This is a genomic window from Corynebacterium singulare (assembly GCF_000833575.1).
Classification (GTDB): Bacteria; Actinomycetota; Actinomycetes; order Mycobacteriales; family Mycobacteriaceae; genus Corynebacterium; species Corynebacterium singulare.
The window spans coordinates 1,318,207-1,433,187 of the sequence record NZ_CP010827.1 but is presented as its reverse complement, the minus strand read 5'-3'; the positions used below and the strand labels follow the sequence as shown (position 1 = coordinate 1,433,187).

112 protein-coding genes, 3 tRNA genes and 2 pseudogenes (1 of these 117 only partly in view) are annotated in these 114,981 nt (G+C 60.1%); 40 read left to right on the top strand and 77 right to left on the bottom strand.

The window, feature by feature from the left end; genetic code table 11:
• Positions 1–95: 95 nt before the first annotated feature.
• Together CSING_RS06655 and CSING_RS06650 are read left to right on the top strand one after the other, a co-directional pair.
• Positions 96–836, top strand: a complete 741-nt coding sequence (locus CSING_RS06655) for a TVP38/TMEM64 family protein (RefSeq protein WP_042530814.1) — start codon at positions 96–98, stop codon at positions 834–836.
• A 37-nt stretch (positions 837–873) separates the two neighbouring features.
• The gene (locus CSING_RS06650) at positions 874–1,449 is read left to right on the top strand and encodes a MarR family transcriptional regulator (RefSeq protein WP_042530811.1); all 576 of its coding nucleotides are present in this window, start codon (positions 874–876) and stop codon (positions 1,447–1,449) included.
• 9 nt (positions 1,450–1,458) lie between these two features.
• On the opposite strand, the gene CSING_RS06645 is transcribed toward CSING_RS06650, so the two are convergent.
• Positions 1,459–2,301 (bottom strand): DUF3097 domain-containing protein, encoded by an 843-nt coding sequence (locus CSING_RS06645; protein WP_144403162.1) that lies wholly within the window; start codon positions 2,299–2,301, stop codon positions 1,459–1,461.
• A gap of 39 nt (positions 2,302–2,340) precedes the next feature.
• Here CSING_RS06645 and CSING_RS06640 point away from each other — a divergent pair, with 39 nt between their 5' ends.
• Positions 2,341–3,108 carry a hypothetical protein gene (locus tag CSING_RS06640; RefSeq protein ID WP_042530807.1) on the top strand — a complete coding sequence of 256 codons (768 nt, stop codon included), beginning with the start codon at positions 2,341–2,343 and terminating at the stop codon, positions 3,106–3,108.
• 30 nt (positions 3,109–3,138) lie between these two features.
• Here CSING_RS06640 and CSING_RS06635 read toward each other — a convergent pair whose 3' ends face one another.
• The 3 genes from CSING_RS06635 to CSING_RS06625 form a co-directional block, all read right to left on the bottom strand.
• Positions 3,139–4,257, bottom strand: coding sequence for a ferrochelatase (locus CSING_RS06635; protein ID WP_042530806.1), 1,119 nt, complete (start codon positions 4,255–4,257; stop codon positions 3,139–3,141).
• 26 nt (positions 4,258–4,283) lie between these two features.
• Positions 4,284–6,257 carry a DIP1281 family NlpC/P60 protein gene (locus CSING_RS14070; protein WP_042530804.1) on the bottom strand — a complete coding sequence of 658 codons (1,974 nt, stop codon included), beginning with the start codon at positions 6,255–6,257 and terminating at the stop codon, positions 4,284–4,286.
• Positions 6,258–7,596: 1,339 nt separating this feature from the next.
• Complete coding sequence (locus CSING_RS06625) at positions 7,597–8,088, bottom strand: Rv1476 family membrane protein (RefSeq protein ID WP_236683936.1); 492 nt, start codon at positions 8,086–8,088, stop codon at positions 7,597–7,599.
• A 266-nt stretch (positions 8,089–8,354) separates the two neighbouring features.
• On the opposite strand from CSING_RS06625, the gene can reads away from it, so the two are divergent.
• The 6 genes from can (at position 8,355) to CSING_RS06595 (ending at position 15,311) form a co-directional block, all read left to right on the top strand.
• On the top strand, positions 8,355–11,171 hold the full coding sequence (gene can, locus CSING_RS06620) for an aconitate hydratase (protein ID WP_210385396.1): 2,817 nt from the start codon (positions 8,355–8,357) through the stop codon (positions 11,169–11,171).
• Between the two features lie 219 nt (positions 11,172–11,390).
• Complete coding sequence (locus tag CSING_RS06615) at positions 11,391–11,960, top strand: TetR/AcrR family transcriptional regulator (protein ID WP_042530798.1); 570 nt, start codon at positions 11,391–11,393, stop codon at positions 11,958–11,960.
• A 52-nt stretch (positions 11,961–12,012) separates the two neighbouring features.
• Positions 12,013–12,804, top strand: coding sequence for a hypothetical protein (locus tag CSING_RS13310; RefSeq protein ID WP_084226179.1), 792 nt, complete (start codon positions 12,013–12,015; stop codon positions 12,802–12,804).
• A 124-nt stretch (positions 12,805–12,928) separates the two neighbouring features.
• Positions 12,929–13,708, top strand: coding sequence for an ABC transporter permease (locus tag CSING_RS06605; protein WP_042530794.1), 780 nt, complete (start codon positions 12,929–12,931; stop codon positions 13,706–13,708).
• A gap of 86 nt (positions 13,709–13,794) precedes the next feature.
• Entirely contained in the window at positions 13,795–14,454 is a 660-nt protein-coding gene (locus tag CSING_RS06600) for a hypothetical protein (protein WP_144403121.1), read from the top strand.
• Positions 14,455–14,531: 77 nt separating this feature from the next.
• The gene (locus CSING_RS06595; RefSeq protein WP_042530792.1) at positions 14,532–15,311 is read left to right on the top strand and encodes a hypothetical protein; all 780 of its coding nucleotides are present in this window, start codon (positions 14,532–14,534) and stop codon (positions 15,309–15,311) included.
• Here the strand turns inward: CSING_RS06595 and CSING_RS06590 are convergent.
• Positions 15,308–15,997 (bottom strand): NAD(P)H-binding protein, encoded by a 690-nt coding sequence (locus tag CSING_RS06590; protein ID WP_042530790.1) that lies wholly within the window; start codon positions 15,995–15,997, stop codon positions 15,308–15,310. The two genes, CSING_RS06595 and CSING_RS06590, sit on opposite strands and share 4 nt — an antisense overlap.
• 79 nt (positions 15,998–16,076) lie before the next feature.
• On the opposite strand from CSING_RS06590, the gene CSING_RS06585 reads away from it, so the two are divergent.
• Positions 16,077–16,346: an ACT domain-containing protein gene (locus CSING_RS06585; protein ID WP_042530788.1), complete on the top strand. Its 270-nt coding sequence runs from the start codon at positions 16,077–16,079 to the stop codon at positions 16,344–16,346.
• A gap of 15 nt (positions 16,347–16,361) precedes the next feature.
• Positions 16,362–17,726, top strand: a complete 1,365-nt coding sequence (locus CSING_RS06580) for a PFL family protein (RefSeq protein ID WP_042530786.1) — start codon at positions 16,362–16,364, stop codon at positions 17,724–17,726.
• A gap of 32 nt (positions 17,727–17,758) precedes the next feature.
• Here the strand turns inward: CSING_RS06580 and CSING_RS06575 are convergent, their stop codons facing one another.
• From CSING_RS06575 to CSING_RS06530, 10 genes are all read right to left on the bottom strand, one after another.
• Positions 17,759–18,496 carry a DUF2785 domain-containing protein gene (locus tag CSING_RS06575; protein ID WP_042530783.1) on the bottom strand — a complete coding sequence of 246 codons (738 nt, stop codon included), beginning with the start codon at positions 18,494–18,496 and terminating at the stop codon, positions 17,759–17,761.
• Positions 18,497–18,623: 127 nt separating this feature from the next.
• Positions 18,624–19,595 carry a nucleoside hydrolase gene (locus tag CSING_RS06570; protein WP_042533235.1) on the bottom strand — a complete coding sequence of 324 codons (972 nt, stop codon included), beginning with the start codon at positions 19,593–19,595 and terminating at the stop codon, positions 18,624–18,626.
• A 13-nt stretch (positions 19,596–19,608) separates the two neighbouring features.
• Positions 19,609–21,240 (bottom strand): ABC-F family ATP-binding cassette domain-containing protein, encoded by a 1,632-nt coding sequence (locus tag CSING_RS06565; protein WP_042530781.1) that lies wholly within the window; start codon positions 21,238–21,240, stop codon positions 19,609–19,611.
• A gap of 329 nt (positions 21,241–21,569) precedes the next feature.
• Positions 21,570–21,995: a metal-sulfur cluster assembly factor gene (locus CSING_RS06560; RefSeq protein ID WP_042530779.1), complete on the bottom strand. Its 426-nt coding sequence runs from the start codon at positions 21,993–21,995 to the stop codon at positions 21,570–21,572.
• Positions 21,996–22,445, bottom strand: a complete 450-nt coding sequence (gene sufU, locus CSING_RS06555; protein WP_042530777.1) for a Fe-S cluster assembly sulfur transfer protein SufU — start codon at positions 22,443–22,445, stop codon at positions 21,996–21,998.
• Positions 22,442–23,689, bottom strand: a complete 1,248-nt coding sequence (locus CSING_RS06550; RefSeq protein ID WP_042530775.1) for a cysteine desulfurase — start codon at positions 23,687–23,689, stop codon at positions 22,442–22,444. The genes sufU and CSING_RS06550 overlap by 4 nt, the downstream gene beginning before the upstream one ends.
• Positions 23,690–23,762: 73 nt before the next feature.
• Complete coding sequence (sufC, locus tag CSING_RS06545; protein ID WP_042530772.1) at positions 23,763–24,521, bottom strand: Fe-S cluster assembly ATPase SufC; 759 nt, start codon at positions 24,519–24,521, stop codon at positions 23,763–23,765.
• A 27-nt stretch (positions 24,522–24,548) separates the two neighbouring features.
• Positions 24,549–25,739 (bottom strand): Fe-S cluster assembly protein SufD, encoded by a 1,191-nt coding sequence (gene sufD, locus CSING_RS06540; protein WP_042530770.1) that lies wholly within the window; start codon positions 25,737–25,739, stop codon positions 24,549–24,551.
• On the bottom strand, positions 25,740–27,146 hold the full coding sequence (gene sufB / locus CSING_RS06535) for a Fe-S cluster assembly protein SufB (RefSeq protein ID WP_162484150.1): 1,407 nt from the start codon (positions 27,144–27,146) through the stop codon (positions 25,740–25,742).
• Positions 27,147–27,206: 60 nt separating this feature from the next.
• The gene (locus CSING_RS06530; protein WP_042533233.1) at positions 27,207–27,857 is read right to left on the bottom strand and encodes a helix-turn-helix transcriptional regulator; all 651 of its coding nucleotides are present in this window, start codon (positions 27,855–27,857) and stop codon (positions 27,207–27,209) included.
• Positions 27,858–28,051: 194 nt separating this feature from the next.
• Between CSING_RS06530 and mptB the strand changes: the two genes are divergently transcribed.
• The 5 genes from mptB to CSING_RS06505 all read left to right on the top strand — a co-directional run bounded on the left by mptB (position 28,052) and on the right by CSING_RS06505 (position 33,697).
• Positions 28,052–29,806 carry a polyprenol phosphomannose-dependent alpha 1,6 mannosyltransferase MptB gene (gene mptB / locus CSING_RS06525; RefSeq protein WP_042530766.1) on the top strand — a complete coding sequence of 585 codons (1,755 nt, stop codon included), beginning with the start codon at positions 28,052–28,054 and terminating at the stop codon, positions 29,804–29,806.
• Positions 29,807–29,812: 6 nt separating this feature from the next.
• Positions 29,813–30,727: an ABC transporter ATP-binding protein gene (locus tag CSING_RS06520; protein WP_042530765.1), complete on the top strand. Its 915-nt coding sequence runs from the start codon at positions 29,813–29,815 to the stop codon at positions 30,725–30,727.
• 39 nt (positions 30,728–30,766) lie between these two features.
• Entirely contained in the window at positions 30,767–31,528 is a 762-nt protein-coding gene (locus CSING_RS06515; RefSeq protein WP_042530763.1) for an ABC transporter permease, read from the top strand.
• 117 nt (positions 31,529–31,645) lie between these two features.
• On the top strand, positions 31,646–32,602 hold the full coding sequence (locus tag CSING_RS06510) for a COX15/CtaA family protein (protein ID WP_407637950.1): 957 nt from the start codon (positions 31,646–31,648) through the stop codon (positions 32,600–32,602).
• Positions 32,603–32,728: 126 nt separating this feature from the next.
• Entirely contained in the window at positions 32,729–33,697 is a 969-nt protein-coding gene (locus tag CSING_RS06505) for a quinone oxidoreductase family protein (RefSeq protein ID WP_042530760.1), read from the top strand.
• A gap of 32 nt (positions 33,698–33,729) precedes the next feature.
• Here CSING_RS06505 and CSING_RS06500 read toward each other — a convergent pair whose 3' ends face one another.
• Complete coding sequence (locus tag CSING_RS06500) at positions 33,730–34,674, bottom strand: heme o synthase (RefSeq protein ID WP_042530758.1); 945 nt, start codon at positions 34,672–34,674, stop codon at positions 33,730–33,732.
• A gap of 303 nt (positions 34,675–34,977) precedes the next feature.
• Between CSING_RS06500 and tkt the strand changes: the two genes are divergently transcribed.
• The 5 genes from tkt to pgl all read left to right on the top strand — a co-directional run bounded on the left by tkt (position 34,978) and on the right by pgl (position 41,675).
• The gene (gene tkt / locus CSING_RS06495; protein ID WP_201773992.1) at positions 34,978–37,053 is read left to right on the top strand and encodes a transketolase; all 2,076 of its coding nucleotides are present in this window, start codon (positions 34,978–34,980) and stop codon (positions 37,051–37,053) included.
• Positions 37,054–37,121: 68 nt separating this feature from the next.
• The gene (gene tal, locus CSING_RS06490) at positions 37,122–38,207 is read left to right on the top strand and encodes a transaldolase (RefSeq protein WP_042530754.1); all 1,086 of its coding nucleotides are present in this window, start codon (positions 37,122–37,124) and stop codon (positions 38,205–38,207) included.
• 170 nt (positions 38,208–38,377) lie between these two features.
• On the top strand, positions 38,378–39,910 hold the full coding sequence (gene zwf / locus CSING_RS06485; protein ID WP_042530752.1) for a glucose-6-phosphate dehydrogenase: 1,533 nt from the start codon (positions 38,378–38,380) through the stop codon (positions 39,908–39,910).
• Between the two features lie 20 nt (positions 39,911–39,930).
• Positions 39,931–40,869, top strand: a complete 939-nt coding sequence (locus tag CSING_RS06480; RefSeq protein WP_042530750.1) for a glucose-6-phosphate dehydrogenase assembly protein OpcA — start codon at positions 39,931–39,933, stop codon at positions 40,867–40,869.
• A 44-nt stretch (positions 40,870–40,913) separates the two neighbouring features.
• Positions 40,914–41,675 (top strand): 6-phosphogluconolactonase, encoded by a 762-nt coding sequence (pgl, locus tag CSING_RS06475; RefSeq protein WP_042530748.1) that lies wholly within the window; start codon positions 40,914–40,916, stop codon positions 41,673–41,675.
• Between the two features lie 131 nt (positions 41,676–41,806).
• On the opposite strand, the gene secG is transcribed toward pgl, so the two are convergent.
• From secG to pyrR, 29 genes are all read right to left on the bottom strand, one after another.
• Entirely contained in the window at positions 41,807–42,040 is a 234-nt protein-coding gene (gene secG, locus CSING_RS06470; RefSeq protein WP_039675251.1) for a preprotein translocase subunit SecG, read from the bottom strand.
• Between the two features lie 185 nt (positions 42,041–42,225).
• Positions 42,226–43,005, bottom strand: a complete 780-nt coding sequence (gene tpiA, locus CSING_RS06465) for a triose-phosphate isomerase (protein WP_042530746.1) — start codon at positions 43,003–43,005, stop codon at positions 42,226–42,228.
• Positions 43,006–43,042: 37 nt separating this feature from the next.
• A complete protein-coding gene (locus CSING_RS06460) occupies positions 43,043–44,260 on the bottom strand; it encodes a phosphoglycerate kinase (protein WP_042530744.1) in 1,218 nt (405 codons plus the stop codon).
• A gap of 152 nt (positions 44,261–44,412) precedes the next feature.
• Positions 44,413–45,420 carry a type I glyceraldehyde-3-phosphate dehydrogenase gene (gene gap, locus CSING_RS06455; protein ID WP_042530742.1) on the bottom strand — a complete coding sequence of 336 codons (1,008 nt, stop codon included), beginning with the start codon at positions 45,418–45,420 and terminating at the stop codon, positions 44,413–44,415.
• Between the two features lie 398 nt (positions 45,421–45,818).
• Entirely contained in the window at positions 45,819–46,808 is a 990-nt protein-coding gene (gene whiA, locus CSING_RS06450) for a DNA-binding protein WhiA (RefSeq protein WP_042530740.1), read from the bottom strand.
• A gap of 128 nt (positions 46,809–46,936) precedes the next feature.
• Complete coding sequence (locus CSING_RS06445) at positions 46,937–47,902, bottom strand: gluconeogenesis factor YvcK family protein (protein ID WP_042530738.1); 966 nt, start codon at positions 47,900–47,902, stop codon at positions 46,937–46,939.
• A 65-nt stretch (positions 47,903–47,967) separates the two neighbouring features.
• Positions 47,968–48,849, bottom strand: a complete 882-nt coding sequence (gene rapZ, locus CSING_RS06440) for an RNase adapter RapZ (protein WP_083280762.1) — start codon at positions 48,847–48,849, stop codon at positions 47,968–47,970.
• A 108-nt stretch (positions 48,850–48,957) separates the two neighbouring features.
• Positions 48,958–51,012 (bottom strand): excinuclease ABC subunit UvrC, encoded by a 2,055-nt coding sequence (gene uvrC, locus CSING_RS06435; RefSeq protein WP_042530734.1) that lies wholly within the window; start codon positions 51,010–51,012, stop codon positions 48,958–48,960.
• Positions 51,012–51,578, bottom strand: coding sequence for a PH domain-containing protein (locus tag CSING_RS06430; RefSeq protein ID WP_042533231.1), 567 nt, complete (start codon positions 51,576–51,578; stop codon positions 51,012–51,014). The genes uvrC and CSING_RS06430 overlap by 1 nt, the downstream gene beginning before the upstream one ends.
• 68 nt (positions 51,579–51,646) lie before the next feature.
• Complete coding sequence (gene ribH / locus CSING_RS06425; protein ID WP_042530732.1) at positions 51,647–52,129, bottom strand: 6,7-dimethyl-8-ribityllumazine synthase; 483 nt, start codon at positions 52,127–52,129, stop codon at positions 51,647–51,649.
• A gap of 21 nt (positions 52,130–52,150) precedes the next feature.
• Positions 52,151–53,413, bottom strand: coding sequence for a bifunctional 3,4-dihydroxy-2-butanone-4-phosphate synthase/GTP cyclohydrolase II (locus CSING_RS06420; RefSeq protein ID WP_042530730.1), 1,263 nt, complete (start codon positions 53,411–53,413; stop codon positions 52,151–52,153).
• Between the two features lie 11 nt (positions 53,414–53,424).
• Positions 53,425–54,039, bottom strand: a complete 615-nt coding sequence (locus CSING_RS06415) for a riboflavin synthase (RefSeq protein WP_042530728.1) — start codon at positions 54,037–54,039, stop codon at positions 53,425–53,427.
• 4 nt (positions 54,040–54,043) lie between these two features.
• Positions 54,044–55,057, bottom strand: a complete 1,014-nt coding sequence (gene ribD, locus CSING_RS06410) for a bifunctional diaminohydroxyphosphoribosylaminopyrimidine deaminase/5-amino-6-(5-phosphoribosylamino)uracil reductase RibD (protein ID WP_144403120.1) — start codon at positions 55,055–55,057, stop codon at positions 54,044–54,046.
• An 11-nt stretch (positions 55,058–55,068) separates the two neighbouring features.
• Positions 55,069–55,746, bottom strand: coding sequence for a ribulose-phosphate 3-epimerase (rpe, locus tag CSING_RS06405; protein ID WP_042530727.1), 678 nt, complete (start codon positions 55,744–55,746; stop codon positions 55,069–55,071).
• A 28-nt stretch (positions 55,747–55,774) separates the two neighbouring features.
• The gene (locus tag CSING_RS06400; RefSeq protein WP_042530724.1) at positions 55,775–57,367 is read right to left on the bottom strand and encodes an RsmB/NOP family class I SAM-dependent RNA methyltransferase; all 1,593 of its coding nucleotides are present in this window, start codon (positions 57,365–57,367) and stop codon (positions 55,775–55,777) included.
• Entirely contained in the window at positions 57,364–58,344 is a 981-nt protein-coding gene (fmt, locus tag CSING_RS06395) for a methionyl-tRNA formyltransferase (protein ID WP_042530722.1), read from the bottom strand. Before fmt ends, CSING_RS06400 begins: the two co-directional genes overlap by 4 nt.
• A gap of 35 nt (positions 58,345–58,379) precedes the next feature.
• Entirely contained in the window at positions 58,380–58,889 is a 510-nt protein-coding gene (gene def / locus CSING_RS06390; protein WP_042530720.1) for a peptide deformylase, read from the bottom strand.
• A gap of 148 nt (positions 58,890–59,037) precedes the next feature.
• Complete coding sequence (locus CSING_RS06385) at positions 59,038–61,071, bottom strand: primosomal protein N' (protein ID WP_042530718.1); 2,034 nt, start codon at positions 61,069–61,071, stop codon at positions 59,038–59,040.
• An 11-nt stretch (positions 61,072–61,082) separates the two neighbouring features.
• Entirely contained in the window at positions 61,083–62,306 is a 1,224-nt protein-coding gene (gene metK / locus CSING_RS06380) for a methionine adenosyltransferase (protein WP_042530716.1), read from the bottom strand.
• Between the two features lie 130 nt (positions 62,307–62,436).
• A complete protein-coding gene (gene coaBC, locus CSING_RS06375) occupies positions 62,437–63,678 on the bottom strand; it encodes a bifunctional phosphopantothenoylcysteine decarboxylase/phosphopantothenate--cysteine ligase CoaBC (RefSeq protein WP_042530714.1) in 1,242 nt (413 codons plus the stop codon).
• 144 nt (positions 63,679–63,822) lie between these two features.
• A complete protein-coding gene (rpoZ, locus tag CSING_RS06370) occupies positions 63,823–64,125 on the bottom strand; it encodes a DNA-directed RNA polymerase subunit omega (protein ID WP_042530712.1) in 303 nt (100 codons plus the stop codon).
• A 38-nt stretch (positions 64,126–64,163) separates the two neighbouring features.
• On the bottom strand, positions 64,164–64,733 hold the full coding sequence (gene gmk, locus CSING_RS06365) for a guanylate kinase (RefSeq protein WP_042530710.1): 570 nt from the start codon (positions 64,731–64,733) through the stop codon (positions 64,164–64,166).
• Between the two features lie 8 nt (positions 64,734–64,741).
• A complete protein-coding gene (mihF, locus tag CSING_RS06360) occupies positions 64,742–65,062 on the bottom strand; it encodes an integration host factor, actinobacterial type (protein ID WP_039675208.1) in 321 nt (106 codons plus the stop codon).
• Between the two features lie 258 nt (positions 65,063–65,320).
• Positions 65,321–66,160, bottom strand: coding sequence for an orotidine-5'-phosphate decarboxylase (gene pyrF, locus CSING_RS06355; RefSeq protein ID WP_042530707.1), 840 nt, complete (start codon positions 66,158–66,160; stop codon positions 65,321–65,323).
• The gene (carB, locus tag CSING_RS06350; protein ID WP_042530705.1) at positions 66,144–69,485 is read right to left on the bottom strand and encodes a carbamoyl-phosphate synthase large subunit; all 3,342 of its coding nucleotides are present in this window, start codon (positions 69,483–69,485) and stop codon (positions 66,144–66,146) included. Before carB ends, pyrF begins: the two co-directional genes overlap by 17 nt.
• A 30-nt stretch (positions 69,486–69,515) precedes the next feature.
• Positions 69,516–70,661, bottom strand: a complete 1,146-nt coding sequence (gene carA, locus CSING_RS06345; RefSeq protein WP_042533227.1) for a glutamine-hydrolyzing carbamoyl-phosphate synthase small subunit — start codon at positions 70,659–70,661, stop codon at positions 69,516–69,518.
• A 117-nt stretch (positions 70,662–70,778) separates the two neighbouring features.
• On the bottom strand, positions 70,779–72,131 hold the full coding sequence (locus CSING_RS06340; RefSeq protein ID WP_042530703.1) for a dihydroorotase: 1,353 nt from the start codon (positions 72,129–72,131) through the stop codon (positions 70,779–70,781).
• 18 nt (positions 72,132–72,149) lie between these two features.
• Positions 72,150–73,121, bottom strand: coding sequence for an aspartate carbamoyltransferase catalytic subunit (locus tag CSING_RS06335; protein WP_042530701.1), 972 nt, complete (start codon positions 73,119–73,121; stop codon positions 72,150–72,152).
• Complete coding sequence (pyrR, locus tag CSING_RS06330) at positions 73,122–73,718, bottom strand: bifunctional pyr operon transcriptional regulator/uracil phosphoribosyltransferase PyrR (protein ID WP_042530699.1); 597 nt, start codon at positions 73,716–73,718, stop codon at positions 73,122–73,124.
• A gap of 171 nt (positions 73,719–73,889) precedes the next feature.
• Between pyrR and CSING_RS06325 the strand changes: the two genes are divergently transcribed.
• The 5 genes from CSING_RS06325 to CSING_RS06305 all read left to right on the top strand — a co-directional run bounded on the left by CSING_RS06325 (position 73,890) and on the right by CSING_RS06305 (position 77,369).
• Positions 73,890–75,227, top strand: a complete 1,338-nt coding sequence (locus CSING_RS06325) for a TIGR01777 family oxidoreductase (RefSeq protein WP_042530697.1) — start codon at positions 73,890–73,892, stop codon at positions 75,225–75,227.
• 97 nt (positions 75,228–75,324) lie between these two features.
• Positions 75,325–75,840 (top strand): YbjN domain-containing protein, encoded by a 516-nt coding sequence (locus CSING_RS06320; RefSeq protein ID WP_042530695.1) that lies wholly within the window; start codon positions 75,325–75,327, stop codon positions 75,838–75,840.
• The gene (locus tag CSING_RS06315; RefSeq protein ID WP_042530693.1) at positions 75,833–76,333 is read left to right on the top strand and encodes a YbjN domain-containing protein; all 501 of its coding nucleotides are present in this window, start codon (positions 75,833–75,835) and stop codon (positions 76,331–76,333) included. Before CSING_RS06320 ends, CSING_RS06315 begins: the two co-directional genes overlap by 8 nt.
• Positions 76,333–76,881, top strand: a complete 549-nt coding sequence (locus CSING_RS06310; protein WP_042530691.1) for a hypothetical protein — start codon at positions 76,333–76,335, stop codon at positions 76,879–76,881. The genes CSING_RS06315 and CSING_RS06310 overlap by 1 nt, the downstream gene beginning before the upstream one ends.
• Positions 76,878–77,369, top strand: coding sequence for a YbjN domain-containing protein (locus tag CSING_RS06305; protein ID WP_042530688.1), 492 nt, complete (start codon positions 76,878–76,880; stop codon positions 77,367–77,369). Before CSING_RS06310 ends, CSING_RS06305 begins: the two co-directional genes overlap by 4 nt.
• Here the strand turns inward: CSING_RS06305 and CSING_RS06300 are convergent.
• From CSING_RS06300 to CSING_RS06265, 8 genes are read right to left on the bottom strand one after another with little or no spacing between them, the layout of a single operon-like run.
• Positions 77,366–78,220 (bottom strand): PPK2 family polyphosphate kinase, encoded by an 855-nt coding sequence (locus tag CSING_RS06300; protein WP_042530687.1) that lies wholly within the window; start codon positions 78,218–78,220, stop codon positions 77,366–77,368. The genes CSING_RS06305 and CSING_RS06300 overlap by 4 nt on opposite strands.
• Before the next feature lie 51 nt (positions 78,221–78,271).
• Complete coding sequence (locus CSING_RS06295; protein WP_042530685.1) at positions 78,272–79,027, bottom strand: sulfite exporter TauE/SafE family protein; 756 nt, start codon at positions 79,025–79,027, stop codon at positions 78,272–78,274.
• Positions 79,028–79,032: 5 nt separating this feature from the next.
• Positions 79,033–79,509, bottom strand: coding sequence for a pantetheine-phosphate adenylyltransferase (gene coaD, locus CSING_RS06290; protein ID WP_042530683.1), 477 nt, complete (start codon positions 79,507–79,509; stop codon positions 79,033–79,035).
• Positions 79,510–79,513: 4 nt separating this feature from the next.
• A complete protein-coding gene (gene rsmD / locus CSING_RS06285) occupies positions 79,514–80,083 on the bottom strand; it encodes a 16S rRNA (guanine(966)-N(2))-methyltransferase RsmD (RefSeq protein ID WP_042530681.1) in 570 nt (189 codons plus the stop codon).
• Positions 80,084–80,129: 46 nt separating this feature from the next.
• Positions 80,130–82,226: an ATP-dependent DNA helicase RecG gene (locus CSING_RS06280; protein WP_042530678.1), complete on the bottom strand. Its 2,097-nt coding sequence runs from the start codon at positions 82,224–82,226 to the stop codon at positions 80,130–80,132.
• A gap of 3 nt (positions 82,227–82,229) precedes the next feature.
• A complete protein-coding gene (locus CSING_RS06275) occupies positions 82,230–83,615 on the bottom strand; it encodes a DAK2 domain-containing protein (protein WP_042530676.1) in 1,386 nt (461 codons plus the stop codon).
• A 10-nt stretch (positions 83,616–83,625) separates the two neighbouring features.
• Positions 83,626–84,267, bottom strand: a complete 642-nt coding sequence (locus tag CSING_RS06270) for a uracil-DNA glycosylase (RefSeq protein WP_042530674.1) — start codon at positions 84,265–84,267, stop codon at positions 83,626–83,628.
• Positions 84,264–85,223 (bottom strand): thiamine-phosphate kinase, encoded by a 960-nt coding sequence (locus CSING_RS06265; protein ID WP_236684056.1) that lies wholly within the window; start codon positions 85,221–85,223, stop codon positions 84,264–84,266. The genes CSING_RS06270 and CSING_RS06265 overlap by 4 nt, the downstream gene beginning before the upstream one ends.
• A 46-nt stretch (positions 85,224–85,269) precedes the next feature.
• Between CSING_RS06265 and CSING_RS06260 the strand changes: the two genes are divergently transcribed.
• Positions 85,270–86,175: a DUF3515 domain-containing protein gene (locus tag CSING_RS06260; RefSeq protein WP_042530670.1), complete on the top strand. Its 906-nt coding sequence runs from the start codon at positions 85,270–85,272 to the stop codon at positions 86,173–86,175.
• A 7-nt stretch (positions 86,176–86,182) separates the two neighbouring features.
• Here the strand turns inward: CSING_RS06260 and CSING_RS06255 are convergent, their stop codons facing one another.
• Complete coding sequence (locus tag CSING_RS06255) at positions 86,183–87,253, bottom strand: D-alanine--D-alanine ligase family protein (protein ID WP_042530668.1); 1,071 nt, start codon at positions 87,251–87,253, stop codon at positions 86,183–86,185.
• 21 nt (positions 87,254–87,274) lie between these two features.
• Positions 87,275–88,273: an NAD(P)H-dependent glycerol-3-phosphate dehydrogenase gene (locus CSING_RS06250; RefSeq protein ID WP_042530666.1), complete on the bottom strand. Its 999-nt coding sequence runs from the start codon at positions 88,271–88,273 to the stop codon at positions 87,275–87,277.
• Positions 88,274–88,402: 129 nt separating this feature from the next.
• On the opposite strand from CSING_RS06250, the gene CSING_RS06245 reads away from it, so the two are divergent.
• Positions 88,403–89,401 carry an NUDIX hydrolase gene (locus CSING_RS06245; protein ID WP_042530664.1) on the top strand — a complete coding sequence of 333 codons (999 nt, stop codon included), beginning with the start codon at positions 88,403–88,405 and terminating at the stop codon, positions 89,399–89,401.
• Between the two features lie 48 nt (positions 89,402–89,449).
• On the opposite strand, the gene CSING_RS06240 is transcribed toward CSING_RS06245, so the two are convergent.
• The 4 genes from CSING_RS06240 to leuC form a co-directional block, all read right to left on the bottom strand.
• Positions 89,450–90,430 carry a hypothetical protein gene (locus tag CSING_RS06240; protein WP_141741440.1) on the bottom strand — a complete coding sequence of 327 codons (981 nt, stop codon included), beginning with the start codon at positions 90,428–90,430 and terminating at the stop codon, positions 89,450–89,452.
• Positions 90,431–90,590: 160 nt separating this feature from the next.
• Positions 90,591–91,643, bottom strand: coding sequence for a DEAD/DEAH box helicase family protein (locus CSING_RS13920; RefSeq protein WP_042530658.1), 1,053 nt, complete (start codon positions 91,641–91,643; stop codon positions 90,591–90,593).
• A 114-nt stretch (positions 91,644–91,757) separates the two neighbouring features.
• Positions 91,758–92,348: a 3-isopropylmalate dehydratase small subunit gene (leuD, locus tag CSING_RS06225; protein WP_042530656.1), complete on the bottom strand. Its 591-nt coding sequence runs from the start codon at positions 92,346–92,348 to the stop codon at positions 91,758–91,760.
• Between the two features lie 17 nt (positions 92,349–92,365).
• Positions 92,366–93,790 carry a 3-isopropylmalate dehydratase large subunit gene (leuC, locus tag CSING_RS06220; RefSeq protein ID WP_042530655.1) on the bottom strand — a complete coding sequence of 475 codons (1,425 nt, stop codon included), beginning with the start codon at positions 93,788–93,790 and terminating at the stop codon, positions 92,366–92,368.
• 48 nt (positions 93,791–93,838) lie between these two features.
• On the opposite strand from leuC, the gene CSING_RS06215 reads away from it, so the two are divergent.
• Positions 93,839–94,537 carry an IclR family transcriptional regulator gene (locus tag CSING_RS06215; RefSeq protein ID WP_042530653.1) on the top strand — a complete coding sequence of 233 codons (699 nt, stop codon included), beginning with the start codon at positions 93,839–93,841 and terminating at the stop codon, positions 94,535–94,537.
• Here CSING_RS06215 and CSING_RS06210 read toward each other — a convergent pair.
• Positions 94,534–95,361: a chymotrypsin family serine protease gene (locus CSING_RS06210; RefSeq protein WP_201773973.1), complete on the bottom strand. Its 828-nt coding sequence runs from the start codon at positions 95,359–95,361 to the stop codon at positions 94,534–94,536. The two genes, CSING_RS06215 and CSING_RS06210, sit on opposite strands and share 4 nt — an antisense overlap.
• 94 nt (positions 95,362–95,455) lie before the next feature.
• On the opposite strand from CSING_RS06210, the gene CSING_RS06205 reads away from it, so the two are divergent.
• Both CSING_RS06205 and CSING_RS06200 read left to right on the top strand, forming a co-directional pair.
• Entirely contained in the window at positions 95,456–95,746 is a 291-nt protein-coding gene (locus CSING_RS06205) for a hypothetical protein (RefSeq protein WP_042530652.1), read from the top strand.
• A gap of 105 nt (positions 95,747–95,851) precedes the next feature.
• Positions 95,852–96,616, top strand: a complete 765-nt coding sequence (locus CSING_RS06200; protein WP_042530650.1) for a hypothetical protein — start codon at positions 95,852–95,854, stop codon at positions 96,614–96,616.
• An 87-nt stretch (positions 96,617–96,703) separates the two neighbouring features.
• Here CSING_RS06200 and CSING_RS06195 read toward each other — a convergent pair.
• Positions 96,704–96,776 (bottom strand) — tRNA-Glu (locus CSING_RS06195).
• A gap of 698 nt (positions 96,777–97,474) precedes the next feature.
• Here CSING_RS06195 and CSING_RS06190 point away from each other — a divergent pair.
• Together CSING_RS06190 and CSING_RS06185 are read left to right on the top strand one after the other, a co-directional pair.
• A complete protein-coding gene (locus CSING_RS06190) occupies positions 97,475–97,879 on the top strand; it encodes a hypothetical protein (RefSeq protein ID WP_042530648.1) in 405 nt (134 codons plus the stop codon).
• Positions 97,872–98,201 (top strand): transcriptional regulator, encoded by a 330-nt coding sequence (locus CSING_RS06185; protein ID WP_042530646.1) that lies wholly within the window; start codon positions 97,872–97,874, stop codon positions 98,199–98,201. Before CSING_RS06190 ends, CSING_RS06185 begins: the two co-directional genes overlap by 8 nt.
• On the opposite strand, the gene CSING_RS06180 is transcribed toward CSING_RS06185, so the two are convergent.
• A complete protein-coding gene (locus tag CSING_RS06180) occupies positions 98,196–98,759 on the bottom strand; it encodes an RBBP9/YdeN family alpha/beta hydrolase (RefSeq protein WP_042533223.1) in 564 nt (187 codons plus the stop codon). The genes CSING_RS06185 and CSING_RS06180 overlap by 6 nt on opposite strands.
• 314 nt (positions 98,760–99,073) lie before the next feature.
• Between CSING_RS06180 and CSING_RS06175 the strand changes: the two genes are divergently transcribed.
• Together CSING_RS06175 and CSING_RS13600 are read left to right on the top strand one after the other, a co-directional pair.
• On the top strand, positions 99,074–99,709 hold the full coding sequence (locus CSING_RS06175; RefSeq protein WP_144403118.1) for a hypothetical protein: 636 nt from the start codon (positions 99,074–99,076) through the stop codon (positions 99,707–99,709).
• Complete coding sequence (locus tag CSING_RS13600; protein ID WP_144403117.1) at positions 99,706–99,900, top strand: hypothetical protein; 195 nt, start codon at positions 99,706–99,708, stop codon at positions 99,898–99,900. The genes CSING_RS06175 and CSING_RS13600 overlap by 4 nt, the downstream gene beginning before the upstream one ends.
• A 70-nt stretch (positions 99,901–99,970) precedes the next feature.
• On the opposite strand, the gene CSING_RS06170 is transcribed toward CSING_RS13600, so the two are convergent.
• Positions 99,971–100,522, bottom strand: a complete 552-nt coding sequence (locus CSING_RS06170; RefSeq protein ID WP_042530642.1) for a hypothetical protein — start codon at positions 100,520–100,522, stop codon at positions 99,971–99,973.
• Positions 100,523–100,576: 54 nt separating this feature from the next.
• Positions 100,577–101,113: a hypothetical protein gene (locus CSING_RS06165; RefSeq protein ID WP_144403116.1), complete on the bottom strand. Its 537-nt coding sequence runs from the start codon at positions 101,111–101,113 to the stop codon at positions 100,577–100,579.
• Between the two features lie 585 nt (positions 101,114–101,698).
• Here CSING_RS06165 and CSING_RS06160 point away from each other — a divergent pair.
• A complete protein-coding gene (locus CSING_RS06160) occupies positions 101,699–101,989 on the top strand; it encodes a hypothetical protein (RefSeq protein ID WP_042530638.1) in 291 nt (96 codons plus the stop codon).
• A 62-nt stretch (positions 101,990–102,051) separates the two neighbouring features.
• Here the strand turns inward: CSING_RS06160 and CSING_RS06155 are convergent, their stop codons facing one another.
• Positions 102,052–102,750 carry a hypothetical protein gene (locus tag CSING_RS06155; RefSeq protein ID WP_042530637.1) on the bottom strand — a complete coding sequence of 233 codons (699 nt, stop codon included), beginning with the start codon at positions 102,748–102,750 and terminating at the stop codon, positions 102,052–102,054.
• 581 nt (positions 102,751–103,331) lie between these two features.
• Here CSING_RS06155 and CSING_RS06150 point away from each other — a divergent pair.
• Together CSING_RS06150 and CSING_RS06145 are read left to right on the top strand one after the other, a co-directional pair.
• The gene (locus CSING_RS06150; protein ID WP_042530634.1) at positions 103,332–103,790 is read left to right on the top strand and encodes a hypothetical protein; all 459 of its coding nucleotides are present in this window, start codon (positions 103,332–103,334) and stop codon (positions 103,788–103,790) included.
• Positions 103,791–103,931: 141 nt separating this feature from the next.
• Entirely contained in the window at positions 103,932–104,339 is a 408-nt protein-coding gene (locus CSING_RS06145; protein WP_042530632.1) for a hypothetical protein, read from the top strand.
• A 179-nt stretch (positions 104,340–104,518) separates the two neighbouring features.
• Here the strand turns inward: CSING_RS06145 and CSING_RS06140 are convergent, their stop codons facing one another.
• From CSING_RS06140 to CSING_RS06125, 4 genes are read right to left on the bottom strand one after another with little or no spacing between them, the layout of a single operon-like run.
• Entirely contained in the window at positions 104,519–104,767 is a 249-nt protein-coding gene (locus CSING_RS06140; protein WP_236684055.1) for an HAD family hydrolase, read from the bottom strand.
• The gene (locus CSING_RS06135; RefSeq protein WP_034989679.1) at positions 104,760–105,158 is read right to left on the bottom strand and encodes a hypothetical protein; all 399 of its coding nucleotides are present in this window, start codon (positions 105,156–105,158) and stop codon (positions 104,760–104,762) included. The genes CSING_RS06140 and CSING_RS06135 overlap by 8 nt, the downstream gene beginning before the upstream one ends.
• Before the next feature lie 24 nt (positions 105,159–105,182).
• Complete coding sequence (mshC, locus tag CSING_RS06130) at positions 105,183–106,397, bottom strand: cysteine--1-D-myo-inosityl 2-amino-2-deoxy-alpha-D-glucopyranoside ligase (RefSeq protein WP_005390932.1); 1,215 nt, start codon at positions 106,395–106,397, stop codon at positions 105,183–105,185.
• A 16-nt stretch (positions 106,398–106,413) separates the two neighbouring features.
• Positions 106,414–107,259, bottom strand: coding sequence for an undecaprenyl-diphosphate phosphatase (locus CSING_RS06125; RefSeq protein WP_042533221.1), 846 nt, complete (start codon positions 107,257–107,259; stop codon positions 106,414–106,416).
• A 70-nt stretch (positions 107,260–107,329) separates the two neighbouring features.
• Between CSING_RS06125 and CSING_RS06120 the strand changes: the two genes are divergently transcribed.
• Together CSING_RS06120 and CSING_RS06115 are read left to right on the top strand one after the other, a co-directional pair.
• A complete protein-coding gene (locus CSING_RS06120; protein ID WP_011116971.1) occupies positions 107,330–108,382 on the top strand; it encodes a YncE family protein in 1,053 nt (350 codons plus the stop codon).
• A gap of 11 nt (positions 108,383–108,393) precedes the next feature.
• The gene (locus CSING_RS06115; RefSeq protein WP_005390938.1) at positions 108,394–109,473 is read left to right on the top strand and encodes a quinone-dependent dihydroorotate dehydrogenase; all 1,080 of its coding nucleotides are present in this window, start codon (positions 108,394–108,396) and stop codon (positions 109,471–109,473) included.
• Here CSING_RS06115 and CSING_RS06110 read toward each other — a convergent pair.
• The 8 genes and pseudogenes from CSING_RS06110 to gltX all read right to left on the bottom strand — a co-directional run.
• Positions 109,470–109,826 (bottom strand): hypothetical protein, encoded by a 357-nt coding sequence (locus tag CSING_RS06110; protein WP_005390939.1) that lies wholly within the window; start codon positions 109,824–109,826, stop codon positions 109,470–109,472. The genes CSING_RS06115 and CSING_RS06110 overlap by 4 nt on opposite strands.
• Positions 109,827–109,836: 10 nt before the next feature.
• Entirely contained in the window at positions 109,837–110,370 is a 534-nt protein-coding gene (locus tag CSING_RS06105) for a YbhB/YbcL family Raf kinase inhibitor-like protein (RefSeq protein ID WP_005390941.1), read from the bottom strand.
• A 21-nt stretch (positions 110,371–110,391) separates the two neighbouring features.
• Positions 110,392–111,091, bottom strand: a pseudogene (locus CSING_RS14210) (ATP-binding cassette domain-containing protein); the annotation flags it as partial.
• Positions 111,092–111,310: 219 nt separating this feature from the next.
• Positions 111,311–112,197 (bottom strand): annotated as a pseudogene (locus CSING_RS14205) (ABC transporter transmembrane domain-containing protein); the annotation flags it as partial.
• The gene (tetA, locus tag CSING_RS06095; protein WP_407637949.1) at positions 112,198–113,760 is read right to left on the bottom strand and encodes a tetracycline efflux ABC transporter TetAB subunit A; all 1,563 of its coding nucleotides are present in this window, start codon (positions 113,758–113,760) and stop codon (positions 112,198–112,200) included.
• Positions 113,761–113,844: 84 nt separating this feature from the next.
• Positions 113,845–113,920: transfer RNA gene (locus tag CSING_RS06090), tRNA-Glu, on the bottom strand.
• A gap of 56 nt (positions 113,921–113,976) precedes the next feature.
• Positions 113,977–114,048: transfer RNA gene (locus CSING_RS06085), tRNA-Gln, on the bottom strand.
• A gap of 173 nt (positions 114,049–114,221) precedes the next feature.
• Positions 114,222–114,981: the 3' portion of a glutamate--tRNA ligase gene (gene gltX / locus CSING_RS06080; protein ID WP_407637948.1), read on the bottom strand. It continues 731 nt past the right edge of the window; only the last 760 of its 1,491 coding nucleotides appear in the window; the start codon falls outside the window, past its right edge; its stop codon occupies positions 114,222–114,224.

Sequence of the window (114,981 nt, the reverse complement as noted above, 5' to 3'; positions counted from 1 at the left end):
CCTTCAGACAAGACACAGATGGTAGGAGCATTCCTCTATGCCGATAGATGGCGCAGTGACGCGCATGGTTGACGGCAGGTTAGGCTAAATACCTTATGAATTCAGGATGGGTAAACAGTTTCGGCGATTACTGTCGGTCGTTGATGCATTCCGCGTGGCACGACGTTCGCGGGTGGACGTGGCATCGTTGGGCCATAGTCACAGTTGCTGTAGCAGTGTCAATAGCTCTCGCAACGCTTGTAGACGTCCCATCCATCGGCGCTCTTCGCTCTTGGTCGGAGAACCTCGGCAGTTGGTTTATCGCAGCGTTCATCGCCGCCTATGTTTTCTTCACGCAATTTCCTATTCCACGAACCGTGTGGACACTGGCCGCAGGACTCCTCTTTGGGCCTTGGCTGGGACTCGGCATATCTCTGGTGGCTTTGACCATCTCTGCGACGTTGTCACTCATCATTGTCCGTAGTCTTCTTGGCGAGTGGATTCGCCCGCACTTGAGCCACCCAGCAGTAAATAAAATCAACGTCCGTCTCGAACGCCGCGGATGGCTAGCCATAGCCTCACTGCGCCTGGTCGCAGGAGTTCCATTTTCCTTATTAAACTATGTTGCGGCGTTGACGCCCATTCCCATAACCCAGTTTGTTCTCGCCACGCTCATCGGGTCCATCCCCACAACCGCCATCGGAGTCTTCTTTGGTGATGCCCTTACAGGTCAAACCGATCCCCTGACCGTGATAGCGCTCATCGTAGCTGCCGCGCTAGGTGTGGCAGGTCTTGTTCTCGACACGCGCTTGCCCGCCACCCCAGGCGTGCAAGGTTCGGTCAAGCGCGAGGAGTAGACTTGGGCTTGTTTCACGTCGAAAGGAGTTCCCCACAGTGCTAGCAGTCCACGCGCGCTACCGCGGCCGTTCGGTGCGCCGCGCCGAATTGGTCCAACGTTCAGCCGCTGCCCTATCCACCTTGGATGGCATCGGTGAATTCGAGGTCCTAGGTGTGGAGGATATCTGCGCTGTGGCCTACTCGGCGTCCTCGATCTGCGATGTTGTCATGGCCCTACTTGCAGATGGCGATTGGGCCATCGGAATAGGCGTTATCCCCGGCGAAGACGCCAGCGACAAGGAAACTCGCGCAGTAGCTACGGCTGCATTGAAAGGCTCTGCACGCGCCGGCCACGTTTACGCCAAGGTTGACCGCCGTGGTCGTGCAGCTGAGGCCAATGACATCGCGGCCACTTTTGCACTCCTTGGTTTCGTCCTCAACAAACGCACCATGGAAGGCCGGGAAGCTACCTCGCTAGTGCGCGGGGGCCTCAACCAGAATGAGGCAGCTGAGGAGCTTGGAATCTCCAAGCAAGCCATGTCCCAGCGCCTGCAAGCGGCCGGCTGGGCTGCTGAGACCGCCGGTTGGCAGCTCGCGGTTAACCTCATCGAGCGTGCCAACACGACGCACTAGACGCTTTCTTTATAGCAAGTCAGCTTTCGAGAGCTCCGGAGTGGTTACAAAGTCCACAAGCCGTTCAACCGCGCCAATCAGCGTGGAATCGAGATCTCGGAAGGAATTCACCGCGTTGTAGACGCGGCTCCAGCCTTCCTTCGGATCGGACCAGCCCACTCGCTGGCAGATCCCCGTTTTCCAGTCCTCGCCATAGGGAACCTCTGGCCAGACCCGCAGCCCAAGACGCTCCGGCTTAACTGCTGCCCAAATATCGATGAAGGGATGTCCCGTCACGAGCACGTGCTCGCCGACAGTCTGGGTCATACGCGTTTCTTTAGAGCCCTCGACTAGGTGGTCTGCCAGTACACCAACGCGGCGGCCGGGGCCCGGCTGAAACTCTGCGAGGCGCTCCTCTACGTTGTCGAGCCCTTCAAGGTATTCAACGACAACACCTTCCACCCGGAGGTCATGGCCCCAGACCTTTTCCACGATCGCGGCATCGTGGATTCCCTCTACCCAGATGCGAGAGGGAGCAGCTACCTTGGCCTCAAGATTTTCCACGCGACGCGAGCCTGAATTGGATTTGCGGGGTGCCTGCTTCTCCACGTAGCGAGTCAGAGTCACCGGCTGGCCTTCTACCAGAAACCCACCCTTGACAAGGTTGAACACTCGCTCGACACCGTAGCGGTCCTCCAGTCGTACCACTGGGCCCCAGGCCGTCTTGTCAACGCCCATGACCGCCCCCACGAAGTCATCTCCCCGAACCTCGACGACCATGCCTGGCTCTGCAGGAACCTCTGGGTAGTCCGGCTTCTTCGTGCGTGCGTGACCGGAGAAAATATCTCCGCCATACGGGTCTCGGGGATTCATGCTCATAGCGGTCTACCCTATCGTCTACACTGGCCAGCCATGGATATGCGCGCCGAGGTCTGGTCCCCTGTTCAAAATGTCGCCGTATGGCTCGGAGCATGGCTCTGGGGCAAAGAATCGACGGATGATTTCCTCGACGCCATCGTGGAGCTCGGCGGTCAACAAGCCGGTCCAGACGGTGCAGCCTTCGTTGACCTTCTCGCTCGCCTTCGCCGCGAAACTACTGAGATCATTGATCGCCGTGAACGCGAGCCTCTGCTGCGCCTTGTTCTTTCCGGCCCCGGTGAGGCGCCAGCTCTGCCCGCCGGATCTGAATCCGCTGTCGCGGTAGCACATAACCCAGCCGGGGCCATTGTGGTGCGCACCAACGATCGGGATCACCACGTGGTTCTCGTTCCAGCCTATGCAGACGGAGCAACTATCTGGACTGCCATCGACGAAGACTCTCCACTGCCCGCACCGTCATGGTTAAGCCCGGGCGATGCCGATGCCCTTCTGAGCCGCGCAACTAACGAGTCGGCCGCGCTCATTGAGGCTACTGGCTACCGCAGCGACGTTCTCCCGAATCCTCGACTAACAGTGGGAACCCTGAGTGATTTCTATGACACCCCGGGGTTGCCCTCGGCAGTGCCTGAGCGCGCGGCCAAACTGTTTGCGCGTGCGGATCGCGTAGCCGCCATCATCGAAACCGTGACGGACCGTATCAACGATCACAGCCTCGATCCTCAGCTTCTCAGGCTCTGGCGTCACATTCGTCAAGCGCGAATGGCCGGGGTGGCCTACGCACTCAGCGATTTTGCCCGGTGAGCTGGGTACGCAGGTAGGTTTCCTGGATGCCTAGTGTGCCTTTTTCAGCGACCAAATATCGCAGCAACCTTCAGCGCACGGAGCACCGTTAACGGTGCAGCCCTGCACGGTGACGTTGCCTAGTGACTCAGGCTGTGAGCCCTGTTCTAGCTCATCCACAAGGTCGATGATCAGTGATGCGAACTGTTGGGAAGGACCTGCGGTCCGGGTGCGGTGCACACTGACACCCATCTCACCGGCGGCATCCTGCAACTCTGAATCGAGATCCCAGATGACCTCCATGTGATCGGAAATGAAACCGATCGGGCAGACCACTACAGCTTCAATGCCATCGTTCTTATGAATCTCGGTGGTGTGATCGACAATATCGGGCTCAAGCCAGGGAGTGGCCGGGTTCCCGGAGCGGGACTGCCACACGAGGTCGTACTCCTTGACGCCGGCGGCTTCGGCGACAAGTCGAGAGGCTTCTGCAACCTGACGAGAATAGATGTGTTTATCGCCTTCAGCGCCTCCTACGGAGTCATGAGCCGTGGGCACCGAGTGCGCAGTAAAAAGCATGCGCGTCTTCGGTAGCTTTTCCTCCGCTACTTCCGCGTAAGCCTCACGGACCGCGTCCGCCATCTCGCCCACGAACTTCGGATGATCGAAGAATTGGCGCAGTTTAGTAAACGTGATCTCAGGGTATCCCTTGTCCGCGACGTAGTCACGCAGTTTGGTGATGTCCTCATCATACTGGCGGCAGGCACTGTATCCTCCCCAGGCCGACGTAGCGAACACTGCGACGTTGCGAACCCCGTCTTTCGCCATCTGGTCGACGGCTTCTGTGCCGAAAGGGTGCCAGTTACGGTTGCCAAAATACACGGGTAGATTATGTCCGCGATCTTTCAGCTCAGACTCGAGGTTGGCAATGATATCGCGATTGAGGGCGTTAAGAGGGCTAACGCCGTCAAAGTGGAAATAGTGCTCGCCCACTTCTTCCAAGCGCTCGCGCGGGATGCCTCGCCCGCGGGTCACATTCTCCAAAAACGGGACGACCTCCTCGTTTCCTTCCGGGCCACCGAAAGAAAGAACGAGGAGGGCGTCAAAAGTGGAGGGTGCTTGGCCAGTGCCGAAGCCAGCACCGGGGGCCGTACGCTGTGTTTCAGTCATGCCGCCCAGTTTAGCAACGCGCTAGTCTAAAGTAGGCGCACGGCATACGGGGACATTCCGCCTTGCCGTACTGGGGTGATGCTGACATTTTGACCGGACTGTGGAGCCTCAACCATGGTGCCATCACCAAGGTAGATCGCTACGTGCTGGTTGCCACTGGGGCCATAGAAGATAAGGTCACCGCGTTCCATCTCGCTGGTCGGAATCTTCTCACCCTTCTGGTACTGATAGCCGGTGTAGTGCGGTAGAGAGATGCCCACGCCGGCGAAAGCATAGAGCACGAGACCGGAACAATCGAAGCCAATCTTGTTGTAGTCGCCGTGAGAGTCAGCGACGCCGCCATCGCGAATACCCTGGGTCGGTCCGTTTGCGTCGCCGCCACCCCATGCATAAGGAACGCCAACCTGAGAAGTAGCGCGCTGGATGACGGTTTCTATCTTCGCCTCACGGGAAGCATCACCAAGCTTGGAAGTGGCCTTGTCCGTGATGCTATCGGTCGTTTCGAGTTCCTCAAGAACGTCCGACACGTCAGAGGCAAGAGAGTCCTCATCTTCGAAGTCCCCTTCACCACGTGTGCCCCACGAGTTCGACGTAGATTCCGTGGAGGTTTCCTCGGATGTCGTTGTGTCTGCAGTGCTTGCCGACGCCTCTTGGTTCGATACCGACTGCGTCGTCCCCGTCGCTGACTGCTCCGATTGAAGGGCAAAGAGCTTCGATGACCCCTGGGCTAGTGCATCGATTTCATCGGGAGTGAGACTGTTGCTGTGGCTGGGTTGGGACGCTGCCACAATGGAGGCAACGCTACCCACGACGCCGATGCCCAGAGCGACGGTTTCGGGGTCAAGTGATGTCGGATCAAAGGAACTTCCTCCCGCATGCTCCTTACGGTCTGCAGACTTCGAGGACAATTCCTTCACATTCGGATCGGACGACAAGGTATCCGCTGCGCTAGAGAGCTCCTTCATCTGCTCTGGCGATACCGAAGGGCTGGTTTGCTGCGCTTGGAGCGTACGGTTGCGGGCCTCAACCGCGGTCGGCCCCTCGGCGACAGTAGATTCTTCAGTTGCGACGGAAGCTGAAGCGCTGGAGGACGCCGAAGGCTCCTCAGGCTTCTTTGCCTCCTCAGTCGGCTGGTCTTCCGCGGCCGGGTCTTCTGTGACCGGTGCCGTGGTCCCATGGACACCCCGATCCGCTTCGGTCAAGCTCTCGTCCTGGACGCTAGGTCTAGTCGGGACGGTTGACTTATCTTCTTCGTCAACGCCCTTAGCTTGATTTAAAGCCTCATGGAGCGATGTAAGCTGAGAGAGCAACTCGACACGCTCGGCTGCCGATTCTTCGATTGACGCTTCAGAGTCTGTAAGCGTCTGGCGCGCTGAAGCTTCCGCCTCAGTGGCCTGCTCCTCACGCCGTTCAGCAAGTTGTTGAGTCTTCCGAAGCTGAGACTCCTTGTTTGCCTTCTTGGTTCGTTCCTGCTCGAGCTGGGCTAGTACGCCCTGCTGCTTGTCGGATTGCGAACGGAGAAGAGCCTGGCGCTCAAGCATGTCGGAGCGAGCGTCTTTGCCGGCTGCACGAGAGACCGAGTCAGAGGTGTTTGCTCGGCGGTAGGCAGAGCGTGAAATATCGTTGAGCTTTGCTTGAGCCTGAGCTACCTCGTCCTCTGCCAGGCTCAGTTGCTCGCGGGCCGTCGTCGTGCCGCGACGCGCCTGTTCGGCCTTCGTGCGAGCATCATTGAGATCAACGAGCGCTCGGTTGACTGCCTCACGGTGTGAGCCAATCGCGGCCTCGGCCTCAGCAATGCGTTCCTCTACCTGAGCGATAGCCCCTGCAAGGTCTGCGATGGATGGGTTGTCAGACGACAACAGCTGCTTGATGTTGAGTTGCTCTGGTTCCGCCGCTATGGCTGGCGTGACTGATGAGACTGTAGACAATACGGCTGTGGTCGCGATGGCAGTAAACGCTGCCTTAAAGCGACGAAAGCCAAAGGATGAAGTGGTGGCCACGAGAAATATCTCCTCGACACCTACCCAGTTTCCTACCTGCCCTAGGCGCGACAGCAATAGCGCACGCTCGACCCGGGCGCCGGTTACTGCGACACGGGAGAGTCAAGGACAACGGATACGGGGGCACTTCCGTACTACATGCGCTTCTTGAGCAATTCTTTAGGGAAAGAAAGGCATGCCAAAGGAGGGAATGGAGGTCGTCCGGTGCGGACGCACTCATCTGAGACCCTGTCAAAAGCGTGGTTAAGCTACAGCCAATCGGGGTGTACACCAACGCTAAGACCCGGACCATATGAGCGAGGCAGCAATAGGAGCCTCACCCATGGTCCCGATAGCGAAAGGGGCACACGTCACTCGAAGGCCATCGCGCTGGGAGGTTCCTCCTCGCCGAGCGCCCCGCGCATAAAGCATCCTTCTCCGCTGCGCGCGGAGAATGCCCCTATGGCTGGCACCCGACCGGGAACCGACAGGGCGAGAAGCCGCGGCACTTCTCTGCACGGAGCGCACAGGAAGCGAAAAGGAGCCTCTCCCATTCGGAAGGTAGGTGTCTTGTTTTGAAAAAGTCGAACACTGGTACCGACTGCGGCGAGGAACCCGTAACGCTGCGTGCTTGTGAAAGCACGGCGCTCATTTGCCAGACGGTGAACCTCAACTGCCGTATTCGCTCGTGGCGTGCTTCCCCACATACCCGTGCGTCGTCTCAGTTGAGAGTCAAGGCTTGGCCCATGAACACATGAAGCAAGAGTCAACCCGTGAGTCGATACGTGAACCATACGTCACCGACACGCCATTCCGCACACTTTCCTCATTTTTCACATGAGTTAAGTCCAGCCACAGGCCCTTACAGAAGTACCTAACCTGCAATGATTTTGTTACCAAGGTGTGATTGTGACGTTCCTCACATAGCTGTAACACGGCCCGTACCAGCGCAATTTTCATCCAGGGCGAAGCGGCAGTCAGTCGCAGTTCATGCTTAATGTGGGCTGCCGACGCGGGATCTCTTTGACTCTTCCCTCAAGCCTGTTGGACAAGTCTTGAGCCTTGCCCGCCTTTCAGCTGAACGACGTCGGGTGTCGATTGAATCCGGCATCCCGGCCACTCGTCGGGCGGGCAGTCCCCGAACGCGGCACAGCGCCAAAACCACTCCCCCACCCTCAAAGTAAAGCCTTAGTGGTTGACTCGTTCGCCTCTTCCCCACTCTCCCAGGGTGGCCGAATCACTCGCGCAAGGCGCATGGCCACCCCGCTGTCCCCGATGAAATCCCCTCGAAACGTTACTTTTAAACTTCAAACTGTCTGTCCGACTGTAGGACAGTTTGAGCACAGATCTCGGCAACGGATTAGTGTGAGATGAACCGGTGATCGTGGGCGGCGCTTCGGAAAGCCATAGCGCCCGCCAACACCGCTAGGCAGAAAATTGTTCCCAGGATGGCAAGCCATGGCGCCGAGAACCCATCGGCCGATGCGTAGAAGTCATTGAGGAGTGTGGCCTGATCGAGGCCTGGGGGCAGCGAATTCTCAGCGGCTTCGAGCGCTGCCCGGTCATAGGAGTTACTTACCGCCGACACCTTCATGGGGGCTTGAAGGATGACGGTGTCGAGACCAGTCTCCTTTTGTAGGGCGGTCGCTAGATCTCGTAGATCGGGAATCTTTTCAGGAAAGACATCAACGACCGCTACCCCGTGATTGGGACGGAGGGACTCGGCGATGGGTTCCTGGAGGGCGTCGTCAAGCGCCAGTTCCGGATTAGAGAAGGCTACGCCATCTTCCGAGAGCTGCTCGGCGATGTTATCGACGTCTACGCCAGCCGGGATCATGAGTCTCTCCTTCATCTCTGCCCGCCTGAGCCTAAACCGAAAGGCTCTGGGTGAAGCTTGTGACGCGCCGGTACCCCCGAAATGGATGAAACAGAACGCCCGTACTGTTATAGTGGCACCAACCGTGGGTTCCAACCTCTACAATGGTTTAGGAACCTTCGCGTTCTGAGAACGTCGATGCGCCGAACTCCTCCGGATGCCGGCATCACCTCGATGAGCTCGATGAACATGTTAAAGGTGTTCGACAACCCACAAGCGAAAACCAAGGAATGGAGCTCCCTGTGACTGAAAGCCTGAACTCCTTCGGTGCCAAGAAGACTCTTGATGTCAACGGTAAGTCCTACGACTACTTCGATATCAACGCGGTCGAGGGCCTGGAGAAGCTGCCGTACTCCCTCAAGGTGCTGGCTGAAAACCAGCTGCGCTACGAGGATGGCAAGAACGTAACCAAGGACCACATTAACGCTTTGGCGAACTGGGATCCGTCCGCTGAGCCGGACACCGAGATCCAGTTCACCCCGGCCCGCGTCCTCATGCAGGACTTCACCGGCGTCCCCTGTGTCGTTGACCTTGCCACCATGCGTGAGGCCATTGCCACCCTTGGTGGTAAGCCGGACCAGGTGAACCCGCTTAACCCGGCAGAGATGGTTATTGACCACTCCGTTATTGTTGAGGCCTTTGGCTCCTCCGACGCTCTGGAGAAGAACGTTGAGATCGAGTACGAGCGCAACCAGGAGCGCTACCAGTTCCTGCGCTGGGGTGCTGAGAACTTCTCCAACTTCCGCGTTGTGCCTCCGGGAACCGGTATTGTCCACCAGGTCAACATTGAGTACCTCTCCCGCGTCGTCTTCGACAACGAAGGCGTTGCTTACCCGGATACCTGTATTGGTACTGACTCCCACACCACCATGGAGAACGGCCTGGGCATCTTGGGCTGGGGTGTCGGCGGCATCGAGGCCGAGGCTGCCATGCTGGGCCAGCCGGTCTCCATGCTTATCCCGCGCGTCGTCGGTTTCAAGCTCACCGGCGAGATTCCGACCGGTGTGACGGCTACCGATGTTGTTCTGACCATCACCGAGATGCTCCGCGAGCACGGCGTGGTCCAGAAGTTCGTCGAGTTCTACGGCAACGGTGTGAAGTCTGTTCCGCTGGCTAACCGTGCCACCATCGGCAACATGTCCCCAGAGTTCGGCTCCACCGCTGCGATCTTCCCGATCGACGAGGAGACCATCAAGTACCTCGAGCTCACCGGCCGCCCGCAGGAGCAGATCGACCGCGTAGAGGCCTACGCCAAGGCTCAGGGCATGTGGCTCGAGCAAGACGCTCCGGAGGCTAAGTACTCCGAGTACCTCGAGCTGGACCTGTCCACTGTTGTTCCGTCCATCGCTGGTCCGAAGCGCCCGCAGGACCGCATCCTCCTTTCCGAGGCTAAGGAGCAGTTCCGTAAGGATCTGCCGACCTACGCTTCCGGTGACGTCGTCGCTGACGAGACCACTCTCGCCGCAAAGCGCATGACCTCCGAGGGTGGCGACGAGAACTCTCTCGTTGACGTCACTGGCGGTCTGAACAAGTCCCGCGCTGGTGAAGGTGAGTCCGCTGCCAAGGGCGGCTCCGGCCGTCAGTCCAACCCGGTGACCGTCACCTCCCCGAACGGCGGCGAGTACACCCTGGACCACGGCATGGTTGCTATCGCATCCATCACCTCCTGTACCAACACCTCTAACCCGTCCGTCATGGTCGGCGCCGGCCTCATTGCCCGCAAGGCAGCTGAGAAGGGCCTCAAGTCCAAGCCGTGGGTCAAGACCATTTGCGCTCCGGGTTCCCAGGTTGTGGACGGCTACTTCCAGCGTGCAGACCTGTGGAAGGACCTGGAAGCCCTAGGCTTCTACCTCTCCGGCTTTGGCTGCACCACCTGTATCGGTAACTCCGGCCCGCTGCCGGAAGAGATCTCCAACGCCATCAACGAGCATGACCTGGCTGCTACCGCAGTCCTGTCCGGTAACCGTAACTTCGAGGGTCGTATCTCCCCGGACGTCAAGATGAACTACTTGGCTTCCCCCATCATGGTTATCGCTTACGCTATTGCCGGCACCATGGACTTCGACTTCGAGACCCAGGCGCTGGGCCAAGACCAGGACGGCAACGATGTCTTCCTTAAGGACATCTGGCCTTCCCCGCAGGAGATCGAGGACACCATCCAGCAGGCTATCTCCCGCGAGCTCTACGAGGCTGACTACGCTGACGTCTTCAAGGGCGATGACGCATGGCGCAGCCTGGACGTTCCGGAGGGTGAGACCTTCGAGTGGAACGAGGACTCCACCTACATCCGCAAGGCTCCGTACTTCGACGGTATGCCGACTGAGCCGGAGCCGGTCGAGGACATCAAGGGCGCTCGCGTTCTGGCAAAGCTCGGTGACTCCGTCACGACCGACCACATCTCCCCCGCCTCCTCCATTAAGCCGGGCACCCCGGCCGCTCAGTACCTTGATGAGAACGGTGTGGAGCGCCAGGACTACAACTCCCTGGGTTCCCGTCGTGGTAACCACGAGGTCATGATGCGCGGTACCTTCGCCAACATCCGCCTCCAGAACCAGCTGGTCGACGTTGCTGGCGGCTACACCCGCGACTTCACCCAGGACGGCGCACCGCAGGCCTTCATCTTCGATGCTTGCGAGAACTACAAGGCTGCTGACATCCCGCTGGTCGTTCTGGCCGGCAAGGAGTACGGCACCGGTTCCTCCCGTGACTGGGCTGCCAAGGGCACCAACCTGCTGGGTGTCAAGGCCGTCATTACCGAGTCCTTTGAGCGTATCCACCGCTCCAACCTCATCGGTATGGGCGTTATCCCGCTGCAGTTCCCGGAGGGCGAGTCCCACGAGTCCCTCGGCCTCGACGGCACCGAGACCTTCGACATCGATGGCATCGCAGCCCTCAACGAAGGCGGCATTCCGAAGTCGGTACACGTCACCGCCACCAAGGAATCCGGCGAGACCGTCGAGTTCGATGCCAAGGTTCGCATCGACACGCCTGGTGAGGCCGACTACTACCGCCACGGCGGCATCCTGCAGTTCGTGCTGCGCCAGATGGTCAAGGCCTAAGAAGGCTCAAGCCGCTTTGAGAGCCCACCAGGTGGGCTCTGCATAGCTCAGCGGAAGGCCGGCTAGCAACGAGATGAGTGCTGGCTGGCCTTTCTTTATCCACAAAGCTTTCCATTTACCGAGTCGTTGGCATGTAGTTCCCTACTCGGTTCCCCTCCCTTACCCGCTATCGTTGCGGCAGTTTCGTGCCGCGCTTCCTTCCAAGGAGATTGTCCAGCCATGCCGATTATGAGCGATTCTGAGCTCAACCGCCGCCGTAACGACATCCTCGTCGGGGCGAGAAAATGCTTCGCAGAGCATGGCTATGAAGGCGCCACAGTCCGCCGATTGGAAGAGGCCACCGGAAAGTCGCGAGGCGCCATCTTCCACCACTTCGGTGATAAGGAATCGCTCTTCCTCGCGCTGGCTCGGGAGGATGCCGCCCGGGAGGCGGAGGTCGTGGCAAACAACGGTTTGGTCGAGGTGATGAGCGAAATGCTCCGCCACCCTGAGCGCCACGAGTGGCTCGCCACCCGCCTAGAAGTGGCCTCAATGCTGCGCACCGATCCTTCCTTTGCCACTCGCTGGCGCGAGGAACAGGAAGTCCTTGGCAAAGCCGTGCGCGCCCGCTTGGAATCCAATGCTGAGAAGGGCCGGCTACGCGACGATGTCTCCATCGACACCTTGGTGACCTATCTGGAGACCTTTATGGATGGATTCATTAACCGCCTCGCACTGGGTGACACGTCTCACTTGGAGCAGGTTCTTTTGTTGGTTGAGCAGACAATCCGCGGAACGCGCACGCAGTAGTTGCACACTGTTTCCTCGTTATGGGCAGTGTGTCCTCATTACACTGTGAGGCATGGAGCACACTCCCCTACGCCTTCCACGTACGAAGCTTGAGATCTACGAAGGTGACACGGCAAACCTTGTCCCTGTACAAGCTCGCGCACACGATGCACAGCCAAACTCTCACGTCGATACGTCGGGAATACGCGAGGTCATCGAGGATGCTGGTCCTCAGCCGGGTCGGCTGAAACTCAGTGCCATAGCCGTCTGGCTCCCTATGGTTTTGGTCGCGCTGTTCATATGTCGTACGGCGTTTTCTTTCTCCGAGAATGGTTTCGGGCCGTCTAACAGCCCTCATCCAGGCTCTGATCCATTTTCTTGGATCCCGGTTTTCGCTTGTATATTCAGTCTCATTATTCTCGGGGTGGGGTTGTGGAACGTTGGCAAGGATATTGCCCGTGCACGCCGTCTTCGTACTGCGTGGCGAAACGGTTGGGTCGAATACCGACCTGCGCTTATTGGTGAGCTTGTTTACCTGCGCAGCAGAACCGAAGGTTCGGAGAAGAATGAAAGGACGCATTTTTATTACTCCGCACCGCTTTTAATTCTTCAGCCAGATGGCTCCCTGCAGAACGCGACATCCGGAGAGTTCCGGGCCGACTATCCAAACCGGTTGAAATCACTGGGCGTTGCCGTGGCGAAGGAGTCCCGTATAGCCACTGTAGATTCCACCCGCAATAGCGGGTGGACTGTCGCCGCATATCGTACTGATAGTCAGAACCCTGAGGCAGAACTCCCGTGCGGATTATCCCGCAAGCAAATCGAAGCCATTCTTCAGTTCGCCGAACAGCGCTGGGTTACATAGCCGCGTTGCGTGCAGACCTTGGGAAAATCAGTGCCGTCCACCCACGCACGATTTACGGGTACTGCTCCCCCAGGGGCCTGTTGTACATAGCCCACAGGGTTTTACTACCGCTAGTCTGTGAGGTATGACTCATTCTCCTATCCGACTGCCGCGCACAAAGCTCAAGATCTCAGATAAGGCGCGAGCTTACCTTGCACCAGAGGAATCTCAAACGCATGATTCCCAGCCAAATCGGGAAATCGACCGCAGCGGTATCAGAGAGGTCATTGACTCCACTGGCTTGCCACCGAGCCGCGCAAAGGCAAGCGATGTGCTCGCAGGATTATTCATTGGTTTCTTCGGCGTAACTGCGGCTTTCCTCGCACTTATATTCGGGTTTGTAATCTTCATTTCTGCTGGAAGCGACGAGGGAGATAGCTCCGGTATAGTGCATGGATTCCTAATTTGCGGGGCGCTCGCTGTCGTGTTTGTCGGTCTTGCCATTCTCGTTGTACGAAGTGAGAAACGTAGTTCCAAGCGCACGTCCATTGCCTGGAAAAACGGATGGATCGAATACCGGCCGGCACTCATCGGGGAATTGGTGTTGCATCGGCGCAGGAGGAATGACGACTCAACAGATCATTACTACAAAGCTCCACTACTAATTCTTCAACCAGATGGCTCAATGCCGAAAGCATGGTGCGCCGAATTTGTCAGCGCCAATCCCAATTGGCTAAAGATGCGCGGTTTCACCGTGGCGGATGGCCCGCTGGTTGCCACGGTGGACTTCAACCATAACAACGGTTGGCATGTCGTTGCCTACCGTGCTGACGATCCCAACCCCACTTCCGCGCTTCAACACGGGCTCAGCAAAGAGCAAATGGAGGCTGTCTTGACCTTCGCCGAAAATTCATGGGTGAAGTAGGTCGGATGTTCCAGAATTCACTCGCACCATTCGAATTTCAGAGTCATTTCTATTCTGACCGAATTATCCCGAAGACCAGGCGGTCCGTGTCCTCTCCTAACCCGGCACCCGCAACGCCCGATGTCGCACGAGCTGTCTACGCCGCCGGACCTTTCCCCGGAAAATCAGCGCTCAATAAAAAATCATTGGTGGGGCGTGCCATCCTTGTGCTAATCCTCGCAGCTTCCGCCACTGCCCTAGTCATGGACGATGAGGTCATCATCCACCCAGCGATTTCCTGGGCCATCAAACTGCTCTTGTCCGCAGCGTTCATTGTGGGAGTACACGACCTTGGGAAATCAATCCGACGCAACACTTGGGGTGCGCAGCGCGTTCAACTCGCCGCACAGAACGGATGGCTCGAGTATTACCCAGCGCTTGTAGGTGAAATCTGGAACACTGGCACCGTCGAACATGAATATGATCCGACGGAGTATTGCTACCGGGCCAAAGCGAGACTGTTTTCCAGGGATGGTTCGAGCTTCGACATCACTACTGAAGCCTTTCTTGACAACCGTACTCCTGAGGAATGTGCTCGCATGGGCATCGCTGTGGTCGACGATGCAGAAGACGCGAAGTTTGAGCGAGTGAACGGTTGGTACCTAGCAGGTCACATAGCCACCAAGCCGCTTAGTGAAGCCGGCTTCTTGCACAGGCTCACGGAAGGTCAAGTGCGGGCTGGGATCACTGCTGCACTGCGTGCTTAGTAATGCGGGCTATGCCTCCAAGGCGAAGCTCCCCATCCAGCACTATAGGTGCTGGCTTCTCAGTTAGTGTGCGAACTATGACACAATCCCCCATCACTCTGCCGCGCACCAAATTGAAGCTTTCGCCGCATGAGCCGAGAACTCTTGCAGCTCAACAATCTACAGCCGATGTATCTCAGCCAAATCCACATATAGATCGCAGTGGTATCCGCGAAATCATCGATGGCGCCGGCCCCAGCCCGGGACGCGCCCTCCTGGAAAAGAATTCCACTGGACTCATCACCGGAATACTCGTCATTACCGTCCTTGCCATAGGCCTCGCGATAGCTGCAGCCGCCTTTGCGGTGTACTCGGAGACGAAGGCAGCAGGACCCGTCATTCTCATCAGCCTTCTCATTTTTGTCGCACTGACGGTATTCCTCGTCGTCGCTTCTGTCCGCGGCAAGAAATCGTTGAACCGCATGGTGAAAGGCATGGATAACACATGGAAGAACGGATGGATTGAATACCGGCCAGTCCTCATAGGCGAGCTAGCCCTGGTGCGGCAGAAGGACGACGGCGACACAATGACGTACTACTACACCGCACCGCTTCTGATGTTGCAGCCAGATGGGAGCATGAACAGGGTGCCTTCAAGCCAGTTCACTAATAGGGACCCAGCGTGGCTGAAGGCGAAAAAATTCGCTATGGCCGACAGCCCACAGACGGCCACCGTCGACTTCACTCACAATAATGGCTGGGATGTCGTTGGCTACCGTGTGGACCTTCCTAACCCGGAGCCCCAGTTTGGGCTCGGGCTCACTAAGCAGCAGGTAGAAGCAGTTCTCTCCTTCGCAGCGAAGAATTGGGTGCGCTAAATATCCTTAACGCTCCCGTCGCCGTCGATGAACTCCAGCGGAGAGGACGGCAGTGTCTCGCGCGTGGCCACTTCGGTGACAACGTCGGCTACCAAATCGCGCGATGTCTTCATATCAGCAGTGCGCTGCGAATCCTCTGTGAAGACGGTAATGCCCTGCGCTGGCTCCTCAGTGAGAGCAGCTGGGCCAAGGATGAGGTAGTTCAGGTTAGTGGAATTTAGCTTATTGTCCACTGCCTTCTTGGACTCCACGTAGGCATACCACTTTTCGTCAGCAGGATCGGTGGTATTCGTCGTAGCCCCCATGTAGGAAATCATGATGTAGGCAGGAGTGTTCTTGCCGGCGGCAGCAAGCTTCTCCAGACCCGCAATCGATGCGAGCGCAGCATCGCGGTCCACTGCCCAGGTAACCTCAGCGCCAGCGCGGCCGCCGTTTCCTGCTCCCCAGACCACGACATCGTAGTCCGCAAGCAATTCGGCCCACTGCTCCTCGGAGATCTCCGTGAGGTCGCGCACCACCGGGGTCGCTCCCAGCGCCTCGATATCAGCGACCTGATTGGGGTTACGGATAAGGGAGTGGACGTCCACGTTGGCGTCGACAAGCTTCGGCGCCGCCAGCAATCCCACCTTGCCGTGGCCGCCAATGTAGAGAACCTTCTTGCGTGCAGTAGTTGTCGTACCAGTCATGAGCGCCACCGTACGCCCCTGCACTCGATTCTGCATGACCCCTGGGCAGCGCGAAAAGCCCACAGGATACAATCGAGTCATGATCGCCATCATGACTGTCACCGGTGCCGACAGCACCGGCATCATCGCCTCCGTGACCACTGCTCTTGCTGAACTCAACGTCAACATCATTGACGTCTCGCAGACTCTCATGTCTGGGTACTTCACAATGATCTTGCGCGTCGAGTTTGCTGAGAACATTGTGTCTATCCAGGAGATTCAGGAGCGGATGAACACGGTGGGAGAATCCATTAACCAGTCCATTCGTGTGCAGTCCGAAGCGCTGTTCACTGCCATGAACGAGATCTAGGGACGATAACGAGTCATGCTTAATCGTTTCAATACCGTCAGCATTCTCGACACTATCGAGATGATCGAGAAGTACCGCCTCGACATCCGTACAGTCACTATGGGCATGTCGCTCCTCGGCTGCACGCGCCCCACCATGGAGGCTACCGCTGAGGCCGTGTACGACCGCGTTACCACCCGAGCTTCTCAACTGGTCGAGGTCTGTGAAGGCATCGAGGCCGAACTCGGCATCCCCATCGTCAACAAGCGTATTTCTATCACCCCAGTATCGCTCATTGTCGCAGGCGTGGACGGCAACCCTGTCGACGTCGCACGCGCTCTCGACCGCGCTGCTGCTGAGACCGGAGTCGACTTCGTTGGTGGCTACTCTGCCCTCGTTGAAAAGGGCGCGACAACCGCAGAAAAAGCTCTCATCCGCTCCATCCCGGAGGCACTCGCAGAGACTAACTTGGTGTGCTCCTCTGTGAATATCGCGTCCTCGCGTGCCGGCATCAACATGAATGCTGCGGCACAGATGGGTCGCATTATTAAGGAGGCCGCCGAGCTCACCAAGGACCGTAGCGCTATCGGCTGCGCCAAGCTCGTGATCTTCGCCAACTCCGTGGGCGATAACCCCTTTATGGCAGGTGCCTTCCATGGCATCGAGGAGCCGGATTGCGTTGTCTCCGTGGGTGTGTCTGGCCCGGGTGTTGTGGACCGCGCGCTGGGTTCTCTGAAGGGCGCCACCCTCAATGAAGTTGCTGAAGAGGTCAAGAAGGCTGCCTTCAAGGTCACGCGTGCCGGCCAGCTTGTCGGTTCGCTTGCGTCAGAGCGCCTCGGCGTTCCATTCGGCATCATCGACCTCTCCCTTGCTCCGACTGCGGAGTTGGGCGATTCCGTGGCCCACATCTTGGAACACATGGGCCTCGATCAGGTAGGCACCCACGGCACCACCGCAGCCCTCGCGCTGCTTAACGACGCCGTCAAGAAGGGCGGCATGATGGCCTGCTCCCGCGTGGGTGGTTTGTCCGGTTCCTTCATTCCGGTCTCCGAGGACAAGGGCATGATCGACGCGGTGCGCTCCGGCGCCATCTCCATTGACAAGCTCGAGGCCATGACCTCGATTTGCTCGGTGGGCTTAGACATGATCGCTATCCCGGGTGACACCTCCGCGGAAACCATCGCTGGCATGATCGCTGATGAAGCCGCCATTGGTGTGATGAATCATAAGACCACCGCAGTGCGCGTCATCCCGGCCCCGGGCACCAAGGCTGGCGACGAGGTCAACTTCGGGGGCCTGTTGGGCTACGCCCCAGTCATTCCGGTTAACGAGGTAGGCAACGCCACCTTCATCAACCGCGGTGGTTTCATCCCCGCGCCGGTTCACGGCTTCCGCAATTAAGGACGCAGGATTCTCTCTTCCTTCAGGGCGAATCAGGCGCTGGCGTTGCGAAGTTGCTTCTCCAGTCCGGCGAGCAATGGCAACGCTAGCTGTGCGCGGTCGGTGTCAATCCCCCAATCCTCCGCTTCGCTGCGCACCATGCGCGCTGTGGCATTGAGAAAGTGCGCGAAGTTTTCCACCACAGCGCGGTTGCCATTGCGAACACCTTCCGTCAAAACCGTATCACTGAGCCGCCCGGTCCAAATCTCGAGCATGTGCGGTGATGTGCTCTTGGCTATCGTCGTGCACGCAGCACGGGCCAGCCGCCATCCTTCATCGTCGTGCCACACGCCACCGGGCGCGCGCAGACGGCACGAGATGATAGCTGCTCCTTCGACTGCCGGGATAACTCCGAGACGCACGCAGGTTTCTACGTAGTCGGCGCCGTGGCCGACGGCCATGATAGGGCCAATGTCTTTGACGAAGCCGCGGGTGTCATCTTCTGTGACGTACCAAGCGCGGAACGTGAGGTAGTCCTCGTAATGGAAGTGGCTGGATTCAGCCAAGACATTCAGAATGCGGGTAGCCATCGACTTGGTCCATACCTTGTCGGTGCGCAGGTAACCAGTCAGGCGCTCACGGATCTGATCCACGTGGTCGTCCCACTCCCCTGACTCAATTCCTTTCTTGAGTTCCGGGTAGGCCCAGTCCACGCGGATATCGGGCCGTTTGCTCACTAAACCAGTGAGTAAAGGTTCAATGACGGTATCTACGGTGTCGGCGGTGCTCATGTCCTTCTTCCTCTCTTGCCCAGCACGGCGGGGTCTTACCACTGGCAGACCCTGTACGTGGGAGACGGAAGAGACCCAAGAATTAGAGTCTTGAGCGGTTCGTGATTGTGCCACCGATTCTAGCGCACTATAGGTTTTCCTGACGGCCCATTACCGCAGCAGCGCGAAGGAACTCGCGGTGCGCACTGTCCACATCGACGGCCGTCACCAGGCTCGTGTTGGGCTCATCGCCCCACCGACCTTCGAGGTCCGCCACACTCGTGCCGCGCAGCCACTCCGGCTCGGAGGCGACTCGAACAGTCGTGGATGCTGTAAAGAAGGGGACCTTCTTGAGGGCGACCATGCAGGTGAGAAGATCGTGGATCTGGGATTGATACCCAGCTCCGTGCGCTTCATGGAACTCGAAGTAAAAGCGCATCACCTCCGGCAGAATTTTTGCCGTTGGATGCTGCCCTAAAGCCTTGAGGAGCTGATCAAGCCGGGATGGACCAATCAACATCGTTTCAGTCACGTTGAGGGTGCACAGCGTTATGCGCCGCGATGCGGACGCAAAGAAATCACGTGCGGCGTGCGGATCGACCCAAAAATTCCATTCTGCGGTCGGCGTAGTATTACCGGGATAGTTCACGGCGCCGCCCATGACGGCCACGTCCGCAAAAGAGGCATACTCAGCACGATGCGTGGCGGCGAACTCAGCGGCGTTGGTCAGCGGGCCAGTCACGATGAGCAGTGCGCCGCGCCGAGCGGCAGCTGACCAGATATCAGTCCAGTTCGGTAACGCTTCTTCAGTAGCTGTCGAGGAATTTTCCGGGACCGAGAGGTACCCCAGACCACTGTCTCCATGTGTTTCCGGTGTCGTGATGAGTTCTACGTGTTTCGGCCCGGGAAGCCCTGCAGCCACGGGGATTTCCTCGAGTCCGCACAGTCCCAAGATATAGGCTGCGTTTCGAACTGTCTGGTCTATTCCGACATTTCCGGCTGTGGTGGTGATCCCCACCAGTTCCACCTCCCCGGCGTGATGAAGCGCCGCGAGGTAGATAAGAGCGAGAGCATCGTCGATGCCGGGATCACAGTCAAGAAGGACAGGCTGAGCGGTCATGCTCATCAGCCTATTAGGCTAACTCAACGATTTCCATGTATTCGTCATTCCACAGATCCTCATCGCCATCGGGCATGATGATGACGCGCTCGGGGTTGAGTGCCTTGACGGCTCCTGGGTCGTGGGTCACGAGGACCACAGCTCCCGTGTAGGTGCCGAGGGCATCAAGCACCTGCTCGCGGGACTGCGGGTCGAGGTTGTTCGTGGGCTCGTCGAGAAGCAGCACGTTCGCGCGGGAGGACACCAGCGTGGCCAGTGACAAGCGGGTCTTTTCACCACCAGACAGCGTTCCTGCGGGTTGCTCCAGTTTGTCACCGGAGAACATGAAGGCACCCAGCAGCCCGCGCAAATCCTGCTGACCAGCATCGGGGCAGGCATCGATGGTGTTTTCCCACACGGTCTTATCAGGGTCGATGTTGTCGTGTTCCTGAGCAAAGTAACCGATACGCAGACCGTGACCGGTGACGATGCCGCCCTCACCGTCGGTACGCTCCACGCCAGCGAGCAGCTTGAGCAGTGTTGTTTTGCCGGCACCGTTGTACCCGAGCACCACAACGCGTGAACCCTTATCGATGGCCAAGTCCACCCCGGCGAATACCTCGAGCGAGCCGTACATTTTGGTCAGGCCCTTGGCGTTCATGGGCGTCTTGCCGCAGGGAGCGGGCTCAGGGAACTTGATGTGGGCGACCTTATCGGCCACGCGGACATCGTCCAACTCGTTCATCATGCGCTCGGCACGGTGCAGCATCTGCTTGGCGGCAGCGGCCTTGGTGGCCTTCGCGCCGAGCTTTGCGGCCTGCTTGTGCAGCGCCGCAGCTTTCTTCTCAGCATTCGCGCGCTCGCGGCGGCGGCGAGCCTCGTCTGTGGCCCGCGCATCGAGGTACTTCTTGAAGCCCATGTTGTAAACATCCGCTTCCGCACGCACGGCGTCGAGGAACCAGACCTTGTTGCACACGGCCTCCAGCAGGTCCACGTCGTGCGAAATCATCACGAGGCCGCCCTCATGCTTGGACAGGAAGCCGCGAAGCCAGGTGATCGAGTCGGCGTCGAGGTGGTTCGTGGGCTCGTCGAGAAGCAGCGTGGTCTGGGACTTACCGGAGCCAGCCGATGCCGCGAAAAGAATCTGCGCTAGCTCCACACGCCGGCGCTGACCACCGGACAAAGTCTTGAGTTGCTGGTCCAGAACGCGCTGCGGAAGACCTAAATTGTCGCAGATTTGCGCGCACTCGGAGTCAGCTTCGTATCCGCCGAGCGCGTGGTACTCCTCCTCCAAGCGCGAGAACTTCCGAATGGCTTTGTCACGGAATTTATCGTCCGTGGCGGTTTCCATGAGTTCTTGTTGCTTGGCCATACGGCGCTTGATGTCATCAAGCCCACGGGCTGAGAGCACTCGCTCACGCGCGGTCTGCTCGATGTTGCCTTCGCGGGAGTCCTGCGGCAGGTAGCCAATGGGGCCGGAGCGGGTCACCGAACCGCCGTAGGGTTCGGTCTCGCCGGCCAAGACACGCATCGTTGTGGTCTTGCCCGCACCATTGCGGCCCACCAAGCCGATGCGATCCCCGGGCTGGACACGAAGGTGCTGGCCGGGGGCGTCGAGAAGCGTTCGTGCGCCGACGCGCACCTCGAAATCATTGGTCACAATCACGTCGAAACAGTCTAGCAACCAGCGAAGATAAACCCGAACCGCACAGTTCCACAACGAGGCACCGTGGAGCCACCACCGTCAACCCCACAAATCCCCAGACCTAGGCCCCGCAAATCCCTGCTCATTTGTTCTCAATGAAGCAGCGCTTGACGACGTCCACCTGCGTCTTGCGGGGTTGAGGTCTGGGGATATGCATTTGAGTGAAAACACTGCGATGAAGGCAAGTGAGAGATGGACTGATACGCAGAACGCCGCCGGTCCGTCCGCGCATGGTAAAGCGCTATGTCGGGCCGGCGGCGTCGGTGCTGGGCCGCGGCGTCTCTTCGACGCTATACGGCGAAGCCGAGGGCCTGGAGCATCTCGCGGCCTTCTTCAGAGATCATGTTCGGACCCCACGGCGGCATCCATACCCAGTTGAGCTGGACTGCGTCCGCGAGCTTGTTTCCCACGATGACATCATCGATCTGCTCACCGATGACATCGGTCAGCGGGCAGGCTGGGGAGGTCAGCGTCATGTTGATGACGCAGGTATTTTTACCGTCGATCTCGTCGAGCCACAGGTCATAGACTAAGCCGAGGTCAACGATGTTGATGCCGAGCTCAGGATCGATAACATCGCGGAGGTACTCCGTGATGTCGAAGGCCTTCGCAATCTGCTCTTCGGTCTGCTCAGGTTTGACAGCGCCGCCATCGAAGGAGGCGTTCTCATCCTGGTACGGATCGGTGGGATCCGTAGAGTTCGTGGTCTCAGCCATTTACTTCTCCAATTTGTTCAAGGCTTCAGCGGTGGCAGCCTGAAAAGCCTTCCACCCTAGAAGCGCGCACTTGACACGGGCGGGGAACTTGGCCACACCAGCAAAGGCGATGCCATCCCCGATGATTTCATCGTCACCCTCGATCTCGCCGCGAGAGGTCACCATCTTCTCAAACTCCGCGAGCTTGCCATTGGCCTCCTCAAGCGGGCGGCCGACAATCTCCTCCGCCATAACGGAGGTCGATGCCTGCGAGATGGAGCAGCCCTCAGCGTCGTAGGAGACGTCCTCGACGGTAGAGCCATCCGCCGACAGCTTCACCCGCAAGGTGATCTCATCGCCACACGAGGGATTAACGTGGTGGACCTCTGCCTGACCTTCACGCAGGCCGGAGAATTTCGGGTTCTTGTAGTGGTCCAGGATGACGTCCTGGTACATGGAATCTAGGTTCATTCGCTCACTCCAAAGAAGGCGCGGGCTTCCCGCACCGCCTCTACAAGGGCGTCGACCTCGTCCTCAGTGTTGTACAGATAAAAGCTGGCACGTGCGGTCGAATTAGTTTTGCACGCGCGGTGCAACGGCCATGCACAGTGGTGGCCGGTGCGGATGGAGACTCCATGGGCATCGAGAACCTGTCCCAAGTCGTGCGGATGGATTCCCTCAACGACGAAGGATACCGCTCCCCCACGCTCCTCGGTGTTCTCGGGGCCGATGATGCGTAGACCTGGGATCTCGGTGAGTTTCTCCAGCGCATAAGCAGTGAGCTTCTGCTCGTGGGCGTGGATAGCCTCCATCCCCACGTCACTGAGATACTTCACCGCTGCACCTAGTCCGACGACCTGGCTGGTCATCTGGGTTCCGGCCTCGAAACGCGTGGGCGGCTCCGCGAAGGTGGAGTTATCCATCTTCACCACTTCGATCATGGAACCACCCGTCAGGAACGGCGGAAGTTTCGCAAGCAACTCGGCCTTTCCGTAGAGCACGCCGATGCCCGTCGGACCGCACATCTTATGGCCTGAGAAAGCAGCAAAGTCCACGTCAAGGGCATGGAAGTCCACCGGCATATGCGGGACGGACTGGCAGGCGTCAAGGACCACCATGGCACCCACGACACGTGCGCGTCGTACAAGTTCCGTAACGGGAGCCACTGCTCCTGTCACGTTGGACTGGTGAGTAAAAGCCACGACCTTGACGGAATCATCGAGCTCAAGTGAGTCGAGGTCGATGCGACCGTCTTCGGTCATGGAGTACCACTTGAGCGTTGCACCGGTACGCTGACACAACTCCTGCCACGGAACCAAGTTGGCATGGTGCTCGAGTTCGGTGACCACGACAGTGTCACCTTCACCAATGTAGAGCTCACCAGCACGCTCATCGCTGAGCGTGAAGGCAACCTCGTTGAGTGCTTCAGTAGCGTTTTTTGTGAAGGCAATCTCATCTCGGTCGGCGCCGACGAAGGCAGCGATGGCCTGACGAGCGGACTCGTAGGCATCATCGGCTTCCTCCGCCAGCTGATAGGAGCCGCGGTGCACCGGTGCGTTGGTACCGAGGACGAATGCTTCCTCAGCCTTCCACACCGGCAGCGGACGTTGCGAGGTTGCTCCCGAATCCAGGTACACCAAGGGCTTACCATCGCGCACAGTGCGCGAAAGGATGGGGAATTGCTCCCTAATCGCAGTAACGTCTAGTTCAGACATAGGTCCTTCTGCTCGGTTCTTCTACTTGTCGCGCGCGGCCATCGCGCGTCTCGGTGTGGTTGGGGTACTAGCTTTACTTGAGGAACTGATCGTAACCGTCAGCCTCAAGCTGATCAGCCAGCTCTGCGCCACCAGTCTTGATGACCTGACCATCAGCAAAGACATGGACGAAGTCTGGGGTGACGTAGTTGAGAATGCGCTTGTAGTGCGTGATGAGGAGGATGCCGCCGTTGGTCTCATCCTGGTAGCGGTTGATGCCATCGGAAACAACGCGCAGGGCGTCGACGTCCAGGCCGGAGTCGGTCTCATCCATAACGGCGAACTTCGGCTTGAGGATATCAAGCTGCATAACCTCGTGGCGCTTCTTCTCACCACCGGAGAAGCCCTCGTTGACAGAACGGTGAGCGAAGGACTTATCGATGGAGAGCTTTTCGCGAGCCTCGGTGAGTTCCTTGTTCCACTCGCGCAGCTTCGGGGCCTCGCCACGGATGGCAGTGACAGCAGAGCGCATGAACTGAGCCATCTTCACGCCCGGTACCTCGGTCGGGTACTGCATAGCCAGGAAGAGGCCAGCGCGAGCGCGCTCGTCAACTTCCATCTCGAGGAGGTTTTCGCCGTCGAGAAGCACCTCGCCCTCAGTGACCTCGTACTTGGGGTGGCCAGCGATGACGTAGGACAGAGTGGACTTGCCGGAGCCGTTCGGGCCCATGACAGCGTGGGTCTCACCGGAGTTGATGGTGAGGTTGACGCCCTTGAGAATCTCCTTGGCCTCGCCGTCCTCCTCATTCGGGAGTACCTGCGCGCGAAGGTTCTTGATTTCCAGAGTAGACATGGAGTTGGTACCTGCTTTCGGGGAGTTTTAAGCGTTGATCTTGGCGAGCTCGTCGACGACGCGGGATTCCAGATCCTCACGTAGGGACTCGACCGGGATGCGGGAAATGACTTCAGAGAAGAAACCGCGGATGATGAGGCGGCGAGCCTCGGCGGCAGGAATACCGCGGGACATGAGGTAGAACAGCTCGAGGTCATCGAAGCGGCCCACGGTCGCGGCGTGTCCGGCACCGACGATCTCACCAGTCTGGATTTCTAGATTCGGGATGGCGTCAGCGCGCGCTCCCTCGGTGAGGATCAGGTTGTTGTTCGTCTCATAGGTGTCGGTGTTGTTGGCATCCTTGCGGATGAGCACGTCACCAACCCAACAGGTGCGAGCCTCAGGGGTGCGGGACGAGGCGCCAGCCTCCTCCTTCTCAGCGGCCGTCGCGCCCTGTAGGGCACCCTTGTAAAACACGCGGGAGCGGCAGTTCGGGACATCGTGGTCCACGAGCAGGCGGTTCTCAAAGTACTGGCCAGCATCAGCGAAGTACACACCGAGCAGCTCGGCGTCGCCGCCAGGGCCGTCAAAGACCACGCGCGGGACGAGGCGCACAATCTCGCCGCCGAAGATGGCGGTGTTGTGGCGCAGGACGGCATCGCGGCCGACCTTCGCAACCTGGTGGGACAGGTGAACAGCGTCATCCTCCCAGTCGGCGTCAACAACGACTGTCACCTGGGCGCCATCCTCCAGCACAAACTCCACGTTGTCTGCGTGAGTGCCAGAACCGACGTACTTCAGCACCACGGTAGCCTCAGCGTGGTGGCCCACGTGAATGGAGGTTGCGCCGAAGGAGGTCACGCCTTCGCCGGCACCGGTGATGGTGATTTCAACCGGCTTGTCCAGCTGTGCCTCTGCGGCAACGGTGACAACCTGTGCTTCCGGCATGGAAGTCCAGGCCTGAGCGGCAACGCGGTCCGCTGGTGCACCAGCGGCACCCAGACGGGAGTCATCAGCAGCCACGGTCTCGGTGGTCACGCCTTCTGGAGTGACGACGTCAATTTTCTGTGCGGTAGCCGGCGCGAACTCGCCATTGTGCAGGCCGCGAAGGTTACGCAGCGCGATGAAACGCCAGACCTCATCACGGCCGTGCGGTACCGGGAAATCCTCGACGTTGAACGAGGTGAACTGGTCACCCTTAGTGACGTCAGCTGGGTTAAATTCGTTGGAAGCTACCACTTAGCCCACCGATCCTTCCATCTGCAGTTCGATAAGGCGGTTGAGCTCCAAGGCGTATTCCATCGGAAGCTCCTTAGCAATCGGCTCGACGAAGCCGCGCACGATCATCGCCATGGCCTCTTCCTCGGCGATACCGCGAGACATGAGGTAGAACAGCTGCTCCTCAGAGACCTGGGAGACAGTTGCCTCGTGGCCCAGGGTGACGTGATCGTTGCGGATGTCGTTGTACGGGTACGTGTCCGAACGCGAGTCGTTATCCACCAGCAGAGCATCACACTCGACGTTTGCGGTGGAGTTCGAGGCATTGTTATTGACCTGGACAAGACCGCGGTACGCGGCGCGGCCACCGTTACGGGCCACGGACTTAGACACGATGTTGGAGGAGGTGTTCGGCGCCATGTGGATCATCTTGGATCCGGTGTCCTGAACCTGCTTGTCGCCGGCGAAAGCCAGGGAGAGAACCTCACCCTTGGCGTGCTCACCGGTGAGCCAGCAGGACGGGTACTTCATGGTGACCTTGGAGCCGATGTTGCCATCAACCCATTCCATGGTGCCGCCCTCTTCCACCTTGGCGCGCTGGGTCACCAGGTTGTACACGTTGGTGGACCAGTTCTGGATGGTGGTGTAGCGGCAGCGGCCACCCTTCTTCACCACAATCTCAATGACGCCGGTGTGCAGGGAATCCGAGTTGTAAATCGGGGCGGTGCAGCCTTCAATGTAGTGAACATAAGCGCCCTCTTCGACGACGATGAGGGTGCGCTCGAACTGACCCATGTTCTCAGTGTTAATGCGGAAATAAGCCTGAAGCGGGATGTCCACGTGCACGCCCTTCGGCACGTACACGAAGGAACCACCGGACCAGCAGGCGTTGTTGAGCGCGGAGAACTTGTTGTCACCGGCCGGAATAACAGTGCCGAAGTACTCCTGGAGAATCTCCGGGTACTCACGCACAGCAGTATCGGTATCGACGAAGATAACGCCCTGTTCCTCAAGATCCTCCCGGATCTTGTGGTAAACAACCTCGGACTCGTACTGAGCAGCAACACCGGAGACAAGGCGCTTCTTCTCTGCATCCGGGATGCCCAGCTTGTCGTAAGTCTCCTTGATGTCCTCCGGAAGGTCATCCCAAGTCTGGGCCTGCTTCTCGGTGGAGCGGACGAAGTACTTAATGTTGTCGAAGTCGATGTCAGACAGATCCGGGCCCCACGTCGGAACCGGCTTCTTGTTGAACACGCGCAGTGCCTTGAGGCGCGACTCGAGCATCCATTCAGGCTCGTTCTTCTTCTGCGAGATGTCACGAACGACATCCTCGCTCAATCCGCGGTGTGCTGCCTGGCCGGCTTCGTCGGAATCGTGCCAGCCATACTCGTAGCCACCGATGGAGGAGATGATTTCATCATCGCTCATCTTGGTTTCAAGCCCTGGTGCTGGTTGTGCCTGTGTCAAAGCCCGCTCCTTTCTCGTCGATTAGCGTTCTTCCCGTCCCGCCGAAGACGGCGGCACGGGTGTAAGAGGGATGTTTGTGGTGCAAATTCCGTGGCCATCCGCAATAGAGGCCAAAGGCTGCACATGTTTTCCTAAGAGGGCGGAGAAGACTTCCTGCTCAGCCTCACACAGCTCCGGATGCTCGGCAGCCACATGGGCGACCGGGCAATGGTGCTGGCAGATCTGCACGCCGTTACCCACAGAGGTCACCGTGGCAGCGTAACCATGTGCATCAAGAACCTCGGCAAGTTCACGTGCTACCTCCGGTACCGATTCATCGTCAGCCACCAAAGGTTTCACGTCCTCCACGAGGCGCTCGAAACGAGCCTTCGCAAAGCGGCGCACGGCCTCCGGCCCGCCGGCTTCCCGGAGCGCAGTGAGAGCTTCGGCGGCGAGCTGGTCGTAGGCGTGGCCAAATTGGGCACGGCCCTGATCTGTGAGGCGGAAGTGCTTAGCTGGGCGACCACGGCCAGCCGTATGCCCTGGGCGGGCCGGCGGACGGCGGTGAACCACCTCGGTGAGTCCTTCTTCCACCAAAATGTCTAAGTGCCGGCGAATGCCAGCAGCCGAGAGACCTAGACGCTCACCCAGGTATGACGCCGTTACCGGGCCGTCCTTGAGAAGCAACAGCATGACATGCCGGCGGGTATCGCCTTCAGTGGAGCGAGTCTCCTTCGTCACGGTGTGCACCTCCTTGAGTGTGTCCTAGCAAACGTGTCTCAGATTAGACAACACTAGTGTTCCTTAATTTTTTCCCGATTTCCACTCTTTCATCCACAGAGGCACCTGCGTGTCGCCCGATAGGCGAGCGACTAAGGTAGACACTCATGAAAGAAGAGCGTCACTACACCCGAACGGGGCGATTCAAGCGCGCCGTGTGGGGCGTACGCGATGAGCTGCCACGGATGGGCTTAGCAGGGTCCCGCTCCGCGCTGCTCCACCAGGACGCTCCGGACTCGCTGGGAACGGGGAAGGACGCCGCGCTTGGCGCCGTCCACCGTCGCACCATCGCCCATCTCCGCACTCTCTTCACACTCCGATGGCTGGGCACGATTGGCTCGCTTCTCATCGCCCTAGGAGGGTTAGGCGCCGGCGCGCTGCCAGTGGTGGGAAATCCCTATGAGTCGTTGCCGTTTGGCTCACTCATGTCCCGCATGCTGCAGTCCGCCTCGGCCATAGTTTTCATCGGCGTGGGATTCATGGTCGTGGCCTGGATCTGCATGGCTCCCCTCGTAGGTGCCCCACTGCGCCTTTCGCGCCGCAGCCGTGGGGAAGATTCAGCGCACACGCAGCGGTTTAGCCACTCTCCCCACGTCGTAACACAAAGCCACATGTGGCGCACATGGTTGGGGTGGGAGCTGCCGCTTCTCTTCACCGCTCCCCTCTTTACCCAGGACATTTACTCTTACCTGGCCAACGGCTCCATTGTTCTCCAAGGCCTCGACCCCTATTCGGCGGGTCCCGTGGAACTCTTAGGCGCAGATAATGATCTTGCGCGTTCCGTCCCCTTCATCTGGGCTAACTCACCGTCACCCTATGGCCCGGTGGCACTGGGATTGGCTGCGGCTGTGAGCTGGATAACGAGTGACTCCATCATCTGGGGTGTAGTGGCGCACCGAGTTCTCTCCTTGGCCGGCATTATCGCCGCAGGATGGGCTATCTCACGCCTTGCTGTGCGTTGCCGGGTCTCCCCTGAGGCCGCTCTCTGGCTGGGCATCCTTAACCCTCTCACCATCCTGCATCTCGTCGGCGGCATCCACAACGAGGCCTTCATGCTGGGTTTGGCCCTCGTCGGCCTGGAATGCGGGCTGCGAGCTGTGGGCGACGAGAACTCCTCACGATGGCACCGCTGGGTTCTTTTCCTTGTTTCCGGTGTGCTTATCTCCTGTGCGGGCATGGTCAAGGTCACGGGTTTCATCGGTTTGGGTTTTGTGGGGATGGCGCTGGCCCGAATGCTCGTCGATAAGCACGGCGTCTCACCAGTGCGCGCCATCCTCCGTGCTGGGATCGCACAGGTTATGATTCTTGCCGCATCGATTGCTGCAGTCACCATCACGACAGGAATAGACATCGGGTGGATTTTTGGCCAGGGCGGTGCCGCTACCATCCGCTCGTGGCTGTCCACGACGACGTCGGTAGGCGTCGGCGCCGGATTCCTCGGAATGCTACTGGGGTTGGGCGATCACACCGATGCCATCCTCACCGTCACGCGCGCGGTGGGTGTTCTCATCGCCACCGCGTTCATGGCGCGCATGCTCTTCGCCACCTATCGCGGCGCGATTCATCCCGTCGGTGGATTAGGCGTGTCTACATTCGTCCTCGTCGTTTTCTTTCCCGTCGTGCAGCCGTGGTACATCCTGTGGGCCGTGCTCCCCCTTGCCGCGTGGGCCAACCGCCGGTTCTTCCGGCTGGCGGTCATTATCTACTCGGGAGTGATGAGTTTCATCGTGCTCCCGCGCGGACTAGGCCTTCCGCCGGGAACAGTACTCGTCATCTACCTAGCAGCCGTGGTCACTTTCCTTATCCTCGCAACCGCGGGGTGGGTTGCGCTACGCAGGGCCGGCGTCCGTGTCCTACACTAAGCCTTCGTGAATACAACAGCTCTGGTCCTGGATAACGTCGTCAAAACATACGGCGATGTCAATGCTGTGGACGGACTCAGTTTCCGCGTCAACCGGGGCGAAATCCTCTGCTTACTCGGGCCCAACGGAGCCGGCAAGACCACCACCATCGAAATGTGTGAAGGTTTCACCAAGCCCACCTCCGGAAACATCGACGTTCTCGGCCTAGATCCCTCTCGTCACCCCGATGCCGTGCGTGCACGAATCGGCATCATGCTGCAAGGGGGAGGCTCCTATTCCGGAATCAAGGTGCGCGAGATGCTGAAACTAAGCGCCTCATATAACGCCAACCCGCTCGATCCGGACTGGTTGCTCGAGACCCTCGGGCTCACCGGCGTGGCAAAGAACACATACCGTCGCCTATCCGGTGGACAGCAGCAACGCCTCTCTCTGGCGCTGGCGATAATCGGGCGCCCCGAACTCGTCTTCCTCGATGAACCTACGGCCGGCATGGATGCTCAATCGCGCCTCGCCGTCTGGGATCTCATTCGCGCTCTGCGGGAGGATGGCGTCACCGTTGTCCTCACCACACACCTGATGGATGAGGCAGAGGCACTGTCGGACCGAGTCGTCATCATCGACCATGGCCAACTCGTAGCCAGCGGCACCACGGCAGATCTCATGGAGACCTCCGAAACCGCGCAAGTAAGCTTTGAAACTGCTACCCCGGTAGACCTTGAGGCCCTTCACACCGCAGGTATTTCTGCCGAGGCCGTGCGCCCGCTCCACTATCGACTCGCCAGCACCGTCAGCCCTGAGGCTATTGCGGCTCTCGCCACCGCGTTGGCCGCACAAGACGTGACGCTGCGCAGCCTGGAAACCTCGCACCGCAACCTCGAAGAAGTTTTCCTCGACCTCACAGGTCGGGAAATGCGTAGCTAGAACAATCCCGTACACCGCGCGCACCTAAGGACACACACTATGAGCACCTTCGCACCTGGAACCTTTTCCCCACAGCCCCAGCGCGTGGGCGTAGCCGCCATGGCCCGCGCACAAGGAGCCATTGAGTCCAAGCTGATGGTGCGCCACGGCGAGCAACAGCTGCTCAGCGTTATTATTCCTCTCGCGATTCTTATCGGTGCCCACAAGCTAGAAAGCATTACGGGCCATGGCCTGGAGGAGATTTTCCCTATGGTGCTTGCCGTCGCCGCCACCTCCTCCGGTTTTACGGGGCAAGCGATTTCCCTCGCCTTCGATCGTCGCTACGGCGCACTCAAACGTACAGGTGCCTCGGGAGTGCCTGCCTGGGCCATTATCGTGGGCAAGATCATCGCGGTGCTCTCCATGGTGGTTATCCAGGTTCTCGTGCTGGGTACCGTCGCAGCCATCCTGGGATTACGGGTAGGTGCGGAGGGCATCGCAGTAGGTATCGTGGCCTTGATCCTTGGCGTCGCCGCCTTCACTGCGCTAGGCCTTCTTCTCGGCGGCACGATGAGCTCCGAGGTGGTTCTCGCTGTATCCAACCTCATCTGGTTTATCCTGCTCGGTACGGTGGGCTGGGTCATGTATTCCCAAGGTTTGGGCGATAACGGCCTCTTGACGCTTGTACCCACCGTGGCTATGGCAAGTGGGCTCGACACTGCGTTGACCGGCGGATTCCCCGGGTCCGAGCTACTCGTCCTTGCGGGGTGGGCGGCAGTCGCGTCGTTCGCCGCGGTGCGTTGGTTCCGCTTCGACGGTTAAATGTGACTTTTCTCCCCACCAAGCGTGGGCACAGCAGGTGGTATTAGTCCCGGGAACGCCCGAGCGGTAGGCTGAGGAGCCGTGAGTACTGCCAACATTTCGTCGCCCCACTCTTCTATCCAGGATCCCGGACACGCCGTCGGCCCTTCAGTGAAGACGCAGCGCATCCTCGCGCTCATCCTGTTGCTGTGCCAGGCTGGCATCACCGTTTCTGGATCCATCGTTCGCGTCACTGGCTCCGGCCTGGGGTGCGTCACGTGGCCCAATTGCCACCCCGGCTCCTTGGTGCCGCTCGAGGGCGCTGCACCGCTCGTGCACCAAGTGATCGAATTTGGCAACCGCCTGTTGACGTTTGTCGTGGGAGCCGCCGCTGTGGCCACTATCGTGGCGATGCATAAAGCCAAGCGCCGTACCGAGCTAAAGGTCTACGCATGGCTCGGCTTGGCCGGCATCGTGGTGCAGGCCCTCATCGGTGCTCTTTCGGTCTTCCTCAAGCTGTCCTGGTGGTCGGTGGCCATTCACTTCCTGCCGTCGATGGTTCTGGTGTGGATCGCCGCCATGCTCTACTCACGCATCGCTGAGCCCGATGATGGCATCCCCACGCGCGTCTTCCCTACTGCTATTCGTACGCTCGCGGTCATCGCCGCGGTGGCGCTGTCCATCGTCTTGCTCACCGGCACCTTTGTGACAGGTTCAGGTACTCACTCCGGTGATGCTGGGGTTGGCATGGAAGGGCGCCTCGGTGTTGACACTTATGGCATGGCCGTCATTCACGCCATCTGCATGTATGTGTACCTTGCCCTGACGTTGATCATGGTCTTTCTTCTGCACCGCTCGGGTGCTCCCAAGGCCGCCAAGAACGCCGGTTGGGTTCTCATCATGTGCATCGTCGTGCAGTGGGCTATTGGTGTGGCCCAGTTCTACCTGCACATTCCGCGTTGGACAGTACCTTTCCACGTCGGCATGTCTTCCGTGGTCACCGCGTTCACCGCACTGTTGTGGGCACATGGCCGCCGCCGCGTGGATGCACGTGATGTGCATTCACTCGACGGTGAACCGACCACAAAGCGCTAAGCCGTTTAAGAAATCGACTCAAACGCCTGTCCCCAGTCATAATGACGCTGAGGCACCGCATCCCCGTCTGTGGGAGGCGGTGCCTTTTTGCTGCGCTGTGATCGGGGTTTCGTTTAGCCTAGGTATATGCATGCAATTCAGGTAACCACGACCGGAGGGCCAGAGGTCCTCACCTACACCGAGGTAGACAACCCAACGCCGACGGACGAGCAGCTGCTTATCGACGTCTCCGTGGCCGGTGTTAACTACATCGATACTTACTACCGCGAAGGCATTTACAACGCCTCTACCCCATTTATCGTGGGCTTTGAGGGAAGCGGACGAGTAGTCCATGATCCGAAGGGCGAGATTGCCGAGGGCACCATGGTGGCCTGGGACCATGCCTTTGGTTCCTACGCAGAACAGGTCTGCGTGCCCCGTGACCGCGTCGTCGCCGTCCCCGATGAGATTCCTTCTGCTGTCGCGGGCTCAATGCTGCTGCAAGGCATGACGGCCCATTACCTCAGCCACGGCGTCTACCAGCTCGGCGAAGGTGCTTCCTGCCTAATTACTGCCGGCGCAGGTGGTGTGGGCCTCGTTCTCACCCAGATGGCTAAGTCGCTCGGAGCAACGGTGTATTCAGTCGTCTCGACCGAAGAAAAGAAGAAGCTGGCTTACGAGGCCGGCGCCGATGAAGTCTTCCTCTATAGCGAAGGCTTGGCGGAGCAGGTACGCCGCTTCAACGGTGGACGCGGCGTGGATGTGGTCTACGACGGCGTGGGCAAGGACACGTTCAACGAGTCCCTCGAGGTTGTCCGCCCACGCGGCACAGTGGCGCTTTTCGGCGCTGCTTCCGGCCCGGTTCCCCCTATGGACCCGCAGCTGCTTAACAAGCACGGCTCAATTTTCCTCACCCGCCCCTCCCTGGGCGCGTGGACCGCGCAGGAGGGTGAGTTCCACATGCGTGCTCAGGCCGTGGTCCAAGCCGTTATTGACGGTGATATCACGTTCCGTGTCTCGGCGGAGTATCCACTCGCCGAGGCTGCACAGGCTCACCGCGACTTGCAAGGCCGTAAGACTACCGGATCCATTGTCTTGCGTGTACGCGAGGATTAACTGACCAGCATGGTTCGACGCGCGTTGCGCGGCTAGAAGAATGTAGCGGACCAGCCGAGCATGCGACCAATGGGCTCCCACCCCACAACGGCGTCAACGGACAGGCCAATGAACAGCACCGAAAGGTAGTTGTTGGAGTAGATAAACAGGCGCATAGGCTTGACCTTGGCGCCTTGTTTCACTCCCTGGTGGAGACGCATTGCCATCCACAAGAAGACCGCACCGGATGCCACCGCAGCCACAAGGTATATCCACGAGGCAGCCGGAATGATGAGCAACGTAACGATCACGGTGCCCACCGTGTACCACACGATTTGCCGCGTGACCTCCGATTCCGCTGCTACTACAGGCAGCATGGGCACGCCAGCCTTACGGTAATCTTCCTTGTACTTCATGGCTAATGCCCACGTGTGGGGCGGCGTCCAGAAGAAGATGATGAGGAAAAGGACAACGGCCTGCCACCAGCGATCCGGCTCCCCCGCTGGGGCGTTATCACGAATGACGGCCCAGCCCACCATGGCTGGCATACATCCGGCCAGACCGCCCCAGACGATGTTCTGGGCGTTACGCATCTTGAGGAACTTGGTGTAGACGAACACGTAGAAGAAGTTCGTCAGAAGCACGAAAAATGCCGCGAGCCACGAATGCGCCAGCACACCCAACCAAAAGACAGAGAGGGCCAACATAATCCATGCGAAGATGGCCGCGTTGCGGCGCGAGATGGTGGCGCGAACAAGCGGACGGGCGCGAGTTCGCTGCATCTTCTGATCGATTTCATAGTCCACAACGTTGTTAAACGTGTGGGCTGCGGCCGCGCCCATCCAGCCACCGAAAATTGTGGAAACAATGAGCCAGAAGTTCGAGGAGACAGCGTCAAATCCACGCTGTGCTTGGAGCATTGCCGGGATTGCCGCAACGAGGAGGAGTTCAATGATCCTCGGTTTCGTCAGCGCAAAATAGGCCTTGATGGTCTCCAAGGAACAATCCTCCGTATATCTGGCAACGACAGCGTACGAGCAGTGGGTCTTAGTAGTGGTCGGCTGCGGGGGCTCGAAAGTTCCCGACAACCATCCTCACATTCGTGTGAAGACAATCTCCGGAAAACCTGAGTACAAACCGACCGGCCTCAACCATGCCACCCTACCGCCCAGATCGTGGTTTCTATAATTACCCGCCGGGGATTCAAAAACCTTTACACTGATAAACGGTATATCTGTTTCCAGAAGCGAAGTGAGGTTTTCACCGTGTCGCACGATAAGTTGTCCCCGGAACTGCAGGCTATGGTCCAGCGCCGTTATCCCTCTGACTGGAGTGACCTAGAAACCCGCGCCGTGGATACCGTGCGCGTTCTCGCCGCCGACGCTGTGCAGAACTGCGGATCCGGTCACCCTGGCACCGCGATGTCCCTGGCACCGCTGGCCTACACGCTCTACCAGCGCATCATTAATCATGACCCAGCGGACGTGCACTGGGCTGGCCGTGACCGTTTCGTGCTCTCCGTAGGCCACTCCTCACTAACCCAGTATATTCAGCTCTTCCTGGGCGGATTCGGCCTTGAGATGGAAGACCTCAAGTCACTGCGCACCTGGGGTTCTAAGACCCCGGGCCACCCGGAGGTCCACCACACCGATGGCGTGGAGATCACCACTGGTCCGCTGGGCCAGGGCTTGGCTTCCTCCGTCGGTATGGCCATGGCGGCACGGAAAGAACGCGGGCTTTTCGACGCTTCCGCACCCGCCGGCGAATCCCCCTTTGATCACTTTGTCTACGTCATCGCGTCCGATGGTGACCTGCAAGAGGGCGTGACCGCTGAAGCTTCCTCCTTGGCAGGCACTCAGCAGCTGGGCAACCTCATCGTGTTCTGGGATGACAACCGTATCTCCATCGAGGACGACACGAACATCGCCTTCAATGAGGACGTCGTGAAGCGCTATGAGGCCTACGGCTGGCACGTGCAGACGGTTGAGTCCGGTGAGGATGTCGAGGCACTCGAAGCAGCAGCTGAAGCTGCCCGCGCAGAGACTACCCGCCCGTCCTTCATCCGCGTCAAGACCGTCATCGGCTACCCAGCACCGAACAAGATGAACACCGGCGGTGTTCATGGCGCGGCCCTCGGTGAGGAGGAAGTTGCGGCAACCAAGGAGATTCTTGGTTTCGACCCCGAGCAGCACTTCCACATCGACGACGAGGTGCTTGCCCATACCCGCAAGCTCACCGAGCGCGGCGCGCAGAAGCATGCCGAGTGGCAGAAGAAGTTCGATGAATGGGCAGCCGCCCACCCAGAAGAAAAGAAGCTCTTCGACCGCCTTCAGGCTCGCGAGCTCCCAGCAGACTTTGCCGCTGAGCTCCCAAGCTGGGAGGCAGGCGAGTCCCTGGCAACTCGTAAGGCTTCCGAGGCCGCTATCCAGGCGCTGGCTGCCTCCCTGCCGGAGATGTGGGGCGGCTCCGCCGACCTGGCGGGTTCCAACAATACCGTGATTAAGGGAGCTGACTCCTTTGGTCCCGAATCCATCACCACTGATGCATGGTCTGCGCAGCCTTGTGGGCGCAACCTGCACTTTGGTATCCGCGAGCACGCCATGTCCGCCATCATGAACGGCATTGCCCTGCACGGCAATACCCGCGTCTACGGCGGTACCTTCCTCATCTTTTCTGAGTACCAGTACCCGGCCGTGCGCCTCGGCGCGCTGATGTCCACTGATACCTACTACGTGTGGACCCATGACTCCATCGGCCTTGGCGAAGATGGTCCTACTCACCAGCCGGTTGAGACCCTCGCCGCCTTGCGTGCCATCCCGAACCTCTCCGTGATCCGTCCAGCCGATGCCAATGAAACCGCTCAGGGCTGGGCCGCCGCACTTGAGTACAAGGCAGCGCCAAAGGGCCTGGCGCTGTCCCGTCAGAACCTCCCCGTCCTCGAAGGCACCAAGGACAAGGCTGCCGACGGCGTTCGTCGCGGTGCCTACGTACTTGTTGAGGCTTCGAAGGAGACCCCGGACGTTATCCTGCTGGCCTCCGGTTCCGAGGTGCAGCTGGCAGTAGAGGCCGCACAGCAGCTCGAGGCTGAGGGAACCGCGACCCGAGTCGTATCCGCTCCCTGCTTGGAATGGTTCGACGAGCAGGACGCAGACTACCGCGAGTCCGTGCTCCCATCCGCAGTCCTGGCACGCGTATCCGTCGAGGCGGGCATCTCCATGCCGTGGCACAAGTACACCGGCTCCTTCGGCCGTACGGTGTCCTTGGAGCACTTCGGTGCTTCTGCCCCTGCTGGCGAGCTCTTTGAGAAGTTCGGCTTCACCGCCGAGGCTATTGTGGACGCCGCCCGCGATGCCCTCGGCGCAGCCCACGCCATCTAGTCCGCACCTTCTACCAGGCCAGTGCGACGGCCCAGCGCCGTTGCTGACGAAAGGACCCTGTACACACCATGACTCACATCGATGAACTCGCCACGATCGGTACCTCGACGTGGCTCGACGATCTGTCGCGCGAGCGCCTGGATTCCGGGAATCTCCGCGAGCTTGTGTCTACCAAGTCCATTGTGGGTGTCACCACCAATCCAGCTATTTTCGCCTCCGCAATGTCGTCCGGCACTTCCTACGACGCGGCTATCGCCGACCTCAAGGAAAAGGGCGTGAAAGCCGATGAGGCTGTCTACTCCCTCGCCGTTGACGACGTCCGCAACGCGTGCGATGTCCTCAGCGACATCTTCGAGAAGACAGGGGGCCGCGATGGTCGCGTCTCCATCGAGGTCGACCCGCGCATTTCCGCCGACGCGGAGGCCACTGTGGCTCAGGCCCGTGAACTGTGGGCGCAGGTGGATCGCCCCAACCTCATGATTAAGATTCCGGCCACGAAGGGATCCCTCCCAGCAATCACTGACGTGCTAGCCGCGGGCATCTCCGTCAACGTCACGCTCATTTTCTCGGTGGAGCGCTACGCCGAGGTCATTGCCGCGTATAAGGAAGGGATCAGGCGCGCCGCCGCGGCGGGCAAGGATGTATCGACGATTCACTCCGTGGCCTCCTTCTTTGTCTCTCGTCTCGATACCGAGGTGGACAAGCGCCTCGAACTCATCGGCTCTAAGGAGGCTCTAGCACTGCGTGGAAAGGCAGGCGTGGCCAACGCCCAACGCGCTTATGCTTTGTTTGCCAAGGAGTGTGGCGCTGGCTCGGATCTTCCGGAAGGTGCGCAGGTGCAGCGTCCACTGTGGGCGTCGACAGGTGTGAAGAATCCGGAGTACCCGGCGACGCTCTACGTTTCTGAGCTGGCCGGCCCCGATACGGTTAACACCATGCCGGAGAAGACCATCGATGCAGTTCTCGACCAGGGCAACCTCCACGGCGATACCTTGACTGGTGCCGGTGAGCAGGCGGATACGGTCTTCGCAGAGCTCGAAGCAGTCGGCATCGACTTTGATGACGTCTTTGCGGTATTGGAGCGCGAGGGAGTCGACAAGTTCGTGGCCGCGTGGAAGGAGCTCCTCGAATCAATGGTGGACCGTCTCTCTTAGGCTCCACTTTCCCTGCCCCGGCGATGAGGAATTGTTCATACGGCAGAAGATTTCTTTAACCCTTTTTAGTCACACGCGCCCCACTAACGAACAGGCAACTATCGTTGGCGGGGCGCGTATCGCTATGCTGGGCTGTTGGACTAACCTCACACAGACCGAAAGGACACTTAGTGAGCACTACCAGCGCGTGGGTTAACCCGTTGCGCAACGCGAAGGATAAGCGCCTTCCGCGCATCGCCGGCCCCTCTGGCATGGTGATTTTCGGCGTGACCGGCGATTTGGCACGCAAGAAGCTCCTGCCGGCCATTTATGATTTGGCCAACCGTGGTCTGTTGCCGGCCGGCTTCACCCTCGTGGGTTATGGCCGTCGCGGCTGGGACAAACAAGCTTTCTGCAACTACGTCCGCGAGGCAGCCGAGGCGGGCGCCCGCACGACCTTCAACGAACGTGTCTGGGAGCACCTTGCCAAGGGCATCGAGTTTATTCAAGGCAACTTTGACGACGCCGGCTTCGATAAACTGTCAGCACGCCTTTCCGAGCTCAACACCTCTCGTGGTACCGGTGGTAACTGGGCGTATTATCTTTCCGTTCCGCCGGAATTCTTCTCCGATATCTGCCACCAACTCGAGCGAGTCGGCATGTCAAACAACACGGAGAGTTCCTGGCGCCGTGTCATCATTGAGAAACCGTTTGGCCACGATCAGGCTTCTGCCCGCGAGCTCAACGAGATTGTCAACGCCGTCTTCCCGGAGTCTTCGGTCTTCCGTATCGATCACTACCTAGGCAAGGAAACAGTGCAGAACATCATGGCGCTGCGCTTTGCCAACCAGATCTTCGAGCCGATGTGGAACGCACACTACATTGACCACGTTCAGATCACGATGGCTGAAGACATCGGCTTGGGAGGGCGCGCCGGCTACTACGACGGTATTGGTGCCGCTCGCGACGTCATCCAGAACCACCTTCTGCAGCTGCTCGCCCTCGTCGCCATGGAGGAGCCGTCCTCCTTTGCCCCGGCAGCCCTTCAGGCAGAAAAGATCAAGGTTCTAGAGGCCACACAGGCGGTGCACCCGCTCAACAAAACGACGGCACGCGGCCAGTACGCGGCCGGTTGGCAGGGCTCGGAGTACGTTAAGGGGCTGCGTGAGGAAGAGGGCTTTGATCCTGAGTCCACGACGGAGACCTATGCTGCCTGCACCCTTAAGGTGAATTCCCGCCGGTGGGCGGGCGTTCCCTTCTATCTGCGCACCGGCAAGCGTTTGGGGCGCCGCGTGACAGAAATCGCCCTCGTGTTCAAGACTGCCCCACACCAGCCCTTTGACCAGGGGCAGGCCGAGGCTTTGGATCAGAACGCCGTGGTCATCCGCGTCCAGCCGGATGAAGGCGTGACCATGCGCTTTGGTTCCAAGGTGCCTGGTTCCACCATGGAGGTGCGCGACGTCAACATGGACTTCGCCTACGCCTCCGCGTTTACTGAGGAGTCTCCCGAGGCCTATGAGCGCCTCATCCTCGATGCCTTGCTGGATGAATCCTCCCTCTTCCCCACTAACCGCGAGGTTGAACTGTCCTGGTCCATCCTGGATCCCATCATCGAGTACTGGGCAGGAATTGGACAGCCCGAGCAGTACCGCGCTGGCACGTGGGGTCCCGAGTCCGCTGATAGAATGCTGCGCCGTCAGGGTCACTCCTGGCGCCGTCCGTAGGCCCACAGGAGGAACACCACATGATTATCCCCTTGCCCGAAACGACGACGCGCAAGATTTCCCAGAAGCTCGTGGAGATGCAGGAGCACTACACTCTGACCACGGGCCGCGTCCTTACCCTCATCGTCATGACGCAGGAGGGCGACGACCTGGACAACCTCTTGGTTTCCGTTCGCGATGCGTCTCATGAGCACCCATCCCGTGTGATCGTTATTGCCCGCGGTAATCCTGTGGACAAGACTCGCCTTGACGCTGAGCTACGCGTGGGTGGTGAAGCCGGCGCTTCAGAAATCGTGGTCATGCACCTGCATGGAGCATTGGCGGACCAAGCAGAGGCAGTCGTGACTCCCTTGCTGCTTCCTGATACGCCCATTGTGGCGTGGTGGCCCACGGCGTGTCCCCAGTCCCCTGCCTCTGTCCCCATTGGCGCGTTGGCTCAGCGCCGCATTACCAACGTGGCGCATGGCGATGGCGTCGATCAGTACGATCTTCACCTGCTGTCCTCGGGATACAAGCCGGGTGATTCCGACATGTCGTGGGGCGCCATCACGTTGTGGCGCGGCATTGTTGCGTCTGCGCTGGACCGTCACCCACATGAGCCTGTGCACTCTGTGGAGATTTCGGGTGCTCACAACCACGCCGCCGTGGATTTTGCCGCTGGCTGGCTTCTCGACGCCCTCTCCGTCCCCGTCCATCGCACAGTTGCGGAGTGCGATGAGAACACCTTCCCAATTACCTCCCTCATCTTCCGCCGCCCCACTACAGATGTCGCTATCACCGTAGTGGATTCGGAAACCGTCAAGGTCAGCGTCCCGGGATCACCCGAGTCGCTCGTGAGCCTGGATATTCGCTCGGAAGCCGAAGTCTTGTCTGAAGAACTGCGTCATCTCGACGCGGACAAGACATACGCCCGTACTCTCCGCGCATTGGCTAACGTGGACTACAGTGAGAAACACTAAGTCCCAGCACCTCTACACTTCTCTATAAAGGATCTTCCTGCACCATGGTTACTCTTCACCGCGTGAGCGATGTAGATGAGCTCATATCCTCCGCCGCACTCGCTTTCATCGATACGATTGCGGCCATCCAGACTCCGGGCGGCGGCCTGCACAAGGACGGCGTCGCCCGAGTAGTGCTTACCGGTGGAGGTGCGGGAATTGGGCTTCTGCGTGAGCTTGCGCGATTGGATCATGCTGCACAGAAGCAGGGCCCTGACTTCCCAGCGTTGACGGTGGATTGGACTCGCGTGCACGTGTTCTTCGGTGATGAGCGCAACGTACCCGTCAGTGATCCGGACTCCAACGAGGGGCAGGCCCGCGAGGCCCTGCTCGGTCCGGTCGGAGTCCCGGAACACAATATCCACGGCTATGACCTTGGCGCCATTTCCATGGAGCACGCAGCTCAAGCCTATGAGGGAGAAATTCGTGAGTTCGCCCCAGAAGGCTTTGACCTTCACCTTTTGGGGATGGGCGGCGAAGGCCATATCAACTCCATCTTCCCGCACGCTGAGGCCGTCTACGAGGACACTGACTTTGCCTTTGCGGTGCATGACTCCCCTAAACCCCCGTCGGAGCGTGTCACGCTCACCTACCCTGCCATCAACCGCTCCCAGCGCGTCTGGTTCCTGGTAGCCGGAGAAGAAAAGGCCGAGGCCGCTGCCCATCTTGTTGCCGGCGCCGCTGCTGAGGACTGGCCAGCGGCCGGTGCCCACGGCGTTGAGGAAACCGTTCTCTTCCTCGCCGACGACGCAGCTGAGAAACTCTAGCCCTCAGGGGCACTGGCAGTCTCTCACGGAGACTGCCAGAAATCAAAGAAACGCCGCGTCCTCCCTTCGACTAGGAAAGGGGCCGCGGCGTTCTTCTCTATCCCCGTAGCAGGTGTGCGGGAACCGTGCGTTTAGCTGTAAGCCTGCAGCAGGTTCAGCGCAACGATGCAGGCCAGCCAAATGATGACCATGACCACGGTGTAGCGGTCCAAGTTCTTCTCCACCACAGTGGAACCAGACAGGTTGGACTGCACACCGCCACCGAAGAGGCTGGACAGGCCGCCGCCCTTACCCTTGTGCAGCAGCACGAAGATGGACATGAGGATTGCGGCAATCACCAGGATGATTTCCAGTGCCAAGATCATGAAAAAGTTCCTTGTTTACACAGTTGTGACGTTTGTACAGGTTGCGCGGTATTCGGCGGCGCACTCGGGTGTGCCGAGGCGTCCAACCGGCGCAAGACATTCTTCGATGCTACACCATAAAGCGGGCCGGAAACCATTCCGACCCGCTTAGGGAGACTAAGCCACCAGTGCCTATGCCCTAGCGCTTAGGCCTCAGACGCAGCGTTGGCTGCCAGCTTCGCAAAATCCTCACCCTTCAGCGAGGCGCCGCCAACGAGACCGCCGTCTACGTCCGGCTTGCCCACGATCTCAGCTACGGAGTCAACCTTGACGGAACCGCCGTAGAGAATGCGAATGCCCTCTGCAACCTCGTCGCCGCCGAGCTCGCGCACGAGACCGCGAATAGCAGCGCAGACTTCCTGCGCGTCGTCGGCGGAGGCGACCTTACCAGTGCCGATCGCCCAGACCGGCTCATACGCGATGACGGTCTTGGCAAGGTCGTCAGCAGACAGGCCCTCCAGCGAGTTGCGGGTCTGGGTCACCACGTAATCAACGTGGGTGCCCTTCTCCCGAACGTCGAGTGGTTCACCGACGCAGACGATCGGACTAATTCCGTTAGCCAGCGCCGCAGCGGCCTTCTCTGCTACGAGCTTATCGGTTTCGCCGTGGTATTCGCGGCGCTCCGAGTGACCGACGACGGCCCACGAGCAGCCCAAAGCGGAGAGCATCTTGCCGGACACCTCGCCGGTGTAGGCGCCAGATTCGTGCTTGGAGATGTCCTGCGAGCCATAGGTGAACTTGAGACCGTCGCCGTCGACAAGCGTCTGCACGGTGCGGATATCCGTGAACGGGACCATGAAGGCCACGTCGACCTTCTCGTAGTAGTCCTGAGGCAGTGCGAAGGCAAACTTTTGAAGGGAGCCGATAGCTTCCTTGTGATCGAGGTTCATCTTCCAGTTACCAGCAATAAGCGGGGTACGTGCCATGATGTGCCTTTCTACAGGGGAACGTGATGAGTGGTGATTAGGATTCGAGGACTTCGACGCCCGGCAGCTCCTTGCCTTCCAGGAACTCGAGGGAAGCGCCGCCACCGGTGGAGATGTGGGAGAATCCGTTCTCGTCCAAGCCGAGCAGGCGGACAGATGCAGCGGAATCGCCGCCGCCGACGACGGTGAAGGAACCGTTGTTGGCGGTGGCATCGATGATGGACTGTGCAACACCAGCGGTGCCCTTGGAGAAGGCTTCCATTTCAAAGACGCCCATCGGTCCATTCCAAAATACAGTCTTGGAGGTGGCGATGACCTCGTCGAATTTCTTGACAGACTCGGGGCCGATGTCGAGGGACATCCAGCCCTCCGGGATGCCGTCAAGAGCAACGACCTTGTTCTCGGCGTCTGCGTTGAACTCGGTGGCGGCAATGAGGTCGACCGGCAGGACGATCTTGTCGCCGAAGCGCTCGAGGAGGTCCTTGCAGTTGTCGATCTGGTCTTCCTGCAGCAGGGAGTTCTGAACGTTGTAGCCCTGTGCTGCCAGCAGGGTGTAGCACATGCCGCCGCCGATGATGACCTTGTCGGCCTTGTCAGCCAGTGCTTCGATAACGCCGAGCTTGTCGGAGACCTTTGCGCCACCCAGGACCACGACATACGGGTGCTCCGGGTCCTTGGCTACGGACGCCAGGGTCTCCACTTCCTTCTGAACCAGCTTGCCGGCGTAGGCGGGAAGGCGCTTGGCGACGTCGTACACGGACGCCTGTGCGCGGTGGACAACACCGAAACCGTCGGACACAAAAGCGCCATTGTCGGCTGCTAGTGCGGCGAGCTCATCGGCGAAGGCGCCGCGCTCTGCCTCATCCTTGGAGGTCTCACGCGGGTCGAAGCGTACGTTCTCCACGAGGAGGACATCGCCCTCATTAAGGCCGTTGGCTCGCTCGTGCGCGTCCTCACCACTGACGTCACCCGCAAGTGCAACGTACTGGTCGAGAGCCTCAGAAAGGGCTTCAGCGACTGGTGCTAGGGAGTACTTCTCGTTCACCTCTCCCTTCGGGCGGCCAAGGTGGGCAGACAGAATGACCTTGGCACCGCCCTCGATAAGAGCCTTGATGGTGGGCAGGGATGCGGTAATTCGCCCGGAGTCGGTGATGTTGCCCTCGTCATCCAGAGGGACATTGAAGTCAGAGCGGACGAGGACGTGGCGGCCCTCGACGCCTTCTGCGAGCAGGTCATCCAAAGTCTTGAAAGCCATGGTGATTCTCCTTATGGAAAGTGATTGACTAACTAAAATCGTACGTATTTTTATGCGCTTAGGCGGGCTAATAGACGACAACCGGCCCAGCGCACGCCACGGAGGTTGAGGGCGTGGCGCATGGGCCGGTGTATCACAAGGTGCTTAAGGCTTTAGAGCTTGGAAGCAACCAGGGCGGTGGTGCGAACGAGCTGGTTGGTGTAGCCCCACTCGTTGTCGTACCAACCAAGAACCTTAACGAAGTTGCCGTTAGAGACCTTGGTCATGCCAGCATCGAAGATGCAGCCGTGCGGGTCGGTGATGATGTCGGTGGAGACGATCGGATCCTCGGTGTAGCCCAGGGTCTCGCCGAACTCGCCGGTGGATGCTTCCTTGATGGCTGCGTTGATTTCTTCAACGGTGACGTCGCGGGAAGCCTGGAAGGTCAGGTCGGTAGCGGAACCGGTGATGGTCGGAACGCGCATTGCGTAGCCGTCCAGCTTGCCTTCGAGCTCTGGGAGAACCAGGGAAACTGCCTTAGCAGCACCGGTGGAGGTCGGAACCATGTTGACGGCAGCGGCGCGGGCACGACGCAGGTCGCGGTGCGGAGCGTCCTGGATGCGCTGATCACCAGTGTAAGCGTGGATGGTGGTCATGAGGCCCTTCTCGATACCGAACTTCTCGTGGAGGACCTTGGCCATCGGCGCCAGGCAGTTGGTGGTGCAGGATGCGGCGGAGATGACGTTGTGGTTCTCAGCGTCATACTCGTCGGAATTCACGCCGTAGACGAAGGTGGCGTCAACGTTCTTACCCGGAGCGGAGATGATGACCTTCTTGGCGCCGGCCTCGATGTGAGCCTTGGCTGCCTCGCCGTCGGTGAAGAAGCCGGTGGACTCGATAACGATATCTACGTTGTGCTCGCCCCAGTTCAGGTTCTTCGGGTCACGCTCGGCAGAAACAGCGATGCGGTGGCCGTCGACGGTGATGGACTCCTCGTCATGCTCGATCTCGCCGTTGAAGCGGCCGAGAACGGAATCGTACTTGAGCAGGTTGGCGAGGGTGGCGTTGTCGGTCAGGTCGTTGACGGCGACAACCTCAAGGTCATTGTTGCCCTGTGCTACTGCACGGAAGAAGTTGCGGCCGATGCGGCCAAAGCCGTTGATGCCTACGCGAATGGTCACTGTGATGTCTCCTCAAATAATCGAGTGAAGTTGTTCGTGGGGACTGCCGATAGGCGGCCACGCTCTCGTGACGTCGTCGTCGGTTTTCCCAACACGGTCGATAGTACCCACGGTTGTGGGCTCTCGCACTGCTTAGTCAGGGGCACCTCACTCGTGACCGCGGCACAGTAAAAATCGGAGTACAGTTGTTTGGCGCCTTTGTTTAGTTCGAGGAAAACCACACCGCAACACCTGCACCTATGCCCGTTCATGTGGGAATGTGTGGAATAGTTTTGACACCGCGTGGGATATATCACCCAAGCGGAAATGAGCGAAGCCACCCAGACAACAATTCAGGGTGGCTACGTGGGGCGCCACAGAACGGATGCCCGAACGGGCGTTACGTAAGCGCGAGCCGCTTAATCGTCGTCGAAGAGATCCTCAGTCACGGACTGGGTCGTATCCGGAACGCCCAACTCCTTGGCTCGCTTATCTGCCATAGAGAGCAAACGGCGAATACGGCCAGCGACAGCATCTTTAGTCATAGGTGGGTCCGCTAGGCGGCCCAGCTCCTCCAATGAAGCTTCACGGTGCTGCACACGCAAACGGCCGGCATCAGCCAAATGCTCTGGTACATCGTCGCCCAAAATGACCATCGCGCGTTCCACGCGAGCAGCCGCAGTTACCGCAGCGCGTGCGGAACGACGCAAGTTGGCATCATCAAAATTATCTAGGCGGCGAGAGGTATCCTGCGCCTCGCGCTGGATACGCTTCTTTTCCCACGTAAGACGGGTTTCTTGGGCACCCATGCGAGTCAGCAGAGCACCGATTGCATCGCCATCACGAATCACCACGCGATCCGCACCGCGGGTTTCCTTGGTCTTTGCCGGTACTCCAAGACGGCGGGCACAGCCCACAAGGGCTAGGGCTGCTTCCTGGCACGGACAGGTCACCTCGAGAGCTGATGAACGGCCCGGTTCAGTGAGCGTTCCCTGCGCCAAGAAAGCGCCGCGCCACGCGGCTTCGTTATCCGCAATTGAGCCAGATATGACCTGGGGCGGAAGGCCCACTACTGGGTGCCCCGACCTCGTAATCAAGCCAAGGCGGCGGGTGAGCTCCTTGGCTCCCGTGGCAATACGCACCTGGATACGGTTCTTCTTCGACGACGATGCTGGGCCAGCCAAGTGCGTTGTAGCAGTGATCGAATAAAGCTCATCCAACGCAGTGACCAGACGGTCAGCTACCTTTTTTGATTCCAGCTCGACGTCATAGGTGACGCGTTCACCAGTGGCCTGTAGCTCGCCGGCAAACCTGAGAATGGCGGCAACTTCTGCCGCGCGGGCAGACTGCCGCGGTACGGATACCGCCGTAAGTTCCTCCTTGACCTGATCGGTCAATGACGCAGACACCTCGTGTCTCCCCTTTCGACTGTTGATGCCGCCACGCGGCTATGAGTGTCCCATAGTTTAACGTGCGCGCCGAGTAGGCGTGCATGCCCGGGCTAGAACCCGCCTTTCACGCTGCACATCAGCGTCTTTTACTCGGCATCGCAGATATGCTCGGCATAGAGCTCGTTGAAAACAGCCGCAAGCTTTTCTGGGCAATGCTTGTTGAAAACCTGCCCGTCTTCGTCCACCTGACGCACATCCCGGAAGACTGCCGTCGCTCCGAGAACACTTGCCGCACGCTGAACAAAAACGCGCTCTGACTCATTTGGCAAACTTTCCTCGTCTACGATGACGCGGTCTACCCGGAGATTCGGGGCATGTTGTGCCAACACGTGAAGATGCCGCTCTGCGGAGAAGCCCTGGGTCTCTCCTGGCTCCGAAGATAGGTTCAGCACGATTACTCGCAGCGCATCGGAAGAGGTGATGGCTTCAACGATATCTGGAACCAAAACGTGGGGCAGGACCGAGCTGAACCACGAACCAGGGCCCAGGGTGATCATGTCGGCGTCGTGAAGCGCCTGTAGCGTTTCTGGGTTGGCCTTAGGCCGCTCTGGGATAATACGCACGCGACGCACCTGCCCCACTGTCGAGGCAACGGCAACCTGGCCACGGACTGAGCGCATGATTCGGGGGTCGTCATCAAGCCCGGCAACATCAGCCTCGATATCGAGCGGCAAGTTCACTGACGGCAGCACGCGGCCGGCGGAATCAGTAAGCTTCGCGATGGCATCGAGAGCGTCCTGGAAATCACCCAAAACATCACTGAGGCCCGCGATGAGCAGATTGCCCACGGCATGTCCTGCCATAGCGCCATTGCCGCGAAAGCGGTGCTGCAAGGTCTTGGCCCATAGCTGGCCGTGCTCAGAATCACTTGACAGAGCAGCCAAGGCCATGCGGAGATCCCCTGGCGGGATGATTTCCAGCTCACGGCGCAAGCGGCCGGAGGAGCCGCCGTCATCAGCCACGGTGACGATAGCTGAAATTGCCTCCGCGCCCGTTCGGCGCGCCGCCAACAGGGTTTGATAAAGACCATGGCCGCCGCCCAGGCTAGCCATGTGAGATGGGGGTGTGGTCACGTACGTACCGGCTTTCAATTGTTAACTATGAGAGAGATCTGAATTTAATCCCGAGTGATGTCGCGGTGCAACGTGTTAACGTCGACATCCCCGCGCTCGCTTAAACGACGAGCAATTTCTTCAGTGACAGCGACGGAGCGATGGTGGCCGCCAGTGCAGCCGATGCCCACGGTGATGAAATTCTTGCCTTCGTGGCGGTAGCCCTTGAGCATCGAATCGAACATCTCAATGAAGTTTTCGATGAAGGGCTCTGCGGCTTCTTGTGACAGGACATAATCCGCCACTGGTTCATCCGTGCCACGGTAGCCGCGCAGCTCCGGAACCCAATAAGGGTTGGGCAGGAAACGCACGTCAACAACAACGTCAGCATCGCGCGGAGAACCGTGCTTGAAGCCGAAGGACTCCAACGTCACGTGCTGTCTCTCGTGGCCCATCTCGCCAAAGGAAGCCTCTATCGCGCGGCGCAAGTCATGAATAGACAGGTTCGTTGTATCGATAATGATGTCGGCGCGATCCCTGACTTCCTGGACGGCGACACGTTCACGCTGGATTCCAGCCTTAAGAGTCTCCCCCTCCTGAAGCGGGTGGGTTCGGCGCACCGAATCGAAACGGCGAATGAGAACATCATCGCGGGCATCGAGGAAGAGCAGCGTCGGCTTCATGTCTAGCTCGGCAAGCTCATCGAGGGTCTCTGGGAGAGAACCTGGGAACATGCGCGAACGAACATCCGTCACCGCGGCGATCTTGGTGACCGGAGAATCCGGACGGGCGCAGAGCTTGAGCAGGTCAACAATGGCCTTCGGGGGAATGTTGTGAGCCACGTAGTAGCCCTTATCCTCCAGCACCTTGGCGGCCGAAGTCAGGCCTCCGCCAGACATGCCGGTTACCAAAATGGGCGGGGAATCAAACAACGTCATGGCCTCTATTCTTACCACCTACACTGAAAGTTCGGTGAGAAAACGACAACGATCCCGTGACGGGGTGAAACTTCATTCCGACATGCGGCGCAGCCCCACCTTTGCAGTCCTGCAATCTTAGGTTTGTTGCAAATTGTCAAAGACCGTCTGCGCCAGCTTCGGACCAAAGCCCTTGACCTCAGCAATGTCCTCCACACTGGCCTCCTTGAGTTTTTTGACGGAGCCAAAGTGTTTCACCAAATCGGTGCGGCGTTGCGGACCAAGTCCAGGTACGGCATCTAGCACAGACGTCCGCATGCGCTTAGAGCGCTGCTGGCGGTGATACGTAATGGCCACGCGGTGTGCCTCATCACGCAGGTGCTGAAGAAGAAACAACGCTTGGGAGTTACGCGGGAGAATAACTGGCTCGTCGTCGCCGGGTACCCAAATTTCTTCAAGGCGCTTGGCAAGGCCTATGAGGGTGACGTCAACAATGCCGAGCTCATCAAAGACCTCTTGGGCCGCAGCCACCTGAGGTGCTCCGCCGTCGACGATAAAAAGTTGCGGAGGATAAGAGCTGCGCTTCGTAGTGCTGGCCGCTTCCTCCCGCACGAGCTCCTCCGCGAAGGTGGTGTTTTCCAGTTCTTCATCGGGCACGGCGCGTTTGTCGTCGTGGTGATGCTTGAACCGGCGCCGCGTGACCTCCGCGATGGAGGCCACGTCATTGGAGTGGCCGTCCCCGGCAGCCTCCTTGATTCGGTAGCGCCGGTAGTCCGACTTGCGTGGCAAGCCGTCTTCAAAGACAACGAGGGAAGCCACCACATCGGTGCCTTGGATGTGCGAAATATCCGTACATTCGATGCGCAGTGGTGCCGAATCCATGCCCAGGGCTTCCTGCAGCTCCTGCAAAGCAGCCGAGCGCGCCGTCAGATCCCCCACGCGCTTGAGTTTATGCTGGCGCAACTGCTCTTTCGCATTGCGCTCCACAGTCTCCATGAGCGCGCGTTTATCGCCGCGTTGCGGCACGCGCAGGTCTACCTGTGCGCCGCGAAGCTCCTCCAGAACTATCTTGACTTGATCGGCTTCCTCGGGTGGCATTTGGACCAGAATTTCGCGCGGGATGGCATTGCCTCGATGAATGTCGATGTGAGACTCCTGGTCCACTCCCCTGCGCTCTAATTTGGCGTCTTCGGCGGCTTCTTGGCGCTGCCTCTCGACGGCGTCAGAATAGAACTGCATGAGGAAGTTCTGGATCAACGCCGGCAGGCCTGGATCCGGTTCGCCTTCCTGCCGTGGTTCTGCCGTGGCCTGGTCACCGGAGCGCTCCACCACCCAGCCGCGCTGGCCGCGGATGCGGCCGGAACGGACATGGAAGATCTGAACTGCGGCTTCCAACTCATCGGAGCTGAAGGCGATGAGGTCAGCGTCGGTTCCGTCAGAGAGCACCACCGCCTGCTGCTCCATGAGCTTGTCAATGGCCCCCAAGTCATCGCGCAAGCGAGCCGCGAGCTCGAATTCGAGGTTCTCGGAAGCCTCTTCCATTTCCTTGGTGAGACGCTTGCGCACTGGCGCGGTGTTGCCGTTCATAAAGCTGATGAGCTGATTGACCGTCTCACGGTGTTCCTCGGGGCTTACGCGCCCGATACACGGCGCGTCACATTTTCCGATGTAGCCCAACAGGCAAGGCCTGCCCAAGCGCTCATGGCGGTTGTACACGCCCTTCGCGCACGTTCGCATGGGAAACACCCGAGTCAGTAAGTCGAGGGACTCTCGCACGGCCCAGGCATGCGAGTAAGGCCCAAAATAACGCACTCCTTTGCGCCGCGGGCCACGATAGAAGAAAGCGCGTGGAATGGTCTCCCCAACGGACACCGCGAGCATGGGGTAGGTCTTGTCGTCGCGGTACATGACGTTGAAGCGCGGATCGAAGCGCTTAATCCACGTGTACTCCAACTGCAGCGCTTCGACCTCGCTGGCTACTACGGTCCACTCCACCGAGGCTGCCGTGAGCACCATTTGTCGGGTGCGGGGATGCAGCTGCGTGATGTCTTGGAAATAGTTAGACAGGCGTGCGCGCAGGTTCTTTGCCTTGCCCACATAGACAACGCGGCGATTCTCGTCCCTGAACTTGTAAACGCCCGGATCAGTGGGGATACTCCCCGGCGCCGGGCGATAGGTGGTGGGATCAGCCACTAGTCGTCCTGCGGCATGTAGCGGGCTTCAAGGTCACGGAAGGAACGCACCTTGGGGATGACGTCCTCCTTGTCCCCGGACTGCAGCGCCCAGACAGGAACATATTCAAAATCTGGCAGCTCGATGCGTGCCATGCGGGAACCTTCTGGAAAGGACAATCCGTAGATGACCTGCCACGGGTAGAAGCGGGTGCCGACGATGTTGCGGACCTCTACGCCATCGGAGTTGGCACGCAAGCGCGGGCGGGTCAGCGCAATCCAGGACAGGATCGAAATCACCACGCCCACGCCGGGGAACGCGAACTTATCGATGGTGGTGACCGTAGCACCGGTGAACGACAGACCGACGGTGAAGCCCATGAAGAGGTGGGCAGCCATGACGAGGATAATCCAGATGATGGCGACCTTGCGCAGGAACGGCGAGCGGGCCTCATATTCCCACGGCTTGGTGGACGTCATGGCGAAGGGATCGGCACTGGTGTACGCCATCACTTGCTCGTCGCTGATCCCTGGGCGAACAGCACTCGCCTGCTGTTCCTTGTCCGAGGGAACCTGTGAGTCCGTCATCGAGACCTCCATCTCCTCCATACTCCCCACCACACGGTGTGGACCGCGTCGCGTGGGCTGTGTGCAACCTACTGCGCGTTCGACCCGTTCAGTGTACGCAACGTGTGCACTGTTTCTAAAGCTGCGTGCATAGATTCCGCGCCCTTGTCTTCAGCGGAGTTCTCAAAGCCAGCGCGATCCACGGCTTGGTCATACTCGTTCACGGTGAGCACGCCATTTCCTACTGGTGTTGACTCGTCCAACGCGATGCGCGTCAAACCTTGCGTTACCGAGTCACACACATAATCAAAGTGCGGGGTTCCACCACGAACAACACAGCCTAAGGCGACAACGGCGTCGTGCGTCCGTGCGGCGGCCTGCACCACGACGGGAAGCTCTAGTGCGCCGACTACGCGCACGGCGGTGACCTCCGCGCCGGCCTCCTCAGCAGTCTCTATGGCACGACGATGGAGCTGATCGCAGATCTCCTCGTTCCACGTCGCCGTGACCACGGCCACGCGCAGTCCTTCGCCGGAGACCTTCTTCGGGGTCGGCAGGCCTTCTTTGCTCATTGTGTGCTCCTTCGTGAAGTGTTAAGAGTGCTTCTTATCCCACTCTGCCACCTGGGGCAGATCATGGCCCATGCGGTCGCGCTTGGTGCGCAGGTAAGCAATGTTCTCCGCGGTAGCCGGGGTTGCCAAGGCGGTACGCGCGGAGGCATCAATGCCAAAGCCCTGCAGGCCTTCGCCCTTGTGAGGGTTGTTGGTAAGCAAGTTGACGGACTTAACTCCGATGTCCCGCAGAATCTGGCCGGCGACGGAATATTCACGGGCATCCTCCGGCAGGCCCTGCTCCACATTTGCGTCAACGGTATCCATGCCGCCATCCTGCAGGCTGTAGGCCTTGAGCTTGTTCACCAGACCAATGCCACGGCCTTCCTGACCCCGCAGGTAGATAACGATTCCGCGCCCAGCTTCCTGCACTGCGCGGAGAGATTCCTGAAGCTGCGGACCACAGTCACAGCGCTGGGAGCCGAAGACATCTCCGGTAAGACACTCGGAATGAACACGCACGGGTACGTCCTTAGCACCGGCGTAATCATCAACCTCACCCACGACGAGGGCAATGTGCTCGCGCTTGTCGACGCCACTCTGGTAACCCAGCGCCTTGAACTCACCATGCTCAGTGGGCAGGCGGGTCTCTACCTGGCGAGTCACTTGCTGCTCATTGTGGCGGCGCCACTCAATGAGCTGCTCGATGGAGATCATCGTCAGACCGTGCTTATCCGCAAAACGGCGCAGCTCCGGGGAACGAGCCATATCGGTCGGATCCTCTTCAGAGACGATCTCACACAGCACTCCTGCCGGGCGTAGGCCCGCCAGACGAGCAAGGTCGATAGCGGCCTCGGTGTGGCCGTCACGCTCAAGTACGCCGTGGGGGCGAGCAGCGAGGGGAACGACGTGACCGGGGCGAGTGAAGTCAGTAGGTGCTGACGACGGATCCGCCAACGCGCGGATGGTGTCGCAGCGCGAGGTGGCAGAAATTCCGGTGGAGCCGTTAGCCAGGTCCACCGTCACGGTGTAGGCCGTGTGGCGAACATCCTGGTTGACGGCCATCATGGGTGGAAGGTTCAGGCGCTCACAATCATCGGGCAACAGCGGTGCACAAATGTAGCCGGAGCTGTAGCGCACCATGAAGGCAACGAGCTCAGGCGTGGCCAATTCTGCGGCGAAGATGAGGTCACCCTCGTTTTCGCGGTCCTCGTTGTCCACGACGACAACCGCTTTGCCAGCCGCAACATCGGCGATGGCTTGGTCGACGCTATCTAAAGTGAAGGTGGAATCTGCGGCGCTCATAGGAAATAACTCTATCCCTCCGCCGCGTACGCGGTGACGTTAGGGTGAACCATCTTCTCCACATACTTTGCTACAACGTCTACCTCGAGGTTTACCCGTGCACCAGGCTCCAAGGAACCGAAGATGGTATCGCGCAAAGTAGTCGGAATCAGAGAGACCTCAAAGAAATCCTCCCCCACGGCAGAAACCGTCAATGAGGTGCCCTGCACCGCAATGGATCCCTTCTCCACCACATAGTGCGCTAGTTCCTGAGGCAGGCTAAAGCGCAGCACGTCCCAGTTGTCAGAAGGCGTGCGCGACAGTAGCTCTCCGGTGCCATCCACATGTCCTTGGACGATGTGCCCACCGAGCCGTGTCGTCGGAAGCACCGCGCGCTCTAGGTTCACTGCAGAACCTACTTCCAGCCCACCAAGCGAACTGCGGTTGAGGGATTCCTGCATAACGTCAGCAATAAAGGTGCCTTCGCCCAGCTCGGCCACGGTCAGGCACACACCGTTAACAGCGATGGAGTCACCAAGCGCAGCATCCCCGAGAACGGTGGTCGCCGCTATGCCAAGCCGCACGGCATCGCCCTGCTTCTCCACGCTATCGACACGACCAATCTCTTCAACAAGTCCCGTAAACACTATGTCATTGTCCTTTCTTCCGGTATTCAACAAGCAGATCATCGCCCAGTTCCATCACGGCCGTACGCTGCCAGCGCGGGGCTGTGGCCAGCGTCGATGCCGCCGCACGGGCGAGAACCCCGGTGCCCTCACCGAGAATGACGTTGCCGAGGTAGGCCTGCACGGCATCCACGCAGCCCATTTCCAGCATGCTGATGGCAAGGCCTGCCCCTCCTTCGACAAGGACGTCGCGCGCGCCACTCGAATAGAGCTCCGCCAGTGCCTCCTCGGGGGTGGCGTACTGCTCGAAGCCTAGGCTTCCAAGGTTGTCCGCGCCGTGCTGAAGCACGTCCCTCGAGCCCACTACTACACGCCGTGGCTGCGTTTCACGCAGCGAGCCGTCTGGAAAGCGAGCGGTGAGCGAGGGGTTATCCGCTAGTGCGGTGCCAGTGCCTATGAGAATGGCATCGCGCCGGGCGCGATCCTCGTGAACATACTCGCGAGCCCGCTCGCCTGTGATCCACTGGCTCGTGCCATCGACGGCGGCTGTGAAACCATCGAGGCTCTGGGCGAACTTCAGGGTCACGTGAGGACGTCCCAGGGATGCGGCAGTCAGCCAGGGGATGAGCACATCCTGTGGCCCAGAAGGGGCATCAAGTTGTCTGGCAGTGACCCCCGACCGCGCGAGAGTGGTTGCTCCTCCCCCTGCTTGAGGGGTTGGGTCTGAGTGGAGGTAGTAGACGGCACTAACGGAGGCGTCGACAAGCGCCTGTGCACAGGGCCCCGTACGACCGGTGTGGTTGCAGGGCTCCAGGGTCACCACTGCGGTGCCACCCCGGGCTTTGTCCCCCGCGTCTGCCAAAGCCATGATCTCCGCATGCGGCCCACCCGGTGGCTGAGTGTGGCCCACGCCTACGACCTGACCGGCCGCATCGAGGATGACCGCACCGACGGGCGGGTTGGGGCTCGTCGTACCACGCGCCTGTGCGCCGGCCTCCATGGCGAGGCGCAGCGCATGCTGGATTACTGGTGAGAGCATTCCTGATACGATCACAGCGTTGCTAGACGGCGTAGCTCGTCAACGGCAGCGGCCTTATCGTCCTGCTTATAAATGGCCGAACCTGCCACAAATGCATCGCAGCCGGCTTCGGCGGATTCCCGAATGGTCTCGGCAGATATGCCGCCATCGATTTCGATGAGCACATCCAAGCCACGCTCATCGATTGTTTGGCGCAGCGTCCGGACCTTGTCCAGTTGCTCTGGCATGAAGCTTTGGCCACCAAAGCCAGGTTCAACGGACATGACAAGAACCTCATCAAAGTGCTCAAGCGTGTCCAACCACGGCTCGATCGGGGTGCCTGGCTTGATGGAGAAACCCGCGCGCACGCCCATGTTTCGAATCTTGTGGGCCAAAGCCACGGCAGCGTCCTTGTCCGCTACGGCTTCGACGTGGAAGATGATGCAATCAGCACCCGCCTTGGCGTATGTTTCTACCCATTTTTCGGGTTCTTCAATCATGAGATGCACGTCGAGAGTCTGGGGCGTGATGCCGTCTACGGTGGCGGTAATGTCCGGGCCGAACGACAGATTGGGAACGAAGTGACCATCCATGATGTCAACGTGGATCCAGTCCGCGTTGGCTACTGCACGGACTTCATCACCGAGCTGAGTGAAGTCAGCGGCCAAAATGGACGGAGCAATGATAGGACCAGACTTTTCTGCAGACATGTCACACAGCCTAGTCCCTTCACTCCTCCTAGTCCGCTACTCGGCGAAGGATAGCGAAAAACATTGCATCCGTGCCATGACGGTGCGGCCACAGCTGGGCAGACAGCTCGGAGCCAATATTGCCCATCGTCGGCAGCATGTCGCGGGCGTCGAGTTCCTCAATGTGGATCTCCGCCTCGCCACCGTGCTCAGCGAGTGCGGCATCGACGATCTCGCGGGTTTCGCGCAGGTCTGGCGAACACGTGGAGTACACCACCACGCCGCCAGGGCGCACGAGTTTCAGAGCGGACTCAAGCAGCTCTGTCTGCAGGCGGGTGAGTTCAGCAATGTCGGACTCAGACTTGCGCCACCGTGCCTCGGGACGTCGGCGCAAGGCTCCGAGCCCGGAACAGGGGGCGTCGACAAGAATGCGGTCATACCCCGCTTCCAGTCCGGGAGTGCGCCCGTCGGCGGTGTGCACACGAACAGGCAAATCACCCACCGTCTTCTCCACGAGTTTCGCACGATGCGGTGAAACCTCCACGGCGTCAACGGTGGCGCTCTCGATACGGGCAATGGCGCCCATGAGCGCTGCCTTCCCACCGGGGCCCGCGCACAAGTCGAGCCAGCGGCCAGTGTCCTCGCCACTGAGCGGAGCTTCAGTTACCGCACGGGCAATGAGCTGTGATCCTTCATCTTGGACCGCAGCCATGCCCTGGCGTACCGGCTCCAGCGCACCCGGATCGCCCTGCTCAAGGTAGACCGCATAGGGCGAATACCGGCCTTCTTCGCAGCCGGTCATGAGCGCCAGCTCTTCCGCGGTGATCTCACCCGGGCGCGCGACGAGGTGAACGATGGGACGCTGCGAGTCCGCTTCCAGCGCCTGTTCAAGTTCGTCCGAATTCCCGAGCGCGCGTGCAAAGGAACGCGCAATCCACTCCGGATGTGCGTGGCGGAAAGCCGCCGCTGCAAGCTCACCCACTGGGGTGAGCTTATCGAACCACTCCTGCGCTGGGGTACGCGTAATGGTGCGCATGATGCCGTTAGCAAACCCCTTAGCCTTCTCCTGCCCCGCTGCCTCGACGAGGCGCACAGTGGTATCGACGGCAGCGTGCGCCTCCACGCGGGTATACAACACCTGGTAGGTTCCCAAGCGCAGTGCGGTCAACACCTCCGGGGCCATGGCCTCAAGGCCGCGGGACGCGCACTCAGAAATGACCGCATCGAGTACCCCTTCGGTACGCAGGGTGCCGTAGGTCAGCTCAGTGGCGAACGCAGCGTCCCGCCCACTGAGCTTGTTAGCGCTCAAGGCCCTCGGCAGCGTGAGGTTGGCAAAGGCATCATCAGCATCGACGCGACGGAGCACGTCAAAGGCCACCGCGCGTGGCACATCCACTCCGCATCGGCGAGCCGACTGAATCAGTGAATCCGCCTGGGAATGGCGCGTGTCACGGCCTTCACCGCGTGGCCTACTTCCAGCATGTGCGCGCTGGCTGCGCCCACCTTTCGGCCGGCCACCGGACTTGCCGGAGCGCTGTCCACGCGAGTGCTGGGCACCGCGCTGGCCTGTGTTTCCTCGCTCTTTCCTGCCGCGGTCAGCGGGATCCCCGGACTTGCTTCGGGATCTGAATCCTCCGCTCATGAAAAGATCACCTCATCCTTGCCATCCTGAGTCATCTTGCTGCTGAGGCCCCTGCCCCAGTCGGCGGCGTTCATCATCTTCTTACCGGGCGGTTGAATCTGGCCCAAACGAACCGGACTGCTGCCGGTCCCCACGAGGACATCCTTCTTGGCCACGCGAACTTCACCAGGGCGAAGAGCGTTACTGGCGGAATCATTCTCTTCCGAGAACTGAGGTGCCGCCGTCACCGGACCAACCTTGAGACGGGATTCGCCCAGTAGCGTCCATGCGCCAGGGCCTGGGGTATGCGCACGGATGTGGCGATCAATGACGTCGGCAGGCGCCGCCCAGTCGATGCGGGCGTCCTCCGTAGCAATTTTGTGCGCGTAGGTGGCCTCCCCCTGCTGCGGCTTCGGGGTGATGCTGCCGTCCTCGAGACCATCCATCGTGCGCACGAGCAAGTCCGCGCCGGAATAAGCTAAGCGCGTAAGGAGATCATCAGCAGTATCGGTAGGCTGGATGGATTCTTCCACAGTGGCAAGAATGTCACCAGTGTCGAGGCCCTTGTCAATGCGGAACGTCGTGGCTCCTGTTTCCTCATCACCCGCAGCGATGGATGCCTGGACTGGGGCTGCACCTCGCCACGCCGGAAGCAGAGAAAAGTGCAGGTTCACCCAGCCGTGCGTGGGCACGTCGAGGAGATCCTCAGTAATGAGGTTGCCATAGGCCACCACTGGAATGGCTTCTGGCGAAAGCTCCGCCAAGCGTGCACGCAGCGCATCGCCGTCCTCAGTGCCGGCCTTGAGAGTGGTCGGGGTAAGCACCTCTATGCCGTGCTCTTCGGCCAAGGCCTTAACTGGACTGGGATGCAGACTGCGGCCACGTCCACGGCGGGCATCCGGACGGGTAATAACGGCAGCCACCTCGTGGCGCGAGGCAATGAGCTTCTCCAGCGCCACCACGGCAGGTTCAGGGGTTCCGGCGAAAACGATACGCACAGTAGGTCGTGTCTCTTTCTTGGTTAGGTATGGATCTAAGCGTTAAACCAATCCGCTTCGCGGATGGTCTTCATGGATTCTTTACGCAGGTCATCACTCAGGCGCTGCAGAAAGAGTACGCCGTCGAGGTGATCGGTTTCGTGCTGGATACAGCGAGCCATCAACCCAGACGCCACCATGGCGATCGGGCGGCCTGCTGTATCGACGCCGCGTACCCGCACGGTGTTGAAGCGCTCGGTCGGCTGCGAGATACCTGGGATGGACAGGCAGCCTTCGGTGCCCAACTGCGTCTCCTCCCCAATGGCCTCCCACTCCGGGTTCACTATGGCGCCGCGCAGACCATCCTGGTAGTGGGTGCAATCGAAGACGAAGATACGCTTGGTCAAGCCAATCTGGTTGGCCGCCAGCCCGACTCCACCGGCATCCTCCATGGTCTCAAGCATGTCCTGAGCTAGGCGCTCCAAGGACGGGCCGAAGTCGGTGATCTCATCGGCACGGGTGTTGAGGACGGGATCGCCATACAGGCGAACCTTGCGCACGGTCATGGTGAGTACTCCTCTTCGTTGGGGCGTTACAGACCGACAATAGTTCACGAGGCACCGCGCTTGGCGACGAGGCCCCCTCACCCCGTCTGCATCCTGCCCTATTCACCCCGCCAGCCCGTACCTCTCCGACTCCGACGGCATCAGCCAGTTAGCCGATGTTGATGGGATCGACCGCAATACGCAAGGGCAACACATCTTTGCGCGCGCTGCGTACCGCATTAGCCTTTCGCAAGGCTGTGCCGAGCTCCGCACGCGGTCCTAAAGGTGTGCGCACGAGCAGGCGCTGCGGCTCACCTCCCCTCTCCCGGTCATAGTCGCCCGGAAGGCTGACGCCGGGTGGGAGCGGTACAGGTCCCAGAAGCTCCGCGTGTTCTGGAAGCTCAGAGAGCTCAAGAAAGGCATCAAGGGAGGCATCGGCGCCATCGATGGCTGCCATATGAACAGCTGGCGGGAAACGTACTTCACGGCGGGCCTGCAACTCTGCGGCGGCGGCGCCTACCATGTCCCAACGTGCAAAGAAGCCGACCAAAGCCAGCTGGTCATCGGCGGCAACGATAACTACGCCACCATCCTGTGCGGGCTTGACGCGTGTTGCTGCTGCCGCCCATGTGGCGAGGGTGTCTTCCGTGGCGCGAAGATCCTGTCGGCCCAAGAGCGCTCCGGTCTCGACAAGAAGGGCCGCTCCATAGCGCCCGCCTTCCTCGATGCGTGGCTCCGCGCCGGGGGTGGCTATGACGAGCGCGGGTTCGCGGGCTATTTCGTCGATGACCTTGGAACCGCCCGACTGGATAACTCGCGTCTGCGGGAAGGCACGGCCCATCTCTTCCGCGGTGCGCTCAGAGCCCAAGACGATGGCTCGAAGCCGCGGTGAACCGCAGTCAGAGCAACGGTAATGTGTATCCACACGCCCGCACCAGCGACAAGTGGGCAAAGCAGCGGACTGGGTGTCGCGACCACCAGCGGACGGCAGGCCCAACGGCCCATTGCAGTGTCGGCAGCGCGCCGGGGAGGAACAGTTCCCACACGCCAGAATCGGCGCATACCCCTTGCGCGGAACCTGTACCAGCACTGGTTCGCCACGCTCCAAAGCAGCGCGTGTTGCCTGGAAGGCGGGCCCGGACACAGAGGTCGTTCCGCCCTGCATGTGCCTAGTGAGGTTCACGCCGAAGCGGCCTACCGGCACGATGTCGGGGCAGGAGGCTGCCACTGACTCCTCGGTCGGGAGAAGATCGTGCGCCCACCCGGACTCAACCAGCAACTGGGCTTCCGCTGTACGCGAATGCCCGGCGAGAATGAGGCTGCAGCTTTCTTGAGCAGAGCGAGTGCTGAGAACCTCGCGGGCATGGACATAGGGTTTGAGGTTGTCAACAAGGTTGTCGTCGCCATCGTTAAGGATGACGGCCAGCTGAAGGTCCTTGACCGGAGCAAATGCGGCCGAACGTGTGCCAATAACGATGCGGGATTGGCCCGTTAGTGCGGACAGGTAACGCCGATAACGCGCCTGAGGGCCAGTACTATGGGCCAACACCGTGATCTGCTTGGCGGACACATACTGACGGAAGGCCGCTTCCAAGCAGTCAAGATCACGCTGATCAGGTACGACGAGGAGCACTCCCCCGCCAGTGAGCGCCACGCTCGTTCCCAAGGCAGCCAGGGCATCGGCCCAGTCCGCGCCGGGCGCGATTTGCCAGGCAGCGCGGGCAATCTTGCCTTCCAGTACCGAATCGACGAAGGACTCGCCATGAACATAGTGCGACCACGCCGACAAGTCAGGATGCTCGGTAGTACCAAGTTCCTCCCACGGAGTCTCGAGATCTGCTTCTTCTGCCTTGGCATGGCGGGAAGGAATCGCGGTGCGGATAATGTCGGAGCGAACTCCGCCATAGCGCGCGGCTAATGACTCCACCAGGGCAGACATGGCCGGCGTATAGACCGCAAAAGGTGAGATTACGCGGTCGATGTAGCGTAGCGATCCATCGAACTCGGAGTCACTGCCGCGGGCGAGGAGGATGGCGTCGACAAGCCGGCCATTGAACCTAATCCTCACCCGAACACCCGGCTGCGCAACCTCCGAATCGGCCTCATCAATGAGGTAGTCAAAGGATCTATCCAGGTGTGCAACCCCTAATAAGGGCAACACCCGCGCGACCGGTTGATGGGCGGCGGGTGTCTTCTTGGGCATGGCGCCCGATTCTACAGGCCTGCGGCGCGGCGCAGTTCCTCGGCACGGGTGGTGTCCTCCCAAGGGAGATCAACGTCAGTACGGCCGAAGTGACCGTAGGCTGCAGTTGCGCTGTATAGCGGGCGAAGCAAGTCCAAATCACGAATGATGGCGGCAGGACGAAGATCAAAGACCTTGTTGACCGCGGCCTGAATGGCACTGTCGCTCAGTCCATTCTTTGCCGTGCCGAAGGTCTCAACGTAGAGGCCCACTGGCTTTGCACGGCCAATGGCATAGGCAACCTGCACCTCAGCGCGGTCAGCAAGCTCGGCTGCCACGATGTTCTTGGCCACCCACCGCATGGCGTACGCAGCGGAACGGTCAACCTTGCTCGGGTCCTTGCCGGAGAACGCGCCACCACCATGGCGGGCCATGCCGCCATAAGTATCGACGATAATCTTGCGGCCGGTCAGGCCAGCATCACCCATCGGGCCGCCAAGGATGAAAGATCCGGACGGGTTGATCAGTAACTCCGTGTCCTCGGTGTAGTACTTACTCAGGTTGGCATCGCTCACGACCCACTCCACCACGTTGGTGCGCAACTGTTCCATGAGCCAGTCCTGCGTCACGTCCGGATCATGTTGCGTGGAGATAACGATGGTCTCCAGGTGAGTAGGAACATCGTCCTCGTCATAGGCGAAGGTCACCTGGGTCTTACCGTCGGGGCGCAGGGAGGGCACGATGCCCTCCTTACGCACCTGGGTAAGACGGCGCGAGAGGCGGTGTGCCGTGGAAATAGGCAGCGGCATGAACTCCGGGGTTTCATTGGTGGCATAGCCGAACATGAGGCCCTGGTCACCCGCACCATACTGGTCATCATCCTCATAGGTTCCGGAACGCACCTCGGTCGATGCGTCCACACCAGCGCCGATTTCCTGGGACTGCTCACCAATGGCCACGTTGACACCGCAGGTGTGGCCATCGAAGCCAACATCGGAGGAGGTAAATCCAATGTCAACGAGGGTCTTGCGCACAATCTGCGGGATCTCCACGTACCCGGAGGTGCGAACCTCACCGACGACGTGGACCTGGCCAGTCGTCACCAAGGTCTCCACGGCGACGTGGGCGTCCGGGTCGGCCTCCAAAAGGGCGTCAAGAATGGCGTCCGAGATTGCGTCGCAAATTTTATCCGGGTGGCCTTCGGTCACGGATTCGCTGGTGAAGAGGCGTACTGCCTGAGAAGCTGATTCAGTCACACATAGTCCTTTAACTAGTACTGCGCGCCGTAAGGAAAAAAGAAACTGGGACGCAATGCCAGCTTGAAAGCCCGACGCGTTAACACTAGGCCATCGTAGACCAAGCAGTCTATATCTGCAAGAACGACCACTACTTCGCTAGCTTTTCATTCACAGCATCGAGAATCTGTGCCGCAACCACCTGTTTACTGCCGTGAGCGACCTCCAGCGGTTCGGCATTTCGGCGAAGAATCCAGCCGGCGCTCGTGGACTGTCCAAATACTTTGCCCTCACCCACTTCATTGGCCATGAGCACATCGCAGCCCTTTTTCTTGAATTTCTGCTGGGCGTACTCAAGCACACTCGTGTTTGCATCACCAGTTTCTGCAGCAAAGCCCACGATGACAGCATCTTTCTTGAGCTCACCGCCGTCACGGCGGGCTACAAGGCCCTTAAGGATATCCGGATTCTCCACCAGCTCGAGCTGCGCGAGTTGCTCGTCCGCAGCTCCCTTTTTCATCTTCGAGCCAGCAACAGTAGCTGGACGATAATCCGCTACAGCGGCCGCCATGATGACAACATCGGCATCAGCCGCGGACTCATTCATGGCCTTCTCCATGTCGCGCGTCGACGTCACACGGAGAATAGTCGCTCCCGACGGCACAGGAATTTCCTCGGTATTTCCAGCCACGATGGTCACGTCCGCGCCCCGCTGTGCAGCGAGCTCCGCCAAGGCGAAACCCTGGCGTCCGGACGATCGATTACCTATGTAGCGAACCGGATCGAGGTTTTCCTGGGTGCCGCCAGCAGAAACCACGACCTTACGGCCCTTCCAATCGAACGGAACGGGGTGGCCGGCAAGGACCGTACGTGCAAACTCCGCAATTTGGCTAGGTTCCGGAAGACGCCCAGCGCCGGTGTCCTTGCCGGTAAGACGCCCATGAGCGGGTTCCATAACAGTGATGCCACGGCGACGAAGCGTAGCAACATTGTCCTGCGTAGCCGGGTTAAGCCACATCTCCGTGTGCATGGCAGGCACAACGACGATCGGGCAGGTAGCCACGAGGACTGAGGCTGTTAGCAAGTCATCAGCACGGCCACCGGCCAAGCGGGCAATGAGGTCCGCAGTCGCTGGAGCAATGACGACGGCGTCGGCCTGCTGCCCCAAGGCCACATGCTGAACGTCATCCACAGCATCGAAAACCGTGGTCGACACTGGGTTCCCAGAAAGCGCCTCAAAAGTTGCTGCCCCAACAAAGTTGAGCGCGGGTTCGGTGGGAACCACGCGCACATCATCGCCATGCTCTTTGAAGTCACGAATGAGGTGGCAGGCCTTATACGCGGCGATACCACCCGCCACGCCGACAAGAATGCGACGCGGGTTGCTGGTCATGTCTGGGTTCTCCTGTACGTCATTCACTCGGACAATGTTACCCAAGACGCAGAAAACCCACCCGGGCATCCGCACACGATGCACAGGGTGGGTTACAAGGCGCGGCACCGGGCACTCACCCGCCTGCCGAGCGCTCAAGGAAGATTAGTTGCCTTCCTCGTGGTCTAGGAGACCGGCCTCAATTTCGCGCAGAGCGATGGACAGCGGCTTCTCACCCGGCTCCGGGGTCACCAGCGGTCCAACGAACTCGAATACGCCTTCGTCTTGTTCCTGGTAGTAGCTGTTGATCTGACGCGCGCGCTTTGCAGCGAAGATCACCAGTGCGTACTTGGACGAGACCTTGTCCAGGAGCTCATCGATCGGCGGGGCGGTAATGCCCGTCGGCGGATCGAAGACTGGCTCCGGCTTGACGGCCTCAGAATTAGCAGGTGTGGTCACGTTGGTCACATGCACCTTTACTGTTGATAGATGGTCAAAATCTTGGTCTATCCACGCAGGATAGCACTAATAGCAGCAACGGCCTCATCGAGGTCATTATTGACAACGACGTGGTCGAACTCCTTTTGCGCGGCAAGCTCCGTCTCTGCGGTCTGCAACCTGCGGTCGATAACGTCCTGGGGTTCGGTTCCCCGCCCAGTAAGGCGCTCAACCAGAACTTCCCATGACGGCGGGGCGAGAAACACGGTTTCCGCCTCCGGCATCGCCGCTTTGACGTTGCGGGCGCCTGCAAGATCAACCTCCACCAACACCGGGCGACCAGACGTCATGGCCTCCTGCACGGGCTGAGCCGGCGTACCGGAACGCTGCAAGCCGCCATGAATTTCTGCCCACTCGAGCATGTCTCCGGCGTCAATGTGCTCCTGGAAGGCCTCCGGGCTGACGAAGAAATAGTCAACCCCGTCGGACTCGCCAGGACGGGGTTGGCGCGTCGTCATAGAGACGCTGAAGTAGAGGTTGTCAATATCGTCACGCAGGCGCGAAACCACAGTGGACTTACCCACAGCAGACGGACCGGCCAGTACGACCAGCCGTCCGCGTGCAGTTTCGTCAGCCATTGCGCTAATTACTCGCCGTAGCCGAAACGCTCGAGCAGGGCGCGACGCTGACGGTCACCCAGGCCACGCAGGCGACGGGTCTGAGCAATCTCCAGGTCCTCCATGATTTCCTTGGCCTTGACCTTGCCCACCTTCGGCAGGGCCTCGAGGAGAGCAGAGACCTTGGTCTTGCCGATAATCTCGTCGGTCTCAGCCTTCTCCAGAACGTCCTGCAGGTTGGTCTCGCCGCGCTTCAGCGCAGCCTTAAGCTCAGCGCGAGCCTTGCGGGCCTCAGCGGCCTTTGCGAGAGCTTCCTTGCGCTGCTCATCAGTCAACTTGGGAAGGGCCACGGGTTTCCTCCGATTTCATTAGTGTGAACATTTTCGTCTGATGGCTAGCACCAGATTTTCGGTCCTCAGGGGTTTGTTTCCCCAGCGCGAAATAGCTTTTAGCATCTCCACGAACCGACTTCTGGCAATCCTAGCACTGGTCTGTACACGATGACGTAACCCGGCCCCCTTGTTCTAAAGGTTCCTGCACGTCAACGCATATGCCCTAAACAAAATACCAGGTAAACGGCGCGCTCGTTAATCGGGCGCGCCGCACACTTAATCCCGGAACTCCGCAGCCGTCGATATGACGGATTCACGCAGGTCAGCGACCTGTGGGCCATGTGAAAGAATGGCTCGTGACACGTTGGCAAACCCCAGTTCAGGCGCCGCCGCAGTCAGTGTACGGACGTCGTCAGGCGTGGCTCCCTGGGCGCCGACGCCTGGAAGCAGCACAGGACCATTTAATTGGTCTAGCTCGGGCGGCGTGTCGAGGGTCGCGCCAACGACCACGCCGAGAGCACCTACAGCCGCCCCGGCCGCCGTGTTGCGTTCTGCGAGCTCGTCCACAACGCGTTGGGCTACACTTCGCCCATCAACGCTTAATGACTGGAGGGCCACTGCTTCCGGATTTGAGGTCGCGGCAAGAACGAATACTCCCCTGCCTGTCGCCTCGGCAAGGTCAAAGACTGGATTCAGAGCACCAACGCCGAGGTAGGGCGACACCGTTACGGCGTCCGCACGCAGAGGAGAGCTCTCCCCCAGCCAGGCATCGGCATAGCCGGCCATGGTGGAGCCGATATCGCCGCGTTTGGCATCGGCCAGACTCAAGCAGCCCTGCTCACGCAGCGCCGCCAGGGCGTCCTCTAGCACTGCGAAGCCGCGGGAGCCGAAGCGCTCGAAGAAAGCCACCTGCGGCTTCACTATGGCTGCGGTGTCAGCAAAAGCCTCCACACACGTCATGGTGAAGGTGCGCAGGCCGTCAACATCGACAGTCAGGCCCCACGCCTCAAGTAGGTGTGGGTGCGGGTCAATGCCCACGCACAGACGTCCTCGCTCACGTCCGGCTGCGACAGCGCGCTCGCCAAAGGACGCGACAGTGCTACTTGGCTGGGGCATGCTCGAGCTCCTGAAGTGCGCGCACCTTGAGATCACCCTGGCGCAATGCTTCAATACCCTGCACCGCGGCAGTGACGCCCTGGACAGTCGTGACCAGCGGAACACCAACCGACACAGCGGCGGCACGGATGTCATAGCCATCGTGGCGGGCACCCGCGGAACCAGCTGGGGTGTTGAGGATGAGGTCCACCTTGCCGCCGAGGATGGCATCAACGATGGACTCCTCGCCGTCCTTGGCCTCCGAAACCTTCGTAGCGACCTCACACTCCACACCATTGCGACGCAACATCTGCGCAGTGCCATCGGTGGCCACGATGGTGTAGCCCATATAGGCCAGACGCTGGATCGGGAAAATCAGGGTGCGCTTGTCACGGTTAGCCACGGATACGAAGACCGTGCCCTCCGTTGGCAGCTCACCGAAGGCCGCCGTCTCACCCTTGGCGTAGGCCGCGCCGAAGTTATCGGCCAAGCCCATCACCTCACCAGTGGACTTCATCTCTGGGGACAGCAGGGTGTCCAGCAGCTGTCCATCTGGGCGGCGGAAGCGGTTGAACGGAAGGACGGCTTCCTTCACCGCAATCGGGTGCTCCAGCGGGAGGGATCCGCCATCGTAGTTGGACGGGATGATGCCTTCTCCACGCAATTGCGCAATGGAATCACCCAGCATGACGCGCGCGGCAGCCTTGGCCAGCGGAACACCCGTGGCTTTGGACACGAACGGCACGGTACGGGAGGCACGAGGGTTAGCCTCAATGACGTACAGAGTGTCGTCCTTGAGGGCGTATTGAACGTTCATCAGACCCTTGACGCCAATGCCGTGCGCTAGTCGACGCGTCGATTCACGCACCTTCTCAATATCCTGCGGGCCAAGCGTCATCGGCGGGAGCGCGCACGAGGAGTCACCAGAGTGGATGCCGGCTTCCTCAATGTGTTCCATGACGCCGCCCAGGTAGACCTCCTCGCCGTCGCACAGCGCATCGACGTCGATCTCGATGGCGTTATCAAGGAAGCGATCCACCAAGACGGGGTGATCGGAGGTGATTTCGGTAGCGCGGTCGATGTAGTCACGCAGGGAGCCCTCGTCATAGACGATCTCCATGCCGCGTCCACCCAGCACGTAGGACGGGCGGACTAGCACCGGGTAGCCAATGCCAGCGGCAACCTCGCGGGCCTCGTCAAAGGACGTGGCGGTACCGAAGGCCGGGGCCGGCAGCTCGGCTTCTTCCAGGACCTTGCCGAACTCGCCGCGGTCCTCTGCCAGGTCAATGGCAGCAGCGGAAGTGCCCACCACCGGTACGCCCGCAGCGGTGAGGCGCTCTGCCAGGCCGAGCGGGGTTTGGCCACCGAGCTGGACGATGACGCCGGCGACCTCGCCGGACTGCGCCTCAGCGTGGTAGACCTCCATAACGTCCTCGAAGGTCAACGGCTCGAAGTAGAGACGATCCGCGGTGTCGTAGTCCGTGGACACGGTCTCCGGGTTGCAGTTGACCATGACGGTCTCATACCCCTTGCGGGACAGCTCCAGGGCGGCGTGGACGCAGGAGTAGTCAAACTCGATGCCTTGACCGATGCGGTTCGGGCCGGAGCCCAAGATGATGACCTTGCCCTTCTTCCCCTCCGCCATCGGGCCGACCTCGGACTCAGCATCTGGGTCCAGCTCATAGGTGCTGTAGTGGTACGGGGTCTGCGCCTCAAACTCACCAGCACACGTATCGACGGTCTTGTACACCGGACGAATGCCCAGGGACCAGCGCAGGGAGCGCACGCCGTCCTCGCCAGCAAACTCCGGACGCAGGGCGGCAATCTGGGCGTCGGACAGGCCAAAGACCTTGGCGCGACGCAGGAGCGCGGCATCAAGCACCGGTGCTTCGACGAGCTCTGTGCGGAAATCGACGAGCGCCTCGAGCTCAGCCAGGAACCACGGGTCGAGCTTGGAGTGCTCGTGGAGCTGTTCCACGGTGGCACCGAGGCGGAAGGCCAGCTCGATGTCGTACATGCGGCCTTCGGTCGGGCGCTCCAAGTCCTTCAGCACTGCTTCCAGGTCGGTGGCGCGTTCACCAGCGAAGTACTCATCCGGCTGGGTCCAGAAACCAGCGGGCTTGCCTTCCAACGAGCGCATAACCTTGTTAAGGCCGGAAATGTAGTTTCGACCAATGCCCATGGCCTCACCCACCGACTTCATCGTGGTGGTCAAGGTGTCATCGGCGCCTGGGAACTTCTCAAAAGCAAAGCGCGGAGCCTTGACAATGACGTAGTCCAAGGTCGGCTCAAATGCAGCTGGAGTAACTCCGGTGATGTCGTTGCGCACCTCATCGAGGGTGTAGCCGATGGCCAGCTTGGCCGCCAGCTTCGCAATCGGGAAACCAGTGGCCTTAGATGCCAACGCGGAGGAACGGGAAACGCGCGGGTTCATCTCAATGGTGATGATGCGGCCGTCCTGGGGGTTAACAGCAAACTGAATGTTGCAGCCACCGGTGTCAACGCCGACCTCTCGGATGATGGCGATGCCCTGGTCACGCATCTTCTGGTACTCGCGGTCGGTCAAGGTCAGCGCCGGGGCCACGGTCACGGAGTCACCCGTGTGCACGCCCAGAGCGTCGACGTTCTCGATGGAGGCAATAACCACCACGTTGTCGTCGCCATCACGCATGAGCTCAAGCTCAAATTCCTTCCAGCCCAGGATGGATTCTTCGATGAGCACATTAGCTTCGGGCGACGCAGCCAAGCCGCCGCCAGCGATGCGCTCAAGATCCTCCTCGTTGAAGGCGAGACCAGAGCCTAGGCCGCCCATGGTGAAAGACGGCCGTACGACGACCGGCAGTCCGAGTTCCGCCACGGTCTCGTGGACTTCCTCCATGGAGTGGCACACGCGGGACCGCGCGGACTCGCCACCAATGGAGGCAACGATGTCCTTGAACTTCTGGCGGTCTTCACCGCGCTCAATGGCGTCGATGTCCGCGCCGATGAGTTCGATACCGTACTTGTCCAGGATGCCGAGGCGGTCTAGCTGAACCGCAGCGTTGAGAGCGGTCTGGCCACCAAGGGTTGCCAGCACGGCATCGATGGGGTGGCCTTCTTCCTTTTCCTTCAGGAGGATCTTCTCAATGAATTCCGGCTCGATGGGCTCGACGTAGGTGTGATCGGCGAACTCCGGGTCCGTCATGATGGTGGCCGGGTTGGAGTTGACCAGCGTCACGCGCAGGCCCTCTTCCTTCAGGACGCGGCACGCCTGGGTGCCGGAGTAGTCGAACTCGCAGGCTTGGCCGATGACGATCGGGCCGGAGCCGATAACCAGGACGTGATTGATGTCGGTGCGCTTTGGCATAAGTTTCTTCTTCCTTTTCCTGGTTGCGGTTTACTTGTTCGGGGACTTTTCGGCCATAAGCTCGATGAACTGGTCAAAGAGCGAGTTGGCATCGTGGGGGCCAGCAGCAGACTCCGGGTGGTACTGCACCGAGTAGGCCATCCCATCCTTGAGGGCAACGCCTTCAATGGTGTTGTCGTTCAGGCAAGTGTGGGAGACGATGGCTGGGCCGAAGTCGGTATCGAATTCCTCGCCGGCAGGGTCCTCCTTGCCAGACGGGCTGGCCAGGGCGAAGCCATGGTTCTGGGACGTGATGTCAATCTTGCCGGTGAGCTGGTTGCGCACCGGCACGTTGATGCCGCGGTGTCCGAACTTGAGCTTGTAGGTGTCCATGCCCAGCGCGCGGCCAAGGATCTGATTACCAAAGCAGATGCCAAAGAAGGGGTACTTGGCGGCGAGGATGTCACGGACGACCTCCACCATGGCGTCGGCCGTAGCCGGGTCACCCGGGCCGTTGGAGACGAAGACACCGTCCGGGTTGTACTGCGTGATCTCCTCAAACGGAGTATTGGCCGGAACGACGATGGTTTCGATGCCGCGCTGCGCAAAGTTGTTCGGCGTAGCGGTCTTCACACCCATGTCGTAGGCAACGACGGTGTAGCACTTCTCCCCGACTGCCTCAATGGTGTAGGGCTTATCCGTGGAGACCTCCTCGGACAGGTCCAGACCGGCCATAGACGGTTGGTTCTTGACCTCCTCGATGAGCTCCGCAACGTCCCTCTCAGCGGCTTCGCCGGAGAAGAGACCGGCCTTGATGGAGCCGTGGTTGCGCAGGTGTCGCACCACGGTACGGGTGTCGATTCCGCTGATGCCGATGATGCCTTGCTTTTCCATCTCCTCCGGCAAAGTACGCGCAGCGCGCCAGTTGGAGACGCGGCGTGCCAGGTCGCGGATGACGAGGCCGGCGACCCAGATCGTGTCCCCGTGGGACTCATTGTCCTCGTCATTCCAGCCGGTGTTGCCGATCTGCGGGGCAGCGGTCACGACAATCTGGCGGTGGTACGACGGGTCCGTCATGGTTTCCTGGTAGCCGGTCATGGCGGTGGTGAAGACGGCCTCGCCCAGGGTGGTGCCAGTCGCGCCGAAGCCGTGGCCGCGGAAGGTGCGGCCATCAGCGAGTACCAGGATGGCGGGAATGGGCTGGGCGCTTGACGACGCCTCACCGGTCGCGGTTGCAGAAGAAGTTTCTGTGGAAGTCACTGTGTGGTGGCCTTTCAGTATGTAGCACTAGGTGCTCGTGGTGTCTCTAAGTAACTATTGTCCCGATTGGTCGGCGGCGAGGTCATACGTCACCGCGCCGCGCAGAATGGTGTGGGTCACGCGCGCGCCGAATTCCTCGCCCTCATAGGGGTTGTTGTCCGATTTAGAAGCCAGGCGGGTGGAATCGGATACCCACGAGTGTTTTGGATCGACGATGGTGAGGTTGGCTGGCTCGCCCACGGCGATGGGGCGGCCGTGGCCGGGCAGACGGGTGATTTCGGCTGGACGCTCAGACATGACGCGGGCAACGAAGCGCCAGTCCGCGAGCCCGGTAGCGACGAAAAGCTTGGCGATGACCGCGAGTGAGGACTCCAAGCCCAGCATGCCAGGCTTAGCGTTCTCGAACTCAACGCACTTGTCTTCGCTTCCGTGCGGGGCATGGTCGGTGGCGACGACGTCAATGAGGCCGTCGAGAAGCGCCTGGCGCAGCGCCAAGGTATCTGCTTCCTCGCGCAGCGGCGGGTTCACGCGGAAGACACCGTCATAGGTCACGAGCTTCTCATCGGTCATGAGCAAGTGGTGCGGGGTGACCTCGGCAGTCAGTGGAATGTCCTGCTCCTTCGCCCACTTGAGCAGCTCGACGGTGCCCTTGGTGGACGCATGGCAGATGTGCATGCGGTTGCCGTAGTCACGGGCCAAGAGTGCGTCGCGGGCGACAATGGATTCTTCCGCCACGCGCGGCCATCCGCGCAGGCCCAGGCGTGCAGCGACCTCACCCTCGTTGGCGGAAGCACCTTCGGTCATGCGGTGGTCCTCAGCGTGCTGTGCCAAGAGAACATCAAGGCCCTTGGCGTACTCCAGGGCGCGACGCATGAGCTGCGGGTCCTGGACGCACTTTCCGTCATCGGAGAACATGCGCACCTTGGCATCAGACCGCGCCATCATGCCAAATTCGGTGAGCGTCTTGCCTTCAAGGCCCTTGGTTATAGAGCCAACCGGGTGGACATCACACAGGCCGCGGGCCTGGCCCTTGGCCCAGACAGACTCAGCGATGATGGGCTGGTCGGTCACGGGAGAGGTGTTCGCCATAGTGAACACGGCGGTGAATCCGCCCTTGGCAGCGGCCCGCGAGCCCGTCTCAATGGTCTCGGTATCCTCACGGCCGGGCTCGCGCAGGTGAACGTGCATATCCACCAGGCCGGGCAGCAGGACATGACCGCCGGCATCGATGGTCCGGTCGGGCTCAGTATCCTCCGTTGCGTCGTTCGCGGTGCCCAGCGACGCAATGACGCCATCCTTGATGAGGACGCTCGTCGGCTCGCCTTCACCATAAGGGCGAACATTAGTAATGAGCAGGGTGCCTTCTGCGGGTGCAGACAGCGCGCCGGTGTCAGGATAAGTAGTCATATCTCAGTATCTCCTCGTCTAGATTCCGGCGTTCTCGCCATTGGTAAGCAGCGTAAACAAGGTGGCCATGCGCACGTGGACGCCGTTGTTAACCTGCTGAAGCACGGCCGCATTGTCATAGTCCGCCACGGCGTAGTTGATTTCCATGCCGCGGACCATCGGCCCTGGGTGCATGATGATCGCATCCTTCTTCATCGCCGCCGCGCGATCCTTGGATAGACCATAAAGGGAGGCGTATTCACGATGAGACGGGAAGAAACCGCCGTTCATACGCTCGGCCTGCACGCGCAGCATCATAACGACGTCTGCATTAGCCACCTCGGCATCGAGGTCGTGTGAGACGCGCACCGGCCAGGTGTCTACCCCATAGGGCAGCAGCGTCGGCGGCGCAACGAGGGTGACCTCAGCGCCCAAGGTGGAGAGCAAATCCACGTTGGAGCGCACCACGCGGGAGTGCAGGCAGTCACCGACGATGGTGACCTTAAGGCCTTCAAAACCCGTGCCGCCCGCGGAGCGCTCGGTATCGAGGTTGAGGCGTTGGCGCATCGTGGTGGCGTCGAGAAGCGCCTGCGTCGGATGCTGGTGCGAACCGTCTCCGGCGTTGATGACGCTCGGCCCCTGTCCGTCTGGGGCGACCCAGCTGGCCAGCTGCTGCGCAGCACCCGAGGACGGGTGGCGAATGATGATGGCATCCGCGCCAATCGAGGTCAGCGTCAAGCCAGTGTCCTTGAGGGACTCGCCCTTGTTCACGGAAGAGCTCGACGCAGAGAGGTTAATGACATCCGCAGACATCCACTTGCCAGCGGTCTCAAAGGACGAGCGCGTGCGAGTGGAGTTTTCATAGAACAGGGTGAAGACCGTGCGACCTCGAAGGGTAGGCAGCTTCTTGACCTCGCGGCCATCAAGTGCCTCGCGGAAGCGATCCGCTTCATCCATGAGCCCGAGAATCTCCTGGGCGCTCACATCAGCGATGTTAATGAGATGTTTCATTTAGGCCTCCTTGCCGGGCTCAGCCGACACGACCGAGCGGGTGAGCACGACGGCGTCACGACCGTCGATATCGGCGTTGTAGACGGTGACGTCCTCATCACGCGCGGTGGGAATGTTCTTGCCCACATAGTCTGCGCGTATGGGGACCTGGCGGTGGCCGCGATCCACCAAGACCGCGAGCTGGATAATGTCGGGGCGGCCAATATCCGCCAACGCATCGAGCGCGGCGCGAATCGTGCGGCCGGAATAGAGCACATCATCCACGAGGATGACGGTGGTGGCGTTGATACCGCCGTCCGGCACAGTAGTGGGCTTAAGCGCGCGGTGTGGGCGCGAATAAAGATCATCACGGTACAAGGTGATGTCGAGAGAACCCCAGGGAACCTCTACCCCGGAGAATTCCTCTATTTTTTCAGCAAGGCGCTGGGCTAGTGGCACGCCACCAGAGGGAATGCCAAGGAGAATGACTCGCGGTGAGTCACTCGAATCCAACGCGGTTTTTTCAATGATCTGGTGCGCGATGCGTGCGACGGTGCGCGCGACGTCTGACGAGCTCAAAAGCTCGTTGGACTCCGCGTGAATGTCGGTTTCACTCATCGTGACCTCCTTCCCCGCCTCACAGTGCGGTCTTTAAAGGATGTCGGACAATGGTTAGAAAGACTGTCTATGCTTGAAAGCCAGCACCAACCTTAGCACTTTTTCCGTGCACTGTTGAAGGCTAAAACCCAGCCTTCATGCCCCACTATCTTTAAGACAGGTTGTCCACTAGTGAGTTTCACCACCCAGCACGTTGTTCCAGCATCACGCGAGGAGGTGTGGCGGTGGCACGAGCGTCCCGGGGCACTCCTTCGATTGAACGCACCGTTTGGTGTCATGACTCCCATCCGCCAGGCAGAGTCTCTAGCCACCGGCACGTCCATACTGGGCCTGCCGGGCGGGCTGAAATGGGTCGCCCGCCATGACTTGGCGGGTTACCAACCGCAGAAGTCCTTCGCCGACGTGTGCGTCAACGCCCCTTTCCGCGTGCTGGCGAACTGGCGTCATGAGCATCACTTCGAAGATCACCCGGACGGCACACTGATCACGGACAAGGTTCATACCCGCATCCCCACCGCGGCCGTCAGGTCCACGTTTGCCTACCGCCAGCATCAGCTCATCGAGGACTTCCGGTTCGCACAGCGCTTGGGCGCGCTGAACGATAATCCTCTGACCATCGCCCTCACCGGTTCCCACGGCACGGTGGGCAAGGCCGTCGCAGCACAGCTCACTACGCTCGGCCACACCGTCATCCCCTTGGTTCGCGCCACTCCGAGCGTGGGCGAGCGCCTGTGGCGGCCACACTTACCTGCCAAAAACCTGCTGGAAGGCGTGGACGTGCTCATCCACTTGGCTGGCGAGCCCATCTTTGGCCGCTTCAACAGCTCCCACAAACAGGCCATTCGGGATTCCCGCGTGGGCCCAACACACCTGCTGGCGCAGATCGCCGCGGAGACCACATCACTCAGTGCCATGGTCTGTGCTTCGGCGATTGGTTTCTATGGGCCTGACCGCGGTGATGAAGAACTGACGGAGAATTCCGCGCGTGGCGAGGGTTTCCTTGCCGACGTGGTGGAAGCTTGGGAGCATGCCTGTGCGCCGGCGGTTGCTGCCGGTAAACGCGTGGTGAACATGCGTACCGGAATCGTCCAGTCCGGAAACGGCGGGATGCTCCCGCTGTTGCGTGCGCTGTTCTCCACGGGGTGTGGCGGCGCTTTTGGCAAGGGCGAGATGTGGTACAGCTGGGTTGCCCAAGATGACCTCGAGGATATGTACGTTCGTGCCGCGCTGGACCAGAGGTGGAGGGGCCCCATCAACGCCGTCTCCCCGACCCCGGTCCGCAATCGCGACTATGTCGCTGCTCTGGGCTCCGAGCTGCACCGCCCCACCATCATTCCGATTCCGGAGCTAGGCCCCGCCGTGCTCCTAGGCAAGGAAGGCGCCCGTGAGCTTGCCCTGGCCAATCAAAAGGTGATACCCGCAAAGTTAGACGAGTTAGGGCATGTTTTCCGCTACAGCGAGGTAGACCAAGCGCTTGCCCATGAATTGGGCGGCGAGGAGCTCTTCTAGGCCCCACCCGCTCACCCGGTACCCATGCCTCCGGTAGGGTCGGGGCCGTAAAGAAAATTAAGGCTCAGAAACTAGCGAAGTGAGTGAGAGAAAGAAAGTGACTGACGCGACCAACCAGCAAGAAGCGCAGCAGCGCGAGCTGCTGCCTGACACCCCCGTGGAGGATGTGACCCTCGAGCGCATCGCGGAGATCTTTGATTCCGAGGGCTTGGAGTACCGCATCGAAGAGCAGAAGACGCAGGACTCTGGAACCGTTACTCTCCTGCGCACTGGCTTCTCCAATGCAGCGATTGCTTTCCAGCTCATCGGTTCCTCCCTCATCGTGGATTCCGTGTGGCGCGGTTCGGTTCCCGCTTCCGAAGGCCCCGCGCTGCTGATGCACATCAACTCGTGGAACCAGGATCACTTCACGCCCACGTTCCGCTTCTTTGAGGCCCCAGATAACGCCCTAGCGGTCTCCGGTGCCCGCGAGTTGGACACAACCCACGGTGCTTCCCGCAACCAGCTAGGCGCCTTTGTGATGTCCACCTTGGATGCCATCCTGCAATCCTTCGAATGGATTGAACAGCAGTACCCGCAGCTTGTGACCTGGAAGGAGCACAACCATGACTAATCCTGCCAAGGACCCGAACGCTTTGCCTGACGTCACGCTCGACCGTGTCATCGCCGCAATGAAAACTTTCGACATCGAGCTTGAACCGGTGACCGGTCGCACCGATGCCGCCACCGCGAACCTTAACGGCCTGCCTTGCATGTTTGCGGTGCTCGACAGCGTGGCCATTGTGCGCTGCGATGTGCCTACCGACGCCGAGTATGCCAAGGCAGATGCTGGCCTCTTCCTGGCTGCTAACCAGATTAATTCCGTGGCTATGGGTGCAAGCGCCGTGATCACAGACTTTGACGGCATGCTGCTCGTGCGCACTGAGTCCGATATTCCATGCGCTGCCGGTATGAATGACGAGCAACTGGCTTCTGCTCTGCGCGCCTCCGTTGACGGCGTCATCAATGCCCAGAACGCCATGGTTGCCGCCGCTGAGGAGATGGCGAAGCTTGGCTCCGAGTCTGCTGCCCAGGCGGGCGAGGGCAACACCGAAAGCGCCGAGTAGTGACTGACCTTCACGCTATCGAGCCGGTGAGCATTGACAGGCTCGCCGAGCTGTGTGAGATCATCGACGCCGACTATGCCATCATTGAAGCCCCGCGAGCTGATGCCGAGGTAGATGCGTACGCTGACGACGTTGACTTACACCGCGTCCTGCAAACCGGCATCCCGCACATTGCGGTGCATTGCGACCTTAGCGAAGATGGCGACCTCCTCAGCATCTTTGCCACATGGGAGGGCACGCTTGCTGCCGTTGAGGAGGAAGCGGTGGCTGCAACCATGGCCGAGCTCAACTGGGCCAGTGTGGCGCCGACCGTAAGTTATCTGGTGAGCGGCGACGAGGACGACAAGGCTGGTGCGCCCGGAGAGATCCAGCTTTGTGCCAACCGCGCCATGGCCGTAGGCGAGGGCCTGTCTTTGGGCCAGCTGGGGCACTTCTTGCTGAGCTCATTGGCTAGTTTCGCCGAGATCTTCGATGTCATCGCTGAGCGTTTCCCGCAGGCCGTGACGTGGAATGACTCGCAGGAACAGGAGACAGAGGACAAACTATGAGTGCAGACCCTTACGAGATTCTGGCTGGTTCTCCCCTGTCCGAAGTTACTCGCGACCGCGTGCTGACCTTGCTCACCGGGACGGAGCTCGCTATGTCCGCAACGGCCCACCCCGACGACGGCGCAGTAGTCGTGGCTCGCCTCAACGACTTGGATTGGGTCATCTCTGTTGAAGACGAACTGGTACGCCTCGAATGCGTTCTGCCCACGCAGCTAGACGCTGAGGTAGTTTCGCTGTTCCACGTGCTCTGCAATGAGTTTAATTCCAGCGCTTTCGACGGCCGTGCGCTCGTTGGTACTGCTGAGGGCATGGTGGAATTGCGCGGTGACGCGTGTTTCGTCACCGCTGTGGGCATGACTGATGACCAACTATTCCACGCCCTCAACCTAGGCATTATCAGTGCCCAAGAGGCATTGTTGTCCGTGCTGGATACCTTTAACGACACCGTCCGCGGGCTTGCGGGCGGTGTGCCGGGCGACGAGGCTTAGTCGGCCTCTTCGATGCGCTGGCGCTCGACTTCTGGGTCGAAGTCGGGTGCCGGCCACTCAAGGTCCACGTGCCGCAGGAGATCCACGATGAGGAACTTCAGCGCCATGCGGGCGTATTTCTTATTGTCAGTGGGGATGACATACCAGGGGGCATAGTTTTCATCGGTGCGCTGGATCGCGTCCTGGTAGGCCTCCATGTATTTATCCCAGTACGCGCGCTCCTCGACGTCCGACGGGTCATACTTCCAGAACTTATCCGGGCGTTCGGTGCGCTCGAGAAGGTTCTCTTTCTGCGCTTCCTTAGAGATGTGCAGGAAGATTTTGATGACCTTGACGCCCTTGGCCGTCAGGTCCAGCTCGTAGTCACGGATCGCCTCAATGCGGCGATCAACTTCCTCTTCGTCGACCCACTCATGCACACGCTGGATGAGCACATCTTCGTAGTGCGAACGGTCGAAGGCCACAATCTGTCCGGGTGTGGGATCGTGTTTGCGGATACGCCACAAGAAGTCGTGCTCCAGCTCCTCATCGGTAGGTTTGCCGAAACCAACCGTCGTTGTGCCCTGCGGGTCGAACGTACTCAGCACGTGGCGAATGGCGCCGCCTTTGCCAGAGGTGTCCATACCTTGCAGAACGATGAGTGCAGCTGGTGCGTCTTCACCGTAGGCGCGGCCGTTGGCGAAGAGGCGTTCCTGCAGCTCGTACAGTTCATCGTCATACTTAGAGAAGCGATCGTCGAGCTCATCCTTATCGCCGTCGAACCCCGGCGTGGAGGAGGGATCCACGGAGTCGATCTGAAAATTCTTGCCTGCGCGCAGGTTCAGTGCGTCTTCGATCTTGAATTTCGCCATAGCGACCAGCTTACAGAGACCGCCGCCACGGCAACACCAGCCTTTGCTCGCCTACGCAGCCAAAGCTATAAGGCCACGAATGAGCGCACTCAAGGAACCCAAGCTCGCCACCGTTAAGGAAAGCTTGCGTGCCTTCTCTCGGGAGACCCGCCCCGCAATCGACGTGCCCACCTTAATGCCGATAAACATGCCGATGATGCCGAAAGGCCACACCAACCAGTGCAAACCTTCGAAGCCACCAGCCCCTAAGAAATACTTGGTCACTACGGAGAAAAGCCCCCCGATGAAGAAACAAGGCTGCAAGGTCGCGGCGTAGACCGACTGCGGCCACCGCGCCGCCTGGGCATACACCGTAATGACCGGACCGGCCACGCCTGCCAATGTGTTAGTGAAACCACCGAGGATGCCAGCAGATATCGCTGGCCCGGTTCCATGCAGCTCGGGGACAAAACGCCGTCCGAAGGACACCACGCCGAGCGCACAAAGCAGCGCGCCGCCCACCAACACGAGGAGGCTCGCGGTATCAATCCGTGCAATGAGGAGTGCCGCCGGGATCGAGCCCAAAACCATGAAGGGGCCGATGCGCAGCCACTTGTGCCAATCCACATCAGCGCGCATGGAATACGTGGTTAAGGCTGCGTTGATGCAGGCCAGAACGTTCGTGACCATAATGCCTTCCACCGGCCCCAACATGAGGGTCAGAATGGGCCCACCGATGAGTCCGAGGCCCATGCCGGAGACGCGCTGCAAACACGATCCCACCGCGACGATAAGAAGGATGGCAAAGGGAAGTGCTACGACACTCACCGCGTTTAACCTCGGTAGCGCTTCATGACAGCCTCTGCGACACGCTCTGGGAACATGCCAGTCACATCGCCACCATACTTCGCCACCTGTTTACACAGCGAGGAGGAGATATAGCCGTACTTCTCATCGGTGAGGAGGAAGACAGTATCGATGCCGGAGAGACGACGATTCATCTGTGCCATGGGCAGCTCGTATTCATAGTCCAGTGAGGACCGCAGGCCTTTAACGATCGTGTCCACGCCGTGGGCGCTGGTGTAGTCCACGAGAAGACCGCTCCACCACTCGACCTCGATATCAAGAGAGACAGTGTCACGGATGAGCTCGACGCGCTCTTCTACGGTGAAGAGTCCAGAAGGCTTATCTGGGTTGGCGGTCACAAGTACCGTGACTTTGTCGAAGAGCTCTGCAGCGCGGGTAAAGACATCGACGTGCCCCAGCGTGATGGGGTCGAAAGAACCAGGGCAGACGGCATGAGTGGGCATGATGTTAGTTCTCCTCGCTTCGGTGATAGATAGCCATGTCAAAGCGCGCAATACCGAAAGTGCGCTTCTTCAATTTTTGGCCGGTCGGCTCAAAACCCTCCGGCCACTCAGTGTGGGGCGAATCCACGTGCCGTTCGATGACCACAATTGCAGCGTCCTCGAGCACGGGTTCAATAGCGTCCAGAAGCCCGTCAACGTCGTCGAAGTCATAGGGAGGATCCGCGAGAACAATGTCGAAGTAGCCGCGCGGTGCGGTGGCCAGATACGTTGAGGCTTTCATTTCCCGCACGTCCACGCGGGGGTGCTTCACCACGCCAATGTTGTGTCGAATCACCTTGACCGCAGCGGGGTTATGTTCCACCAGAACGACCTCCTCCGCACCGCGGCTGGCGGCCTCAAGGCCCAACGCACCGGAGCCGGCAAAGAGATCGAGCACACGGGAATCCACGAAACCCCAGCGCACATCGAGAGATGAAAAAAGGCCCTCGCGGGCACGGTCGGAAGTTGGCCTCGTCCCAGACTCGGGCACCTTGATGGTGCGCCCGCGGGCTTCCCCAGCGATGATTCTCGTCATGGCCTCTACCCTATCCCCCCAAAGTCCAGCGTCGGGAGATGTCCCCCTAATTCTTTTCTAGGAAACCCTGCTCGTCCGCGGTGAGATTCTGGGTAAGCTCTTCGGCAAGCTGGGGGTTGCGCTCCACCATCGCAGCGGCATCGTTGTGCGTACGCTCGACAATCTCACGGTCATTGCTTAAGTCCAAGAGTTTGAGTGTGCGTTTCGTGCCTGACTGCAGGGTTCCGAGGATGTCACCCTCGTGGCGCTGCTTGAGGTCCAGTTCTGCCAAGTCAAAACCAGATGGGGTATCCGCAATGGCGGACACGCGCCGATAGGATTTAGAGTTCGGCTGCGCCGTCGTGTGCAACAAGCACACCGATTCATTGCCGCCTCGGCCCACACGCCCGCGCAGCTGGTGCAGCTGGGACACGCCGAAATTCTCTGATTCACGGATGAGCATCACCGTGGCATTCGGCACGTCCACGCCGACCTCAATCACCGTGGTGGCCACGAGGATGTCGATCTCTCCCCGCGCGAACCTGGCCATGACCTCGTCCTTGTCTGGCATTTTGCCGTGCAGCATCTCCACGGTCAGCCCCCTAAAGGGCAGGTTGCGCAGCTGAACGGACATCTGCTCGACTCCTCCCTCGCCGTCGATGCGAGGGCACACGATATAGGCCTGGTGGCCTTTCTCTACCTCTTCACGGATGCGTTCGATTGCGCGGCGGACCCATTCCGGCTTCCATTCCGGCACCACCGCGGACAAGATGGGCTTGCGCCCACCCGGTAGTTCCTTAAGAGTTGAGACGGCAAGGTCACCAAAGACTGTCATGGCGATGGTGCGAGGAATCGGTGTTGCGGTCATGACGAGCAGGTGCGGGCTTGTTCCCTCCCGCGTCTTGGTTCGCAGACTGTCACGCTGCTCCACACCAAAACGGTGTTGCTCATCAACGATGACGAGGCCGAGGTCGAAGAACTCAACAGTGTCTTGGATGATGGCGTGGGTGCCGATGACGATATCGGCTTCGCCAGAGACAATCTCCAGAAGGGCTTGGCGCTTGTCCGCGGTTTTCATCGAGCCTGTAAGCACGGTGACGGTGACGCCCTCGGGAACGCTTGTGCTTATCGACGCCCCATGTTGCACCGCCAGCACTTCTGTTGGCGCCAGTAGCGCTGCTTGTTTACCGGCGTCAACTGCCTGCAGCATCGCGCACGTGGCTACGAGGGTCTTGCCGGAGCCAACTTCGCCCTGCAACAGTCGCATCATGGGAACGGTTCCGGACAGGTCTTCGTCGATTTCACCAATGACGCGACGCTGGCCATCGGTAAGCGCGAAGGGAAGCTCCATGAGCAGCTCATCGCGGTAACCATCGATGATGGCTGGCATCGATGGTGCCGTGCGGGCCTTGACATCACGCTGGCGCAACGCCATGACGAGTCCGATGGACAGTGCCTCGTTGTACTTGAGACGCTGAATCGCCCGCTCCGGCCCCTGTGGACCAGGCTCGTGGATTTCACGCACAGCCTGATCCAGAGTCACCATCATGCGGTAGTCCAGCGGCTCCGTGATTGGTGGGGTGTTCTCCAGTACCTTGTGAATTGCCCCCATGACGTACCAGGAGGTGGCTGTGCCGCTGGCCGGATACACGGGAATCCACTCTCGTTTGAGGAAGGTCTCCAACGAACCGAATTGCGCGAGCTTCTTGAGCGAACCTGTGCCCGTCCCTGCTGCTTTATCCAGCAGCGAGCTCTGGGCAGTCCCTGGGTCCAGGATGAGGAAATCCGGGTGCTGAAGACTCGGTGTGCCACGGAAGTACTTCAGCTTTCCGGAGAGCATGATGCGCATTCCGCCACGCAGGATGCGCTGGACAAAGTGCGCATTGAAAAAAGCCGCCTGAATGCCACTGTCCATATACAGAGTGAAGACCATCGCCTTGGAGGTGTAGCGCGTGCGCACATCGGTGATGACGCCGGTAATGGTGACCTGGTCACCTTCCTCGGCACCGCCAAGGCCCACCTCCTTGTTGTGGCGGATGTAATCGCGCGGGTAATGGCTGAGTAACTCACCGCAGGTGGTGTAGCCGAAAGCCTTCTTGAGCGCCGCGGCATCTTTCTTCGGCAGCACAGCCGTGAGCGCGCGCTCATCTTGCCAGCCCAGCACGGCCTACTCCACCCCAATTTCTGTGCGCGCACCGGAAACGCTTACGACAACAGTGTCCACGCCAAGTCTGTGGGCGAGCTCTTCTTCAGCAACATCCAGCGAGGTCAGCACGGTGACTTGCTCACCACCCTGAACCAAGAGGGCCCGGCAGGTGTCCTCGAGACAGGACTCGGTTTCCTCAACGAGATGCGCCATGCGCATAGACCGCGCAGCATCTCCCATCGCTGCCACGACCTCAGCGGTATCAGGATTCTCCGGGTCATAGACCGACATAGCGGCCAAGCTAGCCACCACGGAATCGGAGGGAATAACGGTGGCCCGCCCCGCATCGCCGCCGCAGCCATTGGGCAGAAACAGATCACCGTCGCGTGCCTGATTCAGTTCGGCGCCTGGGTCCACCACAATCACGCCAACTTTTTCGAAGAGTTCCCGCACCCCGTCCTCGGACACGGCGGCAAAAATGCGGCGGCCTGTGTCCGCGACGGACTCATCCGCTGGCCCGAGGCCGGCCGCAGGCAAGACTTCCACACGCAAGCGGCTGACCCCGCCCAGCTCATAAGCCTTCTCAATCACCGGTCCAATTTCCGAGCTGTGGATATGCACGCTCGCCGAGGATTCCGTCGCACGTGCAATAACGAGGCTATTTCCCATGTGGTCCAATGCCCGCTGGAGTTCATCGAGGTCACCCTCATAGAAAAAGATCGCCTCAATTTCCGCCCCGCTCACCTCAGCATTCACAGGCTCCCGCTCATCCACCGTCAACGGCTGTGGCGTGGGTCCTGCACCAGTGACCTCAGCCAGCAGGCACTCAAGCAAGATAACGAGTCCGGCCCCACCGGCATCCACCACACCGGCGTCGCGCAGGGCGGGCAGTTGAGAGGGCGTGGCGACCAATGCGCGACGGGCAGCTTCAAGAGCCGCGGTGAGAATGCCATGCAGCTCTGCGCCGGGGTGAGCCGCTGCGCCGCGAGCAGCCTCGGCCGCTGCGCGAAGCACGGTGATAATCGTGCCTTCGACCGGTGCGGCAAGTGCGCGATCGACGAGGTCGACAGCGTGGGTAAGGGCATCCGCCAGAACGGCCCCGTCGACGCAAGATTCCGTCGTAGTATCCGCCACCCCTCGCAGCACCTGGGAGAGCACCATGCCGGAATTTCCACGGGCACCACGCACCGAACCCAGAGCTAGCGCCTCGGCCACATCGGTCTCACCCTTGTCCGCCTCCGCCAGCGCGGACTCCATGGTGAAAGCCATGTTGGATCCCGTGTCGGAATCGGGAACGGGAAACACGTTGAGGGCGTTAATCTCGGCGCGGCGGCGTTTGAGCTCCTCCACGGTTCGCGCGGCCCAGGCATGCAGGCCGCGAGCGTCCAACTCGACGGGATACGACATGAGGGCTAGTTTACAAGCGCCAGTCCACCGCGGGCACGCCGCGTGCCTCGAGGGCTGCATTGGCCCGGGAGAACGGCTTCGAGCCGAAGAAACCGCGCCGCGCCGACAGTGGCGAGGGGTGCGGCGAGGTAATGCAGTCGGTGCCGGGCAGGAAAGCCTGGCAGTTCTGGGCATCGCGGCCCCATAAGATGGCCACGATGTCGCGCCCGGCAAGCGCCCGAATCGCTGCCTCCGTAATCGCCTCCCACCCCAGTCGGCGGTGCGAGCCTGCCTGCCCCGGGGCAACGGTGAGAACGCGGTTGAGTAGCAACACCCCCTGTGCGCTCCAGGCACGTAAGTCACCGTCGTCACGCCCGGAAATTCCAAGGTCATCCTGTAACTCGGCATAAATGTTCCGCAGCGAGCGGGGAGCCGCAACACCTGGGCGCGTGGAGAAGGACAGCCCCATGGCATGCCCCGGAGTGGGATAGGGATCCTGGCCCACGATGAGCACGCGAACATCCTCAAGCGGCATGGACAACGCGGCAAAGACGTCCGCAGGTGGCGGTAAAAACTCCTGGCCGATGTGCTCCTCAATACGCGGTAAGTTCTCCTCCAGGGCGTGGCGGATGTGCGGCAGCCAGGAGTAGTGGATCCGTGAGGTGTCAATCATGCGAAGCTCTCCCATCCCCCGGTGAAGCGGGGAGCCTCGCCGCCCACGGTTACTCCTGTTCCGCGCTGCACCTGGCCAATCTCACGGAATCCAGACGGCGCGGCCTTGTACGTCGTCGCCAGCAGCGTGTGATCCTCTCCACCGCTCAGAACCCATTCCCACGGGTCAACATCCAACACGGCCCCGGCCGAGACAAGCAGCGCATCCGGCGCAATCGCCGCCGGGTCGAGATCGATGTTCACGGAGGAGCGCTGGGCCATAAGGCCCATGTCACGCACCAAACCATCGGAGTTATCCGTCATCGCTGTCGACCCAGTAGCACGCGCGATAACACCGCGACCGGGGGTGAGGGTGGGGGCACAGTGGGCGTCGACAAGCGGCCACAGGTCCTCCAATTCCTGAGGCAATGCACGGCCGAAGCGCTCCAACAGCGCCAGGCCCGCCGCGGAATAGCCAATCTTTCCGTGCGCTACCAGGGTTTGTCCCGCTCGCGCCTTGTCTAACGTCAACGGCGCACCGCTGCCACCCAGTGATCCCATGGCAGTCACATTGATGACCAAACTGTCGCTGCGTGTGAGGTCACCACCGACCAGCTCAGCGTTGTACAGCGCACACCGCTCTGCGATTCCCTGCGCAATTCCTCGCACGTAACCCACCGGTGTGTCTCCTGGTGCGGCGATGGCCAACAGAGCTGCGGTAGGCCGCGCCCCCATTGCCTCGATATCGGCAAAGTTGCGCACTATCGCCTTCTGTCCCACCTCCGCGGCCGTCGACCAGTCACGGCGGAAGTGGCGCCCTTCCACCATCATGTCCGTTGAGGCTACCGTCCGGGAATTGGGCGCGGCCGGATACAGTACCGCTGCATCGTCGCCGTTGAGTGCGCTCGGTGCTGCAGCAACAATCTCATGGATGACGTGCCGTTCACCGACCTGCTCCAGCGTGTGCGACAAACCCATAGACTCCTTCTCTCTTTTAGGCCTCCCGGGGTTAGGATAAGCCCCTATGGATACCCAATTTAACCGCACCGCCATCTACGTCTCACTCGGGATTGCCATCGCAATGGTGCTGGCCGTGATCTTTGGGGCCAAATACGTCTTCACGTCCACTGCTCAGCAGCCGGTTGCGCTGCCACCGACCCCGTCGGAGGCCGCGGACTCCCCCGAATGTGCGGAGCTGGTGCGAGCGCTTCCCGACGTCCTCCTGGGCCACCCCCGCGCGGAACTCGCCGATCCTGCGCCCGCCGGCGTCGCCGCATGGGCTAGCACCTCGGAGGACCGCGTAACGGTGCGCTGCGGCGTAGATTTGCCACAGCAGTACACTGAATACTCGCAGACCTTCGACGTCGAGGGCGAAGAATGGCTCAAGGTTATCGATGCGACACCAGGATCGAACCTCACAACGTGGTACTCCACGCAGCGGTCCCCGGCCGTGGCCATGACCACCGCGGCAGATGAGGAACCACAGGGACTTAGCGATGCCCTCTCCCGTCTCCCCCATGAATCCCTCACGCCACACCCAGCTCCGCTCTCCCAGCTAGCCGCCGGGCCGGATGAGATGTGCCCTAAGCTCGACAAAGCTTTGCCAGGATCGCTCGCGGAAGGCTACACACGCCGCTCGGATGTGGGCGACAAGAACACATGGGTGTATAGCGCGCCGGGGCGCGAGGAAATTGTTGTACGCTGCGGCGTGGCCGCTCCGGAGAACTACGCAGCCGGCGTCCAGCTACAGCAAGTCAATGAGGTTCCGTGGTTTGAGGACACCACCTTGGCTGAGGGCACCACAGCCGGCACGTGGTTCGCCTTGGGACGCTCCGAGGATCTCGCACTATCTGCCCCGCAGGACGCGGCGAACTCGGCGCTCGTTCGGCTGAGTGACGCTCTCGCTAAGGCCACACCGCCCCAGTCCTAAACAGCAGCTAGGCGTGCGCGAGCGCAGTCTGGATCAGTATGTCAAGCAGCTCGGCATAATCCACGCCGGCTGCGGAGAAGACCTGCGGATACATCGAAATCGGGGTAAATCCCGGGAAGGTGTTGACCTCGTTGATGTAGTAGGTCTCGTCGGTGATGAAGAAGTCCACGCGGGACAGCCCCGCTGCGCCCAACGCTCGGAAGGCTTCGATGGCGCGTTCGCGGATTTCTTCGCTGAGTTCCTGGCTCAAAGGCGCAGGGATTTCTGCAGAAACGCCCTCATTGATGTACTTCGAGTCGAAGTCATAAAAACCCTCCTCGGACTCCGTGGTTCCGAGGAGTTTCGCGGGTACGGAGGCCTGGAGGGTTCCGTCTGGGTGTTCGAGCACGCCAACCTCAACCTCGGCGCCGAGGATCTCCGGCTCCACGAGCACCTTTCCATCGGACTCGTAGGCCAGCTGTACGGCTGCCTCGAAATCCTCCCAGGCTGAAACTTTGGACACGCCGATGGAGGATCCGCCGCGTGCTGGTTTGACGAAGACGGGAAGGCCAAGGTGGGCCTTGTGTTCATCGCTCAACACAGTCTCTCCGGTGAGCACAACCTGGGGCGCCACGGGCAGGCCTTCGGCCACCAGCAGCTTCTTGGTGAATTCCTTATCCATCCCGACGGCAGACGCCAGCACTCCGGCGCCCACGTACGGAATTCCGGACAGCTCGAACAGGCCCTGCACCGTCCCGTCCTCACCAAACGGTCCGTGCAGGACCGGGACGATGACGTCCACCTCGGTATAGTGCTCGTGACGGGTCACGTTATGAATGCGACCGCGGGTGGCGGGGTTGAGGGAGAGGGCAAGCTCATCGTGCAGTTCAACCTCTGGGAGGCGGCCGTCAACAATCTGCAGGCCCTCCCGGGTACCCTGGGTCCACATACCATCACGGGTGATGCCAATAGGCACCACCTCGTATTTCTCCGGGTCGAGGTGCTCCATAATGGCGCCCGCGGAAATGCAGGACACCGAGTGCTCGGAGCTGCGCCCGCCGTAGACGACGGCTACGCGCACAGGTTTCGCTTCAGTCATACCCGGCAACTTTACTCGGCTCTACTCCGCCTTTTTGGTGCGACCCATCAGAGCCACGATCATGTCATCCACGCTGACGCCTTCGTGGCACACGCCGTAGACGGCCTGAGTGATGGGCATCTCCACTCCTGCACGCTGGGCAAGGCGGAAAATGGAGTCCGAAGAAATAACCCCCTCAGCCACCTGGCCGTTGGTGGCCGCAGTGGCTTCCTCCAGCGTGCCGCCTTGGCCCAGGCGGTATCCGAAGGTGCGGTTGCGCGACAACGTTGAGCTACAGGTTGCAACGAGGTCTCCCATACCTGCCAAGCCGGAGAACGTGAAAGGATCCGCACCGAGTTCTACACCAAGGCGCGTAATCTCCGCCAAACCGCGGGTGATGATGGTGGCCATAGTGTTGTTGCCCAAGCCTTTGCCGGAGGCCATGCCGCACGCGAGCGCGATGACGTTCTTGCAGGCACCTCCGATCTCTGCGCCGATCACATCGGTGTTCGTGTACGGGCGGAAGTAAGGTGCGGCCGCTGCATGCTGAACTTCTTCAGCGCGCGCCACATCGGTGCAGGCGATAACCGTCGCCGCCGGCTGTTCCTGTGCCACCTCCTTGGCCAAGTTCGGCCCTGAAAGCACCGCGATGCGCTCTTCCTCTACGCCGGCGGCATCCGCGATAACTTCACTCATGAGATTAAGCGTTTCCTTTTCCACGCCTTTGGAGATGGACACCACCGTGGCGTCCTGCGGCAGTAACGGCGCCCAGTCTTCCAGGTTGGCGCGCAGGGTCTGGGAGGGGACACCGAAGATGACGATGGAGGCGTCGCCAAGCGCCTGCGCAGGATCCGTCGTTGCCTGAATTGACTCGGGAAGTGGCAGGTCCGGTAGGTAGTCTGGGTTCTCGTGGCGGGTGTTGATGGCTTCCGCCAGTTCCGCGCGGCGTGCCCACAGGCGGACCTCATTGCCTGCATCAGCGAAGACCTTAGCCAGGGTGGTTCCCCACGAGCCCGCTCCCATGACGGCCACATTAACCATGTGCCACCTCACTCTTAAATCGCTTTTATCGGTTTTCACCATTAAAGCACGCTCGGCGCGTAAGGCTGCATCACGGCGGGCAGTAGAGGAAGATAGAGGGAGCGACAAAACCGGCGTTGAAGGAGCAGTATGCCCAAGGCAAAGAACATGCACGAAACGGATAAAGATACCCAATCGGAGGTGTTTGTTTCCGGGCGCCATCAGGAAATTCCGGTGGATCCGGCCGATGAGTTCAAGCGCACCACGCTGGCTGCCGGTGCGGTGTTGTGGCGCGGTGAGCCGCAGGATCCAGAGGTGGCCATCATCCACCGCCCGCACTACGACGATTGGTCGCTGCCCAAGGGCAAGGTCGATCCGGGCGAGTCCCTGCCAGCTACCGCTGCCCGCGAAATTCTAGAGGAGACCGGCTACACGGTGCGATTGGGCAAGCTCATCGGGAAGGTAGCGTACCCGGTACAAGGCCGAACAAAGGTGGTCTACTACTGGATGGCGCGAGTTCTGGAGGGTTCCTACACTCCGAATGATGAGACCGATGAGCTGCGGTGGGTGTCCATCGACGAAGCCTGCGAGTTGCTGTCTTATGAAGTCGATACGCAAGTGTTGGCTAAGGCTCACAAGCGACTGCGCCTAGCCCCGACCACGCGTGTCCTCTACGTGCGCCACGCTCACGCCCACCAGCGACGAAACTGGGAGGGAGATGATGACCTGCGCCCGTTGGACAAGAAGGGTCGCCGCCAGGCTGAGATGCTCGTCCCGATGCTCGCCCCTTACCACCCGACGGCCATCTACTGCGCCCCACCGCAACGCTGCCAGCAGACGGCCGCTCCGCTTGCTGACGAACTCGGAATGGACATCGCCATCAACAAGGCTTTCGGTGATGAGGTTTTTGACGCCGCACCTGAGGACGCCCGCGCAGCTTTCCAGCGCGTTGTCGATGGCGGTGGCGTTCCGGTTGTCGTAAGCCAGGGTCTCACTATTCCGGGCATCATCGAGTCCTATGCCCCAAAGTTCATCACGACCCCTATCGAGGAGCTGAAGTTTAAGAAGGCCTCAGTGTGGGTGCTGTCTTTCAACGACGGTGAGCTAACTGGCGCGGACTACCTAGCTAGCCCACTACCAGTGCGTTAGCTCCGCGAATGGGAGGTTTTGCTCATCCCATCTTCCCCCGCCCCAAAGTTACGGCCAGAGCCTGCATTGCTGCTGTGAGATGGCGCGAGCGGCAAACGCAAACCCCAATGCCGTAATAGGAAAGGCGGGGATTAGCCCGAGAAACAGAAACAATGAGAAGGCAAACTGAATCAACCCGAGCAGAACTACAGTGCCCAGGGCAGTGCCGAAGTTTTGGCGCACCATCTGCTGTGACAAGCTCAGACATTGGCCCACGGTAAGCGAAGGTTCTTTCGCCTTGATGACTGGTGCCGCCCAGAACAGCACGATCGCAACAATCCCTGGGATGATGAGCAGCGAGCCCACGGTGACCATAAATCCTACGCACAGAAAAACCTTCATCAAGCCAGCGACGGATTTGAATTGAAAGAAATCTCCGAACGTCAGCTTTTCGCCGTCCAACGCCTTATTGGCGGCATAGCAAAAGTTTGCCTGCATCCACAGCATGCAAGCAAACACGCAACCGAAAATTGCGACGAACGTCAGCAGCAAGGCGACGACGCCCGCGAAACTCAAAGGTTCAGAGGCCGCGGTGGAGGAAATGCTGCCCATAACAATGGCGACGTTGAAGGACACCACCATCACGGCAAAATTGACCGCAAAATAGACAGCGGTAAGGATGCCCAGATGGGCAAGGACACCCACGATCCACTCTGCAGCAGCATCCCCGAAGGCTTTAAAAGACTGCCCAATAATATAGCCGGGCTCTGCCTGCGGCACCCCCATCATCACTGGGGGCTGCTGCGGCCACGGCCCTTGTTGGTAAGGGCCGGTTCCGTTGAAGTGGTTCTCAAAGGAGCCCGAGTAGTTTCCACCCCCATAGGGCCCCGGCTGATAAGGGCCACCGTGTCCTGAGTAGGGCGGCACCCCTCCTCCCTGCGCTCCATAACCAGATTGGTGTGGCCCCATGTTGGGGCTAGAGGAGCCTCCAAATCCACCTTGCCCGGTATACCCGTGTGGCCCGTCATATCCTTCATATGGGTTGGTCATGCACTGGAGTCTATAGGGAGTTTCAGTGTCGGCGCGCTGAAGTGCCCTCCATCCCGGCAATAACAGGGGTCTATTCCCCACGCAACGCAAGTGAAGTCATTCCGCCCACGACGAAAGGGGCGCCGTCTTGGACGAACGCCCCTGTCACACAATCCAGATGTTAGGCCCAGCGCATGGCCGGACGCTTGCGCACGGTGCGCAAGAAAAGGACATGTCCCAAGGTCATGAGCGGAGGAGCACAGAGCATTCCAACAATGGGAATCAACATGAACAAGCTCATCAAGATCGAGAACAAGAGGTAGAAAACAAACATTTGACCGAAGTTGTTCACGACAAGGTTCATCGATTCTTTAAAGCACTCACCAATACTCTTTTCGGGGTCTTCAGCTTTGATCACCGGTGCCGCCCAGAAAAGCACGGCCGCCACGATGCCCAGAACGATGGTAAAGCTACCGATAACAAAGGCAATGATGTAGCAGATATACACACCGAAAATACCCTTGACGTTGCCACCCTTAAAGTAGTCGCCGAAAGAGACATTTTCCCCATTAGCAATCTTGCGTGAGGCGGAGACGCAGCCGGCATACATCCAAGCAGAGAGAAGAATCGCCAAGAAGTAAACAACGACCAAACCGAAAATGCTCAATGCCCCAAGGCCCGCAGCGCCACCGTCGGAAAAGGCGTCAGTCGCTGGGTCATACGACGTCGCGGCAGTAGACGCAGCACCAATGCTCACGACGAAAAGAGGCAGGAAAATCCCGATTCCCATCACTGCGAAGTAGGCAAGAGCGGCGAGAGCACCCGGCATAGGCTGCTTGAAATAACCCTTGAACGCCTGACCGATGGAATCCATGGCGTCGACCGGCGAGACGGTCAGACCACCTTGCTGCTGGTAACCCGCGCCATAGCCACCTTCCTGTTGGTAGCCCGCGCCATAGCCACCTTGCTGCTGGTATCCCTGACCGTATCCGTTGGGATCCTGGTACTCCTGACCGTACGTACCCTGGCTGGCACCGTAGGAGTTCTCCCCATACGAAGTTCCGCCGTAGTTGTTGTTGCCAAAGCTACTCTGGTCGGACCCATAGGAGCCATAGGTATTTCCACCGGTGGAGGCCCCGTTGCCGGATCCATAGGCTCCAGAACTGTTGTGGCCGTTGTTTCCGCCGTGCTGATCGCTGGACGGGTCTCTATTGCTATCAAAAGGGTTGGTCATGCGGAAAACACTAACGGCACCCTGTTAGGGGTGCCACATGAGACGGGGAATACTACCCCTTCCTACCTCAGAAGGGGTTAACGATATTTACACATTCTCACGCGATGCCGACCATTATTGTGCACCAACTTTCGGCTTGAACGAGGGACGGCCAGCTTCGAAATCCTCAATGTCCGCCTCGTTGCGCAGGGTAAGTCCAATATCGTCGAGGCCTTCCATAAGGCGCCACCGCGTGTAGTCATCAATGTCGAACGTATAGCTGTTGCCGCCCACGGTCACGGTCCGCGCCTCCAAATCAACGCTCACCTGTGTCTCGCCGGACTCAAGCTGCTTCCAAATCAACTCGATGTCTTCCTGAGCCATGAGCCCGGTCAGGAGCCCAGCCTTGCCTGAGTTTCCACGGAAGATATCTGCAAACCGCGAAGAAAATACAGCTTTGAAACCGTACTCAGCCAGTGCCCACACCGCGTGCTCGCGCGAGGAACCTGTGCCAAAGTCGGGGCCAGCGAAAAGCACGGAGCCATCGGTGAACTGGGGTTGGTTGAGTACGAAGTTCCCGTCTGAACGCCAGTTAGAAAACAGTCCCTCGGCAAAGCCGGTGCGCTTGACGGACTTGAGATAGCGCGCCGGAATGATCTGGTCGGTGTCCACGTTCGAAGCACGCAGCGGAACACCAACACCAGTGTGTGTAACAAACTTTTCCATTATTCTTCTCCGTTCCCTTATGCGGTGATGTCTGCCGGTGACGCCAAGTGGCCCAGAACTGCGGTGGCTGCTGCAACAGCGGGCGAAACGAGATGGGTACGCCCGCCTGGGCCCTGTCGGCCTTCGAAATTGCGGTTGCTTGTCGACGCCGACCGCTCCCCCGGTTTCAACTGGTCCGGGTTCATACCTAGGCACATCGAGCAACCAGCCGTGCGCCATTCAGCACCGAAATCAGTGAAAATCTTGTCGAGGCCTTCCTCTTCCGCCTGCGCCTTCACAACGGCTGAGGAGGGCACGACCATCATGCGGGTGCCGTCAGCAATGCTGCGGCCCTTGACCACCTCAGCGGCCGCCCGCAGATCCTCGATTCGGGCATTCGTGCAGGAACCTAGGAAGACCGTATCGATCTCAATCTCACGCAGCGGGGTGCCGGGCTTGAGATCCATATAGGCCAAGGCCTTTTCGGTGGCTGCCTTCTCGCCTTCGTCACCAAAGGATTCCGGGTCCGGTACGGACGCACTCAGCGGCAGTCCCTGTCCCGGGTTGGTGCCCCAGGTTACGAATGGAGTCAGTGCAGAGCCGTCGATGTGGACGACGGTGTCGAACTCGGCGCCATCATCTGTAGGCAAGGTCTTCCAATACTCCACAGCAGCGTCCCAATCCTCACCCTTCGGTGCGAATTCGCGGCCCTTGACGTAGTCAAAGGTCGTCTCATCCGGAGCTACCATACCGGCGCGGGCGCCCGCCTCGATAGACATGTTGCAGATGGTCATGCGAGCTTCCATGGACATCTTACGGATGGCCTCGCCGCGGTACTCAATGATGTGGCCTTGGCCGCCACCGGTGCCAATCTTGGCGATGATAGCCAGGATAAGATCCTTAGCCGAAACGCCTTCTTCCAGCTCACCACTCACCTCGATAGCCATGGTCTTAAAGGGCTTCAGCGAGAGCGTCTGGGTGGCCATGACGTGCTCGACCTCTGAGGTGCCGATACCCATGGCAATGGAGCCAAACGCTCCATGCGTCGAGGTATGGGAGTCACCGCACACGATGGTCATGCCGGGCTGCGTGATACCAAGCTGGGGGCCAACGGTATGAACGATGCCCTGCTGTGCATCCCCCATCGCATGAAGACGCACGCCGAACTCTTCGCAGTTCTTGCGCAACGTGGAGACCTGGGTACGGGAGATCTCATCCTTAATCTCCAGCAGATTGCCGGTCTTAATCCCCACAGTGGGAACGTTGTGGTCCTCTGTAGCCAAGTGCAGCTCAGGATGACGCATGGTACGCCCAGCCAAGCGCAGCCCATCGAAGGCTTGTGGGCTGGTAACTTCGTGAAGGAGCTGGAAGTCAATGTAGAGGAGATCGGGTTCGCCGTTCTCTCCCTTGCGCACCACGTGGTCGCGCCACACCTTCTCTGCCAATGTCAGTTTCGTAGTCATAAGCCTCTCCACTTGAAATCTCAATTAATGGGACGTAGATTTCATTATATGGGAGAGTATAGCGCAGTATCAGGAATAAAGGTATTGGATCGCGCAGTCGCCATCATGATGGCCGCGACCAACCGGCCGTCCACACTCAATGAGCTCTGCGAGACTACTGGTTTACCACGGGCAACAGCCCACCGGCTCGCGACAGCACTCGAAGCACATCGCATTTTGACCCGCACCCCCGACGGGAAATGGGGCGCTGGCCCAGCCCTACCGGGCAACCGCGATCGCATTATCGAGACCGCCGGGCCCATCATGGAGGAGCTTCTTGCAGCCACCGGTGAGTCTGTTCAGCTCTATGAGCTCTCCGGCACGACACGCACGTGCATTGCCACCCGTGAGCCGGAATTTGGACTGCACAACGTCGTGCCGGTGGGCCGCCAACTACCCCTAACGTCAGGTTCCGCCGCACGTATTTTCGCCGCTTTTGCGGATGTCCACGTTCCCGACGCCCTGTTTAGCGAGCAGGATGTGACTCTCGCGCGCGAGAATGGCTATTCCGAATCAATTGAGGAGCGCGAATCCAACCTCGCATCCATTTCTGCCCCTGTATTTGAAGGTACGGGCACCCTCATCGCTGTGCTCTCAGTGTCCGGCTCAGCAGAACGTTTCCGCCCGTCTCCTGCGGAGAAGTTTGCACCGATGCTTCTCGACGCCGCACAGCGGCTCAGCAACGCTCTAGCTCACGACGCGACTTAGGACGGGGAGCTCAAAGAGGGAAGCAGCGGCAACCGGGACGCTACAACCCCTAGGCCGATAGAGAAAATAAGCCCGCGCAGCCCCTCAGGACCCTTACTACTCGTAGAAGAGAACGCCTCCGCCCTCTCCTGCACAACACGGACAAGGTTGGCCGGTTCGCGCTTCGGACGGCGCGGCACAAAGCCCTGATGAGGCAGTCGCTCCAACTCATCGGCGTAGGGCATGCGCGCATAGTTCGAGAAGATTACCTTGCGACCATTGCGGTTTGCCTCAGTAATACCCTGATAAATACCCACCACTCCAGCATGCCCTTCTAGGGAGACGGGACCACCGCTATCCCCTGGGGACAAGGAAAAGCCTGAAGCATAGTGCATTCCCGGAAAAACTCCAGGACCGCGAACGGTCGGTCCGCACTGCCGCCCCGCGTAGCGGCCGTCCATACACACAGTGGCGCCCTCGCCAGGAGGGGGCGCCATGCCGTCACCGGTCAGCGGGTTGCCGCCGGAGGAGGTACCAGCTGCAAACTGAATGTAGGCAAGGTCGTGGCTAGCGGCGCCCGAGGGGCTAAACCATCGCAGGGTTCCCACGTGTTGCCCAGAATCGGTATACACCTGCCCGCCATCGAGAGCACAGTGCGCCGAGGTCCATGCGCGAGTGGACTCTACGTAGCCAACGCTGCATTCTGCACCGTCAGACGTAATGATCTTCTGCCCTTGCGTGAGCTGGACGGTAGTTTCCGCAGCGACAGGCGCGGCGGCGATACCCAAGGCTAGTGCGCAAGACCCAGCGGCAGCCAGGAACCGGCTCGTCAGTCTCGTTGTCATGCACTTACTGTAGCACCCCCGCTATTGAAACCGTATTGAAAATAGGATTAAATGAAAACAGATTGAAAACACTCGAACTCCCTAAGGAGGAGCCATGAGCCACACCATTCATGACGAGCACACCCACACCCACGGCGAGGGTTGCGGTCACGTCGCTTTCCAGCACGGCGACCACACCGACTACTCCCACGATGGCCACATCCACCGCGAGCACGAGGGCCACTGGGATGAATGCGAGCCCTCCGAGCATCACGTTCACGAGGACCACGACCACGAGCACGGTGAGGGCTGTGGTCACGTCGCTATCCCGCACGGCGATCACGTTGACTACCTGCACGATGGCCACCGCCACGCTGCACACGACGGCCACTGGGACGATCACTAAATCCCAGTCGCCTCGACGCGCTGCCCAGCTACAGCACTCCACTGAGCAGGGCAGCGTTCCCCGTTTTCCCACACCATATAGCTAGGCAGGCGTTAGTGTGGGGCTATGACTTCCTCACAGACCCCTTCCTCCGCACGCCGATTCCTCACGGCCTTGACCGCCGTAGCCACCGCGGGCCTCCTCGCAACTGGCTGCTCCTCTTCCACCAACACCGAGACCGCCGCCCCGGCCACCTCCGAGGCGAAAGAGCCATCATTCAAGAACACCTACCCGGCCTTTAAACCGCTTAACGACGATGCCCACGTCGACGTACCCGCGGGCCCCGAGCCCACCATTCCTGCCGGCCCCGCCCCAGAAGGACAAGCCGGTGCCCAGCCCCAGAGCGCTCAGCCGCAGGGAGCCCAAGAGCAGCAGGCCGCGCAACAGCAAGCCCCGCAGTCCACGCCTCCCCACCTTCAGGGAGTAGAGCCTGGACAGTACGTCACCCCACTTGGAAGCAGGAAGACTATAGAATCCGCACGTATTGGTTCCATCAACCACATACACGAACAGCTTCCTGCGAACCAGATCAACGGCGCCAAGGTCGATGCGTTCGGCACCCCCGCCACGGTGTGCCAGACAGGTGATGGCTACAACATCACCTACGTCCTTGCCGGCCCGAATACCAGCTGCGACTTTGCCCGCTCGACCGCTGGCCACCTCATGGGGCTGACCATCAGCTCTCTGGAAGACCTGCGTGGGTATGTTCCCCCGCAGATCTCCGTCACTAGTCCGGTAACCCAACAAACCTACAACCTCGCCTGCAAGACCGACGACCGCGAGATTATCCGCTGCACCGGCGGTAACAACGCCGAGGTTATGATTGTGTAGAAGCCCGAAAAGGTGGGTGTGCTCAGCACAATATTCACCGGAAACAACAACGCGCTAAGCCATGATTGTGGCTTAGCGCGTTTCTTGTACCCCGTACGGGATTTGAACCCGTGTTACCGGCGTGAGAGGCCGGCGTCCTAGGCCGCTAGACGAACGGGGCTCGTTTAGCTGTCCGTTGCGGACTTGCTAAACACTATAGGATCCCCGAAAGTTTGCACAAATCGGCAGCTAAAAGCACCTTTACAAAGATAAAATCCCGAGCCTCGTCGCCCTGTTGCGGCTGCGATGCCAGCTAGCATTCTCTAAGACCCTGGGCGGATCGAATCAGTGGTTATTCCGCGGGCGTGCCGTGGGCAGCTGGGGCCGGAATGCTCGTGCGCATCGCTGGAGGTTCGGGAGGACGCGTGCGCTAACAGCATGTGGTGCAAGGCTCCTACTTCGCTCGAGTGTCGGCTTTAAGAAGTTATGGATTATGGCAGTGCCGCCCATTACCGTCTGCTAGAGTCGCGTCGGCGATAGTGATGATTATCTACTTCCGCCATCCGCTCTCCTTTCTTGCCGGGAATGTGTTGTACCTGCAGTGTAAGCCTCCCCAAGGCACACCGGAAGCACTTAGACCAATTGGACACCGGTTTACCCCCTGGTATGCCTAGTCGCACCCTGCGAACCACGGCTGTGATGCGTCCCGGTATGGGGTAGCAACAGACCACCAGCCCCGTTAGACCCCATGCGTAGCTACATCCCCTCTATGCACAGTCCCTCACTTGCATACTTGGCAAGCATTGGACTTGCAACTAAGGCAAGTGTTACACTTGCCTTAGTTGCAAACCAGGGAAGTTGACGTTGAGGAGAAGTACGATGAGCGACGACCTTAAGATCATTCACGACGTTCAAAAGCGCACCACGTGGAAACAGAGCTGGTGGGCCGTGGCGATAGTGGCGCTTGGCGTCGGCGGCGGTATCGCGCTATTCAAGCTGTCATGGTGGTACGGCCTCGCGGTTCTTGTACCGACGTTCGTTCTGGGTTATCTCCTCAAGGATAAGATTGCAAACCCCTTCGTTCGGGTCAATCCCAATATGGGGCCGAGTAATGATCGCGCGACTTGGTCACGAGTACTGCTGGGAGGTGCCATGATGTTCTCCACCGTGCCGACGCCTGATACTTGGCCGTGGATGGTTGTCTGCGGCGTCGTTGTCTCCGCGGCAACCGCATGGGGGCTGTATGAAAATCGCAATGCCGCCGTAAAGGGCGTCAATGTCTAAGGAGTCTACGCACCAATCAGCCAAGCTAGATCCGGTCATCCACCCCATCAATCGGCTTAAAATCTGTGCCACGCTATTCCACTCGGGCGCGACGGATGGCAGGCAGATGAAATACGCCGTGCTTGCAGAACTCACCGAGCTTCCTGCTGATACGCTTTCCAAGCAGTTGAAACATCTTGAGGACAGCGGCTATATCAGCCGCACCCGCCAATATGGCTCCACGCGCGCGAAAGACGCCGTCTGGGTCGCGTTGACCCAGACTGGGACAGAAGCCTACGCGCAGCACGTTGCGGCGCTTAAAGCCATGACAGAGGGCTCATAGACTGCGCAGCCACTGCGCAATGCGCTGCCACAACTGCGGAAATTCGATGTAGCCGTCACTCTCCAGGAAGTGCCCACCGTTCTCAACAGTAGTGAGCGGGGCCGAGAAAACGTCGGCAAGCTGCTCTGTGAGGGCTGGTTCGACAAGGACATCGTTTGTAGACACGAAGACCTCAGCATGAGCGATGTGGGGCTTAAGGCGGGGCACGTCAACGTGTGCTTGGCCAATGAAGTCATCGAGCTCTGGGATGACGCGGAGCTTCTCAATGAAACCGGAGACGATAAAGAGCCCGGGAAGTTCCCACTCGCCTCCCAATGCCGTGAGATAGTGCAGCGCCGCGATGCCACCCAGGCTATGCGTGATGATGCAGGTATCGGAATCCGGACGGCCGATATCGCTGCGCAACGCTTCTGCCCACTCCTCCAGTTTCGGTGCATGTGGGTCCGGCAGCGCAATGGTATGAACCGTGTGACCATCGGCGGTCAACTGGTGCTCCAACCACGGAAACCAGTGACTCTCAGGGCTGGCTTGATATCCATGAACGATGTAAAAGTGCATGACGTCGATACTAAAGCTGAAAAACGAAAAAGTGGCAAGCTTCGAAAGCTTGCCACTCAACGTGGGCACTTTCACGAAACTCCCCCACCAGCCCGAACCTCTGACCTACAGAGACCCTTGCACCACAGAAATTCGGGGCTTGCACCACAATCAAGCGGTTGATAGCTCTTACCCGTCAAGACATCCGCTTGTTAGGCACCGTCCAACTCTGGTAAGGAAAATAGAATTACGACAACGTCACTCCCGCCTGTCAACTATGCCTATTCTGTTACTTACTCGGAAACCGAGGAATAAAGTCCCAGTAGAGGATGTCCATGCACAAATTTTTAAGATCTGAAAACCAATTACCGTCTCAGCGACTTACACGCACTCTGCTCGTTTCTGCTTTCATTTTGATTGTTGGAATAGTTGTCAGTTACTTCACTTGGTGTTCTGATTTATCGTGGCCGTATTATTTATCGCGGGTGTGCAAATATGTCTTTCCTAGCCTAACTCCCGTTGTTGCGTCCATTGCACTTATCTCCGGTTTCAAGACCATTGAGCAGAAGAAAGAATCAGATGACCGGGCCGAGTACTACAAGCAACTGCAATGGGCAATCGACAATTCCCTCACCAGCGACCCAATTATCCGACTTCAATCGCCAAGCCTAATTAGAAGTGTTTTGACCTCACGTGAAATCGCTGAAGCGGAGGAAGAAATCGCGCAGGCATCTAGAGATTACGCAGATGCCCTTGAGGCTCAACTACGCATGGAATCAGCCAATCCAAGCAATTACGACTCCAGAGAAAACGCCAACTTGTCTGAATTGAAGACAAAGGAAAATCGAAAGTTTCACGTGTTTGGGACGGTGGTGTCTCTCATCGGACTCCTTTCCGCATTCTTCATACTCGGTCAACTGCGGTTTGTGCCGTATAGTATTGAATACGAGACAAAGGAGAAATCCAAATGACAACACGTTTTCAACCGCGTCGCAAGCCCAAAGTACAGATTTCGTCAGTTGATCCCGAGATCGTTTCCGCGCTTTTGGCTGCTGCCGAATCTTCACGTCTCCGTACAGATGAATTCATGGAAAGCCGCTACCCTAAAACTCGTGCAAAGGACAGTTTCTGGAAGTCATATTTTAAAAAACATCGCGCATAGCAGTATTACAGGGCTTTTCGTGTGTGCGATGCTTAGCGAAGGCGAACGATCATTGAATTGAGCCATCCGATTACTCAGTAATGAGCGTGGGATGTTCTTTGCTGAACCGCTCGGCGCGCTCATAGCTATTCCCGAACTCGTCCTTCCACTTAATCACCATGTCGTAATTGAAGTCCGGCCCAGCTGCCGCCCAGTACATGAATTCGAAAGAACCGCCAGATCGCAATTCCGAGACTTCAATGTATCCGGGGCGATTCATTGGGTTATCTGTAGTGAACCATACGTCGTAAGCAACGCGGTTCGACTTGTTCGTTACCCGGTAGACGGCACCCTTTTCATGAACAATCTCCCACCTAAACCGGTTCGATTCGTCCTGCTTCAGAACAGCAATCTTTTCCGCTGAATCGGCTTGTTGCCGCGCAGCTTCGAGTAGCTCTTGATTCAGTGACGCTATCTTCTCCTGAGCTTCAACTAGCCTGCGTGCCAGATCATCACGATCCTGCTGAAGCTGATCTGCACGCTTTTGTGCACGCTTTTCGCCGGCGTGTTTGAAAGCTCCAACAACCCAGCCGACGATTGCGATTACACCTGTGACGGCGACTCCTACCCACGCTGCATCCATGAAACATAGCTTACAAAAGTCGGCGGACACATTAATTGGCACCGCTTTCGCGAACTACTTCAGCGAACCCAGCCACTCCCCTACCGCCGCGAACCCCGTCACCTGCCACCCCGGCAACTTATTCTCCTCCCGCGTTGCTGCGACGGCATTCTGAATCAGCCAATGCAAGTAGTTCCGCCGCAGCTCCGACCTCCACAAATCCAGTTCACCGTGAGCAAGACCGGCTGGTTCATACGGGAACGCCAACAGGACTTCGGGGCCCTGTACTCCATGCTCCTTGAGCACCTTGCGCCCCTCCATTGCCGACCGCTCATCGTTCATGGCCCACAGGAGCAGATCCTCGATGATGCCGCCGCAAAAAGAAGCCAGCTCTCGATCCTCGACCTCAGCCGTGACACGCTCAACGATTAGCTGGGCTTGACCTGACTCGTAAAGCCCCGTCCTGCCGTTGAGTATGCCCCACTCGTTGTGCAAAGCGCGCTTCAAGCCAGTGATGAGGTCCTTGGCTCCTGGGTGGTGTTGCTCCATCAGGTCGAGATCCACGTGCGGGAGGTACGGCCAGTACCGTCGAGCCGTGAGCAGATCAATCATCGCCACGATGTCGGGCGGGAACTCGGATTATTGGATTGCAGCTTTGGTCTCGGCTCCGATGATCCAGTAGCCATCTGATGTGAATAGGGAGTCAGTCATTGCTCTCCTGCGCCGTAGGGACAGGAACGAGTATGCCGGATGGGAGCAGGATCAGCGAACCCCGCTCCGTCGAGTTGGCAGAACGGCGTTGGTGTCAACGGCTGAGATTAAAAGGGACCTGACCCCGCCAAGGAAGTCACGGTCGTTCCGCTGACGGAACTCTTCCCCTGCTTCGACTGCGATCGCACCTGGGATGAGAATGGTCAGCTGCTGAAGTACATCTCAGGGCCGACAGGACGCTAGGTACGACGAAGCACCCAATCCGATGATTCGGGGTGGGTACTTTCGTGTGCATCGAGCGAAACCAACTAGACCTTTTGATTTTGCTACCCCCACCCGAGCCCACAAGCTAGTACACCCTAGGACAGCCTGATACACCCTGATACACCAGCGGACACCGTAATCCTCAGCGGCTACACCCGCAGCTAGACGGCGATTTTTCCATCCCGGATAATCATCTTTGTACCGCTAGAGAAAGGAATCATTATGGACGAGATTCGCCAATTCGATGCCCAGGGTTGGGAGGCAACCATTTCGGGAGATCTGTGCTCGATCAGTTCACCGTTCGGCGTGTTCGACATCATCGGCGTTAATGCCATTTCAGACAATGGTGACACGATGTTCACGTGGTCTTCACCGACTACCCAAGACTCAATTCTGATTGCCGACCCGTGTGAGTTTCATGGCGTGACGGCACTCGAAGTAGCTCACGTCTACTGGCACAACCGTGACAACTACGGTGATTACGACAGCGTCTATATCCCTATCGCGGCCTAAAGTTGCCCCCCCTTCCAAAACTAGATTTGGAGGGGGTGTGCTGCTCTCAATACTGAAACTGGCTACTTCTCCTCGAGCAATTGCCGCTGCAAAGTCAGAAGCGCATCGGTCGAATCGGATTTCCTTGGAGCTTCGATGGCAAGCTTTTTACCACGAGTTTCGGCATCCGCTTTCAAAGCTTCGGCGTACATCAACACTGTCTCATAAATCGCCTTAGCGAAGAGATCATCATCTTCAGCAATCCCTGCAGCTTTGTTGGACTGCTCGTAGTTGGCCCAAGCAGTTTCAAACTTCTCAACGTGGTTTAGAGTCACGTTTCCGGCTTTTACTGCAGCAGACCATTCCTTGAACGCAGCTTCAAGATCAGAAACTACGCGCTCCCTGCGTGCCTTCGCAGCCACCTCACGTTCGCGCTTTTTCTTCCTAGTCACGTTGAGCGCGTAACCAGCTCCGCCAATGACTGCAGCGGCACCCACTCCGACTGCACCGGCGACACGTGGATTACTTTTGGTGAGCTTCACTACTTTATCGGTGTTCTGAGCCGCCAATGCGCCTAGTTCTTTAGCTTTGCCCACAGCGTCAAGCATCAAGTTCTTAGGAACGCGCTCTACTACTTCTTTGGTGCCTTTCTCAGTCAGGTGATACACGATTCGGTTGGTTGCCGCCGAATGGATGCGGTTGGCATGCCGAACAAGCGAACCGTCCGCAATTCCTTTCTCGACCCACAGCGGGTATTCAAATTCAAGTGCAAGGGAACTCATGTCAGAGGCTCCTGGAGAGGGGATACATCGCTTCACAGTATGAACTACAGCGGCAACTCATGCTAAATTCACAGGCGTGAAATCAGTTTTCGTGGATCTGTTCACATAGGCGTTTCAATACAATCTCCAAGTTGATTGTCCCCTTCTTTCCTTCTGGCAGTAGAACAAATCGCCGGTAAAACTAGTTTGTTCCCAGCTACCGAAGGAGGGGAGGATGCATGACTCTGCACCTTTGATCCAACTATCTAAACAACGCCACCACGATTTCCTTGCAGCCCCCGCACGGGCACACGCAGAAAAGGCTGTCGAGCACGCCACGACTTCACTCATTCACGATTGGGCCAACAAGGCGTACTCGAATTCAGCAAAGCTCAGCACCCGCACAGCACCGATGGACTTGTTGAATTTTCGTCCAACGGAGCTAACTACTCCATCCTCATCGAGTCCAAAAAGACCAAACTCTCGCCGGTGACGGACTCGATCTCAAGAGGGCTCTCGCCCAGGTCATTTACTATCTCAAGCGTTTCCAACAAGCCGGCAACCCTATCCTCAACGCTGTCGTAATCTCCGATTCAGACGAAGTGTGCGTTCTGACTACACAACTTCTCGTCCCGTATCTCGGCGGTGACTACAACTGGACTCTCGCTCCGTCCGACACCGAAAAGAAAGAAACTCAGCTCGTCCTCGACTTCAAAGACAATGAGAATCTCGCCGGTATCTACGTACACTCCGTCAACCAGCGAGCCGATGACTTCGACGTTGCAGAGTTTCTTTTCGACCTTGATGCAAATGCCCGTCTGGGCAAACTGAACCCTGTCACAATGACTCCAGACAACCTGGAGCGGCTGGTCCTCAACTTCACTCTCGACGTGTTCTCGGCTGGTGCCGCTGCGTTCACAGAGCGGAAGATGATCGCAATCTTCATCCGTTCGCTCAAAGGTGACCGCAACCTCTACATCCATCCGACGAAGAAGAACACGTTGGTTCTCGACGGCAACGAGCTGACAGGAATCAACTCACGTTCCTTTGAAACGTTCTGACAGCAGTACAACCGAGGCTCCTACACACTTGATGAGATCAAGCGGATCACGGAGATCGGCGACACTCTGCTCGGCGAGACATCGCGCCGTCTGAGGGGTGATTTCTACACTCTGCCGATCTGGGTTGACCGTGCGCACCAGATGATTGAGGACGAACTCGGTAAGAAATGGCGAGACGAGTTCATTGTTTGGGTCCCGGCGTGCGGCATGTCAAATCTGACTCGTGGCTACCGATTCAAGGACGGCAACCTGTTCTGCTTGACACTGTACGAAGAGGATCTGCGAGTCGCGGACAGCTACAACAAGGGCGCGACGAAGTTGTTCCAGTACGACTTCCTCAACGACGGTATGCAGAACCATGAACCAGGTGTCACAGCTGAGGATGTTCTTGCGATGGCACGCAACGGCGAACTGAAAATTCCTGTCGAACTTGTAGAGGCGCTGTACGCGAAGAAGCCGATAGTGTTCTTCGGAAATCCGCCATACGGACAGTCTGGTAGCGGCCAGGGCAAAGACCTCAAAAGGATTCAGCCAGTCACGCATCGCTGAGATGGTGGAGTCGCGGGGCCACGCAAAGATGGAAATGTACTGTCAGTTCATTTATCGCGTGCAACTTCTCGCTGAGTTGTTTGACTACGGCGGGGATTACGAGTTCCACTTCTGGGCTTTAGGCCACAAATCTCCCTTAAGCCAGGAATCAGGCCGCAAAACAAGCTAAATCCCGATTCTCAGTAACGAGAATCGAACATCCAGGTGCGGTAGCGCTCCAGGTCGCCGTCTTTAAGCTCGTAGCCCGCCCACTCGGCCACCACGCTCAAGGTGTTGGGGAAGCTGCCGCCGATAGTTTTAGCGCGCACCTCCGGGGTGAGCGGGCGGCCCAGCAGCTCGCCGAGCTCGAAGGTGGCCTTGCCCCACAGCGGTTCGGTGTCGATGAGGGTGCCGTCCATGTCCCAGAGGACGGCCTTGGGCCTACTCAAGTTCCGGAAGCTCGTTGAGAGCCTCGTCCGTGGCGCCGGTGGCGGCCGCCGCGCGGAACACCAGGGTCTCGATGTCGGCCTTCTCCTCCGGCTCGAGCACCGCGTTGGCGTGCTTCTCGTTGAACGCCTCGAGGTTCTCGTAGAACGGCGCGACGACCTTCACCAGCGCATCGCCCTCAGGGTCGTCGCCGAGCAGGTCGAGGGCGTCCAGGAACATCTCCAGGAGCTTCTTCAAATCCGGCAGCACCGCCGGGTCGAAGGGCTCTTCCCACAGTTCCTTGTCCTCATCCTGCAGGTAGGAACCGGTGGCGAAAGTGGTCAGGTCGTCGATGAATTCGTCTACCTCGGGCTGAAACTGGGCCCGAATCGAGTTGTCCGCAGGTGCGCTCATGCGCCCCATTGTGCGTGAGACGCGTTAAATGCGCACCCCGAGCAGCCCGTCGAGGGCGGTGGCGATGATCTGATTGCAGTCGCCTGCCGCGCCGTCGAGAAGCGAAAGTGCCTCCGGGGTGTTCAAATCGTCCGCAAGAATTGCGCGAAGCTTATCGACGACATCCGTCGCCCCCGCCTCGCTCACCTCGCCGGCGAGCTGCTCGCGCCAACGCGCGAGGCGCTCCTCGGCCTCAGCCAGGATCGCGTCGGAGAAGTCCCGGTCCTCGCGGTAGTGGCCGGAAAAAACGGCCAGGCGGATTGCCGACGGGTCGTGGCCCGCCTCCGAGAGCTTGTGCACGAACACGAGGTTGCCCAGGGACTTGGACATCTTCACCCCGTCGAGGGCGATCATGCCGGCGTGGACGTAGTGCCCGGCCATGCGCTCGACCTTCAGCGCGGCCTCCGCGTGCGCGGCGGAGAACTCGTGGTGCGGAAATGCCAGGTCAGATCCGCCGCCCTGGATGGCGAAGTGGCTGCCCAGGCGGTTGGTGGCAATCGCGGAGCACTCGACGTGCCAGCCCGGCCGGCCCGGGCCGAACGGCGAGTCCCAGGCGGGCTCGCCCTCGCGGTGGCCGCGCCACACCAGCGCGTCCAGCGGGTCGCGCTTGCCTTCGCGGTCCGGGTCGCCGCCACGTTCCGCGAAGTACTCCTCCATTGTGGCGCGGTCCAAGTTGGACTCGTAGCCGAACTGCTCGGTGGCGTCGATGGAAGCGTAGATGTCGCCCTGGTCGAGCTCGTAGGCCGCGCCGGCGTCGAGAAGCTGCTGCACCATTGCGATCACCTCGTCGACTGACTCCATCGCGCCGATGTAGTCGCACGGCGGGATCACGGACAGGATCTCCATGTCGCTGCGGAACAAGTTGATCTGGCTGGTGCCGAGTTCGCGCCAGTCCACGCCGTCGCGCTCTGCGCGCTCGAACAGCGGGTCGTCCACGTCGGTGATGTTCTGCACGTAGTGGACCTTGTGGCCGTTGGCGAGCAGCTGGCGCTGCGCCAGGTCGAAGGTGAGGTAGGTCGCGGCGTGGCCGAGGTGGGTGGAGTCGTACGGGGTGATGCCGCAGACGTACATCCCCACCTCCCCGTTCGCATCCGGGGTGGTGTCTACTTCCTTGACGCGCTGATCGGCGGTGTCGAAGAGCTTCAGCGGCACCGGGGTGCCAGCGACTGCGGGTACGGACGGGTCGGGCCATGCATGCATGCGGACAACCCTACAACTAGGCGGCCATCACGCCAGTGCCGAGCAGCGCCATCACGAGAAGGCCCAGCGGAATGCGGTAGGCGGCGAACCACGCGAACGAGTGGTTGGACACGAACTTCAGCAGCCAGGCAATGGAGATGTAGCCGACCACAAACCCGATGCCGGAGCCGACGAGCAGCTGCAGCCCGCTTGCCGCCTGGCCTGCCTGGGGGTCGAAGGCGTCCGGCAGGGAAAACAGCCCGGAGGCAAGCACTGCCGGGATGGCCAGCAGGAAGGAGAAACGGGTGGCCACTTCGCGGTCCAGATTGAGGAACAGGCCGCCGGAGATGGTGCCGCCGGAGCGCGACACACCCGGGATGAGCGCCAGGCACTGCCACAGGCCCATCACAACCGCGTCCTTCATAGTCAGTTCCTCGAAGCCGCGGGTCTTTTTGCCGCGGCGCTCGGCCAGGATGAACACCAGTGAGAACAGGATCAGCACTGTGGCGGTGATCCAGAGGTTGCGGAAGTTCTCGCGGATGAGGTCTTTGAGTAAAACGCCCGCAAGACCGACCGGGATGGTGCCGGCGATGACCATCCAGCCCATGCGGTAGTCGAAGTTCCGCTTGGACTTGTCCGCGAGGCCGGCGAACCAGGCGGTGAGGATGCGCCAGATGTCTTTGGCGAAGAACACCAGCACGGCCAGCTCCGTGCCCAGCTGGATCACAGCGGTGAAGCTGGCGCCGGCGTCTTCGCCCCAAAATAGTTGGGAGACGATGCGCAGGTGGCCCGAGGAAGACACGGGCAGGGACTCGGTGAGGCCCTGGACAATGGACAGGACGATCACCTGAACCCAGGACATTGTGGTGGCGGGATCAGTCATGGCGAAAGACACTACCCCGCCTACTTAGCCATCGCGGTGCGCGACGGGCGCGTTGCTAGGCTTTGACCTTGTGAATGCTCGTTTGTTTGCCCCCAGTTCCCGCCTCCGCTTTGCCGCAGTTTCCGGTGCCGTCTCGGCTGCCCTGGCGCTGAGCGCCTGCGGCGCGTCTCCTTCCGCCAAGATCGAGGAAGCTGGCGGTGAGGCCGCTGCGAACATGGGCAGCGCTAAGCCTGTGCAGTCCCCGCAGTCGTCGGACCCGGCGGGCGCGGTGGTGGACTTCGAGCCAGTGAGCGATGTGGACGTCACGAACGGCCGCATCGGCGTCCGCACGGAAAACGCGCTGACGATCGGCACGCTCGAGGAGATCCAGCAAGGCAAGGCCGCCCGCCACGAGCTGGACCAATCCTGCGGCGAGGCATCCGCCAACGCCGGCACCTTCGCGCTTGCCTGCGCGGGCGAGATCAAGCTCTTCGGCGACCGGGAGGAGACTATCGCCACGGATAAGCCGGTCACGGTGGCCACGGTGGCGTCGACAGGCGAGGTGCTCGCAGGCAGCGACACTGAGCGCAAGGTGTGGGTCTTCGACGGCGGAGAGCTGAAAGACACCATCGACGTCGCACGCGAGACCGATCAGCTCCAAGCGGTGCAGGTGGACGGCCAGCGCGACTCCGTGGTGCGAACCAACCGCTTCGACACCACCATCCAGGACATCGACTGGAACGGCTCGCGCCAAGGCGGCACCCTGCGCGTCGGCCTGGGAGTGGGCAAGGTGCGCGGCGGCGAGCACGGCCTGGTGCTGGCTGCGGATTCCACCGGCAACCAGCTCCACGTCTACACCACCGACGGCATCATCCGCCTCCAGCAGTCCGCGCCGGTGCCGGAAGGACCCTGGGATGCCGCGTGGGACCCCGCGCAGCGCCTCGCCTGGGTCAGCTCGCTGGCCAGCAACACCGCCACCGGCTACGACATCTCCCAGGGCATTCCGGTGAAGCGCAAGCACTTCGCCACCGTCGCAGATGCCCAGAGCATCATTACGCTTGACGACGGCACCGTGGTCGCCGCCTCCGCATCCGGCGACGGCATCCAGATCGTCTCCCCCGCCGACCAAACCGAGAGCAACTAGGAGAAAAACCCATGACGCTCTACGACCGCGCACTCAAGCTCATGTTCCTGCTGCCGCCGGAGCGCATCCACGGCATCATCAGCGGCGCGCTGCAGACGCTGCACCTGGCCACCCCGGTCAACCGCGTGATGGAAAAGGCCGTGCGCGTGCACGACCCGGTGCTGCGCCAAACCGTTTTCGGCGTGGACTTCCCCGCCCCGCTGGGGCTGGCGGCCGGCTTTGACAAGAACGCCGAGGCGATCGACTCCTGGGGCGCGATCGGCTTCGGCTACGCTGAGATGGGCACCGTGACCCCGAAGTCCCAGCCGGGCAACCCCACGCCGCGGCTGTTCCGCCTGCCGGAGGACAAGGCGATTTTGAACCGGATGGGTTTCAACAACAAGGGCGCGCTCGTGGTCGCCGACAACCTCCGCGCGCGGCGCTCCCGCGACGTGGTGGGCATCAACATCGGTAAGAACAAGACCTCCGAGGACGCCGTGGCGGATTACCGCGCCACCTCGACGCTTCTGGGTCAGCTTGCGGACTACCTGGTGGTCAATGTCTCCTCCCCCAACACGCCGGGCCTGCGCGACCTGCAGGCGGTGGAGGAACTCCGCCCGATCCTGGAAGTGGTGAAGAAATCCACCACCACCCCGGTGCTGGTGAAGATCGCGCCGGATCTTTCCGACGAAGACATCGACGCCGTGGCTGACCTCGCCGTCGAGCTGGAATTGGCCGGCATTGTGGCCACCAACACGACCATTTCCCGCTCCGGGCTGAAAACACCCGCCTCCAAGGTGGAGAAGATGGGCGCGGGCGGCATCAGCGGAGCCCCGTTGGAGAACCGCTCGCTTGAGGTGCTCAAGCGCCTCCACGAGCGAGTCGGCGACAAGCTGGTGCTCGTCAGCGTCGGCGGCATCTCCACGCCCGAGCAGGCGTGGGAGCGCATCACCGCGGGCGCGAGCCTGCTGCAGGGCTACACCCCGTTCATCTACGGCGGGTTGGGCTGGATCCGCGGCATCCACCGCGGGATCGCCGCGCAGATCAAAGCCCACGGCCTGGACTCGATCGAGCAGGCCGTGGGCAGCGGGCTGGAGTGGAAGGCGCTCTAAGCGTGTCCGGCTGCGCTGCGGCGCAGCACCACCGCGCAGAGGCCGGCGGCGAGCGCCCAGCCGATCAGCCAGAACGGCGTGGTGGCCATCAGCTCGGTGTCGGGCGCGATGAAGCCGAGCCCGATGAGCACCACGGCCACGATTAGCGCGCCGACCTGGGTGCGTGAGCCTTCCTGCTTGGTGTTGTAGGTGGCGAAGGCGCCGACGATGGCGACCGCCACGATGATGGAGAGCACCTGCGGGGTGACGGGGAACGCGGCGTCGCCTCGAAGCAGCGCCAGCACGGCGTAGAGCACGAGCACGAGTGCGATGCCCATGAACGCGCCGCCGACGCGGAGTTGCACTGGAACCATTCGGCGAATCTTACTGGTTTTCGTACCAGCCCCAGATGATTGCCCGGCCGAGCGAGTGGAAGTTCAGGTTGAAGCCGAGCTGGGTGGGGTTGGCAATCTCGTCCGCGGGAAGCTCCGTGTCCACCGCGTGGACGGCGAACAGGTAGCGGTGCGGGCCGTGGCCGGCCGGCGGGTTCGCGCCGTAGTAGCCCTTGACGCCGCTGTCGCCGGTGAGCACCACAGCGCCAACGCCGAGGTCGTCCTTCGCGCCCGCGCCGGCGGGCAGCTCGGTGACGTCAGCCGGGATGTTGAACGCGGACCAGTGCCAGAACCCGGAGGCGGTCGGCGCGTCCGGGTCGAAGCAGGTCACAGCGTACGTCTTGGTGCCCTCCGGGGCGCCGGACCAGGACAGCTGCGGGCTAGTGGCATTGTCGCCGGCCAGCGAGTCGGCGAGGCGCTCGCCGTCGACGATGTCCTCGGACGTGATGTCGAAGGACGGCACGTCCGCCAGCGCGGCGTACGGGTCGGGGCCGGGGAAACGGTCGGAAACATAATTTGCAGTCATGTCCCCATTCCTACCGGAGAGTTAGTGACCGCCGCCACTCCACGCAGCGAACAGTTGCGCGTATCTCCCGTCGGCGGCGACGAGTTCGGTGTGGGTGCCGTCCTCGATGATGCGCCCGGCGTCCATGACCAGGATCCGGTCCGCGGCCGCCGCCTGGTCTAGGCGGTGCGCCACCACCAGTGCCGTGGTGTCTGCGGTGATCCGCGCGGCGGCGTCCTCCAGCGCGTTCGTGGCGTCGCTGCCGGCTTCCGCTGTGGCCTCGTCCAGGATGAGCACCTTCGGGCCCGACAGCGCCACGCGTGCGAGCGCGAGCTGCTGCTCCACCTCCGGGGGTATGTCCTCCGCGCCTGCGCCGACGGCGGTGTCCAGCCCCTTCGGGAACAGGCGCGCGAACTGGGTGCCTTCAGGGTCGAGCCCGACACTTGCCAGCGCCCGCAGCAGGTCCGCGTCGGTCGCATCCTGTGCGGCCATCGAGAGGTCCTCGCGCAGGGTGCCGGCGAACAGGTGGACGTCCTGGGTGAGCAGGGTGACGTTCTTGGCGGTCCACGTGTCGCTGACCTGCGAGGTTTCCACGGCCCCTACCCGGATGCTCCCAGCTGTGGGCTCCACCAGCCCCGCAATGAGCGCGGCGAGCGTGGACTTGCCGGCGCCCGAAGTGCCCACCAGCGCGGTGGTTGTTCCGGCCTCGAGCGTGACAGAGAGGTCTTCCAGCACGTTGGCGCCGCCCGGGTAGGCGAACGAGACGTGGTCCACCTCCACATCCACGAGTGCAGCAAGGTCCGCCGGCACGGCCGTGGCGTCGCGTCCGTCCGCGAGCTTGGCCAAGCTCACCGCGCGACCCACGGCGGTGGCAGCGCCCTGCAACTCGCCGACGAAGAACAGCGCGTTGAACACCATGACCTCTGCGCGGATGACCATGAACACCGCAGCGCTCGCCTGGCCCGGGGTGACAACTCCGGCCGACGCGAGCCACGCGCCGACGCCAAGCGTGAGCAGCACCCACGCGGCGAAAGCGACCTGGCCGATGCCTGTGAGCCGGATGAACCAGGGCACACGGTCCATCTCCGCCTCCACCGCGCCCCACGAGGTCCGCCGCATCCGTGCCAACGCCCAGCGCTCCAAGTCGAAGGCGCGCAGCGTGGGCAGGCCCCGGACGGTATCCAGCAGCACCGCGTTGCGACGCGCCTCCGCCACGCTCACCGCGTTGGAGGCATCCGGGATGGCGCGGACCACCGCGCGGGCGAACGGGTACGTGCAGATGCAGATCAAAAGCAGGATCAAGGCGAAGCGGACGTCGATAAGCAAAAGCCCGATAAACGTGATCGGAAAGACGAACACGGTGGTGAGCACGCGCGAGCCGATGGCGGTGATGGTTTGGACGACGTCGTCGATGTCCTTGGTCATGCGTGTGATCACGTTGCCGGTGCCGAGCTCCATCACCCGCGGCACAGGTGCGCGCAGGATCGCGTCGAGGCAGCGACGGCGCAAGTCGATGGACGCGCGGGCGACCTTGAGGCCCACCACGTAGTTACCGAGGGCGCGCAGGAACATCTCGACGAGCATGCAGGCCAACGCCAGTCCAACAGTCCACACAAAGGCGCGGGTGCCGGTGCCCAGTAGCGGCACCTCGCCTCCGGTGAGCGGGTCGACGCTGCGCCCGAACAGGTTCGACTGCGTGGTGTACACGGCGACGATGAGCGCCTGGATGAGCAGCAGACCCGCCCACCAGCGTCTGTCCAGCGCGTTGGGCAGCGCCGAGAGGTACGCGAAGGTCTCCTTCACACTTGCGGGTGCGACCGCGTCTGTGCGTGCGTAATCGGGCGCCATCTACGCCACCTCCAATTCGGTTCCAGCGTGCTGCCACGCGGCGTTTCCGGTGATGACCACGGTGGTTTTGTCTGCTCTGAGCGCGGCGACGGCTGCCACGACGTCCGCCTGTGTCACGGAATCGAGCCCCGTGGTCGGGTCGTCCAGGATGAGCACCTCCGGGTCGGCGGCGAGCGCCCTGGCAAGCGCGACGCGCTGGCGCTGCCCGCCGGAAAGGTTCAGGCCGGCCTCCCCCAGCGGCGCGTCCGGCAACTCGCCTGCTTCGTTGATACCGCCGAGCCTGCGGAGGATGTCTTGGCAGTGGGCGGCGGCGAGCGCCTGCTTGACGACGTCCTCCGGCACATCCCCGCGCGGGTTCACGTTGTCTGCGATGGTGCCCTCAAACACGTTGACGGTGTGCGGCGGGAACAGCACGTCTGCGCGCTGCGCCCACGCGGCGGCGGTGGCGTAGGAACGCTCCGCCGGCTCGAGAATCCACAGCTCCGCGCCTGGGACCGGTGTGTCTGTTAGCTCGGGCCCCGCGGTGTCGTCGCCCGCGTGGTGCAGCTGCTCGATGCGCTGGCCACTCGCGACGGCCCTGCCCCACCCGCTGGCCAGGTCGCCGAACGCTAAGCCCGCCATGGTCAACGCAGGCTGCACCAACAGTGCCACGGATGTCAGCTGCCCCGGGGTGATCTCCCCGCGCAGCGTCATCCACGCGCTCAAGCCCACGATGCCAAGGTTGCACAGCCACGCCACGCAAAACCTGGCGAAACCGAGCCACACCTCCACACGCAGGTGCGTGAGCATCAAGCGCTTCGCCTTCGCCGTTTCGGCGTGAAAACGTGTTGCCACGGTTGCACCCGCGCCTAGGCCTTTGACGGTGCGAATGCCTTGCGACGCATCCGTGGCCAAGCCAGCGACATCCGCCTCCGCGGCGCGACGCTTCAACGACACCCGCGTCACCGGCCCCGCGGTCCACGCGGCGAACAGAGCGATGATCAGCGCGCTGGCCGGGATGGCCAGTGAGATCCACGGGGAGACCGACCACATCGCCACCATCGCGCAGACCGCGTAGCCGATGGCCATGAGCGGAAACGACAGCAGCTCGCGGTAGCGGCCGACGGTGTTCGCGTCCGCGTCGATGGTGTTGAGTACGGTGCCGGGGCTCATCGCTCCCGCCCCGCGGCGCAGCACGCCCGAGGACAGGTGCTGCTGCGCGTTGTGGGTCACGCGGCGCACCGAGGCTGTGGCCAGGCCGTCGCCGGTGGCCTCGCCGATGAATTGGATGATGAAGATGCCGACCAGCACCGCGAAGAGCCACCATGCGTTGAACTTTTCTTCCCCCACCAGGCCGTCCACGATCATGCCCACCACCACCGGCACAAACGCGGCGATGCCGGAGCCGATGAGGTAGCTCAGAATGTGCAGCACCAGCACGCCCGGGTAGGCGCCAACCATGTCCCTGACCACGCGGTTCCCGCTGCTCCAGCGCGCCGGGTGGAGCCGCGCCGGATCGTCCGCTGGCGGCGCGGGCGGGACGAACCAGCTGTACGTCTTCATTCTGCGCGGCGGTGGCATCATTCTGGAAAATCTAGCAAATCGGGATTTCGTTTGACAGTCCATAGTTTCGTAAACTCTGCAGTTCAGAAACGTGAAACCGCCTAGTGGTACCCCGTACGGGATTTGAACCCGTGTTACCGGCGTGAGAGGCCGGCGTCCTAGGCCGCTAGACGAACGGGGCATAGAACTGTGACCACCGACCGCACAGCACCGGAGTGCTGTGCGCAGTTATCACTGCTGGCCTACCAGGACTCGAACCTAGAATGACGGTACCAGAAACCGTTGTGTTGCCAATTACACCATAGGCCATCATTGCTATGAACGTGCTTGGGGATTTCCCCTCGCCGCTCGCTGCAACGGTTTATAACTATATCCAGCACTACCGATCCACACAAATCGCCAGGCCAGATGTGATTTTCGAGGCGCTGGGAAACAACCCTCACGCCCCGAAATTACAGCCCTGTGAGACTGCTTCCGTGCTGTTACTCAGCACTCCACGGCGTGACCGCCTGAGCCGCCTTAAGGCGTGCCAAGGTGGATTCCTTGCCCAGTAGCTCCATGGACTCAAACAGCGGCGGGGACACCTGCTGACCGGAAATGGCTACACGCAGGGCACCGTAGGCCTTGCGGGGCTTGAGCCCGAGGTCGTCGATAAGCGCGGCGGAGAGAACCTTCTCAATCTCCTCAGTCTTCCACTCCCCAAGCTCTTCCAGCTTGGCAATGGAGACCTCGAGCGGCTGCACGGCGTCATCCTTGAGATTCTTCTTTGCAGCCTTCTCATCGAGCTTCAACTCCGCATCCGGAGTGGTGAGGAAGGACATGAGGCCATAGGCGTCCGAGAGGGTCTTGATGCGGGTCTGCACCAAGTCAGCAGCGAAAGTGAACTTTTCCTCGGGGTAATCTGCCGGGAAGTCGGTGTATTCGCTCAGATACTCGCGAAGGCGCTGAGCAAAGCCTTCCGGCTTCAGCAGGCGAATATGATCGGCGTTGATGGCCTCCAGCTTCTTCTGGTCGAAACGAGCCGGGTTGCCCAGCACGTCGTGCACATCGAAGTTGGCAATGAGCTCATCCACCGAGAAGATGTCCTGATCCGCAGACAGCGACCAGCCCAGAAGGGACAGGTAGTTGAGCATGCCCTCCGGGATAATGCCGTTGTCACGGTGGTTGAACAGGTTCGACTGCGGGTCACGCTTAGACAGTTTCTTGTTGCCCTCACCCATCACGAAGGGAAGGTGGCCAAAC

Bases quoted from the DNA above. Each gene is read 5' to 3' on its own strand.
- CSING_RS06655 (WP_042530814.1), top strand. From the start codon at position 96: ATGAATTCAGGATGGGTAAACAGTTTCGGCGATTACTGTCGGTCGTTG.
- CSING_RS06645 (WP_144403162.1), bottom strand. From the start codon at position 2,301: ATGAATCCCCGAGACCCGTATGGCGGAGATATTTTCTCCGGTCACGCA.
- CSING_RS06640 (WP_042530807.1), top strand. From the start codon at position 2,341: ATGGATATGCGCGCCGAGGTCTGGTCCCCTGTTCAAAATGTCGCCGTA.
- CSING_RS06635 (WP_042530806.1), bottom strand. From the start codon at position 4,257: ATGACTGAAACACAGCGTACGGCCCCCGGTGCTGGCTTCGGCACTGGC.
- CSING_RS06625 (WP_236683936.1), bottom strand. From the start codon at position 8,088: ATGAAGGAGAGACTCATGATCCCGGCTGGCGTAGACGTCGATAACATC.
- CSING_RS06615 (WP_042530798.1), top strand. From the start codon at position 11,391: ATGCCGATTATGAGCGATTCTGAGCTCAACCGCCGCCGTAACGACATC.
- CSING_RS13310 (WP_084226179.1), top strand. From the start codon at position 12,013: ATGGAGCACACTCCCCTACGCCTTCCACGTACGAAGCTTGAGATCTAC.
- CSING_RS06605 (WP_042530794.1), top strand. From the start codon at position 12,929: ATGACTCATTCTCCTATCCGACTGCCGCGCACAAAGCTCAAGATCTCA.
- CSING_RS06595 (WP_042530792.1), top strand. From the start codon at position 14,532: ATGACACAATCCCCCATCACTCTGCCGCGCACCAAATTGAAGCTTTCG.
- CSING_RS06590 (WP_042530790.1), bottom strand. From the start codon at position 15,997: ATGACTGGTACGACAACTACTGCACGCAAGAAGGTTCTCTACATTGGC.
- CSING_RS06585 (WP_042530788.1), top strand. From the start codon at position 16,077: ATGATCGCCATCATGACTGTCACCGGTGCCGACAGCACCGGCATCATC.
- CSING_RS06580 (WP_042530786.1), top strand. From the start codon at position 16,362: ATGCTTAATCGTTTCAATACCGTCAGCATTCTCGACACTATCGAGATG.
- CSING_RS06575 (WP_042530783.1), bottom strand. From the start codon at position 18,496: ATGAGCACCGCCGACACCGTAGATACCGTCATTGAACCTTTACTCACT.
- CSING_RS06570 (WP_042533235.1), bottom strand. From the start codon at position 19,595: ATGACCGCTCAGCCTGTCCTTCTTGACTGTGATCCCGGCATCGACGAT.
- CSING_RS06560 (WP_042530779.1), bottom strand. From the start codon at position 21,995: ATGGCTGAGACCACGAACTCTACGGATCCCACCGATCCGTACCAGGAT.
- sufU (WP_042530777.1), bottom strand. From the start codon at position 22,445: ATGAACCTAGATTCCATGTACCAGGACGTCATCCTGGACCACTACAAG.
- CSING_RS06550 (WP_042530775.1), bottom strand. From the start codon at position 23,689: ATGTCTGAACTAGACGTTACTGCGATTAGGGAGCAATTCCCCATCCTT.
- sufC (WP_042530772.1), bottom strand. From the start codon at position 24,521: ATGTCTACTCTGGAAATCAAGAACCTTCGCGCGCAGGTACTCCCGAAT.
- sufB (WP_162484150.1), bottom strand. From the start codon at position 27,146: ATGAGCGATGATGAAATCATCTCCTCCATCGGTGGCTACGAGTATGGC.
- CSING_RS06530 (WP_042533233.1), bottom strand. From the start codon at position 27,857: ATGCTGTTGCTTCTCAAGGACGGCCCGGTAACGGCGTCATACCTGGGT.
- mptB (WP_042530766.1), top strand. From the start codon at position 28,052: ATGAAAGAAGAGCGTCACTACACCCGAACGGGGCGATTCAAGCGCGCC.
- CSING_RS06515 (WP_042530763.1), top strand. From the start codon at position 30,767: ATGAGCACCTTCGCACCTGGAACCTTTTCCCCACAGCCCCAGCGCGTG.
- CSING_RS06505 (WP_042530760.1), top strand. From the start codon at position 32,729: ATGCATGCAATTCAGGTAACCACGACCGGAGGGCCAGAGGTCCTCACC.
- tkt (WP_201773992.1), top strand. From the start codon at position 34,978: ATGGTCCAGCGCCGTTATCCCTCTGACTGGAGTGACCTAGAAACCCGC.
- tal (WP_042530754.1), top strand. From the start codon at position 37,122: ATGACTCACATCGATGAACTCGCCACGATCGGTACCTCGACGTGGCTC.
- CSING_RS06480 (WP_042530750.1), top strand. From the start codon at position 39,931: ATGATTATCCCCTTGCCCGAAACGACGACGCGCAAGATTTCCCAGAAG.
- pgl (WP_042530748.1), top strand. From the start codon at position 40,914: ATGGTTACTCTTCACCGCGTGAGCGATGTAGATGAGCTCATATCCTCC.
- secG (WP_039675251.1), bottom strand. From the start codon at position 42,040: ATGATCTTGGCACTGGAAATCATCCTGGTGATTGCCGCAATCCTCATG.
- tpiA (WP_042530746.1), bottom strand. From the start codon at position 43,005: ATGGCACGTACCCCGCTTATTGCTGGTAACTGGAAGATGAACCTCGAT.
- CSING_RS06460 (WP_042530744.1), bottom strand. From the start codon at position 44,260: ATGGCTTTCAAGACTTTGGATGACCTGCTCGCAGAAGGCGTCGAGGGC.
- CSING_RS06445 (WP_042530738.1), bottom strand. From the start codon at position 47,902: ATGGCTAGCCTGGGCGGCGGCCATGGTCTTTATCAAACCCTGTTGGCG.
- CSING_RS06430 (WP_042533231.1), bottom strand. From the start codon at position 51,578: ATGACGGACTCACAGGTTCCCTCGGACAAGGAACAGCAGGCGAGTGCT.
- ribH (WP_042530732.1), bottom strand. From the start codon at position 52,129: ATGAGCAAAGAAGGCCTGCCGACCCCGAAGAAGGTCTCCGGCGAAGGA.
- CSING_RS06420 (WP_042530730.1), bottom strand. From the start codon at position 53,413: ATGAGCGCCGCAGATTCCACCTTCACTTTAGATAGCGTCGACCAAGCC.
- ribD (WP_144403120.1), bottom strand. From the start codon at position 55,057: ATGCTCTCACCAGTAATCCAGCATGCGCTGCGCCTCGCCATGGAGGCC.
- rpe (WP_042530727.1), bottom strand. From the start codon at position 55,746: ATGTCTGCAGAAAAGTCTGGTCCTATCATTGCTCCGTCCATTTTGGCC.
- CSING_RS06400 (WP_042530724.1), bottom strand. From the start codon at position 57,367: ATGAGCGGAGGATTCAGATCCCGAAGCAAGTCCGGGGATCCCGCTGAC.
- def (WP_042530720.1), bottom strand. From the start codon at position 58,889: ATGACCGTGCGCAAGGTTCGCCTGTATGGCGATCCCGTCCTCAACACC.
- CSING_RS06385 (WP_042530718.1), bottom strand. From the start codon at position 61,071: ATGCCCAAGAAGACACCCGCCGCCCATCAACCGGTCGCGCGGGTGTTG.
- coaBC (WP_042530714.1), bottom strand. From the start codon at position 63,678: ATGACCAGCAACCCGCGTCGCATTCTTGTCGGCGTGGCGGGTGGTATC.
- gmk (WP_042530710.1), bottom strand. From the start codon at position 64,733: ATGGCTGACGAAACTGCACGCGGACGGCTGGTCGTACTGGCCGGTCCG.
- pyrF (WP_042530707.1), bottom strand. From the start codon at position 66,160: ATGCCCCAGCCAAGTAGCACTGTCGCGTCCTTTGGCGAGCGCGCTGTC.
- carB (WP_042530705.1), bottom strand. From the start codon at position 69,485: ATGCCAAAGCGCACCGACATCAATCACGTCCTGGTTATCGGCTCCGGC.
- CSING_RS06340 (WP_042530703.1), bottom strand. From the start codon at position 72,131: ATGACTACTTATCCTGACACCGGCGCGCTGTCTGCACCCGCAGAAGGC.
- CSING_RS06335 (WP_042530701.1), bottom strand. From the start codon at position 73,121: ATGAAACATCTCATTAACATCGCTGATGTGAGCGCCCAGGAGATTCTC.
- pyrR (WP_042530699.1), bottom strand. From the start codon at position 73,718: ATGAGTGAAACCGACATTCACGCGGAGTCCAACGAGCTTTTGAGCTCG.
- CSING_RS06315 (WP_042530693.1), top strand. From the start codon at position 75,833: ATGACTAATCCTGCCAAGGACCCGAACGCTTTGCCTGACGTCACGCTC.
- CSING_RS06305 (WP_042530688.1), top strand. From the start codon at position 76,878: ATGAGTGCAGACCCTTACGAGATTCTGGCTGGTTCTCCCCTGTCCGAA.
- CSING_RS06300 (WP_042530687.1), bottom strand. From the start codon at position 78,220: ATGGCGAAATTCAAGATCGAAGACGCACTGAACCTGCGCGCAGGCAAG.
- coaD (WP_042530683.1), bottom strand. From the start codon at position 79,509: ATGCCCACTCATGCCGTCTGCCCTGGTTCTTTCGACCCCATCACGCTG.
- rsmD (WP_042530681.1), bottom strand. From the start codon at position 80,083: ATGACGAGAATCATCGCTGGGGAAGCCCGCGGGCGCACCATCAAGGTG.
- CSING_RS06275 (WP_042530676.1), bottom strand. From the start codon at position 83,615: ATGTCGTATCCCGTCGAGTTGGACGCTCGCGGCCTGCATGCCTGGGCC.
- CSING_RS06270 (WP_042530674.1), bottom strand. From the start codon at position 84,267: ATGATTGACACCTCACGGATCCACTACTCCTGGCTGCCGCACATCCGC.
- CSING_RS06265 (WP_236684056.1), bottom strand. From the start codon at position 85,223: ATGGGTTTGTCGCACACGCTGGAGCAGGTCGGTGAACGGCACGTCATC.
- CSING_RS06260 (WP_042530670.1), top strand. From the start codon at position 85,270: ATGGATACCCAATTTAACCGCACCGCCATCTACGTCTCACTCGGGATT.
- CSING_RS06255 (WP_042530668.1), bottom strand. From the start codon at position 87,253: ATGACTGAAGCGAAACCTGTGCGCGTAGCCGTCGTCTACGGCGGGCGC.
- CSING_RS06250 (WP_042530666.1), bottom strand. From the start codon at position 88,273: ATGGTTAATGTGGCCGTCATGGGAGCGGGCTCGTGGGGAACCACCCTG.
- CSING_RS06245 (WP_042530664.1), top strand. From the start codon at position 88,403: ATGCCCAAGGCAAAGAACATGCACGAAACGGATAAAGATACCCAATCG.
- CSING_RS06240 (WP_141741440.1), bottom strand. From the start codon at position 90,430: ATGACCAACCCATATGAAGGATATGACGGGCCACACGGGTATACCGGG.
- CSING_RS13920 (WP_042530658.1), bottom strand. From the start codon at position 91,643: ATGACCAACCCTTTTGATAGCAATAGAGACCCGTCCAGCGATCAGCAC.
- leuD (WP_042530656.1), bottom strand. From the start codon at position 92,348: ATGGAAAAGTTTGTTACACACACTGGTGTTGGTGTTCCGCTGCGTGCT.
- leuC (WP_042530655.1), bottom strand. From the start codon at position 93,790: ATGACTACGAAACTGACATTGGCAGAGAAGGTGTGGCGCGACCACGTG.
- CSING_RS06215 (WP_042530653.1), top strand. From the start codon at position 93,839: ATGGGAGAGTATAGCGCAGTATCAGGAATAAAGGTATTGGATCGCGCA.
- CSING_RS06210 (WP_201773973.1), bottom strand. From the start codon at position 95,361: ATGACAACGAGACTGACGAGCCGGTTCCTGGCTGCCGCTGGGTCTTGC.
- CSING_RS06205 (WP_042530652.1), top strand. From the start codon at position 95,456: ATGAGCCACACCATTCATGACGAGCACACCCACACCCACGGCGAGGGT.
- CSING_RS06200 (WP_042530650.1), top strand. From the start codon at position 95,852: ATGACTTCCTCACAGACCCCTTCCTCCGCACGCCGATTCCTCACGGCC.
- CSING_RS06190 (WP_042530648.1), top strand. From the start codon at position 97,475: ATGAGCGACGACCTTAAGATCATTCACGACGTTCAAAAGCGCACCACG.
- CSING_RS06185 (WP_042530646.1), top strand. From the start codon at position 97,872: ATGTCTAAGGAGTCTACGCACCAATCAGCCAAGCTAGATCCGGTCATC.
- CSING_RS06180 (WP_042533223.1), bottom strand. From the start codon at position 98,759: ATGCACTTTTACATCGTTCATGGATATCAAGCCAGCCCTGAGAGTCAC.
- CSING_RS06175 (WP_144403118.1), top strand. From the start codon at position 99,074: ATGCACAAATTTTTAAGATCTGAAAACCAATTACCGTCTCAGCGACTT.
- CSING_RS13600 (WP_144403117.1), top strand. From the start codon at position 99,706: ATGACAACACGTTTTCAACCGCGTCGCAAGCCCAAAGTACAGATTTCG.
- CSING_RS06170 (WP_042530642.1), bottom strand. From the start codon at position 100,522: ATGGATGCAGCGTGGGTAGGAGTCGCCGTCACAGGTGTAATCGCAATC.
- CSING_RS06165 (WP_144403116.1), bottom strand. From the start codon at position 101,113: ATGATTGATCTGCTCACGGCTCGACGGTACTGGCCGTACCTCCCGCAC.
- CSING_RS06160 (WP_042530638.1), top strand. From the start codon at position 101,699: ATGGACGAGATTCGCCAATTCGATGCCCAGGGTTGGGAGGCAACCATT.
- CSING_RS06155 (WP_042530637.1), bottom strand. From the start codon at position 102,750: ATGAGTTCCCTTGCACTTGAATTTGAATACCCGCTGTGGGTCGAGAAA.
- CSING_RS06145 (WP_042530632.1), top strand. From the start codon at position 103,932: ATGATTGAGGACGAACTCGGTAAGAAATGGCGAGACGAGTTCATTGTT.
- CSING_RS06135 (WP_034989679.1), bottom strand. From the start codon at position 105,158: ATGAGCGCACCTGCGGACAACTCGATTCGGGCCCAGTTTCAGCCCGAG.
- mshC (WP_005390932.1), bottom strand. From the start codon at position 106,397: ATGCATGCATGGCCCGACCCGTCCGTACCCGCAGTCGCTGGCACCCCG.
- CSING_RS06125 (WP_042533221.1), bottom strand. From the start codon at position 107,259: ATGACTGATCCCGCCACCACAATGTCCTGGGTTCAGGTGATCGTCCTG.
- CSING_RS06115 (WP_005390938.1), top strand. From the start codon at position 108,394: ATGACGCTCTACGACCGCGCACTCAAGCTCATGTTCCTGCTGCCGCCG.
- CSING_RS06110 (WP_005390939.1), bottom strand. From the start codon at position 109,826: ATGGTTCCAGTGCAACTCCGCGTCGGCGGCGCGTTCATGGGCATCGCA.
- CSING_RS06105 (WP_005390941.1), bottom strand. From the start codon at position 110,370: ATGACTGCAAATTATGTTTCCGACCGTTTCCCCGGCCCCGACCCGTAC.
- tetA (WP_407637949.1), bottom strand. From the start codon at position 113,760: ATGATGCCACCGCCGCGCAGAATGAAGACGTACAGCTGGTTCGTCCCG.